This is a genomic window from Acinetobacter sp. ACIN00229 (assembly GCF_016106645.1).
GTDB lineage: Bacteria > Pseudomonadota > Gammaproteobacteria > Pseudomonadales > Moraxellaceae > Acinetobacter > Acinetobacter oleivorans.
The window spans coordinates 57,672-171,669 of sequence record NZ_JADWOM010000004.1 but is presented as its reverse complement, the minus strand read 5'-3'; the positions used below and the strand labels follow the sequence as shown (position 1 = coordinate 171,669).

At 38.3% G+C, this 113,998-nt stretch carries 127 protein-coding genes, 1 tRNA gene and 3 pseudogenes (2 of these 131 only partly in view); 41 read left to right on the top strand and 90 right to left on the bottom strand.

All coding sequences use genetic code 11. The features are described 5' to 3' along the window. A protein-coding gene (locus I7H67_RS05170) for a hypothetical protein (RefSeq protein WP_013198383.1) crosses the window boundary here: on the bottom strand, nucleotides 1-150 show its 5' end (the start). Its footprint begins 171 nt before the window's first position; the window shows 150 of its 321 coding nt (coding positions 1-150); the start codon lies at nucleotides 148-150; its stop codon lies off the left edge, out of view. Nucleotides 151-535: 385 nt separating this feature from the next. Between I7H67_RS05170 and I7H67_RS05165 the strand changes: the two genes are divergently transcribed. The 3 genes from I7H67_RS05165 to I7H67_RS05155 all read left to right on the top strand — a co-directional run bounded on the left by I7H67_RS05165 (nucleotide 536) and on the right by I7H67_RS05155 (nucleotide 1,548). Continuing rightward, the gene (locus I7H67_RS05165) at nucleotides 536-688 is read left to right on the top strand and encodes a hypothetical protein (RefSeq protein WP_151987509.1); all 153 of its coding nucleotides are present in this window, start codon (nucleotides 536-538) and stop codon (nucleotides 686-688) included. A gap of 153 nt (nucleotides 689-841) precedes the next feature. Continuing rightward, on the top strand, nucleotides 842-973 hold the full coding sequence (locus I7H67_RS05160; RefSeq protein WP_320158869.1) for a hypothetical protein: 132 nt from the start codon (nucleotides 842-844) through the stop codon (nucleotides 971-973). A gap of 341 nt (nucleotides 974-1,314) precedes the next feature. After that, the gene (locus I7H67_RS05155) at nucleotides 1,315-1,548 is read left to right on the top strand and encodes a hypothetical protein (protein ID WP_140947354.1); all 234 of its coding nucleotides are present in this window, start codon (nucleotides 1,315-1,317) and stop codon (nucleotides 1,546-1,548) included. A 114-nt stretch (nucleotides 1,549-1,662) separates the two neighbouring features. Here I7H67_RS05155 and I7H67_RS19845 read toward each other — a convergent pair. The 3 genes and pseudogenes from I7H67_RS19845 to I7H67_RS05145 form a co-directional block, all read right to left on the bottom strand. Beyond that, nucleotides 1,663-1,761, bottom strand: a pseudogene (locus I7H67_RS19845) (aminotransferase); the annotation flags it as partial. A 37-nt stretch (nucleotides 1,762-1,798) separates the two neighbouring features. Continuing rightward, the gene (locus tag I7H67_RS05150; RefSeq protein ID WP_198307268.1) at nucleotides 1,799-2,425 is read right to left on the bottom strand and encodes a hypothetical protein; all 627 of its coding nucleotides are present in this window, start codon (nucleotides 2,423-2,425) and stop codon (nucleotides 1,799-1,801) included. Between the two features lie 194 nt (nucleotides 2,426-2,619). After that, nucleotides 2,620-3,480, bottom strand: coding sequence for an EamA family transporter (locus tag I7H67_RS05145; protein ID WP_198307267.1), 861 nt, complete (start codon nucleotides 3,478-3,480; stop codon nucleotides 2,620-2,622). A 118-nt stretch (nucleotides 3,481-3,598) separates the two neighbouring features. Here I7H67_RS05145 and I7H67_RS05140 point away from each other — a divergent pair, with 118 nt between their 5' ends. Next, nucleotides 3,599-4,066 carry an Lrp/AsnC family transcriptional regulator gene (locus I7H67_RS05140; RefSeq protein ID WP_198307266.1) on the top strand — a complete coding sequence of 156 codons (468 nt, stop codon included), beginning with the start codon at nucleotides 3,599-3,601 and terminating at the stop codon, nucleotides 4,064-4,066. Between the two features lie 88 nt (nucleotides 4,067-4,154). On the opposite strand, the gene eat is transcribed toward I7H67_RS05140, so the two are convergent. Continuing rightward, nucleotides 4,155-5,570: an ethanolamine permease gene (gene eat / locus I7H67_RS05135; protein WP_198307265.1), complete on the bottom strand. Its 1,416-nt coding sequence runs from the start codon at nucleotides 5,568-5,570 to the stop codon at nucleotides 4,155-4,157. A 180-nt stretch (nucleotides 5,571-5,750) separates the two neighbouring features. Here eat and I7H67_RS05130 point away from each other — a divergent pair, with 180 nt between their 5' ends. The 3 genes from I7H67_RS05130 (at nucleotide 5,751) to I7H67_RS05120 (ending at nucleotide 9,495) form a co-directional block, all read left to right on the top strand. Beyond that, nucleotides 5,751-6,752: a phosphotransferase enzyme family protein gene (locus I7H67_RS05130; RefSeq protein ID WP_198307264.1), complete on the top strand. Its 1,002-nt coding sequence runs from the start codon at nucleotides 5,751-5,753 to the stop codon at nucleotides 6,750-6,752. A gap of 74 nt (nucleotides 6,753-6,826) precedes the next feature. Further along, on the top strand, nucleotides 6,827-8,152 hold the full coding sequence (locus I7H67_RS05125; RefSeq protein WP_198307263.1) for a haloacid dehalogenase-like hydrolase: 1,326 nt from the start codon (nucleotides 6,827-6,829) through the stop codon (nucleotides 8,150-8,152). 308 nt (nucleotides 8,153-8,460) lie between these two features. After that, entirely contained in the window at nucleotides 8,461-9,495 is a 1,035-nt protein-coding gene (locus tag I7H67_RS05120; protein ID WP_002157169.1) for an AraC family transcriptional regulator, read from the top strand. 156 nt (nucleotides 9,496-9,651) lie between these two features. Here the strand turns inward: I7H67_RS05120 and I7H67_RS05115 are convergent, their stop codons facing one another. The 19 genes from I7H67_RS05115 to paaA all read right to left on the bottom strand — a co-directional run bounded on the left by I7H67_RS05115 (nucleotide 9,652) and on the right by paaA (nucleotide 26,975). Further along, complete coding sequence (locus I7H67_RS05115; RefSeq protein ID WP_198307262.1) at nucleotides 9,652-10,992, bottom strand: aspartate aminotransferase family protein; 1,341 nt, start codon at nucleotides 10,990-10,992, stop codon at nucleotides 9,652-9,654. Between the two features lie 246 nt (nucleotides 10,993-11,238). After that, complete coding sequence (locus I7H67_RS05110; RefSeq protein ID WP_198307261.1) at nucleotides 11,239-11,793, bottom strand: TetR/AcrR family transcriptional regulator; 555 nt, start codon at nucleotides 11,791-11,793, stop codon at nucleotides 11,239-11,241. Nucleotides 11,794-12,443: 650 nt separating this feature from the next. Further along, nucleotides 12,444-13,739, bottom strand: coding sequence for a hypothetical protein (locus tag I7H67_RS05105; protein WP_198307260.1), 1,296 nt, complete (start codon nucleotides 13,737-13,739; stop codon nucleotides 12,444-12,446). 101 nt (nucleotides 13,740-13,840) lie between these two features. Further along, nucleotides 13,841-14,743: a reverse transcriptase family protein gene (locus I7H67_RS05100; protein WP_198307259.1), complete on the bottom strand. Its 903-nt coding sequence runs from the start codon at nucleotides 14,741-14,743 to the stop codon at nucleotides 13,841-13,843. Beyond that, nucleotides 14,733-15,026 (bottom strand): helix-turn-helix domain-containing protein, encoded by a 294-nt coding sequence (locus I7H67_RS05095; RefSeq protein ID WP_000930833.1) that lies wholly within the window; start codon nucleotides 15,024-15,026, stop codon nucleotides 14,733-14,735. The genes I7H67_RS05100 and I7H67_RS05095 overlap by 11 nt, the downstream gene beginning before the upstream one ends. Nucleotides 15,027-15,092: 66 nt before the next feature. Continuing rightward, nucleotides 15,093-15,248 carry a hypothetical protein gene (locus I7H67_RS05090; RefSeq protein ID WP_000681895.1) on the bottom strand — a complete coding sequence of 52 codons (156 nt, stop codon included), beginning with the start codon at nucleotides 15,246-15,248 and terminating at the stop codon, nucleotides 15,093-15,095. A gap of 357 nt (nucleotides 15,249-15,605) precedes the next feature. Then, entirely contained in the window at nucleotides 15,606-15,989 is a 384-nt protein-coding gene (locus I7H67_RS05085; RefSeq protein ID WP_004709473.1) for a PaaI family thioesterase, read from the bottom strand. Between the two features lie 78 nt (nucleotides 15,990-16,067). Continuing rightward, nucleotides 16,068-16,673, bottom strand: a complete 606-nt coding sequence (locus I7H67_RS05080) for a carbonic anhydrase (protein WP_013198400.1) — start codon at nucleotides 16,671-16,673, stop codon at nucleotides 16,068-16,070. After that, complete coding sequence (gene paaX / locus I7H67_RS05075) at nucleotides 16,660-17,625, bottom strand: phenylacetic acid degradation operon negative regulatory protein PaaX (RefSeq protein ID WP_000062822.1); 966 nt, start codon at nucleotides 17,623-17,625, stop codon at nucleotides 16,660-16,662. The genes I7H67_RS05080 and paaX overlap by 14 nt, the downstream gene beginning before the upstream one ends. A 53-nt stretch (nucleotides 17,626-17,678) precedes the next feature. Continuing rightward, on the bottom strand, nucleotides 17,679-18,968 hold the full coding sequence (gene paaK, locus I7H67_RS05070; RefSeq protein WP_013198401.1) for a phenylacetate--CoA ligase PaaK: 1,290 nt from the start codon (nucleotides 18,966-18,968) through the stop codon (nucleotides 17,679-17,681). A gap of 40 nt (nucleotides 18,969-19,008) precedes the next feature. Further along, complete coding sequence (gene pcaF, locus I7H67_RS05065; RefSeq protein WP_013198402.1) at nucleotides 19,009-20,217, bottom strand: 3-oxoadipyl-CoA thiolase; 1,209 nt, start codon at nucleotides 20,215-20,217, stop codon at nucleotides 19,009-19,011. A gap of 12 nt (nucleotides 20,218-20,229) precedes the next feature. Next, nucleotides 20,230-21,768, bottom strand: a complete 1,539-nt coding sequence (locus tag I7H67_RS05060) for a 3-hydroxyacyl-CoA dehydrogenase (protein ID WP_198307258.1) — start codon at nucleotides 21,766-21,768, stop codon at nucleotides 20,230-20,232. Between the two features lie 2 nt (nucleotides 21,769-21,770). Continuing rightward, nucleotides 21,771-22,562 carry a 2-(1,2-epoxy-1,2-dihydrophenyl)acetyl-CoA isomerase PaaG gene (paaG, locus tag I7H67_RS05055; protein ID WP_013198404.1) on the bottom strand — a complete coding sequence of 264 codons (792 nt, stop codon included), beginning with the start codon at nucleotides 22,560-22,562 and terminating at the stop codon, nucleotides 21,771-21,773. Then, nucleotides 22,562-23,335 carry an enoyl-CoA hydratase-related protein gene (locus I7H67_RS05050; protein WP_198307257.1) on the bottom strand — a complete coding sequence of 258 codons (774 nt, stop codon included), beginning with the start codon at nucleotides 23,333-23,335 and terminating at the stop codon, nucleotides 22,562-22,564. The genes paaG and I7H67_RS05050 overlap by 1 nt, the downstream gene beginning before the upstream one ends. 8 nt (nucleotides 23,336-23,343) lie before the next feature. Then, a complete protein-coding gene (gene paaE, locus I7H67_RS05045; protein WP_198307256.1) occupies nucleotides 23,344-24,405 on the bottom strand; it encodes a 1,2-phenylacetyl-CoA epoxidase subunit PaaE in 1,062 nt (353 codons plus the stop codon). 23 nt (nucleotides 24,406-24,428) lie between these two features. Continuing rightward, entirely contained in the window at nucleotides 24,429-24,929 is a 501-nt protein-coding gene (paaD, locus tag I7H67_RS05040; protein ID WP_198307255.1) for a 1,2-phenylacetyl-CoA epoxidase subunit PaaD, read from the bottom strand. Nucleotides 24,930-24,945: 16 nt separating this feature from the next. Next, the gene (gene paaC, locus I7H67_RS05035) at nucleotides 24,946-25,701 is read right to left on the bottom strand and encodes a 1,2-phenylacetyl-CoA epoxidase subunit PaaC (protein WP_198307254.1); all 756 of its coding nucleotides are present in this window, start codon (nucleotides 25,699-25,701) and stop codon (nucleotides 24,946-24,948) included. A 12-nt stretch (nucleotides 25,702-25,713) separates the two neighbouring features. Beyond that, the gene (paaB, locus tag I7H67_RS05030; protein WP_000389648.1) at nucleotides 25,714-26,004 is read right to left on the bottom strand and encodes a 1,2-phenylacetyl-CoA epoxidase subunit PaaB; all 291 of its coding nucleotides are present in this window, start codon (nucleotides 26,002-26,004) and stop codon (nucleotides 25,714-25,716) included. Nucleotides 26,005-26,036: 32 nt separating this feature from the next. After that, nucleotides 26,037-26,975: a 1,2-phenylacetyl-CoA epoxidase subunit PaaA gene (paaA, locus tag I7H67_RS05025; protein ID WP_198307253.1), complete on the bottom strand. Its 939-nt coding sequence runs from the start codon at nucleotides 26,973-26,975 to the stop codon at nucleotides 26,037-26,039. Nucleotides 26,976-27,240: 265 nt separating this feature from the next. Here paaA and paaZ point away from each other — a divergent pair, with 265 nt between their 5' ends. Next, nucleotides 27,241-29,343, top strand: a complete 2,103-nt coding sequence (paaZ, locus tag I7H67_RS05020; protein WP_198307252.1) for a phenylacetic acid degradation bifunctional protein PaaZ — start codon at nucleotides 27,241-27,243, stop codon at nucleotides 29,341-29,343. A 95-nt stretch (nucleotides 29,344-29,438) separates the two neighbouring features. On the opposite strand, the gene I7H67_RS05015 is transcribed toward paaZ, so the two are convergent. Continuing rightward, complete coding sequence (locus I7H67_RS05015; RefSeq protein ID WP_198307251.1) at nucleotides 29,439-30,629, bottom strand: MFS transporter; 1,191 nt, start codon at nucleotides 30,627-30,629, stop codon at nucleotides 29,439-29,441. A gap of 103 nt (nucleotides 30,630-30,732) precedes the next feature. On the opposite strand from I7H67_RS05015, the gene I7H67_RS05010 reads away from it, so the two are divergent. From I7H67_RS05010 to I7H67_RS04980, 7 genes and pseudogenes are all read left to right on the top strand, one after another. Next, complete coding sequence (locus I7H67_RS05010) at nucleotides 30,733-31,650, top strand: LysR family transcriptional regulator (RefSeq protein ID WP_198307250.1); 918 nt, start codon at nucleotides 30,733-30,735, stop codon at nucleotides 31,648-31,650. Between the two features lie 198 nt (nucleotides 31,651-31,848). Continuing rightward, nucleotides 31,849-32,049, top strand: a pseudogene (locus I7H67_RS05005) (hypothetical protein); the annotation flags it as partial. A 976-nt stretch (nucleotides 32,050-33,025) separates the two neighbouring features. Continuing rightward, on the top strand, nucleotides 33,026-33,325 hold the full coding sequence (locus tag I7H67_RS05000) for a hypothetical protein (RefSeq protein ID WP_198307249.1): 300 nt from the start codon (nucleotides 33,026-33,028) through the stop codon (nucleotides 33,323-33,325). A 39-nt stretch (nucleotides 33,326-33,364) separates the two neighbouring features. Then, the gene (locus I7H67_RS04995) at nucleotides 33,365-33,733 is read left to right on the top strand and encodes a hypothetical protein (RefSeq protein WP_198307248.1); all 369 of its coding nucleotides are present in this window, start codon (nucleotides 33,365-33,367) and stop codon (nucleotides 33,731-33,733) included. 53 nt (nucleotides 33,734-33,786) lie between these two features. Next, on the top strand, nucleotides 33,787-34,935 hold the full coding sequence (locus I7H67_RS04990; protein ID WP_198307247.1) for a JmjC domain-containing protein: 1,149 nt from the start codon (nucleotides 33,787-33,789) through the stop codon (nucleotides 34,933-34,935). Nucleotides 34,936-34,943: 8 nt separating this feature from the next. Beyond that, nucleotides 34,944-36,209, top strand: a complete 1,266-nt coding sequence (locus tag I7H67_RS04985; protein ID WP_198307246.1) for an HlyD family secretion protein — start codon at nucleotides 34,944-34,946, stop codon at nucleotides 36,207-36,209. Nucleotides 36,210-36,212: 3 nt separating this feature from the next. Continuing rightward, entirely contained in the window at nucleotides 36,213-38,339 is a 2,127-nt protein-coding gene (locus tag I7H67_RS04980; RefSeq protein ID WP_198307245.1) for a peptidase domain-containing ABC transporter, read from the top strand. A 211-nt stretch (nucleotides 38,340-38,550) separates the two neighbouring features. Here I7H67_RS04980 and I7H67_RS19635 read toward each other — a convergent pair whose 3' ends face one another. Further along, nucleotides 38,551-38,736 carry a site-specific integrase gene (locus I7H67_RS19635; protein ID WP_265091383.1) on the bottom strand — a complete coding sequence of 62 codons (186 nt, stop codon included), beginning with the start codon at nucleotides 38,734-38,736 and terminating at the stop codon, nucleotides 38,551-38,553. Between the two features lie 220 nt (nucleotides 38,737-38,956). Then, on the bottom strand, nucleotides 38,957-39,532 hold the full coding sequence (locus I7H67_RS19630; RefSeq protein WP_227602529.1) for an Arm DNA-binding domain-containing protein: 576 nt from the start codon (nucleotides 39,530-39,532) through the stop codon (nucleotides 38,957-38,959). A gap of 220 nt (nucleotides 39,533-39,752) precedes the next feature. On the opposite strand from I7H67_RS19630, the gene mutS reads away from it, so the two are divergent. From mutS to I7H67_RS04950, 5 genes are all read left to right on the top strand, one after another. Beyond that, on the top strand, nucleotides 39,753-42,392 hold the full coding sequence (gene mutS / locus I7H67_RS04970) for a DNA mismatch repair protein MutS (RefSeq protein ID WP_198307244.1): 2,640 nt from the start codon (nucleotides 39,753-39,755) through the stop codon (nucleotides 42,390-42,392). 61 nt (nucleotides 42,393-42,453) lie between these two features. Then, nucleotides 42,454-42,984, top strand: a complete 531-nt coding sequence (locus I7H67_RS04965; RefSeq protein ID WP_198307243.1) for a GNAT family N-acetyltransferase — start codon at nucleotides 42,454-42,456, stop codon at nucleotides 42,982-42,984. A 344-nt stretch (nucleotides 42,985-43,328) separates the two neighbouring features. After that, complete coding sequence (gene fdxA / locus I7H67_RS04960) at nucleotides 43,329-43,652, top strand: ferredoxin FdxA (protein WP_003650851.1); 324 nt, start codon at nucleotides 43,329-43,331, stop codon at nucleotides 43,650-43,652. A 130-nt stretch (nucleotides 43,653-43,782) separates the two neighbouring features. Further along, complete coding sequence (locus I7H67_RS04955; RefSeq protein ID WP_174746768.1) at nucleotides 43,783-44,505, top strand: D-Ala-D-Ala carboxypeptidase family metallohydrolase; 723 nt, start codon at nucleotides 43,783-43,785, stop codon at nucleotides 44,503-44,505. 140 nt (nucleotides 44,506-44,645) lie between these two features. Next, on the top strand, nucleotides 44,646-45,314 hold the full coding sequence (locus tag I7H67_RS04950; protein ID WP_198307242.1) for an O-methyltransferase: 669 nt from the start codon (nucleotides 44,646-44,648) through the stop codon (nucleotides 45,312-45,314). A 116-nt stretch (nucleotides 45,315-45,430) separates the two neighbouring features. On the opposite strand, the gene I7H67_RS04945 is transcribed toward I7H67_RS04950, so the two are convergent. The 11 genes from I7H67_RS04945 to I7H67_RS04895 form a co-directional block, all read right to left on the bottom strand. Then, on the bottom strand, nucleotides 45,431-46,273 hold the full coding sequence (locus I7H67_RS04945) for a universal stress protein (protein WP_005303762.1): 843 nt from the start codon (nucleotides 46,271-46,273) through the stop codon (nucleotides 45,431-45,433). Between the two features lie 155 nt (nucleotides 46,274-46,428). Then, complete coding sequence (locus I7H67_RS04940) at nucleotides 46,429-47,040, bottom strand: chloramphenicol acetyltransferase CAT (protein WP_005303760.1); 612 nt, start codon at nucleotides 47,038-47,040, stop codon at nucleotides 46,429-46,431. After that, nucleotides 47,033-47,632, bottom strand: coding sequence for an IMPACT family protein (locus I7H67_RS04935; protein WP_151822477.1), 600 nt, complete (start codon nucleotides 47,630-47,632; stop codon nucleotides 47,033-47,035). Before I7H67_RS04935 ends, I7H67_RS04940 begins: the two co-directional genes overlap by 8 nt. 92 nt (nucleotides 47,633-47,724) lie before the next feature. Beyond that, complete coding sequence (locus tag I7H67_RS04930) at nucleotides 47,725-48,921, bottom strand: HlyD family efflux transporter periplasmic adaptor subunit (protein ID WP_013198415.1); 1,197 nt, start codon at nucleotides 48,919-48,921, stop codon at nucleotides 47,725-47,727. Further along, nucleotides 48,918-51,056, bottom strand: coding sequence for a type I secretion system permease/ATPase (locus tag I7H67_RS04925; protein WP_005303757.1), 2,139 nt, complete (start codon nucleotides 51,054-51,056; stop codon nucleotides 48,918-48,920). The genes I7H67_RS04930 and I7H67_RS04925 overlap by 4 nt, the downstream gene beginning before the upstream one ends. Next, nucleotides 51,053-52,519, bottom strand: coding sequence for a TolC family outer membrane protein (locus I7H67_RS04920; RefSeq protein ID WP_192833678.1), 1,467 nt, complete (start codon nucleotides 52,517-52,519; stop codon nucleotides 51,053-51,055). Before I7H67_RS04920 ends, I7H67_RS04925 begins: the two co-directional genes overlap by 4 nt. Before the next feature lie 273 nt (nucleotides 52,520-52,792). Continuing rightward, the gene (lptB, locus tag I7H67_RS04915; protein WP_107881577.1) at nucleotides 52,793-53,539 is read right to left on the bottom strand and encodes an LPS export ABC transporter ATP-binding protein; all 747 of its coding nucleotides are present in this window, start codon (nucleotides 53,537-53,539) and stop codon (nucleotides 52,793-52,795) included. Then, nucleotides 53,539-54,087 (bottom strand): lipopolysaccharide transport periplasmic protein LptA, encoded by a 549-nt coding sequence (gene lptA / locus I7H67_RS04910; RefSeq protein ID WP_013198418.1) that lies wholly within the window; start codon nucleotides 54,085-54,087, stop codon nucleotides 53,539-53,541. Before lptA ends, lptB begins: the two co-directional genes overlap by 1 nt. Next, entirely contained in the window at nucleotides 54,071-54,619 is a 549-nt protein-coding gene (lptC, locus tag I7H67_RS04905) for an LPS export ABC transporter periplasmic protein LptC (protein ID WP_013198419.1), read from the bottom strand. The genes lptA and lptC overlap by 17 nt, the downstream gene beginning before the upstream one ends. A 37-nt stretch (nucleotides 54,620-54,656) precedes the next feature. Then, nucleotides 54,657-55,196: a KdsC family phosphatase gene (locus I7H67_RS04900; protein WP_004793423.1), complete on the bottom strand. Its 540-nt coding sequence runs from the start codon at nucleotides 55,194-55,196 to the stop codon at nucleotides 54,657-54,659. A 3-nt stretch (nucleotides 55,197-55,199) separates the two neighbouring features. Further along, on the bottom strand, nucleotides 55,200-56,177 hold the full coding sequence (locus I7H67_RS04895; RefSeq protein ID WP_151768336.1) for a KpsF/GutQ family sugar-phosphate isomerase: 978 nt from the start codon (nucleotides 56,175-56,177) through the stop codon (nucleotides 55,200-55,202). Nucleotides 56,178-56,390: 213 nt separating this feature from the next. Here I7H67_RS04895 and cysS point away from each other — a divergent pair, with 213 nt between their 5' ends. From cysS to I7H67_RS04880, 3 genes are all read left to right on the top strand, one after another. Further along, entirely contained in the window at nucleotides 56,391-57,812 is a 1,422-nt protein-coding gene (gene cysS / locus I7H67_RS04890; protein WP_111854818.1) for a cysteine--tRNA ligase, read from the top strand. Nucleotides 57,813-57,875: 63 nt separating this feature from the next. Continuing rightward, nucleotides 57,876-57,951 (top strand) — tRNA-Gly (locus I7H67_RS04885). 215 nt (nucleotides 57,952-58,166) lie between these two features. Continuing rightward, a complete protein-coding gene (locus I7H67_RS04880) occupies nucleotides 58,167-59,180 on the top strand; it encodes a tyrosine-type recombinase/integrase (RefSeq protein ID WP_198307241.1) in 1,014 nt (337 codons plus the stop codon). Nucleotides 59,181-59,250: 70 nt separating this feature from the next. Here I7H67_RS04880 and I7H67_RS04875 read toward each other — a convergent pair whose 3' ends face one another. Both I7H67_RS04875 and I7H67_RS04870 read right to left on the bottom strand, forming a co-directional pair. After that, the gene (locus I7H67_RS04875; protein ID WP_198307240.1) at nucleotides 59,251-60,057 is read right to left on the bottom strand and encodes a Bro-N domain-containing protein; all 807 of its coding nucleotides are present in this window, start codon (nucleotides 60,055-60,057) and stop codon (nucleotides 59,251-59,253) included. A gap of 65 nt (nucleotides 60,058-60,122) precedes the next feature. Then, nucleotides 60,123-60,281, bottom strand: a complete 159-nt coding sequence (locus tag I7H67_RS04870; protein ID WP_198307239.1) for a toxin-antitoxin system HicB family antitoxin — start codon at nucleotides 60,279-60,281, stop codon at nucleotides 60,123-60,125. 155 nt (nucleotides 60,282-60,436) lie between these two features. Here I7H67_RS04870 and I7H67_RS04865 point away from each other — a divergent pair, with 155 nt between their 5' ends. The 3 genes from I7H67_RS04865 (at nucleotide 60,437) to I7H67_RS04855 (ending at nucleotide 61,944) form a co-directional block, all read left to right on the top strand. Beyond that, nucleotides 60,437-60,721, top strand: coding sequence for an Arc family DNA-binding protein (locus I7H67_RS04865; protein WP_071226421.1), 285 nt, complete (start codon nucleotides 60,437-60,439; stop codon nucleotides 60,719-60,721). Nucleotides 60,722-60,790: 69 nt separating this feature from the next. Then, a complete protein-coding gene (locus I7H67_RS04860) occupies nucleotides 60,791-61,342 on the top strand; it encodes a hypothetical protein (protein ID WP_198307238.1) in 552 nt (183 codons plus the stop codon). 215 nt (nucleotides 61,343-61,557) lie between these two features. Further along, on the top strand, nucleotides 61,558-61,944 hold the full coding sequence (locus tag I7H67_RS04855; protein ID WP_198307237.1) for a hypothetical protein: 387 nt from the start codon (nucleotides 61,558-61,560) through the stop codon (nucleotides 61,942-61,944). Between the two features lie 147 nt (nucleotides 61,945-62,091). On the opposite strand, the gene I7H67_RS04850 is transcribed toward I7H67_RS04855, so the two are convergent. From I7H67_RS04850 to I7H67_RS04710, 28 genes are all read right to left on the bottom strand, one after another. After that, nucleotides 62,092-62,634 carry a glycoside hydrolase family 108 protein gene (locus I7H67_RS04850; protein WP_198307236.1) on the bottom strand — a complete coding sequence of 181 codons (543 nt, stop codon included), beginning with the start codon at nucleotides 62,632-62,634 and terminating at the stop codon, nucleotides 62,092-62,094. Between the two features lie 42 nt (nucleotides 62,635-62,676). After that, nucleotides 62,677-63,066 carry a hypothetical protein gene (locus I7H67_RS04845; RefSeq protein ID WP_198307235.1) on the bottom strand — a complete coding sequence of 130 codons (390 nt, stop codon included), beginning with the start codon at nucleotides 63,064-63,066 and terminating at the stop codon, nucleotides 62,677-62,679. Between the two features lie 97 nt (nucleotides 63,067-63,163). Further along, complete coding sequence (locus I7H67_RS04840; RefSeq protein WP_198307234.1) at nucleotides 63,164-64,759, bottom strand: hypothetical protein; 1,596 nt, start codon at nucleotides 64,757-64,759, stop codon at nucleotides 63,164-63,166. 304 nt (nucleotides 64,760-65,063) lie between these two features. After that, nucleotides 65,064-67,553, bottom strand: a complete 2,490-nt coding sequence (locus tag I7H67_RS04835) for a phage tail protein (protein WP_198307233.1) — start codon at nucleotides 67,551-67,553, stop codon at nucleotides 65,064-65,066. After that, the gene (locus tag I7H67_RS04830) at nucleotides 67,554-67,976 is read right to left on the bottom strand and encodes a C40 family peptidase (protein ID WP_198307232.1); all 423 of its coding nucleotides are present in this window, start codon (nucleotides 67,974-67,976) and stop codon (nucleotides 67,554-67,556) included. It lies immediately after the preceding gene. A gap of 11 nt (nucleotides 67,977-67,987) precedes the next feature. Then, nucleotides 67,988-69,751, bottom strand: coding sequence for a GDSL-type esterase/lipase family protein (locus tag I7H67_RS19625; RefSeq protein ID WP_227602528.1), 1,764 nt, complete (start codon nucleotides 69,749-69,751; stop codon nucleotides 67,988-67,990). 60 nt (nucleotides 69,752-69,811) lie between these two features. Next, nucleotides 69,812-70,669, bottom strand: a complete 858-nt coding sequence (locus I7H67_RS04815) for a DUF2163 domain-containing protein (protein WP_198307231.1) — start codon at nucleotides 70,667-70,669, stop codon at nucleotides 69,812-69,814. After that, a complete protein-coding gene (locus tag I7H67_RS04810; RefSeq protein WP_198307230.1) occupies nucleotides 70,666-71,319 on the bottom strand; it encodes a DUF2460 domain-containing protein in 654 nt (217 codons plus the stop codon). Before I7H67_RS04810 ends, I7H67_RS04815 begins: the two co-directional genes overlap by 4 nt. A 10-nt stretch (nucleotides 71,320-71,329) precedes the next feature. After that, the gene (locus I7H67_RS04805; RefSeq protein ID WP_198307229.1) at nucleotides 71,330-74,113 is read right to left on the bottom strand and encodes a phage tail protein; all 2,784 of its coding nucleotides are present in this window, start codon (nucleotides 74,111-74,113) and stop codon (nucleotides 71,330-71,332) included. 68 nt (nucleotides 74,114-74,181) lie between these two features. Beyond that, nucleotides 74,182-74,757 carry a hypothetical protein gene (locus I7H67_RS04800; protein WP_198307228.1) on the bottom strand — a complete coding sequence of 192 codons (576 nt, stop codon included), beginning with the start codon at nucleotides 74,755-74,757 and terminating at the stop codon, nucleotides 74,182-74,184. Nucleotides 74,758-74,833: 76 nt separating this feature from the next. Then, the gene (locus I7H67_RS04795) at nucleotides 74,834-75,058 is read right to left on the bottom strand and encodes a hypothetical protein (RefSeq protein WP_198307330.1); all 225 of its coding nucleotides are present in this window, start codon (nucleotides 75,056-75,058) and stop codon (nucleotides 74,834-74,836) included. A gap of 35 nt (nucleotides 75,059-75,093) precedes the next feature. After that, nucleotides 75,094-75,414, bottom strand: coding sequence for a hypothetical protein (locus I7H67_RS04790; protein ID WP_198307227.1), 321 nt, complete (start codon nucleotides 75,412-75,414; stop codon nucleotides 75,094-75,096). A 6-nt stretch (nucleotides 75,415-75,420) separates the two neighbouring features. After that, complete coding sequence (locus I7H67_RS04785; RefSeq protein ID WP_198307226.1) at nucleotides 75,421-76,188, bottom strand: hypothetical protein; 768 nt, start codon at nucleotides 76,186-76,188, stop codon at nucleotides 75,421-75,423. Between the two features lie 62 nt (nucleotides 76,189-76,250). Further along, nucleotides 76,251-76,694 (bottom strand): hypothetical protein, encoded by a 444-nt coding sequence (locus I7H67_RS04780; RefSeq protein WP_198307225.1) that lies wholly within the window; start codon nucleotides 76,692-76,694, stop codon nucleotides 76,251-76,253. Continuing rightward, entirely contained in the window at nucleotides 76,687-77,169 is a 483-nt protein-coding gene (locus I7H67_RS04775; protein ID WP_198307224.1) for a hypothetical protein, read from the bottom strand. The genes I7H67_RS04780 and I7H67_RS04775 overlap by 8 nt, the downstream gene beginning before the upstream one ends. Before the next feature lie 7 nt (nucleotides 77,170-77,176). Beyond that, on the bottom strand, nucleotides 77,177-77,368 hold the full coding sequence (locus tag I7H67_RS04770) for a hypothetical protein (protein ID WP_198307223.1): 192 nt from the start codon (nucleotides 77,366-77,368) through the stop codon (nucleotides 77,177-77,179). Between the two features lie 9 nt (nucleotides 77,369-77,377). Next, entirely contained in the window at nucleotides 77,378-77,761 is a 384-nt protein-coding gene (locus tag I7H67_RS04765) for a DUF4054 domain-containing protein (RefSeq protein ID WP_198307222.1), read from the bottom strand. Between the two features lie 9 nt (nucleotides 77,762-77,770). Next, a complete protein-coding gene (locus I7H67_RS04760; RefSeq protein ID WP_198307221.1) occupies nucleotides 77,771-78,148 on the bottom strand; it encodes a hypothetical protein in 378 nt (125 codons plus the stop codon). A gap of 12 nt (nucleotides 78,149-78,160) precedes the next feature. Then, complete coding sequence (locus I7H67_RS04755) at nucleotides 78,161-79,141, bottom strand: major capsid family protein (protein WP_198307220.1); 981 nt, start codon at nucleotides 79,139-79,141, stop codon at nucleotides 78,161-78,163. A 3-nt stretch (nucleotides 79,142-79,144) separates the two neighbouring features. Further along, nucleotides 79,145-79,615 (bottom strand): hypothetical protein, encoded by a 471-nt coding sequence (locus I7H67_RS04750; protein ID WP_198307219.1) that lies wholly within the window; start codon nucleotides 79,613-79,615, stop codon nucleotides 79,145-79,147. Between the two features lie 18 nt (nucleotides 79,616-79,633). Continuing rightward, nucleotides 79,634-80,830, bottom strand: a complete 1,197-nt coding sequence (locus tag I7H67_RS04745) for a DUF2213 domain-containing protein (protein ID WP_198307218.1) — start codon at nucleotides 80,828-80,830, stop codon at nucleotides 79,634-79,636. 49 nt (nucleotides 80,831-80,879) lie between these two features. After that, entirely contained in the window at nucleotides 80,880-81,416 is a 537-nt protein-coding gene (locus I7H67_RS04740; RefSeq protein ID WP_198307217.1) for a hypothetical protein, read from the bottom strand. 31 nt (nucleotides 81,417-81,447) lie between these two features. Then, the gene (locus I7H67_RS04735) at nucleotides 81,448-82,257 is read right to left on the bottom strand and encodes a phage minor head protein (protein WP_198307216.1); all 810 of its coding nucleotides are present in this window, start codon (nucleotides 82,255-82,257) and stop codon (nucleotides 81,448-81,450) included. Beyond that, nucleotides 82,202-83,536: a DUF1073 domain-containing protein gene (locus I7H67_RS04730; RefSeq protein ID WP_198307215.1), complete on the bottom strand. Its 1,335-nt coding sequence runs from the start codon at nucleotides 83,534-83,536 to the stop codon at nucleotides 82,202-82,204. Before I7H67_RS04730 ends, I7H67_RS04735 begins: the two co-directional genes overlap by 56 nt. 8 nt (nucleotides 83,537-83,544) lie before the next feature. Next, nucleotides 83,545-85,074: a phage terminase large subunit gene (gene terL, locus I7H67_RS04725; RefSeq protein WP_198307214.1), complete on the bottom strand. Its 1,530-nt coding sequence runs from the start codon at nucleotides 85,072-85,074 to the stop codon at nucleotides 83,545-83,547. Next, complete coding sequence (locus tag I7H67_RS04720) at nucleotides 85,052-85,528, bottom strand: DUF2280 domain-containing protein (RefSeq protein ID WP_198307213.1); 477 nt, start codon at nucleotides 85,526-85,528, stop codon at nucleotides 85,052-85,054. The genes terL and I7H67_RS04720 overlap by 23 nt, the downstream gene beginning before the upstream one ends. Before the next feature lie 58 nt (nucleotides 85,529-85,586). After that, on the bottom strand, nucleotides 85,587-86,228 hold the full coding sequence (locus I7H67_RS04715; RefSeq protein ID WP_198307212.1) for a putative metallopeptidase: 642 nt from the start codon (nucleotides 86,226-86,228) through the stop codon (nucleotides 85,587-85,589). After that, nucleotides 86,197-86,631 (bottom strand): hypothetical protein, encoded by a 435-nt coding sequence (locus I7H67_RS04710; RefSeq protein WP_198307211.1) that lies wholly within the window; start codon nucleotides 86,629-86,631, stop codon nucleotides 86,197-86,199. The genes I7H67_RS04715 and I7H67_RS04710 overlap by 32 nt, the downstream gene beginning before the upstream one ends. 165 nt (nucleotides 86,632-86,796) lie before the next feature. On the opposite strand from I7H67_RS04710, the gene I7H67_RS04705 reads away from it, so the two are divergent. Together I7H67_RS04705 and I7H67_RS04700 are read left to right on the top strand one after the other, a co-directional pair. Next, the gene (locus I7H67_RS04705; RefSeq protein WP_068563054.1) at nucleotides 86,797-87,054 is read left to right on the top strand and encodes a hypothetical protein; all 258 of its coding nucleotides are present in this window, start codon (nucleotides 86,797-86,799) and stop codon (nucleotides 87,052-87,054) included. A gap of 70 nt (nucleotides 87,055-87,124) precedes the next feature. Further along, nucleotides 87,125-87,460, top strand: a complete 336-nt coding sequence (locus I7H67_RS04700) for a hypothetical protein (RefSeq protein ID WP_198307210.1) — start codon at nucleotides 87,125-87,127, stop codon at nucleotides 87,458-87,460. A 450-nt stretch (nucleotides 87,461-87,910) separates the two neighbouring features. Here the strand turns inward: I7H67_RS04700 and I7H67_RS04695 are convergent, their stop codons facing one another. Both I7H67_RS04695 and I7H67_RS04690 read right to left on the bottom strand, forming a co-directional pair. Further along, nucleotides 87,911-88,270, bottom strand: coding sequence for a hypothetical protein (locus I7H67_RS04695; protein WP_198307209.1), 360 nt, complete (start codon nucleotides 88,268-88,270; stop codon nucleotides 87,911-87,913). A gap of 695 nt (nucleotides 88,271-88,965) precedes the next feature. Next, a complete protein-coding gene (locus tag I7H67_RS04690) occupies nucleotides 88,966-89,265 on the bottom strand; it encodes a hypothetical protein (protein ID WP_198307208.1) in 300 nt (99 codons plus the stop codon). Between the two features lie 270 nt (nucleotides 89,266-89,535). Between I7H67_RS04690 and I7H67_RS04685 the strand changes: the two genes are divergently transcribed. Both I7H67_RS04685 and I7H67_RS04680 read left to right on the top strand, forming a co-directional pair. Next, nucleotides 89,536-89,997, top strand: a complete 462-nt coding sequence (locus tag I7H67_RS04685) for a CC0125/CC1285 family lipoprotein (protein WP_198307207.1) — start codon at nucleotides 89,536-89,538, stop codon at nucleotides 89,995-89,997. Between the two features lie 14 nt (nucleotides 89,998-90,011). Further along, nucleotides 90,012-90,161, top strand: a pseudogene (locus I7H67_RS04680) (HNH endonuclease); the annotation flags it as partial. Nucleotides 90,162-90,181: 20 nt separating this feature from the next. Here I7H67_RS04680 and I7H67_RS04675 read toward each other — a convergent pair. The 10 genes from I7H67_RS04675 to I7H67_RS04630 all read right to left on the bottom strand — a co-directional run bounded on the left by I7H67_RS04675 (nucleotide 90,182) and on the right by I7H67_RS04630 (nucleotide 95,826). Further along, nucleotides 90,182-91,012, bottom strand: coding sequence for an ORF6N domain-containing protein (locus tag I7H67_RS04675; protein ID WP_198307206.1), 831 nt, complete (start codon nucleotides 91,010-91,012; stop codon nucleotides 90,182-90,184). Between the two features lie 101 nt (nucleotides 91,013-91,113). Beyond that, nucleotides 91,114-91,389: a transcriptional regulator gene (locus I7H67_RS04670; protein ID WP_198307205.1), complete on the bottom strand. Its 276-nt coding sequence runs from the start codon at nucleotides 91,387-91,389 to the stop codon at nucleotides 91,114-91,116. 225 nt (nucleotides 91,390-91,614) lie between these two features. Continuing rightward, complete coding sequence (locus I7H67_RS04665) at nucleotides 91,615-92,121, bottom strand: hypothetical protein (protein WP_198307329.1); 507 nt, start codon at nucleotides 92,119-92,121, stop codon at nucleotides 91,615-91,617. Continuing rightward, a complete protein-coding gene (locus I7H67_RS04660; protein ID WP_198307204.1) occupies nucleotides 92,102-92,521 on the bottom strand; it encodes a DUF559 domain-containing protein in 420 nt (139 codons plus the stop codon). The genes I7H67_RS04665 and I7H67_RS04660 overlap by 20 nt, the downstream gene beginning before the upstream one ends. Next, the gene (locus tag I7H67_RS04655) at nucleotides 92,518-93,477 is read right to left on the bottom strand and encodes a helix-turn-helix domain-containing protein (protein ID WP_198307203.1); all 960 of its coding nucleotides are present in this window, start codon (nucleotides 93,475-93,477) and stop codon (nucleotides 92,518-92,520) included. The genes I7H67_RS04660 and I7H67_RS04655 overlap by 4 nt, the downstream gene beginning before the upstream one ends. Further along, the gene (locus I7H67_RS04650) at nucleotides 93,474-94,487 is read right to left on the bottom strand and encodes a DNA cytosine methyltransferase (protein WP_198307202.1); all 1,014 of its coding nucleotides are present in this window, start codon (nucleotides 94,485-94,487) and stop codon (nucleotides 93,474-93,476) included. The genes I7H67_RS04655 and I7H67_RS04650 overlap by 4 nt, the downstream gene beginning before the upstream one ends. Then, nucleotides 94,480-94,893: an HNH endonuclease signature motif containing protein gene (locus tag I7H67_RS04645; RefSeq protein ID WP_198307201.1), complete on the bottom strand. Its 414-nt coding sequence runs from the start codon at nucleotides 94,891-94,893 to the stop codon at nucleotides 94,480-94,482. Before I7H67_RS04645 ends, I7H67_RS04650 begins: the two co-directional genes overlap by 8 nt. 31 nt (nucleotides 94,894-94,924) lie before the next feature. Beyond that, on the bottom strand, nucleotides 94,925-95,218 hold the full coding sequence (locus tag I7H67_RS04640) for a hypothetical protein (RefSeq protein ID WP_198307200.1): 294 nt from the start codon (nucleotides 95,216-95,218) through the stop codon (nucleotides 94,925-94,927). Continuing rightward, complete coding sequence (locus I7H67_RS04635; protein WP_198307199.1) at nucleotides 95,215-95,490, bottom strand: hypothetical protein; 276 nt, start codon at nucleotides 95,488-95,490, stop codon at nucleotides 95,215-95,217. Before I7H67_RS04635 ends, I7H67_RS04640 begins: the two co-directional genes overlap by 4 nt. A gap of 51 nt (nucleotides 95,491-95,541) precedes the next feature. Continuing rightward, nucleotides 95,542-95,826 carry a hypothetical protein gene (locus tag I7H67_RS04630; protein ID WP_198307198.1) on the bottom strand — a complete coding sequence of 95 codons (285 nt, stop codon included), beginning with the start codon at nucleotides 95,824-95,826 and terminating at the stop codon, nucleotides 95,542-95,544. Nucleotides 95,827-96,213: 387 nt separating this feature from the next. Between I7H67_RS04630 and I7H67_RS04625 the strand changes: the two genes are divergently transcribed. Then, nucleotides 96,214-96,936, top strand: a complete 723-nt coding sequence (locus tag I7H67_RS04625; protein ID WP_227602525.1) for a LexA family protein — start codon at nucleotides 96,214-96,216, stop codon at nucleotides 96,934-96,936. Nucleotides 96,937-97,103: 167 nt separating this feature from the next. After that, nucleotides 97,104-98,453 (top strand): hypothetical protein, encoded by a 1,350-nt coding sequence (locus I7H67_RS04620; protein WP_198307196.1) that lies wholly within the window; start codon nucleotides 97,104-97,106, stop codon nucleotides 98,451-98,453. Here I7H67_RS04620 and I7H67_RS04615 read toward each other — a convergent pair. From I7H67_RS04615 to I7H67_RS04605, 3 genes are read right to left on the bottom strand one after another with little or no spacing between them, the layout of a single operon-like run. After that, nucleotides 98,450-99,565 carry a hypothetical protein gene (locus I7H67_RS04615; RefSeq protein WP_198307195.1) on the bottom strand — a complete coding sequence of 372 codons (1,116 nt, stop codon included), beginning with the start codon at nucleotides 99,563-99,565 and terminating at the stop codon, nucleotides 98,450-98,452. The genes I7H67_RS04620 and I7H67_RS04615 overlap by 4 nt on opposite strands. Nucleotides 99,566-99,571: 6 nt before the next feature. Continuing rightward, nucleotides 99,572-100,162 carry a hypothetical protein gene (locus I7H67_RS04610; protein WP_198307194.1) on the bottom strand — a complete coding sequence of 197 codons (591 nt, stop codon included), beginning with the start codon at nucleotides 100,160-100,162 and terminating at the stop codon, nucleotides 99,572-99,574. Beyond that, nucleotides 100,155-102,161 carry an AAA family ATPase gene (locus I7H67_RS04605; protein WP_198307193.1) on the bottom strand — a complete coding sequence of 669 codons (2,007 nt, stop codon included), beginning with the start codon at nucleotides 102,159-102,161 and terminating at the stop codon, nucleotides 100,155-100,157. Before I7H67_RS04605 ends, I7H67_RS04610 begins: the two co-directional genes overlap by 8 nt. A gap of 232 nt (nucleotides 102,162-102,393) precedes the next feature. On the opposite strand from I7H67_RS04605, the gene I7H67_RS04600 reads away from it, so the two are divergent. From I7H67_RS04600 to I7H67_RS04570, 7 genes are all read left to right on the top strand, one after another. Then, nucleotides 102,394-102,582: a hypothetical protein gene (locus I7H67_RS04600; protein WP_198307192.1), complete on the top strand. Its 189-nt coding sequence runs from the start codon at nucleotides 102,394-102,396 to the stop codon at nucleotides 102,580-102,582. A gap of 2 nt (nucleotides 102,583-102,584) precedes the next feature. Next, a complete protein-coding gene (locus I7H67_RS04595; protein WP_198307191.1) occupies nucleotides 102,585-102,914 on the top strand; it encodes a hypothetical protein in 330 nt (109 codons plus the stop codon). A gap of 11 nt (nucleotides 102,915-102,925) precedes the next feature. Further along, complete coding sequence (locus tag I7H67_RS04590) at nucleotides 102,926-103,567, top strand: DUF1071 domain-containing protein (protein WP_198307190.1); 642 nt, start codon at nucleotides 102,926-102,928, stop codon at nucleotides 103,565-103,567. A 448-nt stretch (nucleotides 103,568-104,015) separates the two neighbouring features. Next, on the top strand, nucleotides 104,016-104,312 hold the full coding sequence (locus tag I7H67_RS04585; RefSeq protein ID WP_198307189.1) for a hypothetical protein: 297 nt from the start codon (nucleotides 104,016-104,018) through the stop codon (nucleotides 104,310-104,312). 111 nt (nucleotides 104,313-104,423) lie between these two features. Beyond that, nucleotides 104,424-104,786: a hypothetical protein gene (locus I7H67_RS04580; protein WP_198307328.1), complete on the top strand. Its 363-nt coding sequence runs from the start codon at nucleotides 104,424-104,426 to the stop codon at nucleotides 104,784-104,786. 770 nt (nucleotides 104,787-105,556) lie between these two features. After that, nucleotides 105,557-106,990 (top strand): hypothetical protein, encoded by a 1,434-nt coding sequence (locus I7H67_RS04575; RefSeq protein ID WP_198307188.1) that lies wholly within the window; start codon nucleotides 105,557-105,559, stop codon nucleotides 106,988-106,990. Nucleotides 106,991-107,003: 13 nt separating this feature from the next. Continuing rightward, nucleotides 107,004-107,372: a hypothetical protein gene (locus tag I7H67_RS04570; protein ID WP_198307327.1), complete on the top strand. Its 369-nt coding sequence runs from the start codon at nucleotides 107,004-107,006 to the stop codon at nucleotides 107,370-107,372. Between the two features lie 97 nt (nucleotides 107,373-107,469). On the opposite strand, the gene I7H67_RS04565 is transcribed toward I7H67_RS04570, so the two are convergent. Beyond that, entirely contained in the window at nucleotides 107,470-107,799 is a 330-nt protein-coding gene (locus tag I7H67_RS04565) for a hypothetical protein (RefSeq protein WP_171498677.1), read from the bottom strand. 85 nt (nucleotides 107,800-107,884) lie between these two features. Next, nucleotides 107,885-108,331 (bottom strand): winged helix-turn-helix transcriptional regulator, encoded by a 447-nt coding sequence (locus tag I7H67_RS04560; RefSeq protein WP_198307187.1) that lies wholly within the window; start codon nucleotides 108,329-108,331, stop codon nucleotides 107,885-107,887. Nucleotides 108,332-108,441: 110 nt separating this feature from the next. Here I7H67_RS04560 and I7H67_RS04555 point away from each other — a divergent pair, with 110 nt between their 5' ends. Next, complete coding sequence (locus I7H67_RS04555; RefSeq protein ID WP_198307186.1) at nucleotides 108,442-109,659, top strand: MFS transporter; 1,218 nt, start codon at nucleotides 108,442-108,444, stop codon at nucleotides 109,657-109,659. Nucleotides 109,660-109,729: 70 nt separating this feature from the next. Here I7H67_RS04555 and I7H67_RS04550 read toward each other — a convergent pair whose 3' ends face one another. Further along, on the bottom strand, nucleotides 109,730-110,494 hold the full coding sequence (locus I7H67_RS04550) for a hypothetical protein (RefSeq protein ID WP_198307185.1): 765 nt from the start codon (nucleotides 110,492-110,494) through the stop codon (nucleotides 109,730-109,732). Between the two features lie 309 nt (nucleotides 110,495-110,803). Here I7H67_RS04550 and I7H67_RS04545 point away from each other — a divergent pair, with 309 nt between their 5' ends. After that, on the top strand, nucleotides 110,804-111,208 hold the full coding sequence (locus tag I7H67_RS04545) for a hypothetical protein (protein ID WP_192454900.1): 405 nt from the start codon (nucleotides 110,804-110,806) through the stop codon (nucleotides 111,206-111,208). 31 nt (nucleotides 111,209-111,239) lie between these two features. Here I7H67_RS04545 and I7H67_RS04540 read toward each other — a convergent pair whose 3' ends face one another. The 4 genes in view from I7H67_RS04540 to I7H67_RS04525 are tightly spaced (at most 39 nt apart) and all read right to left on the bottom strand, a layout consistent with a single transcriptional unit that may run on beyond the window. Next, entirely contained in the window at nucleotides 111,240-111,719 is a 480-nt protein-coding gene (locus I7H67_RS04540) for a DUF6632 domain-containing protein (protein WP_198307184.1), read from the bottom strand. 39 nt (nucleotides 111,720-111,758) lie between these two features. Next, complete coding sequence (locus I7H67_RS04535) at nucleotides 111,759-113,000, bottom strand: NADH:flavin oxidoreductase/NADH oxidase family protein (RefSeq protein ID WP_198307183.1); 1,242 nt, start codon at nucleotides 112,998-113,000, stop codon at nucleotides 111,759-111,761. A gap of 24 nt (nucleotides 113,001-113,024) precedes the next feature. Further along, nucleotides 113,025-113,921 (bottom strand): alpha/beta fold hydrolase, encoded by an 897-nt coding sequence (locus tag I7H67_RS04530; protein ID WP_198307182.1) that lies wholly within the window; start codon nucleotides 113,919-113,921, stop codon nucleotides 113,025-113,027. 1 nt (nucleotide 113,922) lies between these two features. Further along, nucleotides 113,923-113,998, bottom strand: partial view of a metal-dependent hydrolase gene (locus I7H67_RS04525; RefSeq protein ID WP_198307181.1) — the end only. 866 nt of this gene lie beyond the right edge of the window; 76 of the gene's 942 nt are visible here — the last part of the coding sequence; the start codon falls outside the window, past its right edge; it ends in the stop codon at nucleotides 113,923-113,925.

Here is a 113,998-nt window from a genome sequence, read left to right as displayed (position 1 = left end):
TTGTAAATTGTTTGTAGCTGCTTCTTTTTTAATTTCAACTAACAGTCTATTGAGACAATCAACTAAATCTTTAGAAGACTGATTTTTAAAGTGAATATTATTGTAAACACTTTCAGCCACATCAAAATATTTTTTCATTTCAGCATCCATATTTTTCTCATTTTTTAATTAATTTGATTGAGTATGCATGTAAAACTGTATCTTTATGTTGTATAAATATATTTATAGATCGAATCCCCCACTTTAATTAAAAATATCCCCTCCAATTAAGAACTTAAAATAATATATTTAAATAAATTGTAATTATTAAAAAAACATTAAATACAATAGCTATTTAACTATATGTTAACTCTTGTATTTGATTAAAATTTCCTTCCACTTATATATCAACACTCTATTTGACTCAAAGAAATATTATGTCGATAATTGAAAACTTTTAGGCACATATCTCTACATAGAGTTCTCATAATCACCGCAATGTAACTGAATTAAAAGCCTACGATAAAGCTTCCTTACTATTATTAAGAAGTTTAAAATGTCTGATTTCAAAGAATTTTCAAAAAAAACCACACAAAATCAAAATGACTCTAATGCTCAACCTACTGAGGATAAAACTGAAAACCCCGAACAAACCCCTGAAACAGAAAAAAATCCTACCGAAAATAATAATCAAGAAAAAAAGGAATAAATAACTTATTAACTCAAAAGCTCTATATTAAATAGAGCTTTTGTTTCACACCATATTAATTATAAAATATTTAATTTAAAATTTTTATATTAAAAATTATCTAAAATGGTACATATATTTTTTAAACAAGTCCAAATCTTGCACTTAATATTAATTCAACTCTTTTTTGCGCGGCAAAAAAATCAATATCTTCACTTATCCAAAATGTATGAAGCTGCCCATGTAAATGAAAATGCTCTTTATTATATTCAGAACCATGATCGGAATAATGACTATCTACTCTGAAATGATTTTGATCATCCTTTCTTTTCTTCCCATCAAGTATACCGCCAATACAGATATCCATTTTAATACCAATAATTAATCGAAATTGACTATAACACATAGGCCACTGTGGCTTTAAAAAGAGTTGTTACTAATATTTTTTACAGCATAATAAAATATTGCCATTTGGAGTGTATCTACTTAAATTTACAAGGAATAAATATATATTTTGCATATCTAAAATACTTTGATATTTAATATGAATATTGATTTATCTAAAATTTATAACATTTTCAAAATAATTCTTCTTAGCGGAGTTAAATCTCTATATGCTGTATGTACCTCTTAGAGAAATTATTCCAATGTCCCAGCAGCCCCTGCTACAAGAATTAAACTCCAGAATCGACTATTACTCTACAAGAACAGACTACCCACTACGAAGAATTTTGATAGGTTACAGAACATACGCAAAATTGATGCTATGTTCATCTTTCGCAGATGAGGTTATAAATTCTGCAATTGATCCAAACAAACGGAAATATAAAAAGTTAAAAATCAAAGTCACTAAAGATGACAATCAACTTGATCTTGAATAAATTAATTCGTTCATTAGTTTTATAGAAAACTGATTTAATTATATAAAAAATTAAAATCCTTTTTGAAATATCACCGTTTTTAACTCTCAAAATGATTAGAAAATAACAAATGGGCATTTTCTTTTGCTCATTTACAATTTCAATGACCGTAAGATGATAATGACCAATACTGGCAATATTGTCGTAAACATCCAGATAGTGATGCCCTGCTGCTACCGATTTGAACCAAGAAAATAATTTGCTCTTAAACTTATTTTTTCACAGGCAGTAGTAAAACGGGGTCTTCAATGTCATAACCAGTTTCTTCTGGAACCCCCAGATATTTAACGACAACCAACCTATTATTGTGTTTAGGCACACTATAATTTTGGGAAATTTTTATTGCTTTGGTGTAATGAACCGCAATGTGCGTCTTACTTTGTAAAGACGGCGATTTTACAACATATTCTGTTTTATATTGCGTGATCTTTCCGGAAGGATCAAACCAAGATGATACTTGATTCTGATGCGTTTTTAAGGTCTGAATTTTTACAGTCTTACTATTACTTACGATCAAAGGAGTTAAATTTTTTTTAATTTTATTGAGAGCCTTATCAAACGCTGTACTATCTTGATCATAATCAATCTTATGTGTTTTTGGATTGATATAGAGAGATTTAACCTCAATAAGTTTGTCAGGCGATTTACTATTTAATAGATAATAATATAGTTGTGGTAAACGTCCTCGACCATCTTCGTAGTGTCTTAATATATAAAGTTTCTTCTCTTTTTGTTGATAGCCCAATACTTCAATTTTTTGTCCACCACCCACTGTCGCATAACTATGCGCGGACAACGTAAGAATCGTGCTAAAAGTTAGAAATTTTAGAAATTTCATCAGTTCATATCCTTGTGATCTGGTAACTATATTGTATAAATATCAATCAGATTAAAATGATACTTGAGTAAGTAATACTTGCTGTTTTTATATTCTTTTTGTACAGAGGCAGCCTTTTTAAGGGGGCTTATTATTTATCCCCCTTCAAAACGACTCATCCAGCTTTAGATATATGCCATCATAGACAAATGGTCTTATGCAGTATTACGTTTATAGGAGAAATAAGAACACCCCGCACACGATGCCATAATAATTGTTATTCCAATGATCTGAAAATGATTTAATCGTTCATCTAAAATCAGCCATCCAGCCAAAGCACTCACCGCGGGTGATGCGCTCACTAATATTCCAAAAACTCGAGGATGCAGTTTTTTCATAGCAACCATATCTAATATGAAGGGAATTGCACTTGCTAGCATCGCCATGAGTAAACATGTCAAAAGAATCGTATAACTATCAAAAATATGGATAATGTGAGATGCACCTAAAGGCGTTGCAAAAAAAGCCGCCAAGAACATTCCAGTTGCAACAGAGCTTCCTCCACCTTGTGCAACTCTAGAGCCATAAATAACGTATAGCCCCCAACCCACGGCAGCCACAAGCGCATACGCCATACCAATAAAGCTAAAGTTATTGTTTGAATTGCCCATAGGTAAAAAAAGCAAACCAATAAGAGATAATGCTCCCCAAAAATAATCTAATTTATTTTTAGACATTAAAATAGCAACCGTAAGTGGTCCCAACACTTCGATGGAAATAGCGATTCCAACAGACATATAAGAAAATGCTTTATAAATTAAAGTATTCATTAATGTGAGGATGGCCCCATAAATAATGAGATTTTTCCAATTGGTCTGTCTGTTCCAGTCTCTCCAAGGTTTATAAACAATCCATAAGAAACATGCTGCTAAAGCAAGTCGAGTTAAGGTCACTCCTTCTGCACTCAGAATTGGAAAAAGGGCTTTTCCTATTGATGCTCCTATTTGCACAGAAACTAAAGATAGAAATGCGGCTGCAAATGCAATGCCTTGCTTGGAGTTTGTCTCAATCATCATATTTACCACTCTGGGAATGATTGAAATTTTAATTCTATATAATCAATATATTTCTTCTATTTGCCTCAATAAAACGATTAAATAACTCTATATTTAAAGCTTAATGAGAGATTTACTCATGTCAGATATTTCTTTAGATAATTTTGATTATGCAATCTTAAGAATACTTCAAAAAGACAATAAAACTTCGCATCGAGAAATTTCTGAAAAAATTGGCCTATCCTCCGCTTCTGTTCAAAGACGTATATCTCGTATGGAAGAAAAGGAAATTATTTTAAGAAATTGCGCTATTTTAAATCCGCTAAAATTTGGAGAAAAAATTACTTCTATTATTGAAGTCCGACTTAGCGAAGACCGCTCTATAGTGATGGATAGAGCGAAGCAATACTTTGCTTCTGTTGAAGAAATTCAACAGTGCTACTTTGTAAATGGTGGTGTCTCTTTTATCATTATCATGCTGAGCAATAACTTATCTCATTTTGAAAGTTTAGTTAGAAAACATTTTGCTGATAATGAAGATGTAAAAACATATCGGACCTTAATTGTTTTGGACCGTGTAAAAGTAAACTTTGAGTTAAATATTTAAACTTTTCTATTTTGGCTTCTAAACTTTTTAGTCGTTTTATAAAACTTAAAAAGAGGCCGAAGCCTCTTTATTTTTACTGCAATGAAAATCAGTCATCAATCATGGCAAACTCTTGTTCAGGCGTGCCTTTCACCAAATGATGACGGCTATATAACAAGTAATAGAGTATAAATCCGACATAAATCAGCGCAGCCAATAACCAAACTTTTGGATTAACCATTAACCCTGCAACTACGGCAACAGCGGCAAGAATCAAGGCAATACAAGACGTCCAAACTCCACCAGGCGTTTTATAAGGACGAGGTAATTCAGGGCGAGACAAACGTAATTTGATATGTGAGAGCATCATCAACACATAAGAGATTGTTGCACCGAATACAGCCATTAAAATGAGTAAGTCACCCTCCCCTGTTAAAGAGAGTAAGAAGCCAATAATGCCCGGAATGATAATGGCCCAATATGGCGCTTTATTTTCATTGGTGAGCGATAGGTTTTTTGGTAAATATCCCGCACGTGACAATGCAAAAATTTGACGTGAATATGCATAAATAATTGAGAAGAAACTTGCGACAAGTCCAGCAAGACCTACAAAGTTAACAAAGCTCGCCAACCATGTGTGCTGACCATACACCGCAATAAGTGCATCAACTAAAGGTGCCCCTGAATTTTTTAAAGCATTTGAACCCGCAGCGCCTGCTCCCAAAAATAAAATTAAAAGTGCAAACGATGCCAATATCAACATTGAACCAATCAAACCGCGTGGCAATGAACGTACTGGATCTTTTGCTTCTTCGGCTGCAAGTGGTACCCCTTCAACCGCAAGAAAAAACCAGATGGCATAAGGTACTGCGGCCCATATTCCCATATAGCCAAACGGTAAAAAGCTACTCGCACCTGCATGAGAACTGACTGGAATATCAAACAACCGTGCACTGTCAAAATGTGGAAGCATCGCAACAATGAATACGACCAGTGCAATACAAGCAACGGCGGTAATTCCAAACATGATTTTAAGCGCTTCACCTGCACCTTTCAGATGAATACCCATAAAAACTAAATAGCAAATTAAATAAACAGCCCAGCCGCCAATTCCAAAGAGTGATTGGCAATATGAACCGATAAATACGGCAATCGCGGCAGGTGCAATTGCGTATTCAATTAAAATCGCAGTTCCTGTGAGGTATCCTCCAAAAGGACCAAATGCAACACGGGCAAAACTATAGCCACCGCCAGCAGTGGGCAACATCGTCGACATCTCAGACATCACAAAGCTCATGCAGAGATACATAAACGCGACGATGACTGTTGCAATAAAGAGTCCTCCCCAGCCGCCTTGTGCCAACCCAAAATTCCAACCCGCAAAGTCACCCGAAATGACGTAAGAGACACCCAGCCCCACTAAAAGTAACCAACCTACTGCCCCCTTTTTTAACTGACGTTTTGCAAAATACTCTGCGTCCTGTTGTAAAGCACCAACATCTACGCTTAATTCAGATTCTTTCATTGTCGTATGCCTTATCGACTAAATTTACACCACCAATAGTTGCGCAAAAGATATTCATAAAACTTGACAGCAAAACATCTCCCCGACCACTTGAAGTCAAGTTGATTCATTTTTTCTTTTATAAGATCGACGGCATCTCAACACGAAACGTGTTTAAAAATTAAATTGAGGAGATGGGTTATGTCTGTAGAACAAAATGAATTTTTAAGCCAAGTTCAATTACAAACACTGGCAGAACAAGCAATTAAGCAGTATCCATCAGACTATCAAGGACAGGTCAAACTACTGTGTCAGTCTGAAAATGCAACCTATCAAGTTTCGACTGGATCTGCCCGCTATGCACTTCGAATTCACCGTCCGAACTATCACAGCAAACTCGATATACAAAGTGAGCTTGAATGGTTAGATGCTTTAAATGCCAGCGGTATTCAAGTGCCTGTTGCGATTGCAGATCAATCGGGTGAGCGCGTCATTACCTTGAAACTATCGAATGATATTTATCGGTATGCAGTTCTTTTTAACTGGGTTGAGGGCGATATGCCGACTGTTGAAGTTGACCCAACTGCATTTGAACAATTAGGACAAATTACCGCAAAGTTGCACTTACATAGTAAGACATGGCAAGCGCCTGAAAACTTTCAACGTATTGTGTGGAACCATGAAACCATGGTCGGTGCAGATGGTCACTGGGGAAACTGGAAAAATGCACCTCATTTAAGACCACAAGATCACGGCGTAATTGAAGAAGCGATTGCACAGATTTCGAAAGATTTAAATTTCTTTGGCAAAACTCAGGAACGCTATGGCCTGATTCATGCCGATTTGCGTTTAACCAATTTATTACTACAACAAGAACGTATCGGCGTGATCGATTTTGATGACTGCGGAATGAGCTGGTTTATGCATGATCTCGCCGCTGCAATTAGCTTCAATGAACATTATGCAAATGCACCTCATTGGGTTGATTACTGGTTAAAGGGCTACGAGCGCGTAGGTCATATTCAGTCTGAAGAATATGAAATGATCCCGACTTTTATCATGCAACGCCGCATTCAAATGATGGCTTGGAATGGTTCTCACGCACAAACAGAAATGGCTCAAAGTCTTGGCGATCAATGGTCCAATGAAACTGTGCGTCTCTGTAAAAAATATCTAAACGGACAAATGCCTGTCGGAATTTGAAAAGTGATTTAGATCGCTTTTCTTCATTTTCAATTTTTAGTTTTTAAATTTTATAGAATTTAAAGGAAGGGTTTATGCAAGCTACCCATCAACTGAGCAAAGTTGCCAAAGCACTATTACTCACCAGTAGTCTGGCAAGTATGATTGCTCTAAGCGCATGTAATTACAACCCTATACAAAGTACATCTCCCGCAGTCGCTATTCCCAAAAAGGAATATATCCAAAAAGGTCAATGGGACGCTTTTAACTTTGACCAACTTAACCAATTGATTGCTAGCTATGGAAAAGATAGCCCTAACTATAATCCTGACAAACGCCCGTATATTGTCACTGACTTTGACAATACCTCGGTATTTTTAGACATCGAAGAAGCAACTTTAATTTATCAGCTTGAACACTTAGCATTTAATGTCACGCCAGAGCAGCTTAATCAGATTATTCGTAAAGGGATTAGCTCGCAAAACTTTGAAGCGGCCTACAATAACCAGCAAGGCCAAGCCGTCAATATTAATAAAATTGCCCCAGATATTATTGCCAGCTACTCATGGCTTTATCACCACTATAGCGGTCTAAAAGGCAAGCAAAGTCTGGATCAAATTAAACAAGATCCGCATTATCTCGATTTCATTACTAAAATGAGATATCTATATGCGGCGATTGGAGACACGTTTGATCATGAAGTTGCATATCCGTGGGTCACTTATTTATTTACTGGGCTTACCGAACAAGAAGTCCGTAATTTGGTAAAAGCAACGGTGGCTTGGCAAATGCAGCAACCGATTGGACCTGTGACATGGACATCCCCAGCAGCACTTTCTGGCCAAGCTGGTGTTGTTAAAACGACTTGGGAAAATGGTTTAAGACCATACCGAGAAATGCAAAATCTATTTAAGGCCTTTCAGGACAATGGCATTGATGTCTATGTCTGCTCGGCATCTTTTATTGATGTGATTAAGGAAATTATTTCTAATCCAGAGATCGGCTATAACATTAATGAAAAAAATGCCTACGCGATGGAGTTAGAGCGAGATGCACAAAATCGAATTTTACCCGAGTTTCGTCATGGCTATGCGCAAACTCAAGGTAAAGGCAAAACCGCAACCATCCAGCGCTTTTTAGTCTCTAAATATGGTTACGGACCAATTTTTATCGCGGGTGACAGTGAAGGCGATCAAAATATGATGCAAGATTTTGCAGCGACTCAGAAGGTACTAATTATCAATCGATTGCGCAGTCCAAGTTCAGATATTGGAAAATTTTCTCAGCAGGCTGTGCAGAGCTATGGTCAAGCCAATACTAAGTTCTTACTACAGGGCCGCGATGCCAATACAGGTCAATTTAGACCCTCAATGGCCAGTTTAAGTTATGGCGCGCAAACGGCAAAAACTACAAAAAATTAATATTTCACTTATTTTCTCATGCCTACAATAGATGTTGTATGCATGAGAAGCCGCTTAATTTCTTGTTTTAGTTCTGCCCTGTTTGCCTATCTCTAATGCATTTTCTGCCTTCTTTTAGTTCGCTACCCAACCTTAAATACAACTCTTGATCTCTTCTTAAAGAATCAAATCTGAAACTTAAAACAGAAACACATAAGTCATTATTTTATAAAAGTTTTTAACAACACAAAATCATGGACGCAAGCAAAAACTGGTATGGCTTTTGCTTAATATAAGAATAGTTAGGAATAAATATCATGAGACTTGACATGTTACATCTCAACCCAGCTCATCTTGTCGATTCAAATATGTGTAATCAAGGTGTATTGTCTGCAGCTGCCTCTGGATTAAGCGAGTTTATTCGTCAAAAAGGTGCAGATGTTGATCGCGTTTTAGGTATTAGTGGTATTAATCCTGAACTTTTAATTAGCCCAACGTTGAGCTTACAACTGCCCAATTATTGCAAGGTGCTAGAACAGGCAGCACTGGTTTCTGGTTGTGATAATTTTGGCCTGCATTATGGTCAACAGTTTCAACCGAAATCCTTAGGGCTCATTGGGTACATTGGTCTTTGTTCAAATACATTAGAATCTGCACTTATGAACATGACCAATAACTTTTATTTGCATCAGAAAGATACGCTTAATCGAATGGTCGATTTAGGAGATAGCTGGCGCATAGATTATCAGGTTCAACACGGCGCGATTTTAACTCGCCGCCAAGATGCAGAACTGACCATGGGCATGTTTATGAATGTGATTCGTGAAGTGATGGGTCCTCATTATTCACCTCGCGCGATTCACTTTGAGCATACTCGACCTGAATTTTGGCAAGAACACAGCAAATTATTTAACGCGCCTGTTTATTTTGATCAGCCTTTTAACTCCATCATCATTTCAAAAAAAGACGTCCAACATACTATGCCTGGGCGTGATTCTATTTTATTAACAGTGATTTTAGATACGCTGCTGTTACTCAATCGCTCTTCTCAAAGTCAAAGTCTTGCAGATCAAGTTCGCTCTCACATCCAACTTGAACTGAGTGAAGGTGAACCAAATCTTGAAAAAATCGCTCACGATATTGGTTTAACCAGTTGCACCCTTACTCGCCGTTTAAAAAATGAAGGACTCACCTTTACCCATTTAGTGGATCAGGTCCGTTGTGAGTTAGCCGAACATTATATTAAACAAAAAAATATTCCAATTTCAGAAATGGCATTCCTGCTAGGTTACTCAGAAGTAAGTGCTTTATCTCGTGCATTTAAGCGCTGGTTTGGTGTGACTCCACGTCAATTAAGACACTAAAACATCACAAATACAGGCCTTGAATAAAGGCCTTTTTATTATTTAACTAATTCGAGATAACGTCTAAAGACACATAAGATAATTGAACAACAAAATACCCTTCAAATTAGATTTAACATCCAACTTGAAGGGCATTTTTTTTATATCTAAAGTGACTTACTTTAATTTTGTTAAGGCTTGATCTAAAGCACCAACTAACCAATCGATATCTTTTATTTGGAAAGCCAAAGGTGGGCGCAGTTTTAATACATTGCCATAAGGACCTGCAACTGAGGTTAAAACTCGATGAGTATTTCTGAGCTCTTCAATAAGGTTCAAAGCCAATGCTTTATTCGGTTCTTTTGTGGCTCTATCTTTGACCACTTCAAAACCTATAAACAGACCTGCGCCACGGACATCACCAACCATCTCATGTTTATCCATAAGTTTAGTGAGTTCTTTGAGAAGTAGCCCTCCCACATATTTACTATGGGTTTGTAATTCTTCTTCCTGAATAACTTTAAGTACAGCCTGTGCCGCTGCCATAGAAACAGGATTACCGCCAAAGGTATTAAAATATGGAATTTTGTCGCTAAAAGCAGCAAGGACTTCACTCTTGGCTAAAAGTCCTGACACTGGAACTCCGTTACCCATTGGCTTACCTGTGGTAATGATATCAGGCACAACATTGTGGCGACCAAAGCCCCAGAAAGAATCACCAGTGCGCGCGAAACCCGGTTGTACTTCATCCGCAATAAAGATACCGCCATTTGCATGCACAACATCAACCGCTTTTTGTAAGAACCCAACAGGATTAGGCATTACACCGTCAGAAGAGAATATTGAGTCCGCTAAAAAACCTGCAAACTTAATACCTTTTGCATTCATATCATCAATTTGCTGTTGAATTTGCTGCGCGAACCATGTGCCCAAATCATCAGTTTGAATTCGATAATAATCGGGTGCTGGAACTAGACGAGTTGTAGCATCTAAAGGCTGCTCAGTTCCAAGCGCTGGAGAGCATCCTGAGGTTAAGCTACTGGTTCCATGATACGACTCTTGAGATACAATAATTCCTGTACCGCCGCTATATTCACGTGCAATACGAATCGCTAAATCATTCGCTTCTGAGCCAGTACACATATACATGGCACGGTCAATTTCATCGGGAGTGGTTTGTAAGAGTTCTTCGGTATAATCCAAAATATTTTCATGTAAATAACGCGTATGTGTATTGAGCATTTTCATTTGCTCATTTACCGCTTCAATCACCGCAGGATGACAATGACCAATACTGGCAACATTGTTGTAAACATCTAGATATTGATGACCTGCTGCATCCCATAAATATTGTCCCTGTCCTTTTACCAGATGCACGGGATTACGATAAAACAAGCGATAGGATTCACCTAAAATTTTATTTCTTTTATCGGTCAGTTTGCGGGTAGCATGGTCCAGCTCAGCAGCATGTTCTGGACGAAAGCTATTGGTATCCATAATGGTTGAACGCGTACCCATGAATGACTCCTCTATTTATATTCAGCATACTTTTGCGCGAGACGATGACTGACGTAAGCAACTCATACGCTGATTCGAAATATTTCAGTATTTGATTGAAGTTACGCAAACCATATTGCTTAAGTATCTTTAAAAAAACTTGACCTCAGACCACTTAAGCCACGATTTGAAGTCAACTCTCAAAGTTCATCCAATCGCTATTTTAGAATTAAGGCTTATGCCTTCCCCCCAAATAAGCCGAAACGTCTAAAGAAAGACATTAGAAATCATATTCCAGTGGCTTTCTCTGTCGTCTGCCCCATCTGAGCTTAAAAGCTGAATAATTGCGCCCTCAGTCATATATAAAAATAGTTTTGCGTCCTGAAAAGTCGCATCGGTTTTGAGTTTTATAAGCTGGCTATAGATTTCATTGATTAGCCATGTACGGTATTTAATTGCGACTTGATACGCTTTTGCATAAGTCAGTTTTATCTCAAAAATGGCTTTAAATAATAGGTAGTAAAGCCCCTCTAAGTCGGTGTGTAAAAGATAAAGCGCCTTGAGTTTATCTTTTACACTTGTGCCTCGGTCGTATTCAGCGATTGAAACCACTTTTTCTTTTAAACGTTCTTTTTGCACAATCAAGCAGATTTCAATAAACCGCTCTTTAGAATGAAAGTAGTTATAAAAAGTTGCTTTGGGAATTTGGCATTCTTTCACAATTCGGTCGACCCCAACCGTGTGAAATCCAAAATGGTGAAATAAATAAATCGACGTATTAATAACTTGTATGGCACGTGTTGGGAGAACTAACTTTGGCATGGTTTTACCGTTATAAATTATTGTTGTTTCTAAATGAGATACTTTTTTGGGAGAAAAAAAGGCATAGCAAAGCCGTAAAGACTGTGCGTAGCACATCTCGAGTTTGTTGTTGCTAAGTTTTAAATAAAAAAGACTTAAAGCCTGAAAACCTTAGGGCGTTCAAGCTGCTTTAATTTTTAAGCTGTGTCGTTATAGCTTTTGGCATCGAGAGCCAATAAATAATGGATGTGCAAAGCCAACTCCTTTTTATTGGGAGTTCTGCCAAACATTAAAATTATGGTGGCAGAACGAGCAAGGGTTAGCAGACTGATAGTAAGAATCAGCACACCCGAAGGTGTCCCTCACTCGTCCTACCGCAACGAGCGAGGGACGATTGATATACATGAGACTACTCCTCAGAAGGAATAATCTGATGCTCTTACTATGCGGTCTGCTAAAACCGACTGGCAATGTAGGCCAGCAGGCAAAGGATAAGCTTCACATTTATTGCAGTCAAGCACGCAAAATGACATTTGTTTTAAATTAAATCATTAGAAAAGTAAGGCTAAATAATGAGGGAGTTATTGTTAAGTTGAGAAATAAAAACAGCCTTGGGAGGCTGTTTTGGGAAGAGGAAGATGTATAATATTTGCTTTATAAGTTTTAATAATTTAACTTTTATATCCAAGTAATTCCGATTTTTTAAATATAACTCGACTGCGAACATCTGGAAGAAATTTAAAATATAAATCTAAATTATTTTTTTCAACAATTTTTTCAGCCAACTCTAGCTGATTTAAAAAAAATAAACTTTTAACGATATTCTCCAAAAAATTAGACTTAGAAAATATATGATCAAACGCATCCACAAGAGATTCTTCACTCTTTAAATCATTTTTATAATAATCAAAACCACTAAGATAATATTCTGAATATTTCATATTATCTCTAGAAAAATAAAATAAAGAATATAGATCTGCAACTAAATCTATAGTTAGTTTAGGTTCTAAATCATTGAGAATTTCCTGCTCACTTATTTCCGATTCAAAAAATTCTTCAAAACTTGTAGTCTCTCCTACACTATAAGAATCCTCAGATAAATCTACTGTATATAATTCCCTAAAATCAGGATAAAATTTATTAGCCCATATACTACACAAATCTAAAAGTAATTCGTCAGTTAGCACTATTAAACTTTTTTTCATATTAACAAATGAACACATTTCATAATTAGATTTAACTAGGTTAAGAATTTTTGATAAATCATTACTTGTTAATAAATATTGAGAATAAATTTCTTCTTTTTTTAAATCCGATCTCCATCTATCTATTGAAGGAAGCGTTAGTGAAAAATTAAAAATTTGCGCCCTAGAAAATTTTTTTGTGAAAGAACCTAACTTATATTCCTCTATTAATAATTCATTTAAATATTTAAGATTATCTAAATTTTCCTCAAGTTCTGCAAACTTATTCTTTAATACTTTGCAACTGATAATTCGCTGTTCTGTTAAATGCTTTTTATCATCCTTATCAGCAGGATATCTAAATGTTTGCCCTGTTGGATCAATTTCAGCAATATCTTTAATTGTTTGATCCAATAAATTATTTAACTTCTGAAAACGTAAATCTAACAACTCTGAATTCTGCCTAAAATAATTCCAAATATTTCCAATATCATGAGAGCTAGACAAACTAAATGAAGGCAATTTTTCATTTTTAATTTCAGCTAATTTATTGATTTCCTCAATTGAGCCTTTTAAACGCAACTCAATTGAATGCCTCATATTGAAACATATTGGATAAATAAATAAATCAACATTTTTACCTATATTTTTTAATAAATCATCTAAAATAAGATTTGCTGCTTTTGAAAAACCTTCAGCATATGTTAAATAATTAACAAAACCATTATTACCGACACAAGCATTGGCCCATGTAGGCTCAGATCCCAAAAATGTTCTATTCACTAATCTTTTCCTTTTAAAATTTCAACTTTCAAGTTTATTTAATATTTATTAATAAATATATTTTTTATTTTATTACAATCACCAAATTAGATGTTAATAAATTAAGCATAATTAATAATTTGCTTTATATAATTATTTTTACCCATTAAACGCAGGGTTGCTTGAAGGTCATTATCGATTTTCTGAAGAACTCTAATGTCCCTGTAATGTCTATGAGCTGGTTGTAAATGGCCATTTAGTATCGCTACACCAGTGACGAATTTAACACTATATTCAGGAAAGAATTTTATTTTTTCTTGCTTAATCTTATGCTGGTATTTACCTATTATTTGAATAATTTTCTTTAGAAAATTTTGATTAACAGCCCTTCCTGTAAATGAAATATCATCCACATAAACAGTCATAGTTATAGAACGACTTTTAGCCACTCTATAAATTTCATCAAACATAGATTTGTTAGCCCAAAAAGCTAATGCTGAACTTAATGGGCTACCAGTTGGAAGGCAATTCTTTACTGTGCAGATTTCAGACAAATATTTAGCGATATCAGTCGGGTATTGAAGAGTATATCCAAAAAAAGCTTGAACTTTAGCTCTAGAAGTTGAAGGATAGAAATCAGTAATATCAATATTTAAAGTATGTCCCTTAATACCCACATGTGCTTTTGCATTTGAAATTGAAGATTTAGAGCGTTTTGAATGCAAATATTCAGGGGCTTTTAAATTACCCAAAAACTTTCCAATTCTGCTATGGATTTGCTTCAATCTATCATGGGGATTTTGAATAGGTCGAACTTTTATAATGTTTCCATTATTATCAGCCTGAGTTTCATTAAAATATTGATACATTTGATCTTTTGAACGAACAATATTGTTCAACTCTTTAACAGATGAATGTAACAGGATAGCTAATCGCTTCTTACTTGTAATATGAAATAATGGAGAACTTAACAACTCCAATTCGTATACATATTTTGCATAATCAGAAGGTAGGCTACTTTCCATTTTCACTTAACCAGTTCATGAGTTTGATTACTTTACTACCAGCAAAATAACGAAATTTTCCTGATAAAGTGTCGTGCTTATCCATATTTTCAGAAAAGAACATTAAAGAAGAAACAGGGATATCAAAATATTCAGAATATTTATCTAGTAACTCTAGAGTCGGCTTTTTCTTTCCACTTTCAATTTCTGATAAGTAAGAATTAGAAATACCAAGAGATTGAGATAATTCTGTTTGAGATATGCGATGATACTTCCTTATAGCAAGTAGTGCATCATTAAGCATTTTAAAATACCTCTAATGAGTTTTTTAAAAGAGAACCACCTAAAGAAGTGTTCTCCAAGAGATAATTTAGTTTCCCAAATCATCATCTTGAAGGATGCGTTTTAGAATAAACCGCAGTACCAATAGAATAACTTTAATCCACTTCCAGCCTTTTGGAGGCTTTGGTTTATTAGCCTTATTCTCAACTTTAGGTGGCTGCTGAACGTTACTTAAATGTTTCATTTTTATCTTCCTTAACGACCAAAATTGGCCCCATTTGCGTTAAGAAGAAAAAACACTCTGGTGTTCAGCACTTGACTCTTCAAAAAGTGCCACACGCTCCATTGCGTGTGGCACTCATATCGATGGAATTATAGTCTTATAACATGTTGATAATTCAGATATCTTCATGTCATCGAGAACGGTATCCCCCCGAAGCTTGAGGTTAAACCTCCGAGTATTCACATACTCAAATAACAAAAATGGGTAAGTATCCAACAAGAAGTAACTTATTTAGCATACACCTTTTTTTGCCAATAGCAAATATTTTTTCGCTAACAGCGAATTTTTATCATTAAATAATTGTGTTTAAATTACACTTTACGGCGCAAGCCTATAACACGTAGATGTAAATAAAGCGACTCTATTATTCAAACCATCTGTTATCACCACTTCATAATGCGCGAATTTTTTACTACTTCCGACCTTGGTTGCTGTTGCAAATAACACCTTATCTTTCGCACCGCTCATATAGCGAATATCAGCCTGTAGGCCCGTATATGGCGCATCCCCTGCGTTACAAGCCATCGCAAAAGCGATATCAGCTAAAGAAAATATGACACCACCATGCACACCGCCCAAGGCATTCATGTGTTCGTCTTTCACATTAAGCTGACAACGCGCTTCATCAAAACTGCGATGCAGCACTTGAACACCTAATAATTCTGCGAATTGATCAACTGCGGTAGTTTCCATTTTTTGCACAAACGTCTCCCTACTCGTGCGAGTATTTCCCTAAATGTTATGAATCTATGTGTATTGAAATCGACTTATGAATAGCCGTTAAACGCTATCTTGTTTAATCTGATAGTTTGAAGAACTAAAATCCTTATAGGTCAGGCGGTCATCCAATTCTGAGCTTAAAGGCTCAACTTCTTGCATTGAATTTAAGCAGCGCTGTGCAAGCTCAATGTATTCTTGCGTACCGCGAGTTTTCCACTTTTTTTCTTGTTCTGATAAATCACGTGCAACCTTGGCTGGACTACCCATTGCCAATACATTTGCCGGAATAATATCTTTGGTTTTGACTAGACTATTTGCACCAATAATAGTGTTTTCACCAATTTCGGCATAGTCCAAAATTACGCTGTTCATGCCGACCAAAACATTTTTGCCAATGCGGCAGCCATGTAAAGTTGTGCCATGCCCTATGTGCCCCATTTCCTCAACTAAAGTCACGCTTTGCGGAAAACCATGTATGGTGCAGTTATCTTGTACATTGGCATTTTGCTTAATATGGATACGACCAAAATCGGCACGCAATGAAGCAAATGGCCCTACATATGCGCCTGCTTCAATAATCACATCACCAATTAAAACAGCGGTTGGGTGTACAAAAGCATCTGGGCTAACGACTGGAATAACACCGTCAATACTATAACAAGGCATGATTTAACCTCTCATTTGTCGCCACCAAACCTCCGAAACGGCGCCAATAATGTGCTGTGGCATTTGGCATTGGTCCTTCTGCTGTTGCGGCAACAGACAAGAAGTATTCATCGGCAGGTTCAAATACTTTTTTATAAATATTCATTGATAAAGTTCGTGCACTAATCGCGGGCCAGTCAGTTGGCAACAACTCAAGCGGTAATGCAGGGTCTTTCAATAAAATCCGTCGATAATAATGAATCAGCAAAGTTCGAATTTGAAAGGCCTGAACAGGTTCGAGTTGTTCATTTTCCTGCATCAACAACACGCCAATTTCTCTAAAAATATCGAGAAACTGTAGGTATCTTTGGCGTAATTCATCGATGGGCCAGTTGGTTCTGAGCATACGACCAATGGTATCGACCGAATTATTAAAGAGCTGCAAGGTTTCGGCTTTAAACACCACCACTTGCTCACTCATATTTAAGTCAACCAACAAGCGTTGCAGTTCAATACGGTTACAACCCGGATAAGCCATTAAGTTTGTCGAAATATTGGCAAATCCTAACCATTCGAGTTCTTTTTTTAACAACGCTTTATTTTCAGTGTCGAGGCTAGACATCAGAATAAGATCCCAATAATGGTCCCACTCTTTCATCTGGTCGTTATAAATGCGTTGCTCGGCTTGTAAATAAGTCGAACGGCTTGAATCGGTAATACGATAAAAACTGGTTCTGCCGATTTTGTCTGAACATAACCAATCATTTTTAACTAAACGAAAGACAGAGGTTCTTACAGCTCGGTCATTAAAACCAAATAGCTCTAATAACTGAATCAGGCTTGCAAGACTAATGTTTCCACCCCGATGAAGTACTGAATCTCCAAAAATTGTCGAAATAAGCGAAGTTCCACTTAAGGTTTCATTCTTTACAACAGAATCAATTATTTGCTGTATTTTTGCACTCATACTCATGTCTTGGCGTTTAGTTTCAGGGTATAGATTCTATACCCTGAATGATCTTGATGTTAAGCAATCTGACGCATATCGATTACCCGCTTTGCCTTACCTTCCGAACGAGGTAAGGTCGCTTCTGTAACAACTTCTACAGTAACGCTAATCCCAATCATGGTTTTAATGCGTTTCATCAACTCCTGAGCAAGTTGATTGGCCTGTATAGTACAGTTATGACACATCTCTGTACGAATATGCAAAGTATCCATATGTCCTTTTTTAGTCACCAAAATTTCATAATTAGGAACTAAATGCGGAACTTGCAAAATTTGCTCTTCAATCTGAGTCGGGAAAACGTTCACACCGCGAATAATCAGCATGTCGTCGCTACGACCCACAATTTTATCCATTTTACGCATCGCTAGATTTTCTCCAGCGAGTAAGCGAGTCAAATCACGAGTACGGTAACGAATAATCGGTAAGCCTTCTTTGGTAATAGTCGTAAAGACTAGCTCGCCAAGTTCGCCATCTTTGCAGACTTCACCCGTTTCAGGGTTAATAATTTCTGGGTAGAAATGATCTTCCCAAATGGTTAATCCCTCGCCCTCACCTAGACATTGCATCGCAACGCCCGGCCCCATCACCTCAGACAAACCATAAATATCGAGTGCTTTAATATTTAAGCGCTCTTCAATTTCACGGCGCAGTTCATTGGTCCACGGCTCGGCACCAAAAATACCGACTTTTAAAGACGTATTACGTGCAGTACCAAATTGTTGCTCAAGCTTTTCAATAATGCTCACGCAATACGATGGCGTAACCATAATTGCAGTAGGTTTAAAGTCTTGAATGAGCTGAACTTGCTTTTCAGTTTGTCCGCCAGACATTGGAATCACGGTTGCACCTAAACGCTCAGCGCCATAATGCGCGCCTAGACCACCTGTAAATAGTCCATAGCCATAAGCAACTTGAATCATATCTTTGGCACTTAAACCTGCCATGCGTAAGCAACGCGCAACAATGTCCGACCAAGTATTAATATCTTTTTGGGTATAACCCACTACAGTCGGTTTACCCGTTGTACCCGATGATGCATGTAAACGCACAATTTGCTCTTGCGGTACGGCAAACATTCCAAACGGATAGTTGTCTCTTAAATCCTGTTTAGTGGTAAATGGAAACTTCGCCAAATCATCTAAAGTTACGAAGTCATCAGGATGCACACCTGCGTCATCGAACTTTTTCTTATAGACCGGACTATTTTCATATACAAAAGTCAGGGTTTGCTTTAACCGTTTAGTTTGCAGCGCTCTAAGCTCTGCAAGTGTTAATTGCTCAACATTATCCGTTGTAAGGCTGTCCATCGCCTATCTCCTCATTATGTAATTTTTAAAACCGTCTGAATTAATTTAAATTTTCCAAAATCAGTGCGACGCCTTGTCCCACACCCACACACATTGTGCAAAGTGCATATCGTCCACCTCGTTTTTTTAGCTCACGTGTTGCCGTAATGACTAAACGTGTACCGCTCATACCGAGTGGATGTCCTAATGCAATCGCACCACCGTTTGGATTAACGCGTTCATCGTCATCTTTTAGACCGAGTTCACGCATACAAGCCAAAGATTGGGCTGCGAATGCTTCATTCAGCTCAATCACATCCATCTGATCTAGCGTTAAACCTGTTTGCTTTAAAAGTTTCTGCACAGCCGGAACAGGACCTATACCCATATATTTGGGTTCAACCCCTGCACTTGCAATGCCAATTACTCGTGCTAAAGGTTTTAAACCATGTGTATCTGCAAATTCACGGTTGGTAATTAACACACACGCAGCACCGTCATTTACACCAGAGGCATTTCCAGCAGTCACCGAACCGCCTTCTTTCTTAAAAGGCGCTTTTAGTTTTGCGAGTGCTTCAAGTGTCGTTTCACGCGGATGTTCGTCTCGATTAACCACATTCACATTTTTCTTACGGTCTACGATCTCAACAGGCAAAATTTCGTCGTTAAAAAAACCGTTTTGTTGGGCAGCAGCCGTTTTTTGTTGGCTACGAAATGCAAACGCATCTTGGTCTTCACGACTAATTTGATATTTTTCAGCTACATTTTCGGCAGTTTCAGGCATGCTGTCGGTGCCGTATTGTGCTTTAAGCTGCTTATTTACAAAGCGCCAGCCAATGGTGGTGTCATAAATCTCAGGGGTTCGGCTAAACGCTTCGGTCGGTTTAGCTTGTACAAATGGCGCACGGCTCATTGACTCTACACCACCGGCCAACACGAACTGCGCTTCACCTGCTTTAATTGAGCGTGCTGCAAGTCCCACCGCATCTAAGCCAGAAGCACACAAACGATTGACTGTCATCGCTGGCACTGCATCAGGTAAGCCTGCCAAGAGTGTTGCCATACGTGCAACATTACGGTTGTCTTCACCTGCTTGGTTAGCACATCCTAAAAATACTTCGTCTACCGTATTCCACGGTAAGTTCGGGTGTTTATCTTTTAAATATTTGATGGGCAATGCAGCTAAATCATCTGCACGTACAGCACTTAAGGCACCTGCATATCGTCCAATTGGGGTACGAATAAAATCGCAAATTAAAACGTCTTCCATGTTGACTCCTGATTATGCAAATTCGGTCATATCACGTGAATATTGAGTAGCAATGTTTTGAGTTTTCGCTACATATTGCTTGAGGTAGATACTCGCGCGATATTTTTCCTCTCCATACAGTGCATATAAATTATTTAAAGTTTGGAGCACATAAGCACCACCCATTTGTGTCAACCACTGGTAAGGACCCTTAGGATAATTCACTCCATATTTCATGGCATTATCAATATCTTCCAGACTCGCAACACCATGTAAACTTGCTTCGCAGGCTTCATTAATGAGTAAAGCGATGGTGCGTAAGGTTAACAGTGCCGGATGATCTTTAATCCACATCACACTGATACCAAACTGCGCAAAGTAAGCTTCGACTTTAGCCAGATCACTTGCTTCACAAAGCTCGTTATGACTGAGTACTAAAGCTTCAGCGTGCTCAAAATCATGATGCCAATCCATTAAAACCACTTTACGGCTTAAGTAATGGATATTGGCTGACTCACCTTGGCTTAAACGTAAGTCGATATCATCAATTTGAAGAATATTGTCGTCGCTCGCAGATCCGCTTTTTAAACCTAAACGCGTTAAAAAAGCAGGTAGCTGAGACCAAGTCCCTTTGAGCTGAATATGGGCATCAACTGGTTTGGCAGTTACAGCTTGAGGCTGAAATGTCTCGTACTGATTTTTTTCGTTATAGGTATAAAAGCCTTGTTTTGACTTACGGCCCCAAGCACCCGCATCGACCAATTCTTTTTGAATCAGGCTTGGGCGATAGCGTGGCTCATAAAAGAACTCTTGGTAAACGCTTTGGGTCACCGAAAAGTTAACATCGTGTCCAATGAGGTCGGTAAGTTCACATGGCCCCATCGCAAAACCGCCGCATTGCTTTAAGGCATAGTCTAGCTGGTCGTAGCTGGTGACTTGCTCTTGCAGTGCTCTAAAGCCTTCTGCGTAAAACGGACGTGCAATTCGGTTAACAATAAACCCAGGAGTCGACTTGGTGAGTACTGGAATTTTTTTCCAGCCAAGCATCAAGTTTTTTAAAGCCAAACATAAGCTGTTTGGTGTTTTTAAGCCTTGTACAATTTCAACCAGTTTCATAACTGGCGCAGGGTTAAAAAAGTGTAATCCCACTACGCGCTCAGGGTGAGCAATGCCAGCCAAAATTGCAGTCACTGAAATTGAAGATGTATTACTTGCAAAAATGGTTTGCGAACTACAAATTTCAGCGAGCTGTTTAAATAAAGACTGTTTAACTTCTTTTTTCTCAACAACTGCCTCAATAACCAAGTCGGCATCACGTAACGCTTCAATTTGATTGACCACAGTTAAACGTGCCAAAGCTTCATCAGCTTGCTGTTGTGTGAGCTTGCTCTTTTCAACCAGCTTTTTAAATGTCTGCCCTAAACCTTGAACGGCTTGTTGCGCTTTTTGAGCATCCAGATCATATAAAACAGTCGAGTGCCCATTGACGATGGCTAACTGGGCAATGCCGATGCCCATGGTGCCAGAACCAATAACGGCAATTCGGGCACGAGATAAGTCTAATTCTGTCATGCTTAGCGCCCTTTAAAATTTGGTTCACGTTTATTCATAAAGGCTTGTACACCTTCACGATAATCTTCTGAACGACCCGCAATACGTTGTAAGTCACGCTCTAACAGCATTTGCTCATCAAAGGTGTTATTACTTGATTGATGAATGGCTTTTTTAATGAGAGATAGACCAAATGTAGGCTGTTTCGCTAAACGCTCTGCGAGTTCAGTAACTTTTGCTTTAAGCTCAGCGTCTTCAACGACATCCCAAATCATGCCCCACTCTTTTGCGGTTTCTGCTGGTAGCTTGTCACCTAATAAGGTCAAACCCATCGCACGCGCATGGCCTACCGCACGTGGTAAAAACCATGTGCCCGCCGAGTCTGGAACCAAACCTAAGCGGCAAAAGGCTTGTACAAAGTTTGCCGATTTTGCTGCAATCACCAAATCACATGCCAGTGCAATATTTGCCCCTGCACCTGCTGCCACACCATTTACGGCGCAAATCACAGGCTTTGGCATATTTACAATCGTTTTAATGAGCGGGTTATAGTAAGTTTCAATGGAATATCCTAAATCTGGAGCTTCAGCGTTTGGGTCTACTACACGGTCACCTAAATCTTGCCCTGCACAGAAGCCACGGCCTTCGCCACTAATCACCACACAGCGAACATCTGGATTTTTGGTCCACAGGTTTAAAACCTCAGCCACTTCACGATGCATATCAACGTTAAAGCTATTCAGTGCTTTTGGGCGGTTAAATGTCAGGTAGCCAACACCATTTTTTTCTTCAGCAATAATATTTTGATAGTCCATCACTCACCTCTAAACACTGGCTTTCTTTTCTCAAAGAAAGCATTAATCCCTTCGTTTCGATCTTTTGTAGCCGCCAGCCAGACAAAGTTTTGACGTTCAAACTTGAGTCCCTGACTTAAAGTCGTTTCATGAATACTTTTAATTGATTGTTTAATCACGCGAATCGCTAAAGGCGCTTGTTTGGCAATTTTGGCTGCAAGTTGAACCGCATATTCAACAGTTAATTCGGTCGGCACCACTTGGCTGCAAATGCCATGTTGCTCCGCCTGTTTTGCCGAAATCATCTCACCTGTCATGGCCCAGCGCATGGTGAGTTGTTGCCCAACCAAGCGTGCTAAACGCTGTGTTCCGCCTGCACCCGGCAACATGCCAAGGCCAATTTCAGGTAGAGCAAAACGGGCATTTTCACCGCAAACGACCATATCTGAATGCAAAACCAGCTCAAACCCAGCGCCTAAGGCATAGCCATTGACTGCGCTAATCAGTGGTTTACTAAACGCATCAATTTTTTGCCAAAGCTTCGGACGAATATCGAGTTGCAAAGTCACGGCGTCCATTGCAGCCAACTCGCTAAGATCTGCTCCAGCAGCAAAACATTGTGAGTTACCTGTTAAAACCACTGCTTTGACTTGAGCATTGTGCTCAGCTTCTTCGAGCAACTCGCATAAACATTGCAATGTTGCATTGTTTAAAGCATTTCTTTTTTCTGGACGGTTTAGGGTTAATAACAAGACACCGTCAGTTGCTGTACTGGCTTTGATTAACTCTTGCATGACAGCCTCTACTCATCAAAACTCAAACGAACATTTGGGCCTTTTGGTAAGGTTTGACAGCTAAGCACATAGCCCTTTTCAACTTCATCTTTTTCAAGGCTATAGTTAAGGAACATATCGACTTCACCAGAAACAACTTTACAACGGCAAGTCGCACACACCCCACCTTTACAGGCATATGGCAAGTCAGCACCTGCGCGTAAAGCCGCATCAAGAATACTTTCATCATCCTGAGCCACAGACACAATCAGTTCACGACCATCTAAAATGATGTTTACTTTTTCTTCTTTACGGTTTGCATCAGCTTCAGCGCTACGTCTACGCGCTTGGCCTGTGTGGAAACGTTCGGTGTGGATTTTTTCTTTTGCAATACCATAGCTTGGCAAAGTGCTTTCTACGGCATTCATCATTTCGTCTGGACCACATGCAAAAACATGGTCAAAACTCGTTTCAAGTACATCAAAATCAAAAAGCTGTTTAAGCTTTTCTTCATCAATACGGCCATTCATCAGTTCACTGTCATTGAACTCACGAGAAAAAATATTGATGAGCTGAAAACGTTCTTTAAACTGATCTTTCAAATCCATAATTTGCTCGGCAAACATGGTTTGTTTCCATGAGCGATTGCCATAGAGCAAGGTAAATTTAGCTTCAGCTTGTTCAAATAAAACTTGCTTAACAATCGATAAAATTGGGGTAATACCACTGCCCGCAGCAACGCCTAAAAAGTTTTGACCACCTGCCTTTGCTGCTTTTTGAAAAAACACGCCTTGTGGTGGCATCACTTCCAGCACATCACCCACTTTTAAATGATCGTTTGCCCAGTTTGAAAATTGACCTTGGTCAATTTTTTTAACCGCAATACTGATGTCTTCTTTACCTGCATAGCTACAAATTGAATAACAACGGCGGATTTCACCAGCGTCTGTTAAATGGCGAATGGTTAAGTGTTGCCCCGGTTGAAATTGAAATTGTTCTTGTTGTTCAGGTACAACGTCAAATGCAATACAAATTGCCTGATCGGTTTGAGGCGTAATACTTTTTACTTTTAATGGTACAAATTGGCTCATGGCTGATTTCCTTATCTAAAGACTTAAATACATTTGAAGTAATCAAAAGGCTCAAGACAGTCCTGACATTTATAAAGTGCTTTACAGGCAGTAGAACTAAACTCTGTTAACAGTCGGGTATGTCGGCTTTTACAACGTGGGCACTCGACACCATCATTTAAGTGAACATGCGTACCGCACTGATGTGCCAACCCTTCAGGTGGCGCAATGCCATAAACTTGCAGTTTCTTTTTACCCGCCTCAGACATCCAGTCCGTGGTCCATGCTTCTGATAAATCGACCATCACTTTGACCGGTGTCAAAGCTTCTGCGGTAAATGCCTCAACAATTTGTGCTTTCAACATATCTGTTGCTGGGCAACCGCTATATGTTGGCGTTAGACGAACTACAATTTCTTGTTGATCGTTAATGTCTACGCCACGAATCATGCCTAAATCCACAACTGATAAAACCGGAATTTCAGGGTCACTTACCGTTTGTAGAACATCCCAACATTGGTCGATGCAATGACGAATCATTTGCATGGCTCACCTCCTTGTCTTACCAGGTCATGCCTGGATAAGTTCTTTGAATACTTTGCATTTCAGCCAACAAATAACCTAAATGCTCGGTATGCAATCCTTGTTTTGCACCACGGCGATAAGCACCGTTCACAGCAACGTTTAATTCAAAGCGTTTAAGCTCATCTGCAATGGTCTGGTTCCATTGTTCTTTTTCATTTGAAAAATCTGGAATCACGCCTTCTGCAACTAATGCTTGTTCATCTGCATTGAGTTCAAATAATTCAGCAGTAAAACGCCATAAATTATTTAATCCATCTTGCACACGTTGATGCGCTTCATCTGTGCTTAAACCTAAACGTTCCATCCAGCTAGTCGAAAAACGGATGTGATACTTCACTTCTTTTAAAGATTTCACTGCAAGCGCACTGACTTCTGGAAGCGAGCTTTGGGTTAAAGCAGTAAATAAATGAAGATGGTAATGGTCCATCAACCACTGGCGTACAATCGTTTGTGCAAAATCACCATTCGGTTGTTCACACAACAAAAGGTTTAGAAACTCACGTTCTGTACGGAAATATGCAAGCTGGTCTTCATCACGTTTAGCTTCATCATATTGACCTGCCAACGTCAGAAAGTTTCTTGCCTGTCCTAACAAGTCCAAACCGATATTTGCTAAAGCAATATCAACTTCAAGCTCAGGTGCATGCCCGCACCATTCAGCTAAACGCTGAGATAAAACCAGTTGACTGTCGCCAATATGTAATAAGAATTTAGATAAAACTGAATGATTCATGTGTCATCTCCCTTACATATGCTCAATGCCATCTGGGATATGGTAAAACGTCGGATGACGATAAACCTTGTCTAAAGAAGGATCGAAAAATTCAGCTTTTTCATCTGGCTGTGATGACTTAATCAGTTCAGAGCGAACCACCCAAATGCTAATTCCTTCATTACGACGTGTATAAACATCACGAGCATGTTGCAATGCGATTTCATCATCAGGTGCTCTTAAGCTGCCTACGTGTCGGTGGCTTAAACCTTGTTTACTACGTACAAATACTTCGTAGAGCGACCAGTTGTTTTTATCTTCCATTTTGATTTCCTCAAATTTTTCCATAAATCTTGTTAAGCCACTTTGTTCGCTTCAAGCTGCTGTTTTTTCGCATAGACCACGGCTGCATCACGAACCCATTTGCCGTTTTCCCATGCTTTACGGCGTGCTTCTATACGCTCGTGATTACATGGTCCACGTCCGGCAATCACTTCATTAAATTCGTGCCAGTCGATCTCGCCAAACTCGTAGTGACCTGTTTCTTCATTCATTTTTAAATCTGGGTCTGGAACTTCCAAACCTAGCTGTAAAATTTGCGGCACAGTGTTATCGACAAATTTTTGACGTAATTCATCGTTACTAAAGCGTTTGATTTTCCACGCCATGCTTTGTGCGCTGTTTGGAGAATGCTCATCACTAGGACCAAACATCATAAGTGCTGGCCACCAGTAGCGATTTACCGCATCTTGTGCCATCTGTTTTTGTTCTGGTGTACCGCCTGCTAAAGCCATCATGGCTTCAAAACCTTGGCGTTGGTGGAAACTTTCTTCTTTACAAATACGTACCATTGCACGTGCATATGGCCCGTAAGAGGTACGACAAAGCGCAACTTGGTTCACAATGGCTGCCCCATCGACAAGCCATCCAATTGCAGCAACATCTGCCCAAGTCAAAGTTGGATAGTTAAAAATTGATGAGTATTTCATTTTCCCATCAATCAACTTTTCCATCATGTCATCACGGTCAGCACCTAAAGTTTCTGCTGCGCTATACAAATACAAACCATGGCCTGCTTCATCTTGTACCTTCGCGAGCAAAACCGCTTTACGTTTTAAAGTTGGCGCACGAGTAATCCAGTTCCCTTCAGGCAACATACCTACAATTTCAGAATGGCCATGTTGCCCGATTTGACGAATCAATGTTTTGCGGTAGGCATCGGGCATTTGATCCTTAGCCTCGATCGTAATTTCATTGGCAATATTTTGTTCAAATTTCTGGTAATTGTTTTCCATTCTTTCATTCCCTGTAGGCATCACCCTTAAATCTATTTTTCGATACACTAAAAACAAAGTCAACCACTTTTTTAGTATCAAATTAAATTACCAATAATAAAACACAACAAATTATTGAAATTATTAAATTTAAACTAATTGTAAAAAACCTTTTTACTTTTATAAATCAAAATAAAGTTGACTTTTAGACAAATTAATCTGAAATTATGAATCATATTTTTGCAATTTTTATAATTGATGTATCACATAAAAAAGGAGTTTGGTCATGCTTGAACAAACACACCTAGAAGGAACCTCAACTGACACAGATTTTCAGCAGTCTGAGCATCAACTGCCTCATCTTGCTTCTTCTGTCTATGGAACATGGCATTCGACCAGTGAAGAACTGCGCCCTGTTTATCATGCTATTACAGGTGAAGCGATTTATACCGTAAGTAGTCATGGCATTGATATGAAACGTGTTGTTCAATATGCCAAACAAAATGGTTCAGAACTGGCTAACTGGACATTCCACCAACGTGCTAATGCATTAAAACAAATTGCCCAACATTTACTTGAGCGTAAAGAAGAGTTCTACAAACTTGCTTATGCAACAGGTGCAACTCGTAAAGATGCATGGATTGATATTGAAGGCGGTATTCAGACCTTATTCGCTTATTCGAGTCTGGTTCGTCGTGAACTTAATGATGAAAAAATTATTACCGAAGACAGCTGGATTCAACTCTCTAAAAATGGCACTTTCGGCGCTAAGCACATTTTAAGTCCTAAAGCGGGTGTTGCAGTTCACATTAATGCATTTAACTTCCCAATTTGGGGAATGCTTGAAAAGATTGCACCGACTCTACTTGCAGGTGTGCCATGTATTGTTAAACCAGCAACCGATGGCTCTCAATTAACTCAAGCTGTTGTAAAAGCGATTGAAGAAGCACATGTATTACCAAAAGGCTCGTTACAACTGATTTGCGGCCAGACTTATGACTTGTTCGACCACTTAGGCCCTCAAGACTGTGTTACGTTTACAGGTTCTGCATACACAGGTCAAAAACTACGTAACCACCCTCACCTCAATAAATATTCGATTCCATTTAGCATGGAAGCCGACTCGGTAAACAGTGCAATTTTAAGCCCTGATGCAAATGAAGAAACTGTCGATTTATTTGTGCGTGAAGTCTTCCGAGAAATGACCACAAAAGCAGGCCAAAAATGTACTGCGATTCGCCGTGCTTTCGTTCCTGACAACTTGTTAACTACTGTACAAGGGAAGCTAACTGCTAAACTTGCTAAAGTTGTGGTGGGTGACCCGCAAAAAGAAGAAACCACCATGGGCGCTTTAGCGAGCATTAAACAAAAACATGATGTTGCAGAAAAAGTTGCCGAGCTCAGCAAAGACGCAAAAATTGTTTTTGGTGGCAGCGAGTCCTTTAAATTTAATGCAGACCAACCTGAAAAAGGTGCTTTTTTCGCTCCAACTTTATTGTTATGTGAGCAACCTTTACAAGCGACACATGTTCATACCACAGAAGCTTTCGGCCCTGTATGTACCCTCATGCCATATAGCAACATTGAAGAATTGGCCGACCTTGTTTCACGTGGCGAAGGTAGCTTAGTGGCTTCAGTCGTTAAAAATAACGATGAGAATATTGAACAGATTATTCAAAAAATTGCCCCTTGGCATGGCCGTGTCCATGTACTCGATGCAGAGTCAGCAAAAGAAAGTACAGGACATGGTTCACCACTGCCTCATCTTGTACATGGCGGACCTGGTCGTGCAGGTGGCGGTGAAGAGTTAGGTGGTATTCGCGCCGTCAAACATTATATGCAGCGCACTGCAATTCAAGGTTCTCCAAATAGCTTGACGCAAATTACCCATTCGTGGACTGCTGGCTCGAAAGTTAACGAAGACCGTGTACATCCATTTAAAAAGTCGTTTGATGAATTAGTGATTGGTGAACGTTTATTAACGGCGCGTCGCACCGTAAGCGAAGCAGATATTGTTAACTTTGCTGGTTTAAGCGGTGACTACTTCTATGCACATACCGACAAAATTGCAGCTGCCGAATCTTTCTTTGGTGAGCGTGTTGCACATGGCTACTTCATTGTGTCTGCCGCAGCAGGTCTATTTGTAGATGCAGCACAAGGTCCGGTTATTGCCAATTACGGTATGGACAACTTACGCTTTGTTGAACCAGTTAAAATTGGTGATTCAATCCAGGTTGAATTGACCTGCAAACAAAAAACGCCTAAACCACAAAAAGACCCGTCTCAGCCTGCGCATGGCGTTGTGGTGTGGGATATTAAAGTCAAAAACCAACGCGGTGAACTTGTCGCAACTTACGACATTTTAACTTTAGTTGCTCGTGATTTATAAATAGAACTCAAACTGATGGATAGCTAATATCCATCAGTTTTTTATCTTATATTAGTCGTTGTTCTTTTAATGGATCGAAAATAACAACTTTAAAATTATGTTGGTAGAAAACGTTTAGCCAGTTTCTTTTGCAGAATAATAACGAGAATTGGAAACACTGCTGCGGAAATTGCGGATATCGCCAGTAACTTGTTTAGATTTTGTAGTGCCATGCCACAATCAGGTAATAAAAAAGCAGACAGAAAGAATGCGATGGTTGTAACCAGATACATGATTGAGGTCTGTAATGAAGAAAATCCAGCTCGTTGTCTATCATCAGGAAACTGAATCGAAACCACCGAAGATGTCACCAAACGACTGTAAGATGCACCGAGAAATAAACTAATAAATAACGTCGCATGCGGATAGCCTAAAATTAGTATCAGCAAACTCAGTATAAAGAAGATCGTTGAAGCTGTAGCCATCATTAAAGCAGAAAAACGGGAGGTTAACGCCCCTGTGATTTTTGTAGACAGATAACCTATCACGCCCCCGCTAAAGAAGAGCCAAGCCAGTAGATCTTGAGAAGCACCCAACTGCTGTATCATTAAGGGTGCCAAAATAGGAATAACCAGCATAGGACTAAACTGTACAAGTGCATTACTGGAAGCGAACAGTAAAGTTTCCATATCAAGAGGCAGCTTAGGGAACGTATCTAAAGAAACTGGGTCTTGGGGTATGATGGATACAATTAATGGCAGTGCCAATACACACAAGGCACTTATGAGCCACAAAGCCACATGCCAGCCATAATGTGTGCACAAAAATAATATCGTGGGCATTCCGACAATGCTTACTATTGAAAATGACGCGATCACCGTGGCTAACATTTTTCCGCGAAAGTTAGGCGGTGCGTTGTTTATTAATATACTTATACCCACTCCCATTGTGGTACCACCGACCAGCCCTGCACAAAATCGTAGTGCAAGCAGAAGACTAAAACTGGATGTGCAGGTAGTCAAAAGTGTTAGTAGACCTAGTAGCGCCATATTGGCAATTAAAAAATGTTTCTTATTGAAATGATCAATCCAGTAAAAAGCAATAATTCCCGAAAGAACAGCACCTAGTGTGTACATGCCTGACACATAGCCTGAGAATGATACAGGCACTGCGAAATCTGTTGCCATAAAAACAAAAACAGGGTTAAACACCATATATTCCAGTGCATTGGTGAACTGGACAAAAGCAATTATAAGGGCTATCCGCATGAGAGCTTTATGATTAAATATCTGCATGACTGGGAGCATAGCAAGCAACCTATGGATGAAAGATATCCGAGTTTAGCTGCTATCAATAATGTTTATTATATGGTAGAAATAGCACTTATTATTATCAAATATGGGATAATTGATGCGTCCTGCTCTGGATTTTAATACCCTGAAAGTGTTCATTGCGGTGGTTGAAAGAGAAAGTTTTGTTGGAGCATCGAAAATCCTTGAAATGCCGACATCAAACGTGAGTCGCTGTATTTCTCAGTTAGAAGAAAAATTGGATCTTCAGCTCATTGAGCGTAGCACCCGACATATGAAACTCACTCAGGCAGGACAGTTACTCTACACCCGAGCGAAGCCATTACTGGAGGCGCTTGAGCAAACTGAAACAGAATTAACGTTGCGGCAAATGCAACTCAAAGGCCCATTGCGAATCTGTATTCCCAATGAAATAGGTCCTGCATTGCTGGGTTCTGTTATTGCCGATTTCGCCTGTCAGTACCCAGACCTTGAGATCAGCTGTGTTACCAATTTGTCAGGTTTCGAATCTCTGCGAGATGATCTGGATTTAGCGATTATTATTACCCGTGGTCAGATGGATAACAGTGACTACATCGCACGCCATCTGGTAACTATCCCTTGCACCATTGTTGCAGCCCCATCCCTCATTCAGCGTTACGGCACCCCGACTCATATCCAGCAGTTTGAAGAATTACCCTGTATTACAACAGTAAGTGCACTTAAAGGTGCTCCTTGGCAATTTGTCAATAAAAAGGGGGAATTCGAGACCATCAAAGTTAAAGGACATTATCGGGTAAATAGTGGAGAGATGGCCGGACAAGCTGCTGTAGCAGGTGTCGGTTTTGCAATTCTATCCCAACAAGCATGCCAACCTTACATTAGCGATGGACGTTTAATCGAGATTAAATTTGAACAATCGGCAGCTCCATTGCAATTGTTCGCACTTTATTCAAATCGCCGTTACTTACCCGCTAAAACAAGAGCACTCATTGATTTTATGCAGCAGAAATTAAGTGATATATCCTCTCCCTTCTAATCATCTTTGTGGATCAGCTTAATGCTGCTAGAAGCATCTAATACTAGAAGTTTGTTCGCTTCAATCACGCACTCTTTGAATAAGTCCCAAAAACATCCCCCTATATCATTTAAAGCAGCTAGGCATTGTTAATGTTTTTCATTAGATTAGCCTATTAAACTAATCATTAAGTAAATTTAAGGATAATTCAGTGCGTGATTAAAGTGTCTTGGTGGGCCACTATATGGCCAAGAATATTCTCATGCACATAATGAGTTTATTTTTAAAGACAAACAGACAGGAAAACAGATGCTTTATCATAAACAGACTTTAGACTTCACACCACCATAAGAGTTTTCTGTAGCAGAGACAATTTCCAAAACTGTAGCCTACAATCTTGTATTGCAATTAAAAAAATAATTGAACTCTTTTCGCTACTTATTCACGGAGATTCATGACGATGGTATTCAGAGGGGTATTTTTTCAGCTTCATTGCACTACTTTTTTCAAACTAAAAATTTAAGGAGATTGCCTAATAGTAAAGGTAGATTTTATTTAAAAGAGCTCTACAATTTCCTCAATATTCGCCAATAAGATAGTAAGGCTATTTCTCAATTTCTACTGCCATATTAGGATTCATATATTCGAATCGAATGGACATTTTTTAGCAAAATTCAGTACAAAGTTAATAGTTCATGTTGTTATTCCACCAGTATTTCTTTATCTATATTCTGAACTATCTAACCATGACTGGGAAGCTACCACTTCAAGACGTATTTTTTCATAAAAGATATTGAACTTCTAAGACATAGCTAGTTAATTCCTTAATGATTCTAACGATATCTCTGATGTAATATCTCTTTATCTTCTTATTTATGAATTGCAAGTGTGATTGATTGTGTATTGGAAACCTATTCACTATAAAGTACTCAATAACTTTATAGACTTCTATTTATTATCCTACCTGGAAAAGTTCAAGCCTAAAAATAATATTGAGGCCCTATGAACTTCATTAAATATATTTTCAGTATCAAACAACTGTAACCACTCAATTTAAAGAAGCTAAATTACAGGCTCAATAATCTTTTTAGAACAAATAGCTTTTTCTTTACAAAAAGTTTATGATAGATTTAACCGGCTCAAACAATTTAAATAAAATACCTTACAACACATAAAAAGCACTAGTTTTTAAATACAGATATATAAACCAAAATCGATTTTTCAACACAAAAATAAAATATTAATAAAATTCAAATACTTAACAAATAAACTTATATTGAAAATTTATGACTACCTCAAAATAACTCACGAAATTAAGAATAATATTTAAAACCCTCTAGAATAAGTCTTAAAATTAAGTATAATATGCAAAAAACCAATAGGATAAATAAAATCTATGAGAACTTTAACACTTGAAGAAATGAACGTGGTAGCTGGAGCTGCTAGTGATACGAATAAACCTGTAACTTCTAGTGATTTTAGATCCGCTCTAATTGGATGGTCTCTTTCTAAAGGAATGGATATGGCTGTGGATCAAGTGAATGCATATGTTGCGGCATATGAAAAAAATGGATTATCTGGCGTTGCAGCAGCCTCTCCAGCAGGGAAAGCAATTACAACTGCTACCTCATTCCTCGCATCTCTAAATGAACCAGAAGATGGTAATGAGTATTGCGCAGATGGTGGCAATTATTGATAATGTCATTATCTCATCAATTTTTAGAAATTAATATTTATGAAATTAGAATATATTGGTTATGGCCTTTCTAGAGTTGTTATCTTCATTATTGTTGGCATCATTTTAGGTACTATTTTAAGACTATTAAATGTTAACAATGATACAGCAACAATTATTGCTATTACTCTCGTTAATATATTATTAATATATTCTGGATATTCTTTTGCAAAATATCCAACTCATAAAAATTATGTAGAAAGCTTATTATTATCTTTCATAATAAGCTTTTTATTTTCTATTCTTTTTTACTTTGTTAAAGACTTCAATGTTGCCCTTGCATTGGAAAGTTTTTTAAATTTATTTATATGTATGTCTTTAGGAATTTTTTTACATTTTTTAAGATTTAATATGAAAAATAAATCTTAAAAATTTTCCACGCCAAATCTAGTACAAACTTAATTTTTTAATCTTGTAAGAATATGATAATAAGTTTTAATATTAATAAAGAAAATTTTAAAAACAATTTTCTTTATAAAAAGCCCTATTTATTTAAAAACTCCATAGATTCAACACAATTCTCATGGAAGAATGTAAATGAGCTCTATAGTCGTGGTAATATTGAACATCGTGACTTTAAATTAATGAATGGTTATGAAGTTCCTAAAAAAGAGTATGTGGAAACATATGATAACCTAGGGGTAACAGAATATCGCTGTATTACATCTGTTCTCTATGAATATCTTAGAAATGGTGCAACCTTAGTCCGCAATCGCATTAAAAATGAACCATTTGTTGATCAAATTAGTAAGCAAATTGGTAGTTTCGCCGAAGCTCGTACACTCACAGGTAGTTATGCTGCTTTTAGTTCAAAATCATCATATAAAGGCCATTGGGATACGCGTGATGTATATGCCGTGCAATTATTAGGTCGAAAGCGCTGGATATTAAAAAAGCCTAACTTTGAATTTCCGTTGTACATGCAACAAACAAAGAATTTTCCAGATATTAAAGAACCCGAAGAAATCTACATGGATGTGATTTTAGAGGCTGGTGATATTCTTTATATTCCTCGTGGTTGGTGGCACGATCCTCTACCTTTAGATGAAGAAACCTTTCATTTAGCCGTTGCAACATTTGCACCGACAGGATTTGAGTACATGCGCTGGTTGCAGAATGTCATGCCAAGTATTCTAGACTGCCGTAAGAACTTTACTAATTTTGAAAATGATGCGGAGATGATAGATAGTCTTAGTCATCAAGTTGCTGAAATTATTAAAGATAAAAGCTGTTATCAAAGCTTTATGATGCACCACATGGCAGAGCAATCGATACCATCTATGTTATCACTAGATGTATTGGGTAATGGAAAAGTAAGCCAATTGGATAGCAATCAAAAACTATTTTTGAATGCAAACTTACTGTATTACTTTAATGAAGGTTTTGTGATTATAAATGGCAATAAAATTAATATAGATGCTATTAGTTTGAATTTAATTCAATACTTATTTCAGCACCCCTATTCAAAAGTAAAAAATATTTTAGACCAATTTAAAGAATATCCTTCAGAAAAAATAAATAAATTGTTATTTCGACTATCCGTAGAAAATATTATTGAGCTGGTTATGTAAAACTATAAATGAGTTCAAATTTATTTCGAAAAGAAGCACTCGATGCAAAACAGACTACATGGACAGGCAATATCATTCTAGCCCGTCCATTTAGTTTCACCTTTTTCACGATCTGTGCCTTATGTATTGCTTTGGTAATAATAGCTTTTGCAATATGGGGAAGCTATACCAAACGTAGTACGGTACAGGGCCAACTCATTCCGCAATCAGGGCTGATACAGGTTTATACAACACAATCAGGTACGATTCTAAAGAAGAATGTATATGAAGGACAAACCGTTCAAAAAGGTGATATCCTTTTTACCATTTCAACTGCAAGTTATGGCGAACAAGGTAGCATCGCTGATGCTTTAGCAAAGCAAACACAATTAAAGGAACAATCTTTACGAAATGAAATAACTCGAATGCATTTTATTCATCAAGATGAAAAACGAACAATCAACAATCAGATTAGTTTGCTTAATGGAACCTTGGATAAAATTAAAAATTTAATTGCCAATCAACAGGAGCGTGTCAATCTGGCAAAAAGAAATCAACAACGTTATGGCAATATTCTTAATGAGAATGCAATTTCTCATGAAGAATTTGAAGCAAGAAAAATAGACTATCTAGATCAGTTGGCTCAATATGAATCATTACAACGTGAAAAAGTATCATTAGAAAAACAGCTCACAGAGCAGCAAATTAACTTATCAGGACTGAAAAATAAGCAAAATAATGAGATCGAGCAGCTAGAACGTTTGTTATCGAGTAATACGCAAGAATTAATCGAAATGCAATCTAGACAGCATATTGCCATACAGGCGAACTCATCTGGTGTTATAGGTACGATTAATGCCGAAGTTGGACAATTTGCTGACTTATCTAAGCCATTATTGACGATTCTTCCCGAAAATATACCATTGATTGCACAGCTTTATGTGCCTAGTAGAGCAATTGGATTTATCAAAGAGGGGGATCCGGTCTTACTACGTTATCAAGCATACCCTTATCAAAAATTTGGTCATGCAAAAGCACAGGTCTTATCTGTAGCAAAAACGGCATTAGCCAGTCAGGATTTACAAACGATTGGAATTATTTCACCACAAGAACAACTTAATAATGAACCTGTGTATTTGGTAAGAGCAAAACTCGATAAGCAAATGGTGAAAGCTTATGGCCACGATATGCCTTTACAAGTAGGAATGACTCTTGAAGGCGATATCATGCATGAAAAACGTAAATTGTATGAGTGGGTTCTAGAACCATTATTTAGTATTACAGGAAAACTATAGTCCATGCGTTATCTTGATCGTTTATCTTTAGGTCTTGGTCGAAAAGTTCCAGTAATATTACAAACAGAATCATCAGAATGTGGACTCGCCTGCCTCGCAATGATTGCAGGTTATTATGGTTATGAATCAGATCTTTTAACCTTGAGGCAGAAGTATCCTATATCTCAAAAAGGAGCAACGCTTACGACTTTGGTTAAGATTGCCAATAAATTGCACCTCACGACCCGCCCTCTCAAACTTGAACTAGATGAATTAAATCAATTAAGGCTGCCATGTATTTTACATTGGGATTTAAATCATTTTGTGGTTCTAAAGAATGTATCAGCAACAAAAATAACAATTGTTAATCCAGCTTTTGGCGAAAAAGTGTTTACCTATGATCAGGCTTCATCACATTTTACAGGTATCGGTTTAGAGTTATGGCCTGATTCTAATTTTGAAGAAAAAAAAGATAAAACAAGTATTCGCATTTTTAAATTATTTGGTGAAATTAGTGGGCTATGGAAATCTTTAGGGCAAATTATTATCCTTGCTTTAGTATTAGAAGTATTCTCACTGATCAGCCCATTTTTCATGCAATGGGTAATTGACCACGCGATTGTTTCTGCTGATCTAAACTTACTCACAACATTGGCAGTTGGATTTGGGCTATTGATGTTATTGAGTAGCTTAATCAGTTTATTACAAGCATGGGTAGTTATGCATATGGCAACTACATTGAATGTACAATGGAAAGCCAATATTTTTCATCATCTCATTAACTTACCGACCAATTTTTTTCAGAAACGCCATCTCGGCGATATTATTTCTAGATTTGGCTCCATTGATTCAATCCAAAGGACATTAACAACATCATTTCTTACAGCCATTCTAGATGGCCTGATGACGATTTTTACATTAATTTTAATGTTCATATATAGTTCAACATTAGCATGGATCGCTGTGCTCACTATGCTGTTATATGCAATTATTCGTTGGATTTGGTATCACCCCTTAAGACGAGCGACAGAAGATCAAATTGTCCATGCTGCAAAACAAAATACCCATTTTATGGAAACCATGCGTGGCATCAAAACCATCAAACAATTTGAAAAGCAGGACTATCGTCAAGCTACATGGTTAAGTCTGTTTGTAAACCAAATTAACGCAGGATTAACTACACAAAAACTTAGTCTCATGTTTGGGTTTGTAAATACATTATTGTTTGGATTACAGAATATTATTATCGTATGGTTGGGCGCAACTCTAGTCATTGAGGGTGAATTTACTGTTGGTATATTAATGGCCTTTATTGCCTATAAGAATCAGTTCGGTGGCCGAGTCAGCTCTCTGATTGATAAATATATTGAAGTAAAGATGCTCAGTTTACATGGCGAACGTCTAGCGGACATCGTTCTTACAGATCAAGAAAAATCAGATAGCGATTTATTTGTTACCGAATCATCAGAACTACAAAAAACTGAAATTAAAATTAAATCACTCAGATTCAGGTATTCAGAAGATGAATCTTGGATTATCCACGGTGTTGATCTTAAGATTCCAGAAGGACAATCAGTCGCGATTGTTGGTCCAACAGGTTGTGGCAAAACCACGTTTATGAATCTGCTATTAGGCAATTTATCCCCTGAGCATGGTGAAATTAAAATTGGCGGGCAAAGTATAAAGAATATGGGTCCCAATAAACTTAGAAGTTTTATTGCCTATGTTGCCCAAGATGATGTTTTATTTGCGGGTTCCATTCTAGAAAATATTAGTTTTTTTGATGATAGTGCCCAACAAGATTGGGTAGAACAATGTTCAAAGATGGCATCAGTACACGATGAAATTATAGCGATGCCAATGGGTTATCAAACATTAGTGGGAGATATGGGAAATATTCTGTCGGGAGGACAAAAACAAAGAATTTTATTAGCAAGAGCTCTATATAGAAAACCCAAAATCCTATTTTTAGATGAAGCAACGAGTCATCTAGATATTATTAAAGAGAAAGAAATTAATAGCATGATTAAGTCATTAAATATTACTCGAATTATTATTGCTCATCGTCCAGAAACAATTTCCTCTGTAGACCGTATTATTGCTTTAAACAATGGTCGTATTGTGAATGATCAAATATTTGATTCTTTATGATAGACATCCAAGTTAATTCAAGAATATCTAATATTAGTATTCTAACAAAATGACAGCTTATGAGTCGTGTGATGCATTTTCTACAATAATTGCCGCAACTAGCTCTCGGGCATGTGAAGCTTTTAATTTCTCTATCAATTGAGAAGAATGATTTTGACGCAGGAAATCTGCACAATTTTTTGAACAGAGAAAGTATCTATTACCAGCTTATCTAAACAATAACATTAATACATATGCATTGCTTAGAAAATTGAACAAAACACTCAGAACCATTTTTAGCTCCTTTTAAATGCCAGTTGCTTTTTTCAAAATTAATATCTTTCCATTCAGCAGAGCAAATTTCTCCAGTACGTGCTCCCGTCCAGAGAGCACGCATTAATATACTTTTATAGTGCATTGAAAATCCAGAAACTGGTAACCAAGCAAGTACACACTTTAATTCAAAGTCAGAAAGTACACGAGTACGTTTATTACAGGTCAGCTTAAATCTAGTTTGTTTTAAGCTTGATTTAGCAAGTAATTTTCTGGAAAGTAATCAAAACAAATTGCATAATTATAAGCAGCAACGAGCTCGGCCAAAAACCTTCCTGCTTGGACCTCAACACTCTGTCAATAATTTACTTAATAAGCTCAACGATATCTTTACATACCAGACCTTCTGCGGATCTCTCCCCTAATTTAGTAACGACGTCAACATATAAGGTCCTTCTAGCTTTTTGTTGACCTTTTAAAGTGTGTGGACCTTGAATTATTTTTTTAATACCAGTACGTTGATCAATAATCGCTCTACCTTCAATTACTTCAGTTAAGTAAAGATCAATTACATCTTTTAAAGTTAAAGCTTTAATAATTGCTGTTGAATCTTTCTTATTTTTCTTTGATATAAGTTTTTCTTCTTTTCTTTGGATTACTGGGCAAACTCCTTGATATCTTATCATTTTTAAACGTTGAAGCTCCATACGAGCTTCTGCCAAAGACATATGAGGATAATTACCCAAAGTGATTTTCTTTAATGAATTATCTACTGGGCTTCTATAACGATATACAAAACTTTTAAGTCCTGTCTTGCCAAAAGTAACTCTTAAACTACTATATTCCCCAATATCACTTTTATTTGAGTCTCCAATTTTCATCTTATCTATTGCACGAGCTGATAAGGTCACTTTCTTTTTGCTGTTTATTTCCTCGCTCATTTTAGGAATCCTTTTTGCCAATCAGTCTCAATTTGTTAAGATGGCAACCGTGAGAAATTAAGTTAAGCTCTCACGGACTGTTGACTCAATTTTGACATAAAAAAGGTACACTAAAAGGTATACTTTTTTCTTAGATTAAGTCCAATTCACACAGAAGTTGTTAGAATTGGCTAAATGACCAAACGTAAAATATTATTGATTTTTTAAGGGTTTATTACGCATGAATAGCGCTGAAATCATGGCTGATCTCTCCACCCACACTCCAATGATGCAGCAATATCTCAAGGTTAAAAAAGACTATCAACATGCGTTGCTGTTTTATCGTATGGGCGACTTTTATGAACTATTCTTTGAAGATGCCCATTTAGCAGCTAAACTTTTAGGTATTACCTTAACCCATCGTGGTAAAGCAAACGGCAACCCGATTCCAATGGCAGGCGTTCCCTACCATTCAGCCGAAGGTTATCTTGCTCGTCTTGTCAAAGCTGGGCGAACTGTAGCCATTTGCGAGCAAGTGGGAGAAGTAACAGGTAAAGGTCCGGTTGATCGTAAAGTTGTTCGTATTCTGACCCCTGGTACTTTAACTGATGATGCATTACTCAGCAGTTATCAATCGTCTAATCTCGTTTCATTATGCATTCATCAAAACCAGATTGGTTTCGCGTTACTCGACTTAAGTGCAGGCATTTTTAAAGTTCAACAACAAGATTACAAGCCAGAACAATTGCCTATTGAACTTGCGCGTTTAATGCCAAGTGAAATTTTGATTGATGAAGACTTGGTCGACACAAATATTATTGAGCAAATTAAAAAACACTTAGAATGCCCTGTTACTAAGCGCCCAAATGTAGACTTCAATCTAAATAACGCACAAAAAACTTTATGTGACCAGTTCACGGTATCAACGCTTTCAGGTTTTGGTTTAGACCCATTACCTTTAGCTAAAGCTGCTGCCGCTGCACTCATTCACTATGCAAAAGAAACCCAAAAAACTGCATTACCACATATTCGTTCAATTCAGCTTGAGCAAAGTACAGACTTTATCGCGCTCGACCCAATCACGCGCCGTAACCTAGAAATTATCGAACCGCTATTTGAACATGGAACATCATTATTCCAACTGGTAAATGACTGCCAAACTGCAATGGGTGGTCGTTTATTAAGCCGCACACTCATGCAACCTGTTCGGGATACGGCCTTACTCGATGCTCGTTTAGATGCTATTGAGCAACTCATTCAAGGCTACCATGAAAGTCCTGTTCGTTTAGTGCTTAAAGAAATTGGCGATATTGAACGTGTGCTTAGCCGTGTAGCATTGGGCAGTGCACGACCACGCGATTTAGTTCAGCTTCGTCATGCATGTGCACAAATTCCAGCTTTAAGAACGGCGTTAACTCCAGTCATTCAAGCGAAAAAATCTAAGTTATTAGTTCAACTTGATCAAGAACTTGGAGATTTTAAAGCGCTTCATCAACATTTGATGGCAGCTATTGTTGAAAATCCGCCAGTATTACTTCGTGATGGCAATGTAATTGCAGAAGGATATGATGCTGATCTCGATGAATTACGCCAAATTCGCGATCATGCAGGTCAATTCCTGATTGATTTAGAAATCAAAGAACGCGAGCGCACAGGTATTAACACCCTTAAAATCGGCTATAACCGTGTAAGCGGTTACTACATCGAATTGACTCGTGCTCAAGCAGAACAAGCCCCTACTGACTATATTCGTCGTCAGACTTTAAAAAATGCTGAGCGCTACATTACGCCAGAGCTAAAAAGTTTCGAAGATAAAGTCCTGTCGAGCGAATCGCGTGCATTAGCACGGGAAAAAGCATTATTCGAAGCTTTGCTTGAAAATCTTCGCGAAAATATTGCTCACTTACAAATGATGAGTTCAGCAATTGCTCAAATTGATGTGGTTGCAAACTTTGCTCATCAAGCACGTTTAAACAATTGGGCGCGTCCTGAATTTACCCCAGAAACGGGCATTAAAATTCAGGCGGGTCGTCACCCTGTGGTTGAGGCATTAAATAAAGCACCATTTACCCCAAATGATACTTTCCTTGATGCTCAGCACCGTATGGCAATTATTACCGGTCCAAACATGGGCGGTAAATCAACCTTTATGCGTCAAACCGCATTAATTAGTTTACTTGCTTATTGCGGTAGCTATGTTCCTGCTAAAGCAGTCAAGCTTGGTCCAATTGACCGAATTTTCACTCGTATTGGTTCAGCCGATGATTTATCTACAGGCAAATCTACCTTTATGGTTGAGATGACAGAAACTTCGCAAATTCTGCACCATGCCACCAATCAATCGCTGGTTTTAATGGATGAAGTTGGCCGCGGAACGAGTACCTATGACGGCTTATCATTAGCATGGGCATGCGTGGTTGATTTAACAAAACGCGTAAAATGTTTATGTTTATTTGCCACACATTATTTCGAGTTAACTGAACTTGGTAGTGAAGCAGGAATTGATAACTATCATGTTACGGCGCAAGAGCTTAACGGCAATCTGATTTTATTGCATAAGGTTCAGCAAGGCCCTGCAAGTCAAAGCCATGGTTTACAAGTCGCAAAATTAGCGGGCATTCCTGCCAATGTTATTAAAGAAGCACAAAAGCGTTTACGTATTTTGGAAAAACAGCAGCAACAACATCTACAAACCAGTTTTCAAAATGATTTGTTTGCTCCACCAGATGCAAACTCTGGTTCACAAATCATAGAAAAAGTTGTCGAGATTGAAGTTTCATCCCCTGCTCTAGATTTACTTAAGCAAATTGAAGTCGATAACTTATCGCCTCGTCAGGCACTTGAACAACTCTATGAGCTGAAAGCTGCACTCAAATCTTAATAAATCACCTCTGAATAAGCAGGCTTAGGTCTGCTTATTCATCTCGGAGAATAATATTTATATGATCTTAAGATCTTTGCAATATTCAGAAATCGATCTTATTTGGCAGCAAATTAGCCGCCGTGAATTAATTACTCAAAACTACATACAAAAACAGCAGCATCTAGACCTAGTTGATTGTTTTTTTGATGTACAACATTGGGACTCATATCATCTAGAAAATGACCCACCTAAACTGAAACAGCTCTATAAACAAGGTTCAATATTTATCGGCGCATTTGATGCTTCTGAAAAACTGGTTGGTGTGAGCGTAGTCTCAAATCAACTTATAGCGGATTACCCTCACGCGAAATTACTCCACTATTTCTATGTCGATGCAGACCAACAAGGTCAAGGCATTGGTGCTAAGCTTATGCAAGCCGCAAAAGAGTCCGCCAAGCAACTCGGTGCAAAACAACTGTATATTTCAGCAACCCCGAGTCGGCGCACTGTAGACTTCTATATGAAGCATGGTGCTGAACCGCTGAAGGCTCCAGATCAACGACTTTGGCAGCTCGAACCTGAAGATATTCATTTGCTGTGTAACGTTTAGCTCTAAATATTTGAAGATTTTCAGCCCCAAAAGCTGAAAATCAAAATTTGTAAAAGAAAAAATGAAAAGTTAAGGTATTTATTAAAATAGATGCCTTGACTTAAATGACATCTAAATAATTAAATAAAATAATTTTTAAGTTATTGTTTTATAAAATATATTATTATTTTAATTTTATAGACAAGCAGTTCATAAGACTGAAAGATTTGTTTGATTATCAACGTATTAACTTATCTTCATATGCATGAATAAAGAATATCAATAAAAGCAATTGTTTGTTTACCCCTTTTTTGCCTAAAATAAGCTATTCGAAATGAAACCATATTTTTTAGGTAGCTGTCGCCATGACCTTTGTTGTCACTGAAAATTGTATTAAATGTAAATACCAAGATTGCGTAGAAGTTTGTCCTGTTGACTGTTTCTACGAAGGTCCGAATTTCCTAGTGATTAATCCGGATGAATGTATTGACTGTGCATTATGTGAACCAGAGTGCCCGGCAAATGCAATTTTCTCTGAAGATGAGTTACCAGAAGGTCAGGAAGTGTTTATTGAATTAAATGCTGATCTTTCTCAAAAATGGCCTAACATTACTCAAATTGGTGATCAACCAGCTGACCGTGAAGAATGGAACGGCAAACCTGATAAATTACAATATCTTGAAAAGTAATTTCAAAAAAGATCAGCAACCGCTGATCTTTTTTATACCCTATTCAAACATTTCATTGCAAATTCCTCGTAATTTGTGCACTGTTTTGCATTAAAATAGCGGCAATATTTATAAGTGCTTAATTTTTCTTATGCGGAAGTTTTTGCAGAGTCTGGTGCCCTTATGCATAATCCCAGCGGTTATGGTAGGTTGTGTCAGCTCTCCCCAACACACAACAACAGGCAAAACCTCTCCAAGTGGTAAACGAATCTTTATTCCACAAGAGCGCGTTATTATCGAGCGCCCGATCCCCCCTAAAGTTGAGCCTGCGTCTTATCGAGGCTGGTTAAGTTCTGGTGAAAATTACCAACGTGTTCGTGAATACGAAAACTTCTTAACCCGAAACAACGTCGCAGGCATTGTGCCAAGTTTTGAGTTATTACGCTCAGCACGTGATTGGCAAAAATGTGGCCGCTCAGAATATGCGGTGCCTAATCGCGAACTTTGGGGTAACTCTTTATCAACCCTACGCGTATTTAAATATTTAGTTGCAGCAAAAGTTTTAACTGACTTTGAAGTAACCTCGGTTTACCGTGACTTACCTTTAAATGAATGTGCAGGTGGCGCAAGCTCATCTAAACATTTATTTAACTCGGCAATCGATTTCCGTATTGGCCCTGAGTTCCCACAAGCTCAAGATTATGCATTTATTGAGAATACTAAGTTTAAACTTTGTCAGTTCTGGGCTCAGCATGGTCAAAGCTTAAATATGGGTATTGGATTGTATAGCTCCGGGCAAATTCATATTGATACTCAAGGCTATCGTACTTGGGGTCCAGACCTCACCCGAAATAGTTCGATGTGTAATTTCTAATTCAAAAAACTCCTTTCAACTGAAAGGAGTTTTTTTTATTGTTCATTTCTCAATCAACCAAAATTTCTTGAAACGAAGATTTTTGCACTCTATGCATAAACGTTTAAAATAGCCCGATCAACATATAGGTAAATTTGATTATGCAGCAGATGTGGACAGACATTGACGAATATATCGATTCACATTTAATTCCTGAAGACCCGCGACTCGAATATGCATTAAAGAATACCGATGAACACGGCTTTTCAAATCATCTTGCAGTGGCACCTAACCAAGGTATGTTCTTGCAGATGCTTATTCAAATGAATAAATGCAAACGAGTCTTAGAAATTGGTACCTTTGCTGCATACAGTACTATCTGGTTAGGTCGTGCTTTACCTGAAGATGGTTATTTACTCACAATTGAAGGCCGTGATACTCATGCAGAAATGGCTCAAAAAAATATTGACCATGCTAACCTTCCGGTAAAAGTCGATCTTAAAGCTGGCCGCGCCGCTGATATTCTGTCTGCAATTGATCCTCAATCTATCGAGCCTTTTGATTTTATTTTCATTGATGCAGATAAACAGGGTTATCCTGAATATTTAGAATTGAGCCTAAAATTCTCTAGATCAGGTACGATTATTGTGCTGGATAATGTAATTCGCGCAGGTGATATTTTAAATCCAGACAATAAAAAACCGAGTATTGAAGGCATCCGTGAAATGTTTAAAGCTCTCGAAAATCATCCACAAATATTGTCTTGTACAGCCTTACAAACAGTCGGCTCAAAGGGCCATGATGGCTTCGCAATTGCAATTGTGAAATAATGGTTAAAAAATCATCTTTTTTATTTTATTATTTATAATCAATAAATTACTTTTATTACTGTTGCTTTTCCATATAGTTATCCACAAGATTTGCGGATAACTATATGGAAATCTCATCATTTAGCCACAAGTAACGGTACAGTCGCGTTTCTGAATATGGTTGTCGCAATACTTCCTAAGAAGAATTGATGAATCTTGCTATGACTAAATGCCCCTAGCACAATAATTTGAATACCGTGTTCTTGTTGGTACTCTAAAATATTTTGTGCAACATCACCATAGCGATATACGGTCACAACATCTATGCCCGCTTGTTTCAGGTAATGCTCAGGTTCATTTAATATTTCTGGATGATCACCTACATATACCAAATGACATTGCAGTGTTCGCAATAAATCACTTTGGGCAATACGGCGCATCATTTTTTGACAAGTTGGTGAATATTCATAGGCAAAGATAAAACGGGTTGGCACTTTAAAGTTTTCACCAATAGTCAAAACTGTACAGTTGGCCCCACGGATAAAGTTCTCAACATTACTACCGATTGGTTTCTGTTTCTCGGCAGCCCGCTCCCCGACTCGACCTAAAATGACGATGTCATTTTCATGCAAAAGATTAAAACTTTGCTCTAAAAAATCGCCTTTTTCTTGAATTTTTGAACTCGTAATTCCATGTTTTTCTTGAATAAGATCAGAAATATGACGGAGTAAATTATTGCTATAGTCTAAAGCGAGTTCACTTTGTTTTTGTTCCAGCTCAGCTAACTCTTTTAGCAGCATTGCATTGCTTTCAAAGCCAATTACCCCACTAATTTCACCAAGATGATAACTGGCTGGGTAATAATCTAGAATTTGTAATAATACAAGTTCCCGTCCGGTTGCTTTAGCAACCCATGCTGCTGCATCGGCAATAGCATTAATACACGGTGATGAGTCAATACACGCAATAACACGGTTCATGTTAGCCTCTCTTCTTCAGGTCTATTGCCTTGGAGATTATTCTTAAAACTTAGCTTTAACTTAACATAGATAAAAATTGGTATGTTAAGGTTTATGTATAAAAATCAACTTTTTTGTTTAAAGATCAAACATTTTATTACATTCTTAAGACTGCATTATTCTCTTAAACGAATAAATTTTGCAGGATTTCCACCAACAATATGGTAAGGCTCAACATCTTTGGTCACCATACTATTCATCCCGACTACGGCATGTTTTCCTATTTTAATACCGTCTTTAATACCCACATGTGCACCCAACCAAACGTCCTGCTCAACTTCAATTCCTTTAGAAGTGACAGGCTGTTGGTAAAGTGGACGGTCTAACTGCATCCCATGATCAAATGCATATAAATGACAATATGCTGCAATACGAACTTGGTCATGCAATTTTATACCGGCTCGCCCACCATCTAAAATACAATGATGATTTATCGCGACCTCATTACCAATTTCAAGTGGTCCATGCAAACTACAATCTGCTGCGATAAAGCAATTATCACCAATAATAATTTTGCGTCCCGGCTCAGCAAAAATATGTGCTAGCGGTGAAATAAAACAGTTTTCACCAATCTCAACGGTTTCCATGTCCATCAAGTATGCTTGATATTCTTTTTGCCACTCTTCGGCCCAAGCACGATGTTTAGGTTTTAAAGTCCAATATAACCATGGCATATAGTTTAAGCGGTGCTTATGTTGCTCACGATATTTCAATAAGGAATCAGTCATCAGTTAATTCCTCTTCAATCTTTAATTCTTCACGACCACGCGTTACGTCTCGCAGTTTCAAGGCAAGCGGTTCAATTTGATGTATTTGTAGCCTTGCTTCGATATCTACACCCGTTGCAGTATAAGTTTCCTGATATTCAATTTGTTGTTGAGTAAGCTCATATTGAAATATTGCCCATTCATTAAAGTGACAAGAAAAGTAAATCGTTTTCTTTGCAATCAGTTCAATACGCTCAGCCAAAAGCAAACATTGCCCAGCACAGCCCCCATATGCTCTAACAAGGCCACCTGTTCCAAGTTTTATTCCACCGTACCAACGGTTAACCATCACAATAACATTCGTCAGGTCATTCCCTTCAATGGTCGCCAAGATTGGACGGCCTGCTGTTCCTGACGGTTCGCCGTCATCATTAAAGCGTACGTTATGGCCAATTTTCCATGCCCAACATTGGTGAGTTGTAGAGATATCTTTATTGAGTTCTAAAAATTCTTTAACTTGCTGTTCATTTTCTACTGGCGCAGCGATAGCCTGAAATCTGCTTTTTTTAATTTCTTCTTCAAATGTAATCTGTGATGCAATCGTAAAAGCCATAAATTAAATAAAGCATAATAAAAATCAAATTATAACGTGAATTTAATAGAATCAAACCCATAAAAAAGCCCCGAGATTCGGGGCTTTTTTTATTATCTTTCTCGTAACGCTTCTTTCGCTTTATTAAATGGTTTAAGTAAGTAATCGAGTACTGTTTTTTCACCCGTACGAATATCTACTGTTGCCACCATACCCGGCGTAATTCCAAAAGCCTTACCTTCTTTATTATAAAGCTTGTCGGAATCAGTGCGGATATAAACACGATAATAGAATTGGTCTTGTTTCACTTCATCACGAATTGTGTCTGGTGAAATAACCGTAACCTTTCCTTTTAAACCACCATAAATTGAGTAGTCATAGGCAGTAATCTTAACCAGTGCTTCTTGTCCCGGACGAATAAACGCAATGTCACGCGGCAAAATACGCGCTTCAATAAGCAACTGCTCATCAATCGGTACAATGGTCATCAATTTACCGTTCTGTGGAATAACACCACCATGGGTTGTGACTGCAATTTCTTTTACAACACCACGTACCGGTGCTTTGAACACTGCACGATCTAAGCTGTCACTACGACCCAGCACAATTTGTTGTTGCGTTTCACTATCCGTATTTGCTTTCGATAACTCTTCACGAGCCTTAACATAATACTGATTCTGCGCATCATTCATTTTGTTTCTAAGGTCATTTGCTTCACGACGTAAACGTAAAACTTCAACCTCACTTGCCGCACCTTTAGCAACCAAAGGCTCCGTCATTGCCAGTTCTTGTTGCACCAGTTGCAAAGCCTGTTTTAAACCTGAAAGTGTTTGCTCAAGATCAGCACGACGTGAGCGATAGAGCGCTGTTTCTTCTAGTACAAGTTTTGGTTCTTTCATCACAATTTCAGGAAAAACCAATGGCGTACCGTTTACTTCCGCACGCAAACGCGCTGCTGTCGCCTGAGCTGAAATGAGTAAAGATCTTGATTCACCCACATTAGATGCAAAACGGGTTGGATCTAGTTGCGCAAGAATTTCGCCTTTTTGAACAATGTCGCCTTCTTGTACATTGAGCTTGGTTAAAATACCGCCCTCTAAAGACTGAATCACCTGCTCTTTAGATGATGGAATCACTTTACCCGTACCGGTAGAAACTTCTTCAAGTTTAAATACCCATGCCCAGATAAAGAAAATAACCAAACCAATCCCCACGATCCAGATCACTAAGCTGGCACGTGGTAAAGGTGGCTCACTATAAGAGACATTCATTGAACGGGTGAGTTGTTGTTCTTGTTGTGGTTCGCTCATGAATTACCCCCTTGCACTTGTTTTTGTTGGGCTGTTGATTGATTAAGGACCTGATCTCTTGGACCATCCATCACGATTTTGCCATCGTTAACGACAATAATACGGTCCACCAGTTCTAAAACAGCTCGGCGGTGAGTCGCAACGACCAAGGTCCGATGCGCCAGCCATCCTTTTAAATGATCAATCAGTTGTTTCTCTGCCACATCATCAATGGCTGCTGTTGGTTCGTCTAACAATAAAATGTTAGGTTGACGAATCAATAAACGAGCCAATAACAACGCTTGTTTCTGACCACCCGAGAAACCAACGCCACCCTCTAAAATCAGGTGATCTAATCCTTCTTTTTTCTCTTGAACAAAAGGTAAAGCACCCGTCACCACTAAAGCCCGAAGAATTTCTTCATCAGTTGCAAGCGGAGCACCCAAAGTCAGGTTTTCACGAATCGTACCGTAGAAAAGATAAGCATTCTGGTTGAGTAACCCCATATCACGACGTACATCAGATGGGTCAATTAAAGACAGATCCAAACCATCTAAATGCACTGAACCTTGTGTTGGGACTTGCATGCCAGATAGAAGTTGAAGCAGTGTCGATTTACCCGCCCCATTACGCCCCAGAATTGCAATTTTTTCACCAGCGCGAATTTTCAAATGACGGATTGCCAAACTTGGTCTTGGGTCTTCTTCTCCATATTGGAACAAAGCATTTTTTAGTTCGTAATCGCCATTTAAAGCAGCTTTATGCACCAGATGTGAACGGTCAGCCTGATCGATTGGACGTTGCATAAGCTCATCTAGGCTTTGTTTTGCAACTTTCGCCTGCTGTAAACGTCCTAGAACGCCTGTAATCTGTGCAATCGGACCTAACATACGTGAAGATAAAATTGAACAGGCCACTAACGCACCTGTAGTCATTTCACCATCCATTACCGCAAAACATCCCACTAAAACCACAATCGCATAGGTCAAACCCTGAAGCATTTGAGTCCATGCCATTAAGGTACCAACGATTTTACGTTGTCTCATACCAATGTCGGCTGAAACTTCGTTCATGTGGTTCCACTGGTTCTGGAAGCGTGATTCAGCACGTAAAAGCTTGATGTCTTCAATACCTTGCACCGCTTCAACAAGAATGGCGTTACGAATTGAAGATTCTCTCATACCCTCTTGTGCGAGTTGAGCTAGCTTCTTCTGTGCCAGAATACCCGGCAATAGCATAAGCGGTACAACCAGCAACATCACCCAAAACAATTTCCCGCCAATAATCGCAAAGATGGTCAGGAACAGGAAAAAGAACGGGAAATCGGCAATTGCACTAATGGTGGTAGAAGTCACCAGCTCACGCACACCTTCAAGCTCACGAATCTGGGAAATAAAACTACCTGTAGACTTCGAACGGTCTTTATTTTTGATGCGTAAGGCATGACCAAATACACGGTCAGATACCCGTAAGTCAGCACGTTTACCAATAATATCGGATAAGTACACGCGTGATATGCGTAAGGTAAATTCGAAGAGCGCTGCAATGAGTACACCACCTGCCAGCACCCATAAGGTTGGAACAGACTGTGATGGAACAACGCGGTCATAGACTTGCATTGAGAAAATAATGGTTGCCAGTGCCAAAATATTGGCAATCAGTGAGGCAAACATAATATCAACGTAGCGCTTCCAGTCTCTGAGTACAATTGACCAGAACCAGCTTGCTTCATACGGTTTGATATATTCGTCAATACGCGCATCGGGAATCGAAGTTTCAGGACGCAGAATATAGACATTTTTAATTGTCGTTTTTAAGACGTCCAAGCTTAAATTTTGGGAAAGGCCGTGATCTCCACTCAACTGGATACTGACATTTCCTTGAGTATCAGCTTTATCAACAACACCAACCTGTCCGTCGTTAAACTCGACCATAACAGGCAGGCGCCACGGATTCAGTACCTCTAATGAAAAAGGTACTTTACGTAAATTTAGTCCAACCTGACGTGTAATGAGCTGTAAAACATCATCAAGGTTTTGATTCTGGTTCCAATCAAGTTGTAAACGGATTCTTTCTTCTGAAGGCTCAATTCGGTAATGTTTAGCAATCGTTAAGACCGCCTGTAACCAGGGCTGGTAATTTATTTTTGTCATCATGGTTGTACTTCGAACCCCTGAATTGAAATATTATTTAAGTCATAAGCTTGGCGGGAACGTCCTGTTGCCGAAATGTACTGAACAATACTGTTATAGATATCGTAACGTGCCGTCTCGAGTTCTGAGTTAGCACTATGAATGGCTTGTTCTGCGTTCAGTAAGTCAACCAATGAACGTGTACCAAGCTTGTACTGCTCTTGATAAAGTTCACGTGTACGAACTGTAGTGGCTTGGCGATTTGCTAAAACCAACATTTGACGTTGTTTATTTTCAATTTGTTCACGGCTGGTTCTAATTTGGTCGAGAACGTCCAGATAAACTGAATTGACTTTAGACTTTGCTGCTTCTTCGGCATAACTTGCCATCTTCACCTGAGAAGAAACTGCCCCACCTTGATAAAACTGACTGCTTGCTTCAAGCATGACTGAACTATATAGACCGTCGTCTTTATCATTGTTTGGGTTTCTGCCATTGATGGCTTGACTCAAAGAACCTTTAACCGACAAAGTTGGATAACGTGTTAAACGAGTCTGTTCCTTTTGTGCTTTAGCGACTTCAACACTGGCTTGAGCCGCGATCATTTTTGGAATGGTATTAAACTCAGGTTCGCCATATAAATCAGATTGTTTCACCAAATCATCTGAAATAATCCAACCCGTGCGCGAGACATCTGCACCCAATAATGTTCTTAAATGTTGTTGGTACTGACGCAATAATGATTGCTGTGCAATCAAACCAGACTGGGCAGCTTGTAAATAAGACTGAGCTTGAATCGGGTCAGCCTGACTACTAATACCCGCATTTGCACGTAAATTAGCGATTTCCTGAATTCGCTGAATACCCGCAATTTGCTGCTCGGCAATTTTATTTAATTGAAGATAGCGCTGAATATTGATGATCGACTGCGCAACGTCAAGTGCAATATCATCAATGCTGACCAGCACATTGGCCTGTTCAACCTGAACCTTGGCTTGCTCAACATCTACACCTGATTTAACTTTACCAAAATCATAGAGCATTTGAGTCGCATTTAAGGTCAATAACTGCCTACCACGCTCACCACTAGTCAAGTCACCTGTAGTGATACCACCTGAAAGCTGTGGATAATAACCAGCCTTAGCGTAATCAATACCTGCGTTTTGGCCAGCTAAAGTAGAAATGGCTTGAGAAATATCAGGGTTACGCTGGATTGCGATTTTCACCGCTTCCTGCAAAGTCATTTTGCTTGATGGCAAACTTGAATAAGATCCAGCCGATCGATCATTGAGTTGAACAGTCGGAAACTCCTGAACTCTAGAACGATCTAACTTAAAATTACTCAGCTCTTGCATCTTGGCAACTTTAAATTCATCACTACTTTTTGGGGCAAAAAGCTGTGATAAGTTGTCTTTTAAGGTGTGATATTGCTCACTTGGTTTAGCAGCATATATCACCATAGGTACATGCAATGAAGTTAAAAGCATCAACCCTTTCAGGAAAGCTGGCTTTTTACATGTCCTTGTTACTCTTCTCTGGTTATATCCAATCATGCTTGTCTTGTTGATCTTGTTTGTTATCGTTTAAAAGCTTTTACATTCTACATATTTTTTTGCATAAAGAAGCATAATTGCAGGAATAATTCACACATTATAGTTCTATTAATTAAACTAGTTAAATCATTGTTTTTAAAAACTAAATATAAAAAAACTAAAAAGAGGCATTGACCTCTTTTTAGACAAATAGATTAACTTTGTTATTTAAACTGTGAAATCGTCACCTAAGTAGACTTTACGAACTTGCTCGTTATCCAGAATTTCTTGTGGTGTACCTTCTGCAATTACAGCCCCTTCACTCACAATATATGCACGTTCACAAATTGCTAAAGTTTCACGTACGTTATGGTCAGTAATGAGCACACCAATACCACGATCCTTCAAATTCTGGATAATATCTTTAATATCTCCAACCGAGATTGGGTCAACACCGGCAAATGGTTCATCAAGCAACATAAATTTAGGATCAGCAGCTAATGCACGTGCAATTTCAGCACGGCGGCGTTCACCACCAGACACGCTCATTCCTAATGAATCTTTAATATGACTAATTTTAAAGTCATTTAATAATTCAGTAAGACGTTGCTGGCGTTGTTGCTTATTTAAGTCCTTACGTGTTTCTAAAATGGACATAATATTTTCAGCAATGGTCAGCTTTCTAAAAATAGAAGCCTCTTGCGGAAGATATCCAATGCCCTTACGTGCCCGTTCATGCATTGCCAAATCGGACATATCAAGATCATCAAGGTGAATTTCACCTTTGTCCATACGCACTAGCCCTACAACCATATAGAAGCTTGTTGTTTTTCCTGCACCGTTAGGGCCAAGCAAACCAACAATCTGTCCACTTTGCATACTAAAAGATACGTCTTTGACGACCCAACGCTTACTATAGTTTTTTCCTAAGTGCTTAATACACAAAGTTTGGGGTTGTTGAAGAGCTTGTTGCATTAGTCACGCGCTCCTGGAAAGCTTTTTGAACTTGATGGTGGAATAATAATCTGCACACGATTTGATGATGAACCTTGAGCTTCAACATCACCTTTGTTCATACTATATTTCAATGAGTTACCACGAATACTAGAACCATCTTGATATAAATATGCACCACCATTCAATGTAATAATGCCCGTATCTGCATTATAAACAATGGTTTGTCCTTCACCGCGTGCCACGCCCTTATCAGCACTTATTTGTTGCTGAAACTTAGATGGACGGCCTTTAGCAGTAATGGTTTGGATTTCACGCTTAGAGTTTAACGTAGCAACAATCGAATCGGCTTGAAGCTTCATCGTACCTTGCTCAATCACGACATTACCTGTGTAAGTCGTCAAACCAGTTTTTTCGTTATAAGTTGCACGGTCTGCCACGAGTGAAATTTGTTGATTACGGTCAGACGGCAACGCAAAAGTCGAAGCTGATGATAAAGCAACGAATGTAATAACCGCAGCTTGTTTTAGGAAAGCTGAAGAACGTTTTAAATTAAGACTTTGGTGCATACTTTCCTCGAATATTAAAAAATTCGTACTGACCGTTGTTCAAATTGGCTTTTAATCCTTTGCTGACAAAGTCGGCTTGTGGAGACTGTACAATCACTTGATGATCCGTTTCAATCTCTCTGGTCTTTGGATAACCAGTTAACTCATCGGTTTTGAATTCAATTTTCCCTTGTGGAGCAAGTTTAGTTGCGACCACATCACCCGATAATATAACTTTACGATTATCATCATAGCCATTTGCCTGTTTCGCAAAGAATGTCGCATCAACCTTGCCATCTTTATACATAGAGGCATTAAGTTGATCCAACTTTGATGTTTTTTGTTGCATATCCTGTTCAAGCTGACGAACTTCAGCACGAATATACAAATTGCCTTGATCATCAGTTTGAGTCAAATGGACGCCCTGCGCCGAATATGTCATATTCTTCGCAGAACCAATGTCTAGTTTTTTTGCTTTGCCACTATAGTAGTAATAACCACCACTTATAGCAGCAATAACTACAGCAACAATAGATAAAACTCTGGTATCCATGAGCAGGAATAGCCTACCTTTTTAAGTAATCTTATTATTAATGCGGTACTGCAAGATATTTTTCAAGAAGTTCTTGGTAAATGCCTTTTGCGATCAGCAACATATCACAGACTTCACGTACAGCACCACGTCCACCCATTGACTGGGTAACCAAATGCGCACGGCGACGCACTTCTTCATGACCATTTGGCACGGTAACACTCATTCCTGCGATTGCAAAAGCAGATAAATCAGGCCAGTCATCACCCATATACAAGCAATCGGAAGGCAAAATATTAAACTGTGCACAAGCTTCACGTAACGCAGAACCTTTGTCTTCACGGCCTTGAAAAACAAGATCTACGCCTAAATCAGACATACGTTTTTCAACAATATTACTTTTTCGGCCTGTAATAATGATGACTTTCATGCCTGCTTGCTGCACAAGTTTCATGCCTAAACCATCACGAATATCGAATGATTTAATCTCATCGCCACTATTGGTTAAAGTTACAAAGCCATCACTTAAAATACCATCGACATCCAGAACCAATGCCTGTAAGTGACGTGCTTGTTCTAACAATGCATAAGATGCCATTGATTAATTTACCCCTGCCTGAATAAGGTCATGCATACTAATTACACCAATCACTTTATTTTGGTCATCAACCACAACAAATTGACTAATTTTTTTCAGGTTAAGCTGTTGTAGAGCTTCTACCGCACGTGCTTCTTGAGAAATAGTTGACGGTTTTTTTGTCATTACTTCAGAAACAGGTAAATTCACATCGAAACCTTGCTGTTTATCAATTAAACGACGCAAGTCACCATCGGTGAAAATACCAAGCAAATGTTCCTCATCATCTACAATCGTGGTCAAGCCTAAACGCTTATTAGAAATTTCGTAAAGCACTTGATTCATTGGCGTATCTGGTGAAACTTTTGGCAATTCATCGCCTGTATGCATGAGGTGTTTTACATGTAAAAGTAAACGCTTACCCAATGCTCCAGCAGGATGTGAGCGAGCAAAATCATCTGCAGTAAAACCACGCGCTTCAAGTAAAGCAACAGCCAATGCATCACCCAATACTAAGGTTGCAGTCGTGCTCGATGTCGGAGCTAATCCTAATGGGCATGCTTCATCAGACTCACCTAAAGTTAAAGCGATGTCGGCATTTTGAGGCATTGGCCCTTTATCAGTACGGCTAATGGTAATAAGAGGTACACCAAGATGTTTGATGAGTGGCATCAACATCATGATTTCATCACTTTTTCCAGAGTTGGAAATCGCAATTAAAACGTCACCACGAACCAGCATCCCCAAATCGCCATGCCCAGCTTCGCCCGGATGCATAAAGAAAGATGGTGTACCAGTTGAAGCAAAAGTCGCAGCCATTTTACGGCCAATATGCCCTGACTTACCCATGCCAGTAATCACAACACGGCCTTTACACTGTAACAATATTTCACAAGCCTGATTAAAACTGTCATTAATTTGTGTTGCTAACACGTCTAGGGCTTGCTGCTCAATACGCAAGGTTGCTAATGCGCTGCTTTGAAAATCTGTAGGATTGGGCATACGAGTTTGACTCAAAATAATTGATCTGATCTCTTATGAAGATCGGTGATTTTAATCAAAAGATTTGGGGGCATTCTAACATAACTCAATCATCTACACGTTTTTAAATGTATAAGATTTCACAAGCTTATAAAATTCTTGCATAAACCTTTGTGAAAAATGATGCATCAGTTATGATGTAACACTGTTTTTGTTGAGTGTTTGAAAACCCTTATGCAACCGTTTGTTTTATATAACTCTGAGCAACGAAAAAAAGTTGAATTTGTACCTCGCAAAGAAGGTCACATCGATATGTACGTCTGCGGTATGACCGTTTACGATTACTGTCATATCGGGCATGCTCGAGTTATGGTTGCATTTGACTACATTATTCGTTTCTTACGTAGCCAAGGCTGGAATGTTCGCTATATTCGCAACATTACCGACATTGACGACAAAATTATTAAACGCGCGAATGAAAATGGTGAAACCATTCAGCAGCTCACTACTCGTTTCATTGATGCAATGAACGAAGATGCAGCTAACTTAGGCTGTGCTGCACCCGATGAAGCACCTAAAGCGACTGAATATATTGATCAGATGCAAAACATGATTGGCAATCTGGTCAATAAAGGCTCGGCTTACCCTGCTGCAAATGGCGATGTTTATTTTGAAGTCACTAAATTTGAGAAATATGGTCGTCTCTCTGGCCGTAAGCTTGATGATATGCAAGCTGGCGCAAGTGAGCGTGTTGACGTAGAAGTTGAAAAGAAACATCCGTTTGACTTTGTACTTTGGAAACATGCCAAAGAAAATGAACCATCTTGGGCATCTCCTTGGGGCAATGGCCGTCCGGGTTGGCACATTGAATGTTCTGCAATGTCGACTTGCTGCTTAGGCAATCACTTTGACATTCATGGTGGTGGTTCAGATTTAATGTTCCCTCATCATGAAAATGAAATTGCGCAAAGTGAAGCGTCAACTGGCGAACAATATGTAAACTACTGGATGCATGTTGGCTTCATTAACGTTGATGGTGAAAAGATGTCTAAGTCTTTAGGCAACTTCTTTACTATTCGTGACGTGATGGAAAAATTCCACCCTGAAGTGATCCGTTACTTTATCGTGTCTTCACATTATCGTAGTCCTGTGAACTTCTCTGATGTAGCACTTAAAGAAGCAAAAACTTCTTTAACTCGCTTCTATCACTCATTTAAAGCTTACCAACAAGTGTACGGTCAAACGACAACTGAAACACTTGATCAAAGCTTTATTGAACGCTTTAACAATGCAATGTGTGATGACTTCAACACTGCCGAAGCAATGGCGGTATTGTTTGAACTGAACAAAGAGCTAAATCGTGCTGTAAAAGAAGAGCAAGCAGACCAAGCGACTGTGCTTTATTCGACATTACGTCACCTCACCAACATTTTAGGTTTGGTACAACACAATGTAGATGATTTCTTAAAATCAGATATTGGACAAGAAGCGCTTACTTTGTCTGATGCTGAAATTGAAGATTTTATTCAACAACGTGTAGATGCGAAAAAAGCAAAAGACTTTGCTAAAGCAGATGGTATTCGTCAGTCTTTGCTCGACCAAGGTGTTGTATTAGAAGATACGCGTCAAGGTACAGTTTGGCGTCGTGCTGATTAAATGTTCAATTAAATCACAAGAGTGTTGACACTTTAGTGAAACACTCTATAATGTGCTCACATTGCGGGAATAGCTCAGTTGGTAGAGCATAACCTTGCCAAGGTTGGGGTCGCGAGTTCGAGTCTCGTTTCCCGCTCCAAGATTTTATGTATTAAAATCAATAGGCTGCATAACTTTAACTAGTTATGTGGCCTGTTTTTTATTGTCGATCGGTCAGCTTTGACTACTCAAAATAGTCAAAATTCGCATTAAAAAACGCTTTATATTTCCGTTGCGACACCAAAAAAGTGGATGTCTTTTAGGCTTTCGCGAATTTTGGTGTCGCGGCGACACCACGAAATTTGGAGTGTTATTATGCAAAAGCCGGTTAAGCGCGGGGACGCGTGGCGCATTACTGTTCGTTATCTAGGCAAACGTTACACAGCTACTCGAGATACTGCGAGTGAATGTGAACAATGGGCCGCAAAAAAATTATTAGAATTACAATCTCAACAGGCTAACCCTGAGCCTGAAAAAATCCATATCTCCTTCTATGCTCTTTTTGAACAGTACTATCAAGAAGAAGGCAGAAAAATGAAGAGTGCCCGCTTAATTGTTCAAATGCTTAAATGCCTTAAGAAAAACTGGGGGAAATTAGCAGATGAATCAATTCACGACCTGACACCAGCATTAGTTAAACAATGGCGTGACAAAAGGTTAAAGCAAGTTAAAGGCGCAACCGTCATTCGCGAAATGGCTATGTATAGCTCTGTTTTTGACTTTGCTCGAAAAGAACTATTTCTAACTAAAGAAAATCCATTCAAAGAAATATCAAAACCTACTGCTCCTCCTCCACGTAATCAACGAATTTACCAGAACTATATAGATAAGGTTTTAGCTGGGCTCGATTATGAATGGGGGAAAGTACCTGTTCAGCCAAGACACCGAGTTGCATGGTCGTTTCTATTTGCACTTGAAACGGCTATGCGTAAAGGTGAAATACTTAGCGTAGAGAAATCATTAATCTTTCCTGATTTCATTCGCCTGTTAGATACTAAGAATGGTACTTCTCGTGATGTGCCTTTAACTGCTAAGACAAAAGAGCTACTTTCTTGGCTACCAGACGATGCTGATGATGATCGTATGGTTCCTCTTACATCAAATGCCTTTCGATTAATATGGCAACGTAACTTACGTAGAGTTGGCTTAGATGGTGTTATTACATTCCATGACACACGACATGAAGCTATTACACGTTTTGTTCATGACTACCGTTTACCAGTAGAGATCCTAGCGAAGATTACTGGCCATAAAACGATTAGTGTTTTAGTAAATACTTATTACAATCCTACAGCATCTGAAATTGCCAAGATGCTGAGTGCTGCATAGTAAAAAGCCCCTTAATCGGGGCTTCTTATTTGCAGACGCGGGTTCAACTCCCGCCATCGCTACTGAACTATTAAATTCTATTTAGCAAATGATAGCGGTCCATTGGTGGTAAATGCCAAGGATGAGTGTCTATGCGTTTGTGGAGTTCAGCTCTCTTTTCCTTTTCAATGAATGACCAAGCAACAAAGCCACCATCATTGAAATAGTCATGGATTGCTGCGGCCATGTGCGGATTGATTCCTCTTACCGCAGGTCCAAATTGTCTCCACCACCCGCTTAGCCAAGCTAGGTATATAGCCATGGCTCTAACATTAGTGTCTAGTCCTGTATTACCGTTTTTATTGCTCATAAGCGCAATGAGATGATGAACGTATTCAACAGCTACAGGAATTTGGTCAAATGGAATCTCATCTATACCTTCTACAGCAAACCGCTGGTGCACCAGTTTGTAGGCATCAGAGAAGTTCAGGTTTTTAGTTTTGGCCACTAGTAAGTGAATGGCATCATTGAGTGATACACGTTCAGATTTATGAGTTTTAGCAACAGGTGCTCCAACTTCTCTATCAAGAATATCTAAAACCCATTTACGAAACTCTTTAGCAATCGCAGTTTTTGCGAACATAGCAATAAGGTGGCAACCACGCAATGAAAATACTCTTACAGATTGCACACCACCCTTTGTTTTGATTTCTACTAAACGAGTCATATTCGCAGAAAACTCTTCAATATTTCGATTAAACAGTTTAATTACTGCCGTTTCAGGATTTGCGTATCTTAAGGCTAACCCAATTTGGGTTGCCCCTACCCATACCTGCCCATCATCTATAGAAATTGGGTGTAAGTTCACTTCATTAAATGTTAATGCTAGACTTGTCATATCTAATTTCCTAACCGAGTTGGATAGAAGCCCCTAGTCCGCCAAGATTCAGGGGCTTCATTATTTTAATTAGTTTGTGTTAATAACTTGCAACGAGTTTCCTCTAAAGTTTTAACAATAAAATTATTTAAAGAGCGCCCTTCTTTTTTCGCTTGCTCAGCTAAAAAAATTTTTAAATCTTGTGATAGGCGCAGGTTATATTGCGGATGTTTATGCTTACTCATGATTACTTCCAAAATAATATCCAGTGGCTACTACTAAAATTTAGTACCCATCGGCTACTATTGTCAATACCCACTAGACACTATTTAATATGTATACATGTCCACATGTGGACAATTAGTTGATTTATTCTTTCTACTTCAAGAGAATACAGAGCATGAGTAGCGGTCATTTAAATGCACAATATAATTTAAGACTTCCTGATGACTTGAAGCAAAAGATTGCTCAATCCGCAAAAGAACTAAATCGATCAATGAATGCTGATATCGTAGCTAGACTTGAAAGTAGTTTTGAACATAAAAGAATCGATAATTTGGAAGATATTCCATTAGAAAAACTTTTATCTGCAGTAATGGAGAAACTAGGGAAAAACTCTTTGAGCCTAACTCGTGAAGAAATTGCACGAGGCAAAGAATTAGCAAAAAAAAGTGAAAGAAACTAACTTTAGTTAGAGTTTAGTACTTAATCTAAGTTAGATTAGACTTATAAGTATTCCTAAAGGCTTGAATCAATGGCTATAGAAACCACTTATTTTGGATTAACAAATATTGATATCTCTTTTTGGTCGATGGTTGGCACTTGGTTAGCCTCTGCTGGAACTTTAGCAGCAGTAATGATCTCACTTTATATTGCTATAAATTCCAATAAATTAAAACTAAAAATTAATAGCAATACATCCCACTTTCCTCAAGCTGATGGAACTATTAACTTTGAAGACATATATTTTAGTATTGAAGCTATAAATATTTGCGATAGAACTATTACTATAGAAAATATATATTTTGAATTACCAGATCAATCTTCTATTGTCTTTCCATATTATAATAATCCTTACTCTACAAAGCTCCCTAAGAAACTTGAACATTCTGAAAAAATATCATTTTTCATATCTTTCTTAAAGAATAAAGATTGGATAGAGGATTACCTAAAAATCTTAAAGGAAAAAAATTTAAATTTTGATAAATGGAAAATTTCTATCCAAATTTCAACTGGTTATAAATTTAGATCAAAAATGCATCCAAATATAATTAAAAAGTTAGAGGAATTAAAAGAGATGCTTTAAGATGATTTAAATTTTAACTGAATTTGACCGAATTAAGAAAAATGATACCGACTCCTAGAATTGTACTTGGCCGAAACTGGTCAATGTCGGGAGATAAACTTAGTAGAAATCCGTTTCGATGGGATGAATTGTTGACTATTATTAATTAGTCGAATTGAATAATTATTTTAAAAACTTATTATCTATCTTCACTTTATAAATAGAAAGGAATACAAATGTACACTAAAAACTTTAAAGCTGGTGTTCAATATGATGATTATACTGGCACATTAGCTGCAGATAACGCAGATTTGATCAATATTAAACAGGAACTCATTAAAGTTGGCTTAATCAACGAAAATGAGTTTGTAATTGGTTTAGATTTTTATCCACTTGGGAAATATTCAGGTCAGGATAAAGAAATAACAGTTGATTACTACATATTAGATGATTTTAATTTTGAAGAATTTAGAGATCAAATTAGAAGTGGTATAAAGCCTACTGTTAGAAAAGTAAATCAAGATCTAACTTTCCGCGAATTTTTTGATTTATTTAAGAGATTTAACGGGACGCTTTCATTGAAAGGATTAATTGATCAAATTGATATTGATGTTACAGAATAAAAGATTAAGGCCCTTTATAGGGCCTTAATACAAATCCCAACATTTACATTATTGTTGATTGTATGGGCTGTGCATCCTGAGAACAAAATACATAGTACTGTTATGAATGAAGCAACCTTAGTTCGCTTACAATGAAAGATTTTCATGCTAGCCGATCCGGTTTGCAATCCAACCATAAAAGAATTGCTCCTGCGTGGAATTGCGTTCACAGATTTCGATGTAACGTTGGCCTTGCATGATATTAAGAACTCGAACCAGAACTTTCTCGCCTTCCTTCCCACGCTTTGTTAAATATGTTTTGAGAGCATTTAATGTTGCTGGCCCATAAATCCCGTCCACTGATAAATCTGGCCACCCTGCTTTACCATTGTTATTTAATAGATTCAAAGCACGCTGTAAAAGTGGTTTTGCAAAGCCAGTACCACAGTTAACACCGGTATCTAACAGCTCTTCGGCCACTGCTGAGCTGACTGTATTCACTTGGTCAAAACTCGGAGCCGTCCAGTACTGTTTTTTATAAATTGCCTTAGCAGTTTCAAGTGGTAAGTCTTTCATACTGCCTTTAAATCCGTTTGCTCGAGCAACTGCTTCAGTAATACCGTACTTTGTTGCGCCTCCTCGATCCGCTGGATTATTTACATACCCACCTTCACGTTTAATGAGTTCTTCAAGATATTGTTCAATATTCATTTCAGTATCCTTTAGATGTAAAAAAACCACCCGAAGGCGGCATTAACTGTTTTCGATGTCTTTTCTGGCTTTTTTAAATTCTTTGATCACTTCAACGATCGTTTTACCTTCCTGTTTATCGATAAAGTTAAAGATCCACCGGACCAAAGCCCAGCCGGGTAATCCACAAACAAAGAAGAATCCACCAAGTGCAATCATCCCCCATACGTCAGCAACCCATTCATGAAGGCCCCACTTCATAATAATGAATGAGCCGCCAGCAAGACTTGATACAACTGTACAGATTAACCCTACGGCCCACTCTTGCGGTGAGCGTGGCATACGTGTCATCAAAACAACTGCTGCAACTAAACCGACAGCTAAAGTCACCATGATTGCAATCCCATATAATTTTAAAAGTGCTGTAAAACCACTAGTGGAAACTGGTTCCATTTATTTCTCCAGAAAATTAAGGTAATAAAAAAGCCCTTTACATGATGCAAAGGGCTTTGATTTTTTAAAAATCCCAACTGATATTCGGTTTTTTAGATCATTTACGGATAATAAATTGATACTCCAAATTATTACCGCCAGTTACATCATTTCTTAGCCAGAGCCAACCATTGGTATCGATATATCCCCATATATTAATTGTATTGAGCATGCCATCCGCATAATAAGCAGTAGACAATTGTGTAGGTGAATTAGCATTAGTTGATACAGATGACTTTTTATAGCCAGCAACAGCTGACTCAAAGTAACGGTCATAAGCTGGGTTTGTGCAAATTGCTTTTTCAATAAAGAATCGGCCACAATCCCCAACATAAGCAGATTTTTTATATGTTGTACCAGTGAAAACAACCTTAGAATAAATTGTACGGTCTACCTCACGATAGCCTGTAGATGTATATTCAGATACTAATCGTGAATCGGATAACTTATATGGAAAGTCCTTGAAGTAATCGTTGAATGTACAATTTTCAAAGCTTACATTTGGTGAGCTTATTCGAGATAAGAACGTATACTTTTCAGCCTCAACTTGTGTTCTATTACTGAATGTTTTTTCCCAATCAAAACCAACGAATTTAATATTTGATTCATAGTCGATTTTGATTTTTGGAACTGTAGTTGAAATATCAGCTGTATTATAACTGCGCCCAGTAATCACAACACCGCGGCTATTTGTAAAATAAAATTCCGTTCCTTTGTGATTCTCAACAGATGCCAATAAGCGCGTTGAATGAGTCAATGAACCCTGAATGGCATTAGCACCATCTGGTGATCCTGTACCACAACCATCAGCATGTACAGATAAATCTGAATAAGTGAGTGCGGAAAGATCAATACCGACACCCTGAGAGTTCGTAACATAAAGATTACGCCCTGTTACTGATGTACCGGATGTAATCCCAATACCAAGTGAAACCGTATTATCCGTCAAGATATTGTTAACTTGGGACATCCAGCAATCAGTTTGAAAATACCCTTTATCACACCCAACTGCCCGCAGGTCATTTCGACTTCCATAAATATTTGCTCGCAAATAAAAGCCATAACCTGTTCCAGCAACTGAACCGTATCGATAAACTGAAATACCTTCGACACGATCATACATACCATATAAATCACCATCTTTAGGGCACACAAAAATAACTGCATCAATATTATCCGTAAGATAACCACTACCCACATGATTAGTCGTAGTTTTGATGAATTCAGTTGCTCCACGACCTGCACCTATCAATTTTGGTACTCGATAGTAGACAGAAGTTCCTTGTGCAGTATGGATTTTAGAAATGATAATAGGATTAGTTGTTCTAAAAGTGCCTGTCCCAATTTTAACAGTACGAGGTAAATTGAATGATGCTGCATAATACAGCGCCTGATTCACTGCAGCACAAGACCATACAAATGTTGAATCTTGGCTTAGCCCATAATTCTCAGCATCAATTTCAGAACTACCATCAATACGAACCCAACAACCATTTCCTGTATTGGCAGGGCTATAATAAGTATTAAAGTTAGTAAAAGTCGGTAAATTTATTAATGGATCAATAGTATATCCACCATCATGCTTACTTTTACTTTCTGTTCCGCTCCATACGAATAAACCGCCACCAGTCCTAGGATTTTTTAATCCAGACATTGGGGTATGATAGGATAAAACTCTAACTATCTGTCCCTCTTCTCTTGGGACCACACTAATAAGATCATTAAGTGTTTTAACCACCTGAATAGTTTTATCATTAATCTGCTTCTGATTCTCTGAACCATCAATTACATCTGTTGCGTTTACTGTTGCCATTCTTAGTTACCTTTATTAATTAGAAACAAAGTTATTTATTCGAATATCACATTTTGATTGACTTAATTTGTAAACTTACATAATTCACTCACCATATACACCTAACAAAAAAGCACCCCATCGGGTGCTAAGTAACTAATTTAAATTAACCTTCAGAAGTACTCTGAGTAATCTGATTTGTGTAGTTCCAGACTGTGTTTTCCCATACATCACGTACAGCGACACGAATGTAATATGGGGTTGTTGGTTGTAAGCCTCCAAAAGTAGTTGTTAAATCTGTGCCGGTCCACGAAGGCGGTATTTGTGTAGGATCGAAATTAGAAGTCGTGCTGAGCCATACTGCATAATCTTTCAGGTCTGGCACTTCGCTCGGTACCCAATTCACTGTAATAGAATCTACCGTTGCAGCTGTATAAACATTTAGGAGTACTGGCGGTACCGGATTACTAATACTTAGTTCAGCATACGTGCTGATCTGGTCGCCGTTCTTACTTGCTACACGGATTGTATAAGCTCGGCCTATTCCATCAGTTTTAGCCTCTTCAATCGAATAGCTATAATCCGTATTTGTTGTATCAACTTCACGAATCATTGCACCATTCGACCAGACTTGTACCCGATAGCCATCTGCACCGCTTGAACTTTGCCATTGGACTTTAAAGGTAGAACCAACAAACGGCGATTGAAGTGATAAGCCCTTCACACCCGCAGGACGTCCACCCGATAAGGTATAGCTATAAGCCGTAACTTCATCAAGTGTTTGCTCTTTACGTTCTAGGCCATTAAAACTGGTGAATTTTAAGAAGATCTGTTTACCCACTAGATTTTCATTATATGGATATACAAAAATAGCCCGATCAAGGCGTACAAAAGGTTCACCAGCGCTATGAATCTGAGCATCGTCAAAGCGTCCACGCAGAACATCACTTAAGGTATAAAGACCAGATCCGTTTAATGTGGCTACCTGATAATTAAAATACTCGTCACCGACTTTACAAAGCGTTTGATCGACTTGAGCATCTTGTAAGGTGCCGCTGAAGATTCGACTTGCTGTATTAAGCTCAACTTGAAAAGTGGTATCATCTGCATCAATGGCCGTTACAAGTTGACCATATCGTGCGGATCCATAAATAGTCCCGATCATTTCATAAGTCGTATTATCAAGGCTGGCCCAAACGTTACAACCACCCCAATTAATGCCACCTGACACAGCCACCCATACTTGATTCTTTCCATCAGTTAAATCTAACGGAGGTTCAAAGATAGCTGGAGCATTCACATTACCTGGCTCTTCATTACCGCCTTGATAACCATTAGAAGCTTGTGAATCGTATTCAATGGCAGATCTTGAACCTACGGCAAGTTCCTCAGCCGTGATAGTTAATTCACCGAACTCATCTTCCTCAATACGTGTAATACGTACAGGAAATTGATCTAAGCCTAATGCTTCATCTGTGATAGTGACGATATCCATAGGCTCTAACCGGCAGTACTTCCAACCTAAGGTAAACTCGTATTCATTACGCACATACAGCAATCGTTGTAAGCGAAGCTGCGCCGCATGGCGGGCTATTTTGGGTTCACAAAAATAATGGCTTTCTACTGGATCTTCAGTCCTTAAACCAAACATCTCAATATTTGCTTGGTCCTTGGCTTCAGTCGTTTCTGTGTTGTACTGATTGTATCGGTTGATGTATTCAATCTGCACATGATTATAGGCATCCGTATCACGGCTACGGCGTACTCGTACCGGCTCATCGTCACTAATAAAATCATCATCAGTTAAGTGATAAACAGGCGTGAGATCCGGAGTAAAGGTAACGCCATTTCCTGTAATTGCAGAATCACCAAATGAACGGATCTTTAAACCGTCTGGACTTGGTACCACAGCACAATTTACAGCTTCTACAATCTCGTTGATTGTTTCATAGGCTGCCCGTTGCTCTGTAAAGGCTGGGCTGATTAAAAGATTGGCAGCTCGGCAATAAGTGCGGAACTCTTCTAAATCAGCCATGTTTAAATTTGGTGCTGCCCCATGGCGTGGATGCGTAATAAAGTCTTCAATCACATCAGCCGGGTTAGCATCGTCAATAGTTTCTGACAGAGTAATTGTGCTAATCACTTCAAAGTTATGATTTGAAAGGCTCGCACTATTTCCCATCTCATAATTAGCACATGCTACATATCCCAAAAATGGATAGTTAATTGCCTGATCCGGATGCTTTGAAACTAACCACCCCCACGGAGGGTTATTGTTCCCATCATATAATTCAAACTTTAGCTGGTCGATTGGATCTAGCGTAATAGAGCCTTCCAGCTTAGTTATGTACTGATCTTTATCAACCCATATCAGACCAATCTTTTTAATCTGGTTCTCACATAACCCCAGCATGAGTGAAGCACTATAACTAAATGTTGTATTGCTGGTTTTAGTACTCCCCCCCTTACCGCCTGATTTCTCAACAGTAGTGTGAGGCGTTGCTAAGAAATCACCGTACCAAAACATATTGGCAGCTACACGGGTTTTGCCATAAACCAAAGGCTGACACAGCCCGTAAGCTGATTGTTGAATCCGCATAGAGTTAATACGGGTATCAGTAGTACTAATCGTGGTACCGCCAAATAATCCACCCATTTATTTAAGCCTCTTCATACGAAAAAACCCGGCAATTCGCCGGGCTAAACTTCCTTTAGTTCCATCTTGGATAATCACTCCCTGATGGAGATAACTGTGAATGACCTGCGGCCACTCAATGACAATTGCGCCATGACTAATGCACTTGCCAAATTGATATAAAACGATGTCACCCGGTTGTGGTGGTCCTTCAACTGGATCACATACACCTAAGATAAGTTCTAAATAACGCTGCCCCATCTGATGCAGGTGCCAGTCTGGAGGATATGGCCGCGGATCCAAATGCTCCATGAGGCCTACTTTCTCATAGACCTCACAAATCAAAGTACCGCAATCCACACCAACACCCTTAACACGTCCTTGGTGATGATATGGTGTACCTAGCCACGTAAGCGCCTCTTGAACTGCTTCAATATTTTTCATGATTGATGGCCTTATTTAGCTGCACTTAAAATTGGTTGTTCTAGGCGGTTCGCATACCAAACTTGGCCTTTATCACTTGGGTGCAATCCATCAGGCATTCTTTCACTTCTGAAAGTTGCATTATCATCTGGATGAAAACCAAAATTCTTGTGTCCGGACCAAACAGGGACACCGTAGTAATCACACACATCTACAATCGCTTTATATTTCTTATCAATATCCTCGGTTGCTCCGGTTGGTGTAAACCTAAAACCAGTTCTCGGAATTTGTGAAATAAACAACATGCGAGCATTCGGATATTTACTTTTTAAGCCAGCAATCAACACATGAAGTGCACCATAAAATGTTTCATTTGTGCGATCCGCAAAAGTACCAAGATTTCCATTCACTCCATCAATACGGTCATTTGTACCCGCAGCAATTGTGATTAAATCAAAATCCGCATCATTAGGCAGTGATGTATATGACTGCGATAGAATAGGAGCAGGACCTACAGCCCCCGTTCCTGCAATGATCCAAGCCCCAGAAAAGGCATGTTTAGTCAGTGTTGCACTGTAACGGTCTGCTAATACATTTGCATAACTACGATTATCAGTATTGTTTAAACCGTATGTGATTGAGTCACCAATTGCAGCCCATTTTTTTCCCGTTAAACCAGTTCCCGGTATTTGAATAGCTGCAATTTGCTGGGCCAAGTAGTCCGTAATATCAGTAGTTGCTACTTTCTTCCATGCCCCCCCCCATGTTGAACCTAGTGGCTGATAATAAAATTCACCCGTCCATGTCACAAAGATTCTATGGGTATAGTAACCAGCTCCAGAACCAATATTTTGGAAAATCCCACCGCGTGGTGTAGGCGGTCCGTTCGCACAAGTTGCAAGCACCGTATCAGTGATTGAGTAAACACCCGGAACATTAAATGCATTAAAGTCGATTGCGGAGGAAACAACTTTCGGCTTTAAGTCAGAAGACTTAACATATGTATCCCATGCAACCCAAACGTCTTTATAGGTTCGTGAAGTATCTACATTATCGTATGATCTAAAACGCTGTGTTGTAAGATATTCACCCCCTGAACCCTCTACAACAAACGTCCCTCCCGAAAGGACTGGCGGTCTGTTTGTACACTGCAAAAGAATTGCTGTTGTTATCGTATAAGTACCTGAAGCCTTATAAGTATTAAAATCAATTGGCGATGTAATTGGTTTGGCTTTTATATCGCCAGCTTTAATCACGTTTTCCCAAGAGCTCCAGACATTTGTACGCGTTCTAACGGCCTCTTGATTGTCTACTGTGCAGAAACGCTGCCGAGTAAAGTAATCTTCTCCAGAACCTTCAACTATTAAAATTCCCCCAACATTAAAAGGAGGCTTGTTAGTTGCGTTATTAAAATCGTTATTTGATATTTTGTGCTGACCGGGAATAATCTGTGTATTGAAATCTATCTGACCAGACAAAGTGGCCGCTTTGAAATTCGGATTGGCATTAGCAAATGTCTTCGCTTGATCTAGATCACCTAAGTTTGTAACTTTCCAATAATTCCCATCCGCAGAACCAGCAGGTTTATCCCAAAACCAGACCTTTCCTGTGTCTAAAGCTTTAGCGTAACTTTGGCTTTCTGCTGGTCTAGTGGCTGTTAATAGTGCGGTGGATGAGTAAGAAGGACTTTGCAATTCAATTGGTTTTACAAAATCAATAATTACGCCCAAATTAGTTTTAAACTGGGCCTCTGTGACCGTAGGCCCAATTAAGGCATTTTTATCAGGAAGTGCCATAATATATTTCCCAAATAAAAAACCCTGCGATTTGCAGGGCTTTGATTGAATATAAAATTGTTAAATTGAAGTTTCTGGAACTGGGACGAACGGCGCACCACGAAAGCGAGCACGGTTATTAAAACGATTCGTACAGGTATCAAGACGCTTATCGCAACCCGGATAAACACGGATTGCTTCGCCAATTTCTGGCATCTGTAGTAACGGTAACGTTAAGAGCAAAGAACCAGCTTCATGTAAGCGCACAGTTCTTTTAATCCCAATATTTACTCCTTCTAGAAATTCCACAACACCTTGGGTAAACCAGCCTTGAGGTTGACTTAAATCACAAAGTATTTGGCTAGGCGTACTTTTTGCTGCAATTGTCGTATTAACTGCAAAATCAGCACTTAATAAGCCACAAGCACTATCGAACAAGGTGTTTAAGCATCCTGGTGTATACAAGTTTCTTGGCATTTGAAGTTTTAAATTATCAACATCTGAAACTACGCTTGCATTAATTACATATCGATCAAGTTCTGGCTCAACAATCCGTCCTTCAAACAACACAATAGTGCCGGCACTAGTATCTGTTGGCGTATACATATCCATAAATATGCGTTCCAACTTAAGCCGAGCGCCGTCTAATATGCCGTTGTGAAAAGCCTGAGCTACAGGCACATCACCGAATTTCGTGCTTTCATTTGTCTCAATCGTGATTGATAAATTATCGACTTCAATACCTAAAGAAAGACTAGTTCCATCTCGGCTTATGATAGGACCATCAGCACGAAATTCTTTCCCCTGTACCGTCAAACTAAAATCATAACTTGTATAACAATACTCAATGCCCTGAATTGTTGTGATGGTATAAAGATCGGCCATGATGAACTGATCAGCATCAAGCAAGGCGATAAGTTGTGGTGATGCTTGTCTCATATCTTAGTTCCTAAGGATCCGATTAACTCGACCTTTCCAGCCTTCCAAAGTTTGTGCATGAAGTTGACATACTGCTGTGTGTCATCTTTAAAGCGGCATCGATAATAGAAAGTACCCATTACATTTACTTCTATACCCTCTTCAATTGGTTCTGAAAGGACGTATTTACCGTCACTCGTTACCTGAGCCGATGCGTTATTCCACATAAGCTTTTCTTGGTTTGAGTTCCACATGGTTTTAACCGGTGTTTGATTCCACATATTGGGATCAACTTCACCAATAATCTGCTCCTCGGTATTACCAAGGGGCAATTGGCTTGTATACATATCCTTGTATAACTGGAATGAAGTCGCGGTCCCGTCCCCAACAAATGTGCAGTTAAATTCATTGTCCTCAGGCATCTTATAAAGAAATGAATCAAATGCTCCACGACGTTCTAAATAAAACCCTTGTAGTTGCTGCAATTCTTTTCTCCCCTTATTTTCACGCAAGAAAGCGTAAGACAACGAGATTTCATATTTCGGTGCAGCCTGAAAGCTCGCACGGAGCTCTCGGCCATTAATTGAAGTCATGATCTTGGTATTGAACATGGGGGTTAATGAGGTATCCCACTCAAGACCGGGTAATTCTGGAAATAAAACGTTAGACACTTACACCCCCTTATTTACCATTCTTACCGAATCCACGCGCGTAACTATTTAATCCACTAGCGACCGCACGACCATTTCTCTTTAATAATCGTTCAATGCTTTTTGCATCTACTGCACTAATATTAATGGTCGGTCCCGCACCTCCGCCTTCAGCTGCTGCAGCTGCTCCAAAACTTGCACCGCTACGCATGGCTTTACCCATTTCACGAATGGTATTTGCATGTTGTGAAGGTAAAACCATTTCTTCTTCATGCAGCTGGGTAACTGGATTTACACCTGATGGAATGTCGTAACCGCCTCGAGCAGATTTGATCTTGCCAGCTAAACCAGCAACTAAACCGAACGCAGCAGCACCCGCACCTACGGCAAGAATTGGTCCTATGTATGGAATAGCAACCATAGCTTTAAATGCACCTGCCATAGCTTCCCATGCCGACATCATGATTCCCTTGATTGCTTCAGCTGCTTTTAATCCCAATCGAGCTAAACCACCAGCAGCAGTAACACTGGTACGTGTTGCTTCTCCTGCAATTGTTGCTCCCGTTTGAGCCGCTTGGCCAGATGCTTCGGCCGCCGTTTCAGCACCAACGAAACCAAGCTTTCGAGCTAACTTAATCGCTTGGATTCTGAGCCAGCCTTGAAGCTCTTTAGTAGCTGATTGCAATGCAAATGCGCCCATATCGGCTAGAACGGCTTTAGTGGCATTACTCCAAGTCAAAGTACCATTCATAAGTGACTGAATGCCCTGATCCCACAAGTTAGCTAAACGTGATGTGAACCCACCGAACTTAGCCTCAAAGTCTTTCATTTCCGCATCACTGATTAAACCCATAGATTTAGTATCAGCAACTTTCTGATCTGTCTCTAAGTCTGAAATGTTGTTTGTGATTTGGTTTTGATTACCCTGTTTGCCTGTAATACTGGTTTGCTCGTTCTCAAGTGCTAAACGCTCTAAAAGACCTTGCCGTTTAATTTCACGTAATTGATCTTCGAGCTGTTTCTCTAATTGAACTTTGCGAACATTTGAAATTTTCTTGGCATCAAATTCAGCTTGGATCCGTGCCGCTTCAATTTCATAAAGGCGCTGTGCTTGCTGTTGATAATTGTCGATCTGTTCTTCACGAGCTTTTTTGTATTCCTCAAACTCTTTTGAACGTATAGCAATGATCTTGTCTGAGGCATCCTTTTCGGCTTTGACTTTGGCAGCGGCTTTTTCATCGGCAGTCATCTTAGATTTTTCAATCTCATCTAATGCCTTTTGTAGATCTAAAGCGATTTTCTTTTCTTCAGATGCATATTTATACCGAATATCAGCAAGTGCTTTAGCTGCTTGTTCAGCTTGGCGCACAGCATCAGATTTACCCTGCTTTGCCTTATCCGACTTACCTCCATCTGGATTGAGTGCCTTATTTTGTCCGATACCAGAAGTAACCCCTTTACTGCCACCTCTACTACCAAGTTGAGCATTTTGGATATCTATTTTGGCTTGAGATAAACGATCAAATGAGGGTGTTCCACTAAAGATATTAGAAGCTGAATTAATTGCGGCTTTGGTGGTACCAGCAATATCAACCACAGTATCTTTGGTTTCAGTCCAGATTGCCTTCACGCCACCAGCCAGAGCCTTACCTTTAGCCAGGATCCCATCCGCATTTACAAAGTTTACGGCAGTACTTCCAATAGTCCTTAGATTACTCATCACACCAGACATTAAACGCACAAGATTTTGTAATCCAGCTCCAAGCCCTACAATAACGACTGCCACGCCCTTGGCAACTGAGCCTAATGTCTGAATAACTCCGGTAAATGCTCCACCTTTTGTGGTGCCATTCATAAAATGACTAATTACACCGCTTAAAGCTGGCATCACTGCTTGAGCCAATTGATTTTTTAAGCCGGTGTACTGCATTTGAAGTACTTCAGTTTGAGCCTTTAATTCAATGGATTTTTGAATTGCCTCTTCACCAGTAATAATCCCTGCTTCTTCCATAGCAGACTGGTATTCTTTCCAAAGCTTACCGCCATCTTGCAAAATCGGGATTAATCCAGTGAGATCCGAGCCCATGCTCTCAAGATAGAAAGACATTTGCTGCTGATTGACTCCAGCTTCTTCCAGCTTATCTACATAAGTCTGTAAGGCTTCCACACCATCCATCTTGGACATTTCTTCAGCGAGTTTTTTAGCACCCTCAGCGCCAGACTCCGTTTTAACGGCGATTTGCTCAAAAAAATCTTTAGCCCCACCAGAACCTACTGATGCAAACTCACCGATCTTTTCGTTGAAGTCTTTCATCATGTCTGAGAGTTTTTCTTGTGAAAAACCTAATGTTTGTGCCGCGCCAGATAATCCCTGAAATGACTGTATTGAGGTATTTGCTAAGGCTGAAAATTTGGCGAGTTCAACATTATTATTAGCTACTTCAATTGCCAATGTTGCTAAACCCGCTGTAGCTGCTACGGTACCACCTACTGCCAGCCCTGCTACTGCACCCGCAGCAACTAGTGCACCACCACGCAGAGCTCCTAATTTGGAAGTAATACCATCAAAAGCAGAACCTAATCGTGACCCACTTAAAGCATCTCCAATCTGTTTATTAAACCCGTCTGCAATTGATTTTGAAACATCATCAAATTGGCGTTTAATGCCCGAAAGATTAAACTTAAAGTTCACACCTTTAGTAGTATTTTCGATTTGCTTGGCAGAATCACTGACAATTTTTTCAGCATCATCCATGCCTTTTTTCAGCTCAGAGGTCTTAGCACCTACATGAACCTCTACGCGGTTATTCGCCATTTCAGTTTTCCTCAGGCATAAAAAAACCCACTTCTTAGAGTGGGTTCATATTAAAATTTAAAATAACTTTAAAATTTCAGACGTATATTTTCTTCAGCTTTTTTAGCCTTAAGATATTCATCAAGATCTTCTTGGGTTACTTTAGAAATATCAACATAACTAAGCGAACCGCTTTCCAGATCAATATTATATTTTTGAGATAAAAGCTTATTATAAAGCGATCTACTTGAACCAGTCTCAGAGTTTAAAAGCGTGCATAAATGACCAATAATCGCTAAGTCTACTTCCGATTGCTCTCCCTTCACAAAAGCTTTCAATTGCGCATCTCTAAATATATCTTGTGTTACTTCCCTAACAAACTTTTTATATTTCGGACTATTATCTTCAGCGGCTAACTGAATAGTTTCAAGAGGTACGGTAGTATGCCATAATGATTTTCTTAGTTCACAAACAAAGACTAAATCATTGGTTTTTAGATCTTTTGTTGCTTTATTTTTTATTAATTTATCTATTTTATAAGAGTTGCTTTCATATTCCTTTGAGTGTTCATTTCTGTCATATTGCATATAAAGATAATTCCCAACTATATAAAGAATTGCAGAAAGAGCTAATACAAGAATTCCTATTAATATTTTATTAATCATATTTGATACCCTATAAACGTATTAACAAAGATACCAAATTGATTATTTAATGTCTCTTAAAAACTCTTGGGCGGTATTAACCGCCCTGTGGAAAATTGCTTAAAACCTCAATTAAATCGTCATCGTTTTCTGATTCAGTATTAACTGGCTGACTTTCATTAATTCCCGTAAAAGCTTCCAAGATACGGCAAAGCCTTTGTACTCCGATATTTGTGGGAGGGTTACTTTGCTGATACGCACTTAATGCTCTTAATCTAGGCAGATCCATTTCATTACGTACATAGTCGTAATCTTTACCTATGGTCAGCACTAAATGCGTGTACAGCTCCTCCCAGTTTATTCCCCCAAGCTTTCACCTGCCGGTTTACCTGTACCGGTATATTCCAAGCCTGAGGTTTTAGTTACTAGTGATAAGACCTCTTCCATGTTAGCCATATCTAAGAGCTCATCCGAAACATAGTCACGGGTAATATCCGGATAATTTCGCTTTAAACAGATATGAGCCATGTCTACAATTACGGACACAGGGACATCATTTGAGCTTAACTGTTCTTGAAATCGCTCAAGAGTTCCTAGTGGAGCCGGAGCAAAAATCCAAGTCTGACCAGCAATTTCTTTACTATTACCACGCGGGTTTTCAACTTGCTTAAATTGCATCTGGCATTACTCCGATAAATCGATTTTGAAAACACGGTTAAGATCATCAGCCATAGGCTGGAATTCAAACTCAGGAATATCGTAATCGTCCTGTTTTGAACTAAATCCAAGTTTGTTACTGGTACAACGGAAGAAATTCATGTGCATGAACTTGCCTTTGTAGTCGCGTTGCAGGTCAACGGCAAACTCAGGGGTATAGCCCATATCTAAGTTAGATACGGTGATTGATTTCGCACCCGCCACCATTGCTGAATAACGGAAGTTAATAAATACCGTTTTACCTGCATCGGCTGTCGCAAATGTATAAGCACCAGTTGCCGCATCTACACTGTATTGACCTGTTGTTGGTGCTGAAGCTACACGTTTAAGTGGGATTGCTTTCGCATCCGTTACGCCTAGATCCTTTACGTACGTACCGCTATTAGGAACAACCGGAGTAACTGAACCACCAGCCGGAATAACTTCACCATTAATGGTTTGTGATACTGTTTCAATTCCACCCTCAGCAACCACGCCACCAAAGAAAATGGAATTTAATAAGGTTCCGTTAATTCGCCCGAATGATGCTTTGCCTTTAATTGAGCCTTTACCACGTGCAGCATCTACGGCGAACTGTCCACGGCCAAAGAGTTCTTTTAAATCGAAACTAATATCGACACCAACAGACTGTAATACCCCTACTTCTACAGGCGTAGGATTACTAATCGGTTGCCCATAAACATCTTGAATCGGTGTAGCAAAGATCTTGCCGGCACCAAATAAATATTGAGCCATTTATTTTGACCTCTCTAAAATGACAAAACCGCCATCGAGGCGGTCATTAAATGAATGTTTTGTTAATTGGTGGTGAGAATCCGGATAGGAATAATTGCAATCGCCTGATCATCCAGCATATTTTCTACTGCTTCATAAACTTCGATTGTGCCCTCGATCCAGCAATGCTCTACCAAACCACCTAAGGTTTGATATTCGCTGAAATCCGGATGGTCTGGCTGAATAGCTTCACGTACACGATCGATGAAAATATTCATCTGTGATGATGGAGGTTTAGCTCTATCAACCTCATGGATATAGAGATAGACCTCAGCGGCTAGTTCAACTTTTGAATCTAAACCATGTACTGGTACTTCTTGCTGATTACCTTGAGTAATAAACATGGCTGGTCGTTCGTCTGGTGTCACATTATTAAAATGACGTAAACGGCGACTTACCGTAACCAATCCTTCTACGTTTGTACTTAACCGATCAAATAACGCTTGATAGATTGCTTCGCTATTCACCTGCTAAACCTCGCTCAATTGCTGCATCAATATTTTTTGGCACAATCTTGGCCACAATATCCAGTGAATCACGCATGAAGCGTAACTCTCTAAAACGAACATTCCGTGAGTGAGCCTTAATATTGACTTGAACCGGTGATATAGGTCGGCCAAAAGCCTGCTTAATAGTTCTTAAATGGGCTTTAACCCCCAAAGAACCATTTAAGCCAAACTCATGAGCAAAGGCATAAGGCACCAAAGCACCGCCAGCTCCTACCGTTCCCTCTATCGAATCCTTATCCTCATCCACTTTGGACGAAACGGAACCACGTAAGCGGCCAGACTGAACTTTTAGCCGTTGACCACTCAACATGTCTTCCTGAACAATCCGCTGTAAGCGCAAAGTAAGAGCGTTAATCGTGCGTCTTATTTCAAACCTAACGTGATTATTCATCTCATCAAAGTTGACTTGCTTATCAACACGATAATCGCTCATAGCTTAATTACTCTTTAGCAGAGGCTGTCGATTTCTTTGGTTCAACCACTTCGACAAAACGCTCAAAACCTAAGGGCTTTAAAATATGGATAATGTCATTATCAGATTCTAAAACGCCGTTTTTGATATCTAGGTTTTGACCAGCAATAACGATTTTGGTTGGCTTGTAACCTTGGGGTGCCTGATATTTAAAAGGCATGGGATTCTCCTATACAACAAAAGCACCAACGCCTAAACGATTAGGGTTTGTACCTTCATCATCGATTGGAACGGAATTTTTTAACGCAAGGTAGCGCTGGCCATACATGCTTAGATCATAGAAAGCTTCTTTCGATGATCGTGAATAACTCACACTTTGGCCCGCAATTGTCATACTCGAGGCGGTACCAAAAGCAGCACCATTGCCGCTAACAGTACCAACTTTAAGAATGTGTGCTGCATATAGACCTACAGCACGCTCCTTTAATGCACCAAACTCAATTTGAGATACAACCAAATCTGCTTCTTCTAATGCATCCTGAATCTTTGCATCAGACAAATTGACTAAACCCGTATCCGTAGAGAATTTCTGGCGAAACGTTTGTACGTCCATAGATCCACCTTATTCCTTAGCCTGATCTAACTTCGCCTGTAGCTGCTCAAGTGTTTCATCATCACTGAACGTTACTTCAAGCGCTGTTAATTCAGCTTTCACGGCGGCCAAAGCAGCTTCATCTGCTGCCTTAGCAGCGTCACTGGCTGCATCCGTTTGCTTGCTACCTTTACCACCACGGCCGCCTGTTTTACCTGCTGCTTTTGGTTCTTCATCTGGGATTTCCTGAACTTCAAGCTCACCTTTTTCAACGAGTGATTTAAAGGCTTTACCTTTTGAAATACGTGTGAGATCCGCAGCACTAACTTCCACAGTTTGACCCTGACCAACTTGAATCCCATCAAAAGAAAAAGCGGCCTGAGAGCCGCTGTAAGTAATTTTTGGCATGTTTAGTTTTCCTTATTCAACATCGTAGTAGCGGAGAGAATCGACACGTTTTAAATAGACACCTTCATACATATAGTGACCTGGTGTACGCATCACATAATTGATAGGTTGAGCTGCCAAGAATTCCAGTTCATTACAACGGAAAGTAATGCAGCCTGGATCACGGCGATAAATAATGCTGCGGTCTGTCCCGCCTTCGCCTTTACCCTCAAGCGTACTTTCAGAAGTAAACATTAGTGTCTTACCTTGCATTGCAAAGGTGTTCTTTTCCTTAATGTATTCAAGAAAAGTCTTACCTGCTGAATCTGGAACGATACGGCTAGCGAGAATAGTGAACTTATTCTCAGGCATCACGAAAGTATCAGGCTGAACACTGCTATCAAACTTAGATGCATTGGTAGCGCCTTTAATTGCCTTGTTAATGTCTGCAAGAACCGCTTCAACTGTAGCTGTTGCATAATCTAATGTTGAAGTAATGACCTCTACACCTGTCTGATTATAAAACCCCAGTAACCCTGTTTCAGGTTCACCAAACCAAGCCACATCACTCATGTGGTTTTCATAAGCCAGACGAGCTGCTGCGACTTTGTCAGTTGTTAGCTGGATACCGGCTTTTAAGGCTGCTGCAGCATCAAAAATACTGATTTCATAACCAATAACACCAGGCTGTACGGTGAGTTTCACTTCGTCATACATCACTTCTGCTAATGGCACGTCATTACCTTGACCTGAGAAGCGCTTACCACGTCCTACACCTTTCTTACGCTGCAAGACACTTGCTGAACCAATAACTGCACCTTCTAAGCCTTCGATTGGTAAATACTTGGCATATGCTTGAGCTTCAGCAAGTTGCGGTGTCATTTCATCAATTGATTCAAGCTTTAACAGCAACTTGGCAAAGTTATCTAAATTAAAGGCATCACCTACAGCAATTTGCACCCCATGTGCAACGGCCGATAGACGAATTTTCATCTGTTCTAATTGTTTTGACATTGATTATGCTCCACGTAATCGAAGGATTGCCAAGCCATCTGGACCCGTAATAGTTTCCCATGAGGCATTAGGTAGTTCTGTCGAATCTAATGCTGCAGAAGAAAGTGATCCAAGCGGCGCTTGCGCTGTAGGGTTTGCGGTACGCACATATACCTTTGCATTGATATCAATCACTGGTGCTGAAGGCTTCACCCAAATAGAACCAATTTGCATGATCGGTGCACAGTCTTTCGCTTGATAGGCTTCTTTACCTAAGGCGTTTTTTCCTGATTTGACGACGTGTTGTAAAACCACCACACCAAACTTTGTATTAGTAGCACCAGTTACCGCAGTAACAGTCTTGCCATCAGTGGACTGAACCACCACTTCACCGTCACTTATCACGGTATTACCCGCGACTGGTAAAGATAAGATTTCTTCAGGCATGTGCAAACGAGCACGCATACCCGGAATAGCTTGAGGGGTTAAAGACATTCTCTTTTCTCCAGTTGATTAGAAGCTTTGTTTCCAGGCTTCTTTTTTGTTGTTAGGTTTAGGTTCCCCATCCTCTGGTTTGCCATCGCCTGCTTGAATGTTTTGTTGCTTATGCAGTGCATCACCTACTGGATTAGATGGGTGTGTACCTTTCACAGCAGACAAAGCGCGGAAAGTTGTATCGATCTGATCGGGCTTTGCATCCCCTACTGATACGCTGCCCAATAAAGCAGTTACTAAAGCATCACCCGCTTTAGCCGCAATTACATCGCGCTTGATTTGCTCACATGTGCAGCCTTCAGTTTTAACTGTTGGCACCAATGCTTTAGCATCGGCAATCACAGCAGCACGTTCTGTTGCCGCTTGTTCAAGCTTTTCTGGCGTCATCTGGTTCTTTTCCAGATCACCGACTTTTTGCTCAAGCGTAGTTTTATCGGTATGCAATTGATCTACGACCGCTTGAACAGCGTTCAATTCATCACCGATAGAAAATTGCTTATCACCGACTTTAAGCTTTGCAGCTTTTAAGTTATCGATTTGCTCTTGCTGGATCTTTAATGCATCTGCCAAAGGCTTGTTATCGCCAATGTCAAAACGCATACCGTTTACAATTACTTCCATTGTTTTCCCCTCTGGTGGAGTTTGCTTTTGGTCACCGATACGGCAATCACCACCACAGCGACCGTATTTAACGAGTGCTACATGATTGCCAATAAAGTTAATAAATTTTGCTTGGTACACTGTGCCGTCTGGCGTAGTACCCTGTTCTAGAACTAATGTGGCTCCATAACCCAGCGACATTTCTAATCGCTCGTTGTTCTGGATTAAATCAATGCTGTCTTTATCTTTAATGAGCAGATCACCCAATAGATATTCGCCTTCTTGGCGGACATTCTCACAATAGCCAATGTGGTAGTCCTTCCAATTAGCAGCATTAATTTCATTCTTAGGTGGGTGATAATCAGTAGTGTCTACCCCATCCCAACTTTTGATAGCTTCTGATTTAAAAAGTTCTTCTGCAGGTGTGTAGACGTTAATAGTCTGATCTGCTGAAAAGCCTTCTAAGTTTGGAAACTCATATGCATAGTACTGGCGTACCTGAGGTGCTTTACCCAAGCGAACGTTTACGCATTTCAAATAACCTTCTGGGGTAAATGAGCGTGTGGATTCACTTGGAGCAAAGTCACCTACCTTAAAGCGGTAAATGTTTTTCATAAATTGCGCCCAATAAAAAACCCACCGAGTGGTGGGCTTGTGATCTATCTTAGATATCTATGGGTATTCCTGTTCTAATCAAATACTCAGAACCAATGAATTCAGGATAAAAGAAAAAATCTTGTGGCATGTCCTCAAATCCTCGTAATAGAATCTTTCCATCCATACCTTGATATTTAGTACTGAGATATGTTGGGTCTAAAATTATTCCCCCTGGCAACGTTAACCAGCAATGTAAATTTATGGGCAAATTAGCTTGCCCTAACTCTAATTGTTTTAGCCTTATATCCATAGGCTGATAAAACTCCTTCACATTATTATGAATTACATGCCCAATTGTTATTAATGCATATTCCACTTTGAAAAAATCGTTAACAAAGTCTTTAAGCCAATGTGACACTTTAAAGCAGTTACCTGTAACTCCCACATTCTTTTTTAAGCGATTTTCTAAAAACGATAAGAAATCATAGAAATCACTACTTAATTCCAATCTATTGTGATCTAAAGAAAAGTCTTTAGAAATCAAATTAAGCTCTTTACTATGCTCACATGCTTTTGTTAAACATGAAATGTAATCTAGTTTCAATTTTATGTTTTTCGTAATTAAGATAAAAAGACTATACCAAAATATCCTCGTAATTAGGCAATGCAGTACAACGACACCGTATAGGCTGACCAGGATGTCCACCCGCTGGAGGGGAATCCCATCTAAAGGTTTGGCCTTGCTTATGTTGATGGTCTGGCCTTACACGCTCATCTTTAGCCGTTTGCCATGTATATGTCTCAACACCCATTGAAAGCTGTCTGGCTTTGTTGATCTGTCCATTGATCTTACCCATCTGATCACTAGCAATAAGCCGTGCACGAAAATCTGTAGACTGCCCTAATGCCTTAATCTCTTTAGCTAGGTCTTCATTAGTTTGACCAGTCTGCAAAGCATTCGTTATTAATGTCTCTAACTTGTCTGCATATTGCTGAGGAATAGACTTAATCAAACTAACGTTTGAAGTTATATTGAGGTCTACTTCGTCCTGAATATCTGCAGCACGATAGAACGGCGTGAGATCCACACCAATAATCGTTTTGGTGTGCTCTGCAATTTGCTTGTCCACTTCCTTTTGGGTGTCAGTCACAACCTTTGTAGCTAACGGTCTAGAAATCTCAACCACATACTTTGTCAGCTTCTCTCGAAACGAAGCCATCATGTCGGAGAACCATGCATCACCGATATTCTCGCCAACCGTAGGAATAACTAATTCCTTTGTTTGTTCCTGACAATATTTAGATATAGCTAGCAATTGCCGTGTGTAATAAAGCTCTACACGGCGATTTACTTTTACTGGTCTAGGTTTAGAAGCCTTACGGCCTTTCTTACTCTTCTTCGCTTGCTGGAGGTGTGGTTTCAGCATCTGAATGATCGTCGACATTTAACTTCACCATTATTTCTAGCTCTTTGATATGAGCTTCATCAATCACTGAATAAACGCCATCGATCAGCAATTGTCGGGCTATCTGTGGCTCGGTAATAATGCCCATTTCTAAATACTTGGCATCTCGTTCTGAATTGGCTTTCTCAACTTCTGAACGGACCTTAGCATCTAACTGCCACAATGGATTAAAGACAATACCCAGATTCGGGAACACACGACCGAATGTAGTCTGGCAAATAACATCTAGAATCTGCATCATGAAAGGCTTAAGCATCCACGTTTGCTTGGTTGATATGCTGTCGTAATAGTTCCGTGTGTCATGCTCACCTGTAGCATTCATACCTGCAGGTGATTGACCGAAAAGAATGGTATACGGAATATCGGCAGCACCCGCAGTTTGAATTGAGAATTCCCGCATCATGTCCGGTAAACCGGCAAAGTTATAAGTCTTGGAGTCGTAGTCCTCTTCAGCATCCAGCACGATCATGCCATTTAAACCTTTAAGCAATCCGACACTAAGAAAACGTTCTGCTACGGCTTTCATATCCTCTTTGATTTTGTCCACTAGACCAGGTGTTTTAATCACATCAATTTTTGATTCATGAACAAGACTCGCTGAACCCTTTTTAACGGCAGCATGGTCTAGCAGATCCTCATATACTTCCTGAAGAATACTTTGCGGCTCTTCATTCACGACATCAGCATGGCAGAATTTAATTAAACGGCTATGGTGAATGCGCTGTGGAGCCTTACCATCCATTTGTAGTTTGTAGAACTCAGGTTGCTTTAATAAACCGCCGCAAACCTTAGGTGATAAATACGTCGTCGTATCTGGCTTAATGTACTTTTTCTTGAGTACTGTAAAGAACTCTAAACGACCTACCCCTAATTTCTTTAAATCAAATGGCTGCTCCAAATTACCGCCATCTACTGTCCCTAACAGCACATAAACCACGCCATATAGACGCGATAAGATCAAGCTTGATAAAAGTACCTGGTTCAGTTGAAAAGCTTTACACGCCTCTTCTAGTTTGATTAGGTCTCTATCTTGAATTCCCTCATAAAACCAACCAGCCCGCAACATGTCACTTGCTGGACGGTTCACAATACGTTTGGCCAACCAGTGTTGATATACAGCTTCTAGCTGGTCGTCAGGAATTTCTTTCTGAACAAAATGACCATGTGAAGCCTTATCACGGCTGGTACCAATATTTGAGACAAAGTTTGTGTATGCCCCTGCATCGCCAATTGCATCGGGCTTTTTAGTTTCAGCCATAATTTCCTCTAATCATCAAATACAGTTGGCTTCTTGGCTAATGAATCATTAATGGCATCAATAGTCGGATCCCACTGGTCGTCATGATCATGTGACATGTCAGCCGTGAGCCCTTCGATTTCTTCAATGTAGTTCAAAAGCCATGGTGCTTCTGCTGGCAACCAGACACGGCGCTCTTCAACGTAGAACACCACGTCCATGGTTCGTGTGAGCTTATCTGTATCACGCTGAATTGCCCGAATAGGTAATGTGGTTTGTCTAGATATGGATTGGATCAGTCCGGTACCACTCGATTTATCCTCTACGGCCATATAGCGAAGTTTGCCGATCTTGGCGTTGCTGTCCTTGTGCTTATTGATAAAGGCCTTAGCTTCTTTCAATAGCTCTGGTGCTTCCCATTTGCCGCGCTTCACATCAATGATGTAGAGATTATTATCATAGCCCAAACCAGCACACAAGAACACTGAATAGTCGTTATGCTCTTTAGTCTTTTGCGCGGTATCTGCCCAAATTGCCCGCCATTTAAGAAGTGGTAATTCCTCATAACGGCCAAACCATTCAGCCTTAACAAGATCACCACCCAGCTTTTTAGGGTTTTGCATGTATTGGCTAGCAAAGGTGTAGCGTGACACTGTAGCGCCATCTTTATCTTCCCCACCTTTCTCCAGCTGAAGCAAAGAAAGTAAAGATTCTTTTAACGGCCAATAGCTTTGTCTGCCTTTCTCATCACGCTCAACATCGCGTGGAATTTTGCGCTGTATGTGCTCTGGTAGCTTATTGATGTATTTATCATCGATAAGTGCGGGAATACTGATCTGTTCCCATTCACCAGGTACGTTACCCGTCATCACAAAGTTAGTCGGATCCTCAACGTGCAAACGCTGCATGATCAGAATGATAGGCGTGTCCGATTTAGCTTTACGCGAGTTGACCGTGTTTAAGATCTTTCGATTAGCCTTACGTCTCGCGGTCTGGCTAAATGCATCCTCAGGCTTTAAGGGATCATCCAGAATAATCGCACCGGTAAAGCCTTCATCCGCTAATGTACCGGCACGGCGACCCGTGACCTGCCCACCCATAGAAGCAGAATAAACATGACCAGCGTCATAACCTTCGACGGTAGTTTTCCAGTTTGATTTAGCATCCGTAGCTGTTGAAATTTTTACTGGCCATAGATTTTGAAAGTCTTCTGACTTAACAATATTTCTAGCTGTTGCTGATACATCCTCTACAAGAGATTGCGAGAATGACAAATACAAGAATCGTGAACGAGCATTACGTGCTATACCGCGGGCAATAAGGTTTGTAAGTAATTCAGTTTTACCACTACCCGGTGGAACGTTAATCACTAAGTTTTTAACCTTGCCAGCTATTACCTCGTCAATCTTGTCGGCAATATATTCATGATGCCAATTGACCGAAAACTTAAAGCCCATACGAGGCAAGAAAAAACGACGTGTAAAGAATAAATGTTCTTTCTCACAGAGCTCTCGCTCTAACTGCATTTCTAGCAGCTTAGTATTTACCTTTGAGTTCATCTAACACCTGCCGTATCTGTTCAGGCGTTGCAACAACTTGGGTTACATTCTCGCTTTGGAGTGGACCACCACCAGCGCCAGTTAGCTCTGTTTTATTAGTATATTTCCCACCAACGTCCTCAGCAGCTTGCTTAAGAATGCTTAGAGCTGCTACACGGTTTCTGCTGTGCTTTTGATATTGGCTTTCATAACGCTGTAAACGCACCGCTAAATTTGCAATAGGGATTGCCTCAGGCTTACCCAAAAACATTTCTCGAGTCTTTTCAAAATCAATTCTTAACTCTTCACTTAAGTTCTCACCTGCCCGTTTAGTTGGGTCGTATTTCTCACACTGCTGTTTAGTAACTTTTATCCCGTATTCTTGGTTGACGAACTCAGCAGTTTCTGTGGGTGTATTAAATACGGCAAGTGAGCGAACTATAAAGAGTTTTACCTCTTTTTTTAGAGCCGCCATATCCTCAATCCTGTCAACCTACGTCAACCTAAATAGACAAAAAAAAGAGCCATAAGGCTCAGGTTATTACGCAGTTTCCACAGCATTTAGAAATATCTAAATCAGATACAAACGGCGGATTTTTAGCTACTTCAATGAGACGCTTAACATTCTCATTTGCGCCCCAACGCTTAACAACCCCGATAAACTCTTCTACATCGTGGCCAGCTAAATAATGCTTTGGCAGTCCAGTATGATCACTGTAAATAATCTCACCGTCTCCATCACGCTCTACACCGATGTGATAAAGCTCATGTTCAAGCAACGCACAGAACTCGCTATCGTTAGCCTTTTCACAAAAGCTTGCATCGATAGTGATTAAGTAAATTGGCACAAACCCAAACCAATCACGCATTTGCTGCTCTTGTCGGGCTTTCTTCCACCCGCCTTGTTGAAACATAACTTTTTCGCACTGCCCTAACACCATCCGTTTAGCTCGTGTATAAGCAGTAGAGGCCCATGCAAATGCTAAGAACTCTTCATTATCATGAAGTAGCTCAGCAATATGGTCATGATCTGGGTTATGAAGAGGCCCACCAATTTTTAAATAATTAGATACAACCCACTTCTTTAAATCCGGTGCTGGAATTATACGGATTGCTTCCTCTTCTTCAGCTTGATCAATAAAGTCAGTTGGTGGAAATGGTCTGATTTGTTCCATCTTCAATTCTCGCTAATTCGCCTTTAATCCAGTTAATGACATATCCCGACAGAACAGAATCTGGATGAAAGCGCTCTATTTTGTAACCCATCTGTTCAGCTTGATCATATCGATCAAGACTCCATGCTTTATTAGCCAACTTACCACCACGTCCACCAGACCAAGGACCACCCTCGATCTCGATAAGTAAACGTAATTTCACAATATGAAAATCAAAACGCCAATGTTTCGTATGAATGGGTTGGAACTTCTGCTCAAAGCCTATAGCCATTTCTTCTAGCTCTTCTTTAAGAGTTTCATCAGCTTCAAGATATTTTTGAGTTGCTTTTGGCAATGGTCTATTTCTAGGTTTTTTCTTAAAAAGCTTTTTATTGGTTGCGTTGAAATAGTTTTTTAGCTCCATCTCATACACTCAAAATAAATATATTATCTATTTACATTTAAAGATTAAGTTACAACATAATTAGATATATTCTTTAATGCTTAATAATTTTCTATTATAAAAAATTTACCAAATGGTAAAAATATCCATTCGGTATTTATAAAATTAACTAAAAGAGTATCTAACATGAAGAAAAAATTAATTTTTTTAGTAACAATAACCCTCGCAACTTTATCCCTCGGGACAACTGCTAGTGAGGAAAAACAACAACCCAAAAGTCTCTTAGAGATACTTCAGCCAGCCGCTGGTGATTATGAATACTGCCGCTTACAGTATGAAAATTGCCGAAATGGCGTAGGTGCATTTCAAGGCCTGACGGAAACTTGGAAGTGCCAAACTGCTTTTGATAGATGCCGTAGTTCGGGTATTTTTGTTTTACCATAATTCCATAGACCTTAAAGATTTTGTACTGGAAACTTTCAGTACAAAATCTTTCATAAATGCGAGATAAGAAATGAAAAAACAACCATCTGCAAATGATTTAAATCTCATAAATGAAAAACTTAAAAATCTTGATGACTCAATAAAAGAATTATTAGAGTCGACTTATGAATATTTTGATAATGATCAGTACTATAGTATTGAATCCGCTTTTCTACTTGATCATGCTCTAAATATTAAAATGCATTTTTATAAGTCTTATCCAGAATTGGCACCGGAGCATCTAAAAAATGTTGAGTATGATCGAATTGTTCATATTGAAAATACTCAAGTCTCTCATATTCGTGAAAAGAATCCAGAAGATAGCCTGGATCAGATTCAGCCAAAATATTCACAAAATGAGAGTTAACTTACCTATCTATTAAAAGTAAAAAGCCCCGCCAATAATCGAAATTTAGCGGGGCCATTTTATGCCGTAATACACACTGCAAAAGTTATTAGAATTGCTTTTATAACCTTTTCCTATTACTGCGTTTGAATCTTACGAAACGAGCTATCAGCATTTTTAACTGTAGTATTAGCATTCACTATTGACTGTTCAGCTTGGCTAATAAGTATTGAGGTTTTCGACTTCTTTTCAGGTTGAGACAAAGCATGATAAGCAAAGTAAACAACTGAAGAACCAACGATGGCTATAGCTAAGATCTTTAACATAGGCTAACACGTATTTAGGACCGCGCTATTTTAATAATTTGTGATGAAATTATCATTATTTTCGGAAAATTAAAAAATCTGTAATATCAAAGCTCTCAACCAAATGTTGCAAAAAACATACAACTTGAATGACTACAGCCGCTGACTAGCCGCATAACCCCGCAACTATCCTTTTTGTTTTGGGATCAATAACTATAGTAATACGGTCTGGTCGAAGTTCTTCCGTAACTGGCTCCCCTCTGTAAGCACTTCGAAAGGTTCTAGAGTTAGTCATCGTCAGAACTTGTTTTTCCGTTAAACCCATTTTACCTGTGAGCTTTTTTGCTTTAACAGGGTCACAATTAAAAGCCGGATCCCATTCATTACTTAAACTTTTAACTGGAGGTTCAAGCTCTTGCTCTGCTTGCGACCCCTGAGCTTGTTTAGGAACTTCATCTTCTAATACTTTATTCGAACAAGCTGAAAGCAAGCTTATTACTAGAACTGGAAAAATATATTTTTTCATATTTTTAAATATGCTAATTATCAATTTTAAACAAATATATCATAAGTAAAAAAAGAAAGAGCCTGGTTCATATCTAGTAAGAAGTAGGTCTCCCTAGACTGTACTTTTAAGATTAGCTAGTTGATTAGGAATTCTTAAAATAAAGAATAAGTAGAGCTATGGGTGCTAACACAATAGCAAAGCACCAACAGAAGTATCTCATGATTAAAACGAAAAATATTGTTATAGGATTTAGAGAATATGCATACACTCTATCTCCCAGAAGAAATCCCCATAAATAATCATAAAAGTATTTTGCATATGGATATAAAAGTGAATTTAGAATAATCAAAATCTTGATAGTAACAATAACAGATAAAGGTTTTGGATTAGCTGCACCTGACTCTAAAGCGTCAATCAATAGCCACGCACATAAACCAAATATTGCACCAAATACTAAATTTCTTACATGATATCGCGACTCTAATGCACCAAAACTATTAGTTAGAATATTTACTAGCATTCTTTTGAAACCTAAATATTTTTTTCATAATATCAATTTTATTTAAAAATCTCTAACTTTCACAATTTGTAAGTACTTCATACTTACAATTAAAAAACCCGCTTCCAAATAGAAACGGGTCACAAAAACAAAAACTTTCAGCGCAGTATTTGATATTGTAAATACAAATTAAAATATGTATTTACAATATATTTTAAGAAAATAATTGTTGGAATAAGATATTAGTCAACCAAGTATTAAATGCTTGCTTTGATGTAAATGACGGAGCCTGAAATAGATCAATATCAACATTTAAATCATGATGACCTAAAATTTTATATCGGCCACCGCCTAAAGTAATGATGTTCGTATAAGGAAACTTCAACGTTGTTAATGCATGGCCTAAAAATCTAGCTTGCTTCTCTTTGTCGTGCTTACAGGTATTAAATTCCGGTGAATTTTTAAAGAGATCATATTCTCGATCTATTGTTGCCTTAATTTGCGTAAGTTCCACTTCGATCTCCTTAATATGGGAAATCTTTTTATATCACAAAAAACAAAAAAGCCCACCTTACGATGAGCTTTCGAATATCTTGTGTGATCTTTATTTACACTGCGACCACTATAACGCAAAAATAGCATTTACCCTGTACAGGGTCAAGTAGTCTTAAAGATTCAAAATCTCTGATACACGTATTTCTTATCTTTAGATATACTGAGCAGGAAATATTCATGAAGATAAAAATAACAATCTTCTTCAACTCATATAAAGAGAATTCTATAGATGAATAAAATTTTCCTATCCGTCCTTTTATTATCATTATCAGGTTGTGCTGTTTTAATTCCTCCAGCTTATAATCCTGGTGCTGTGATGTCACATTTCAGAGAAGGACAAGCGAGTAAGGACTCCTTCTACGTCAGCTACAAAGGTGATCGTGGTAGCTCACCAGAACAAGCAAGAGATTTTGTTGTTCTACGCGGTGCTGAGTTAGTCATGCAAAATGATTTTCGCTACTTTAAGATTCCCAAAATGAATCAAGGTACTCTTGTGACCTCAAACTATCAAATTGCTTCTGGGGTAAGAAATGATACCTATCAACCTATGGTTGAAGCTCAAATTGTAGGAGTCAAAGAACCTGGAGCAGATACGGAAGTCTTAGATGCCATTAAGGTAGCGAAGGCATTAAGAATTAAATATCGACTCAACTATAAATTGACGCCATTAGAGATAAAATATAGCCATTAATTTCTGATGTTGCACCCTACTTGGAAACTCACCACATTGAATGATTAGCACACGGTGAGCCAGATAACATCGAAAATACAGTAGCGCTTTGCCCGAATTGCCATAAGAAAATGCATGTACTCAATGCTGAGGCAAATCGGGAGAAGCTTTTAGCAAAAAATTGAAGAATAATTAAATTGTCATCTTAAAAGAAAAAATCATATATTTTTTCAGCTGAATATCCAGCTGAAAATATAACGATAGTAGGTGGTATTTCAACAATTATAAATATTACAATTAATTCTAGTAAAATCATAGGCTTATGTATTAATACAAGCAATATGTTTTTAAACAATGTACTCACCCATTGTAGAAACTTCATATTCTTACTTTCTTTTTTAGTTACATAGCCATCTATAGAAGCTAATTGATCTTGAAGATTTTTTAAAATAGGAGAAAGAAAATTAGCGAAATTTGCAACTACAATATATAGAAATATGATCCAAACTAATACGCTTAGTATGCCTAATGACCACTTACCAGTTTCAAGAGTTCTGATGGTAAAAACAAAACTAATTGATCCAGTAAAAACCTGTGCGGCAAAATTACGTGTGAAATCTAGTGCAGCTTTGGCGCCTTCTAATGTTAGTAAATAATGTGGGCCAATATTTACGGTTGGATTTTTATCAAAATATTTTTCTAAAAATATATCATGTGTATCCCATATCTCATGGGTATCTAAAATTTGAGCGTGACGTGTAGCACCTCTTTTAGTCCACAGAATTAACCTAGTAGAAGTGTCACATATTACATCTAGTTCTTTATTACTTTCTTTAAATTTTTTTAGGTCATCACCTTCAACTTTCAGATAATGTATTCCCTCAACAAAGCCTGAACTTTTCTCTAAAAAATTTCGACGAATAGTTTCTTTATCTATTCGATATAATTCAGCTAACATTTCAGTTGTTAAAACATTAATAGATTGATAATTAATAATTAATATTTTTTTATCGTTAATTATTGTTGAGATATTCATAAGATCACCTTGTTGATATAACTCCTATTTAATTAAAGAGCTTTACTTTCTATCAAGCAAAATGTACCTCTTTTTAGGAACATGTCAAGCTTATTTTTATTTTATCTAGAATGAGATTTTTCAAATAATAAGAATTGTCTATTCAATTCATCAGCTAAAGCAGCAGTATCCTTACTTTTTTCTTGTAGTAATTTAACAACCTCTTCCCATAAGTTTAATGGAATTGGTCTATCACCTGTTAGCCACTGTCTAACTCTTCTCGGATCAATATCTATCGCTCTTGCAAAATCAGTCTGCCAACTTTGACCATACAATAAACTTCCAGCTTGTCGCAATTGATCTGGAGTCATGCGGGAAGGATCATTCGATTCAGACATATACCTTTACTCAAGTACGTAAGTAAGTACTTACTTATAAAAAATTAAAAACCTTTTACTTAAAAATCAGTTAGCACTTACTGATAAAACTTAAAACTATTATTCCATATTTTGCGTATTATTCTAAAAACATTTAAGTATTTTAAGAGTAAGTTTTAGACTAATATTTCTTAAATGTTTTAGTATTTTTTCTAAAACCTTTAAGAAATATTTTATTAGTTTTAGCTAATACCCAATAAACCCATACCGGCAATGCAAAACTGCCAACCCGCATTTCACATCGCTACGTGCATCTGATTGCGAACGATCTTCTCGTACCATCTCAGGCCATGACTGACCACGAAAGTAACGATCAATAATCGCATCCATCCATTCATCCATAACTTCACTCTGCCCTATTAAATCTAAAACTAAACGCTGTACTGCACGTGCTTCATTATCATCAATCTGGCTCTGGACTTTAGATTTAGTTTTACGAAATGGATCTGATTCGCTCACAAAGTAATTGGCGATAATCTCTCTTTGTTTCTTCTTACCTAACCGTTTTAAACGGCGTTGCTTTTCAGCCTCTACCATCGCTGAGGCAATTGGGTTGCTATATGCGCCAGAAGGAATACCGGTAAAACTCTTTTGATCTAGCCATGCACCGAACTGATATAACCAGCCTTCCAGATCGAATCTAGACCAGTCCACTGAGTGCATAACATGCTTCTTATCGATCATTAGTATGATTTCCCCCAACTATTTTCTCTATCTGCTGAACCGCTAAACCTGACTTCACTTGCTCTGTACTGAACCGTAAAACTGTAAAACCCATCATTGCCGCTGAGTTATATTTCTCCATATCCCCGATGTAACCTTTGCCTCTTGTGTGGCGTCCGCCACCTGCCATCCAGATCCCACCTTCCACCTCAACCAAAATCTTCTTACCGGTAATCAGAAAATCAGCTCTCCATTTCCGTTTCGGATGGAATTTATATTCCTGCTCAAAACTGATCTTGCATGCTCTTAAATGTGTTGCCAGTACTGTCTCGCCTTCACTCGGCTGTCTGGTACCTTGCTTTGCTGAACGGCGCTTCTTTGTTTTCACTGAAAATAATTCACGGTATTCAGCAAGACTCATTGATGTCATGCTGCCCCCTGCAATGAGCCTTTAAACCCAACTTGCTTGAGATATTGTTCCCATTGCTTGGCTTGAGCTGGATCGCTAAGTTTCACGGCGATACGTGCAGCAAGTTGATCGTAGCTTTCGCCTGCAGCTGCAAACTGGCTAGCGAACTCAGGATGTTGAGAAAGTTTTTGAGCGAAGGTATGAATCTGTTTATCGCTCAACTGGTGCGGTGCGCCCGGCGAGCACCGAACTGACGACCCTGAATTCCGGAAAGCTGCCTGTTCACGTGCTTGGTATTTGCCACATGCGTTGATTAACCAATCTGCAAAGTGGTAATTCATGAGTTCATCACAAAGATTCTTCTCGGCGTTGTAGAGTTCAAATGCTCGTAACTCCCGATCGAACCAAGTCGCGTTTTTGATCTGCTCGTAAGTTTCCTGATCAGTTGCCAAAAGAATTTCTTCACCAAGTTTTTTTAAACTCAACCATGTTTTTTTATTTTTAGATTCATCTGATAGATTCTTTAAAAGATTCCGTGTCCCAACGTTGGGACCCTTTACCGGAATTGTTGGGACTCTTTCATGGAATTGTTGGAACTGTTCCGTTGTTGGAACTGTTCCATTGTTGGTACTGTTTAAATCATCATTTCCCGTATCAAAGTGTACCGTTGTTGGGACTGTTTCACGGCCCTTAACTCCGATCAAAAGATACACTTTAACCTGCTTAGTTTTACCTTCACGCTTACCTGTATCGACAATAAATCCGTCTTCAATTAACTCATCAATGATTTTTAAAACGGTCTTGCGGTCCATTTCTGTGTCATCAACTAAACGAGCAATACTTGGATAGCATTCATGTGTTTCACCAGCTCGATCGGCCAGTGAAAGAAGTACTAATTTTTTAAGTGGTTTTAATGCACCACCCGCCTTTTGTTTTTGACGTGTTTTCCAAGCCCAAATGGTTGCATCTAAACTCATAGATCTTCCCCTAAAAATTCAAATGCGCTTTTAGCCACGATTGAAACTTGTCCATTTCCAATGGCTTTAAGTCGGTCCACCCGATTGGCCACCCCATCAGCCACTCGACCCAGTTCGGGTTCAATCGCCCACCATTCCCGCCCTCTGGCGAAACTGCTGTATTGAGACGGATCTGGCGTCCCTTCGCTTTGCGTTCGGCTAAAGACTCGTTGCTCCACTTGTTTGCATCGCTCGCAGTTGGTGTCGGAAAGTTCATGACCGCACCTGGTAAACCATTTCTCGGATGAGGACTTACATTTCCCCGCTTGTTCCAATCGGATGCTTTTGGGGTTGGCCACATCTTTACTGTTGATTCCAGACAAGGACTTTTCCTGTTGCGCTCCGATAGACAATCCATTCGTTTTGCATCCGATGCTTTGGGTGTTGGCCAACGTTCGGGAGCTTTTATTTGCTGAGCTAGTGAAATGCCTGTCATATTTGCCGTTATTTTCCCACCCCGTGTTGAGTCGCTCGCTGCGGGAGTAGCCCACAATCCAGATTCGGTCACGGATATGGGGCGCTCCAAAGTTAGATGCTGAAAAACGTGCCCATTGCGCGTCATACCCCATTTTGGCAAGGTCACTGATGACTCTTGTAAGTCCTCTGGAAACAAGCATTGGTGAGTTTTCCACGAATACGTAGCTAGGTCGTACTTCACTGATAATTCGTGCCATTTCTGACCAAAGCCCGGAACGTTCACCTTCGATACCCGCCCCTTTTCCTGCGGATGAAATGTCTTGGCACGGAAAGCCGCCAGATATAACGTCAACAATTCCTCTCCATGGTTTTCCGTCAAAAGTTGTAATGTCAGACCAAATTGGGAAAGCTTCGAGAATTCCATCATTCTGTCGTTGCGCCAGAACTTGTGCGGCGTAGGCATCACGTTCAACTGCGCACACTGTTCGCCATCCCAAGAGATAAGATGCGAGAATTCCTCCACCAGCGCCCGCAAATAACGCAAGTTCACGCATATCTTCCCCTCGCATCTCTGTCTCGAGTTTTGGTCAATTCTTTGTTGTGGTGTTTTGAGTGTTCTGCATGACTCATTAACTGGAGATTCTCCAATCTGTTGTCTTGCTTGTTGCCGTTTATATGATGAACACACTCTCCTTCTTGCAAAGGTCGTTTCAGATGACATTCCATCATCATGACATGCACCATTACCTCCTTTCGCCCATTGGCGTACGGGTGCTTGGCTGCATACATTTTTAAGTAACCATCTTTCGTGAGCTGCTGCTTGTATTGCTTGGACTGTAAGCCAGTTTTCTGACCAGCACGTCCTTTGGCGTTGTTCTTCTGCCGACATACTACAGAGCAAAGCACTTGCTCTTTCCGCTTCGGTTTGAATTCCTGATTGCAGATTGGACATACATTCATCTATAAATCTCCCAGAAAAGAGCCAGCTCATTCATTGCATCTCCTTAGGCTTAACATATCCGCCCATGTATTCAATCTTTTGAGCCTTATACAAACTCGTTTCAATTTCTCCAGCTAAATACAAAGTAATGCGGCCTCGGCGAGCGAGTTCTTGTCTAAACTCTTCACGTGTGATGGCTGCATTGTTTTCGTTGTATCCACGCTTACGGAGATTTGCTTTGTTTCGTTCAAGCATTTCGTTTAGAAGATTGAGAGCTGGCTCATACCATGACTGAATACCTTCTCTCTGCTTATGTTCTGGAAGGTGTTTAAATTGCTGATTCATGACACCTCCGCCCGTGCTAACTCTTCTACGCTCAATCGACGTTTTGCTTCTAACTCAGCAATTGATGCTGATCTAAAGAATTGAACTGGTAGAGCTAACTGCTTACCGCATGCTGACTTAACAAAAAGTCGCTTGGGTGTACTGTAGTAAAACCCAAATACTTCAAAAATTTCGTTATGTTCCAGTTCATTAACAACCACCATGTCACCTACAACAAATTCTTCTGAGTTGAGTTCGGTTGGCTGTTCTGATAAATTGTTTTTCATATTCATGGGTTCCTAGATTTGTGAATATAGAAGCCTGATGTTCGAGATCAGGCTTTTTTAATGCTCTAAATTTGACTGTGTATTCTCATGGCATCCTCTGGCATCTCTTGTTTCCTTAGGATGACCCCACACCTTTCGCATACGATTGAACTTGCGTCTCTCCACCAAGAGTTTTTCTATGCAAGCTTCTCGTATCCAGTCTGCTTTCGTCATGTCACTGGCATTAGCCACACCTTCGATGGATTCATCAGTCAAATCATTAAATTTGACCGTTACAGGGTTATCGAGCTTTCCACCTAAAAAGCCCAACTCTCTTGCTTCATTCATGTCATCAGTTCTCATGAAAAGAGCAGCTCCCTTGCCTGATAAAAATCATGTAGGAATTACTTCATTCCTACGCTCTATATTCTTTGACTTACGAGGGTTTCCAATCTCCAGAATCTCTTGCTCTGTAAAGTTCTGGCATAACTGTGCTATCGAATTTGAATAGTTGCTTTCGCCTGTGTACTCAGAGCGTGGCAAACAGTTCTTTTCAATCCATTTATAAATAGACCTTTCGCTTAATTGGACAGCAAATGCAACTGAACAAACTCCACCAGCATCATTAATAACTTCTTTTATAGTGCTCATTCCTGACCCAATAATGAACTATTGGTTCAACTTTAACAGGAACTGATAGTTCTTTCAATAACATTTAATATTGAACCAATGGTTCATAATGGTGATGCTATGACTTCACAAATAGATTCTGTTAAGCAAGAATTTGCTAAACGCTTACATAAAGCAATGGATGTCATGGGTTATCCAGCTAGAGGACGAGCACGTATTCTGAGCAGGGAATTTAATATTTCTGATAAAGGCGCTGGAAAATGGTTAAATGGCGATGCCATACCTGAAACCTCAAAAATACCTCTTTTATCTAAGTTTTTAAAAGTTAACTCTGAATGGCTTTTATCAGGTACAGGTTCAATGGCTAAAGCTATAGAACAGGAAGGTTTTAAAAAGAATTTAGATAACAATATTGATATTAATCAAAAAATAGAAGTTTTTGGAAATTTAATTCCAGTTATATCATGGGTTGAAGCAGGAACATGGACCTCTATTGAATCTGTACCTACAGGAACTGAATTTAATGAATGGTTACCCCCAAACCCTAAATGTGGAAAAAATGGATATGGCTTAATTGTTCGAGGGGAATCAATGTCACCTAAATTTGAACCTAACGATAGAATTTATATTAATCCCGATTTCCAAGTAAGTGATTTAAAAACTGGTGACCTGGTAATTGTTTCTTGTGAAGGAGAAAAAGAAGCAACCTTTAAGAAACTAGTTATTGAAACAGATGGGATGTACTTAGAACCTTTAAATCCGAAATGGCATGAGAAAATTATGGAACTTCATGAGGATTGCAAACTAATTGGAAAAGTTGTTGGCCTATATAGAGAAGTATAAATTTTAGTAGATTCCACTTAATTAAAAACTGATAAAATAATAGCCAAAGATTTATAAGTACCTAATTTATAAATAGAATATTACATACTTTTTTAAATTAAATTGTGTTAAAATTTTGCCGCGTAAGCTTTATAACATACATTTAATTACTTGTAGATAGTGAATAGATGTTACATGATTTTGTACAAACTACTAGTGGTGATATGGAAACAACTATCTCTGGATATAAATTAGTTGACTATACGGAACAGTATAAATCAATTATGCAATTCAATAAAAATAAAAAGGTTCATATTCATCAGTGGTATCCATTTGTTGAAGGGTATTCTAAAGAATTCATTGAAAGTATTCTTTCTGAAATTGACTATAAACCAGAGCTTGTATTAGAACCTTTTTCGGGAAGTGGAACAACGCCATTAGAAATGCAAAATATGGGAATAAAATGTGTTTCTTTTGAAGTAAGCCCCTTCATGCATCTTCTTTCAACTGTAAAAATGAGAAATGATTATAAATTAAAAGAATATAATCAATACCTTAATATAATAATAAATGATTTAAAAGAATATAAGTCAAATATTAGAGATCTCATGCCAATACCATTTGGGCGTACAGTGGTTCAAAATGAAAAATTAAAAAAATGGAACTTCAATGATGATATTATGGATGGAATATTAGACATTAAATTAGCAATTTCAATAATTGATAAAAAAGATAATAAATATGCTAACTTATTTAGAATTGCCCTAGCTTCAATCCTATTAGAAGCTAGTAATCTTTTTAGAAATGGAAAATGTTTATCTTATAGAAAAAACTGGCAAATAAATAATACACTTAGTAGAAGTGATATTCATTTAATTTTTATATCAAAGTTAGAAGGATTGTTTCTAGAAGATATTAAATTGATTGAAGAAAATTTTAAAAATGATTTATCTTCAAATTATGAGCTATGTTTTTTTGGTGATGTAAGAAGTGAAATTGACAGAATTCCAGATGACTCTGTAGATTTAATTATTACTTCTCCTCCATATTTAAATTCAAGAGATTATACAGATATTTATATGCTTGAACTAAAAGTCCTTGATTTAGTTAAAAATTATAATGAACTAATATATTTGAGAAAAAAAACATTGCGCTCACATGTGCAAATTAAATATGAAAATATTGAGGCACTTGATATTCCACTTCTAAAAGATTGTCTAAATAAACTTTTAGAAAAAGAAGAATTATTTTGGAACTCTGATATTTTAAATATGATAAAAGCTTACTTCATTGATCTCAATCAACTATTTTCCTCGTTTAAAACAAAAATGAAGAAAAATAAATTTATATATTTCAATGTAGCAAATTCAGCATATTTTGGTGTAGAAATATTAGTCGATGAAATTGTATGCCATATAGCTGAAAAACAAGGATTCGAAGTTATTGAGATTAGGAAAGCTAGAAATTTAAAAACTAGCTCTCAACAATCAAAACAAATCGAATCCTTGAGAGAAAGTGTGATTGTAATGAAATCTTAAGATGGGTGAATATTATCTATTCTAAAATCAGGCACTTTTCTAAATTTTGAAAAGTGCTTTATGTTTTCACTACTGATCACAATATCATTAATATTAGTTCCTGTATCAGGTAAATTTTCTAACCTAGCATCAAATACAACTAAATATCCCAATTTAATATTATGTTTCTCTACATGAAGTTGTCTTAGGTAATCAATGGATTGATGAATTGCATTAGGGCAAATATCTGTATCTTTATAAGAGGTACCTATTTTTTCTCCATTACTGTGAATGCTTGTACCGACCCACTTGACTTCAATCAAAAACATTTCAGTACCAGACTCATCCCAGATAAATATATCTAAACGACGAAAATTATTTAATATTAACTCTTTCTTAATAAGGCGAGTTTGTAACTCATTTTCTAAGAAAAAGCGTAAGTCTTCTCGCAATCTGTCCTCAGGCTTGTTATTAAGAATATTTTTATACAATTGCATAAAATTATCTTCTGTAATATCTGGGTCAATTTTTTTATGTAAAGATTTCAAGTGGCTTCTAGAAATAAAAAACTTATTATAAATATCACGTAGTTTTAATCTTTCTCTATATTCATCAAAAAGATTAGATAAATCACTAGTGCTTTTAAGCCTTTTATATCTATTATAATCATAATTTGTTAGAAAAATTCCCTCCCCGTAGTCTTCTCCATCAATATAATAGTTTATCAATGCATCCGGTTGAAGGACAAATACAATATATCCTTCAGTAGATATTCTTTCATAAGTACGTCTTGCGTCATTTGAGCAAATAAGATCTTTTTGACGAGCCATATAAGAAATTTCTATATTTTCATTAATAACTAAATAGTTATTATGAGCGCTTTGATCAGAGTCAAGCACTTCCTCGAGTAAAGGATAGAAATCATCTCTTAAAATTAATAGACTTTCTTTACTAATTAATAAAGTTTTAATATCGAGAAATGCTCTAGAAATCAAGTAACTATTAAGAGCTGCATAAAGACTTTTAAATTGATCTGTCTCTTGAATTGCACTATCTGTTCGTCTTACTATATCCGTCTTTTTAGCCTGTAAATATTGTTTAAAATCTAAATTATTAGCAAACTGTAGATTCATATTTTATTAACCGCGTATAATCTGACTAAAAATATATTCAAAGTATAAATCTATATACTCTTCAGAGCTGATAAAAGAAGTATTATCTAAAGACTGTTCAAAAGCTTGCTTAAAGTCATTAAGTACTTTTACTGTTTTATTTTCCAACGAAGTAGTATCTATTTCTCTTTGCAAATTACTATCTAATGATTCCTTATATAAAGGGTCATTAATAGTAAATCCAAAAACTTTATTTTCTCCATATTTACCCAATATAAGTATGATTGTTTTAAGCCAATTCTCTCTGATTTTATCAGGAGAAATTGGAGTTGGTCTTTCAGTATTATAACCACCATCTTTTTCAGCAATATAAAAATTGCTTAGTAAAAATGCTAAAGACTGATCAATTAAAATAGAATAAGGTCCATATACAGAAATTGAATAATGATAATATTCAAAAATATTTTTATCATCATTAGCAAACGAATATAGAACTTTACTCAGATAAAGAATTCTGTGTATAGATTGCTGCTTTATCGTATTCCAACCAATATTTTTTGTATGCTCTATTAAATAAAGAATATCACTATTTGCCTTATATAATGAATCATCAAGCATATTTTTTTCCTAATATTTTAGTTTTAATAGTTTCATATAAGTCTATTAAAACTGGACTCGTATTTTGAATCGTTGATTTTTTTGCAATATCTAATAAGCCAACCAATGATACTTCTACTGCATTACTTTGATCAATAATATGATTAACAAACGAACTATTATTAAGGTTAGAGGTAATAATTAAAGAATTGGGTTTCTGCAAGAATTCTAGAAAAACTTTTGCAGCATTTTCTTCATAAGATATATCTAAACTACTATCTGGAGTTTCTACGATATAAAAAGTTGGAGCTTGATAGAAAAAAGAAAGTAGACTCATTCTAAAAGAGTGATCAATAAAAAATCTTTGTGACTCGGATAGCTCCTCCTCATCAGATCGAATTTTTCCATCAATTACAGGATATAATCGACGTTCCGACTTTCCATCCAACTTATCGAATGTTAATGAGCATCTTACTCCGAGAAATTTTTCAGCATATGAAGAAAATAAATCCGATAATCTATGTGTATTTGATTCTATTCTCATTTCCATATCTTTAACAATAAATGCAGCTTGCTCTTGATATTCTAAACTTCTTCTTTGCAAATGCTCTTTTTCATTCTCAAGCTTCATTATTTCTTCATAGATAATCTGGACATTACTCTCATCTTCATCATGACTCTCTTCTAACTCTAATTCTTTAACTTTTTTTTGAAATTTTCTTTTTTCCATTTCTAGTCTGTATAATATTTTCTTTTGCTCGCTCTCTTCTTCATCGATTCTTTTTAAGCTTAACTGGTAATCTTTTATTTCTAGATGAATATTTTTACACTGCTCTAATATATTATTATATGTGCTATTGATATCAGATTCTTTATACTCTTTTAAGTCTTTCCCGCAGCTAAAACATTGATTTGCATGATTAAGCACCTTTACGTACATTTCATCATCAATTTTATTACACATAGGACAAGTATGATTTTTCTTTATATTATCCAGGAATCTTTCATAGTACGGGTTTAAATTCTCCCATTTACTTATTTTTAAATTATGCTCCAAAATATTTTTTTCACGCTCTAAATCATTTGCTTTCAAACTAAGCTCATTAATTTTATTTTGTGACAAGGCAGCTTGTGTTGCATCCTTAAGCATTTGCTCTCTTATTTTCTCAATTTTTGAACTAACTTCTAAAATATTATCTTTAATTTTTAGTATATTTATACGAGGATCAATTACCTCTTGATTAGATTTATTCTTTTCCTCAATTCTTGTTAATACTTTACGAATCGCTCTTATATCTTCCGACTTATGTCTAGATAAGCTATTATAATACTTAGCTTGTCGTATCGCCTCTTGTCTTTCTTTATCTAATTCAGGGGCAATAAAATAACGACTAAAAAGCTCTTTTTGAATATCTCTAAAACCATTATCACCATTATTCCATAAAATAGTTTTATGGTCTTCACCAAAAAATAGAATTTCATTTACAAATAAAATTAGATCATCGAAATCTATTCCAGAATAACTCTTAACTAACTCCTCATATTTAAATTGAAGACAATTAGCTTTAGTATCTAAATTTAGTGTTTCATATTTAAATTCGCTGATAATTTCGCCATCAATTTTCTCATTATTAACATGTAAAGAAATTAACTTAATATCTTCTAAATTTCTTTCTACAATAAAATTATTATTATCAATTTTGAACTCAATAGTAACAGTAGCTGGTCCTTGTCTTTCAACAGTAGGATCCATTCTATTTCTAAAATAACTCTCCGAATGTAGAGCTCTTTTAGCTATTATTTTTTCTTTATATGTGCGACTATAATCAAAATATTTTTTATAATGACCAATTAAAGAAAATTTTATAATATTAACAAAAGTTGTTTTCCCCATCCCATTTCCACCAAGAACTAAGTTTACTCCTTTCGTAAACTCATAATAGAAATCTAATCCATTCGGATATAATGTGAAATTTTTTATTCTTATGTTAATAAGTTCTGGTAAATAAATTTTTCTCATAGCTTTACTATTTAATTTAAATTAAAACTGAACAAAACTTTAACAAAAAAGTAACTTTTTTAAAAGAAACTTTGTACAGTTTATTGGAAAAAATAATATTTATTCTCTTCAATTATAAACAGAACCAATAGTTCTTGACTAAGTTGAACCAATAGTTCATATTTGTCTCGTGGACAACAAAAAGCCCCGAAACTTTGGACGGCGACGGGGCTTTGCATAACGCGAGATAAGTATGAAACAAAACCCTATTCCTAGTCAAACGACTTCACGCCTATTTCAACACCCAACTGTTGAAGAACAGCGCCCTTCTCGTTTCGCCACCATCAAAGCGAACGTCATCGACTTCCTTATATTCATTGCCCTTTCATTTGTTCTTTGGGTAATTGCTGTAGCCGCTGCATCTTGGATGATGGGGGGCTAATCATGACTGCTCAATTCAAACCACATCCAGATGGTGTTAAAGCCTATATCGGCCATGACCGCTTAACGGGTCTCTACTCTGTCCGTATCGGCTGGACTGTGTATGCAGCTAATGCAAACGGCAGTGTGCTGTATACGGTAAAAGGCGAAGTGAAGACTCCTTTAAATGTTGAAGAGTTTAAGACGAAGCGCCCTACGGTTTATGCAACTTTAATGAATGAGATTAGCTTTCAGCGCTCAAAGCAACTTGCTAAGGATTTAGCTGCCTCACACATTCCATCAAATGACCGTAAAGCTTATAAGAAGAAGCGCGGATTTACAGGTTCAAAATAAGGATAAGAAAAATGAATGCAGCAATTAATCCAACCGTTTTAAACAATGAAAGTGCTAACCACTTTGAACAGTTAGCAGCGATTAGCGTATCTGGACATATCGAAAAGAAAAACAATATGTCATATCTGTCTTGGGCTTGGGCCGTGGACAAACTGATGCGCATAGATCCACAAGCAAACTGGGCTTTTCGTGATCCGATGACTTTTCCAGATGGATCTATGATGGTTCATTGTGATGTCACAGTGTTTGGTAAAACCATGTACATGTTCTTACCCGTGATGGATCATCGGAATAAAGCAATTCTTAAACCGAATGCATTTGATATCAATAAGGCCATGATGCGTTGTCTGGTTAAAGGAATTGCCGTACATGGTTTAGGTTTATATATCTATGCTGGTGAAGACTTACCTGAGGAAGAAAAGACTCAGCAAGCGGCAGCCCAACCTCAACAGCAGCAAACATCACAACAACAGCAACCGAATCCAGCGCAACAACTTACGGCTGAATTCCAGCAAGCGCTGCAAGCCATTCAACATACACAAAATGAGGCAGATCTAGCCACAATCTATAAACACTTCAAAGGTACCAGCTTTGAAAACAAGATTGTAAAGGCATGCAAGGCAAAAAAGGACATGGAGGGATGGAGTGCTTAAGTACCTATATCTTTAGGTATGTTGCCAAACTACATGGTAACGGCACTCTAAGGGGTCGTATTGAAGCGACCTCTGCCCTCCACGCCAAGCAACGTGTCATGCAGAGCAATGAGCTGATTAAAGATGCTCATATCTCTTTACTCAAGAATCAGGCTTCTGCCCGTAAACAGGCTTTTGAAGCCTTGGAGGAATTTATATGAGCTTCCGTTACTCATCCTCAGCCCGAACTCTAATTGTGTTCGGCAACCTAATGAATCATTACTACGACAATGTGAACCCGTCCCAAATCGACAGCTTGGTTGATGAGGCGAAATTTAAAGAAGCGACTTGGAGAAAGTAAAAACAATTTTAGAGCTGCGATGTTCTACATGAGTGACTGTATTGCTGACCCTCTGCGGTCACTCTTGAGAACATTGCAGTACTTAGGGGTAATTAGATAGGTAAAGGTATGGGAAAATATATAGTCGTTGTTGAAGCAGAAAAACCACCTCAGGTATTCATTCATGAAATTATTCCTAATGTAGGGAAAGTCATTGAAATGAAAGCTGAAGAAATACCGAACCGTGTTACTGCTGCATGGTTAATGGATCGATATAGCCTGTCTCGTAAATTGATTATTGATGAGCTTCGTCCATTCAATAAAGGTACTGATGGCAAGCATCTTTACGATCCGAATGAAGTTATACCCGTTCTTGAAAATTTAAATAGGCAACGACAGCAACGGCAATCAAGAAGGAAGAATTAAGACGGAGGTACACTTCCCTAACAAATTAATTTTTTTGGGATGATGCCCCTCGATTAATATCAAAGTGTATTTAACTCACATATAGGTGTGAACTTGGATATTTATAAAAAAATGATTTGTTCCGCTATTAATATACTTTTGGTCGCTTGTCAGCCGCAAGAATCGAGGGTCGGAAATAGCCATGTGAAAATACCTAGTTATCAATCTAATGGCGTTTTCGCCTCTGCAAGATTAAGAGGTCCACTACAGCTAAAACAAGAATGTCTATATGTAAACGATATTCTAATTATTTTCCCTGAAGGATATGCAGAATGGGATGCTAAAAATCAAATTTTAACTTATAAAGGTAAGAAAATTGCTTTAGGCGAAGAATTAGATTTAGCTGGTGGTTTTGGTCGGTTTGAGCGAGATAGTCAGCGAATTAAAAATTTAAGCCCTTTATGTGATCATACAACTATTTGGATTGCTGGATAACATAGGGATTTATTAAAAGTGCATTTCATAAATTGGAATGCACTTTTTCTTTTATGTTGCAATTGTTAAACTAATTACTTTCCAAATCGCTTAATATCCCGCCTTTAATTGTAAAAAATTATTCGTCACCACTTCGGCACCATTCAAATATAACTTATTGTTATTTAATGTTTATTATAACCTTGCCAAGGTTGGGGTCGCGAGTTCGAGTCTCGTTTCCCGCTCCAAAATTTAAAAACCACTTAATTCGAAAGAATTAGGTGGTTTTTTTATTGCTCTATTATTTATTAGCTAAATTCAGATTGCGCCCCCCATAGTTATAAATAACTTTAATAAAAAATAAGATTTGACTGGCTACATTTTTCAATAAAGTCACATGTGGACAATTTGAGTGAAATTATACCTTTCTTTGAAAACCTCAATATTTAAAGGCAGTACGGCAGCTGAGACGGAAGAATTAATATGGGGCTTTACGCCCCTTTATTATTTCTTATAAAAATATATTCCACCCAAAACTCCAAGTTTAAATAAATAAAATCACAAATTTAAAAACAATGTTTTTAATAAAGTTATTCAATGTAAAAACACTTATAAATTAATCTATTTACAATTTTATAATGATTTTATTTTTATACTTATATTAATTATTTAACACATCAATACTTATATTTTATCAATTGGTAAAATATTTAGTTACACGCTTTAATATTTTATAAAAAAACTATATGTTAGGTTTTAGACTCATAATTGATTCCATTGTGAGATAAAAAATGCCATCTAAATACAAGAAATTTAAATTAAAAACCCTTTCCACCACCTTATTTATTGCATTTGCTTCGACTGGTGTATTTGCAGCAGATAGCAATTCAAATCAACAAAAACCTGTAATGAATGTCGCTGAGACATTAGCATTTGATGCAAAACACTATGCAGCATCTTATGGAGTTACATTAGACGAAGCTATGCGACGATTACTTATTATGCATGGTACAGATAATCAAATAGCAGGTTTAAGTGATAAATATAAAAATGTTATTTCTGGCCTATATTTTGATAATGGACCTGACTTTGGATTAAAAGTAAAAGTAGTTGGAAATAATAATTCTCAACAAGCTTTTAAATTAGAAAGAAAACCAGATACATCAGTTAAACTTTTAAAAAACAAAAATGTTCAAGAACGTATTCAAGTTAGAAAACTGGCAAATTTAACTGAAACTGAAGTGGAATCAGCATATAGAGCTATCGAGCGGGGTGTAAGTGCCCCTATTTCCCTTATACAAGGCGCTTCAAATACTAAGCAACAACGAGTAAATCATCTTAATAAATCATTTGCTGCTGTTAAAAAGGCGTACCCTACTGTTGAAATGATTTTAGATAATGAGCAGACAGGAAATGCATTAGTCTATGTGAAATCTCTAAAACAAGTTGATAAACAAGCTCTCGAAAGAATACTCAACGTCAAAGTAGACTTATCTGAAATTCCTACCGGTATTCTACCGACAAAATCACGTGGTGGATCTTGGTTAGTAACGAATTCAGGAGGAAACTACTGTATGACTGGTTTTACTGCAAAAAGGATCTCAACTGGTGAACTCGGTGTTATAACTGCAGGCCACTGTATAGATCCAAATGTTCCTTTAAATTATAAAGATAAAGATGGAACTCAATATGCTATTTCACCAGTAGCAGGTATGTATCGTGACGATACTGGAATGGATCTGGCCTTCATGAAAGCTGGAACGACTACAACTCAACAAGCTGTACCAGAATTTTATGCTGATGCCACATCACCAGCTCGAGCTTTAACAGGTAAACGAAATCGAACAAGTACTGCTGTAAAAAGTGGAACAGTTAAAGGATCTTATGTTTGTCACCTTGGACAAACTTCACCAACAAATCCAGCATTGATGCAAAGCTGTGGTGAAGTAATATCAATTACTGGTGCGAATCATCATCCAGGTGGAAACACTTATGTAGTTGTAACCAATACCCAAAGTGGAGCCGGTACTAATCATACATCTGGCTTAGGTACTTTGCGTTGTGTTGGTGGTGATAGTGGCGGACCTTGGTTTGCTTTAAATGTTGCTTTTGGTATTCAGTCTGCCTGTTCTTGGAAAGATTCCGGTAAAACAATAACAAATACAGTCATTTATACTAGTGTAGATTATTTGGCTGATATTGGAGCTCAACTTGTATATCAATAAAATTTTGTTAGTAATGGCTTCCGTTGGACTACTTGCTGCATGTCAGCAGCAAGTATCAGGTAAGCAAGAAAATAATGATCAACCTAGATCGGTAAAAATCCCAGTCTATCAGTTCAATGGTATTTCCGCATCCGCAAGATTAAGAGGCCCATTACAGCTAAAAGACGAATGTTTATATGTAAATAATGTGTTAATTGTTTTTCCTGAACGCTCTGCAGAATGGGACGCTAAAAATCAAACTTTAACTTATAAAGGTGAGAAAATTGCCTTAGGTGAAGAATTAGATCTTGTTGGGGGTTCTGGTAAATACGAATTTGATAATCATCAAATTAAAAACTTAAGCGCTTCATGTGATCATAAAAGTATTTGGCTTGCTGGATAATTTAGCATCTTATTAAAAGTGCATTTCATTAATTGAGATGCACTTTTTCTTTTAAAATGTAAATTATCTGCCAATTAGCCATTTCCCACTAAGACCTTCAAATATTTTTAGCTAATTCTTTTGCTAAACATTGTTCATGCCAAGTGGTTTGAAAATTTTCGACAGCTTTTGACTTAATGAGAGGGTCTTCAAATAACTTTGAAGAATATGCAGATTTGATAAGCTCTTGATAAAGTTGTTTGGCTTGTTGCTCTTCAAGATGATCGGCGATGTCGTGTAACTCTTGAGCTGGCACTTCATGTTGTCTAGCATCCATCACCCCACTCGCTGCTTTTTTCACAGTTTCACAGTAATGAAGCTCCATAGCTTCTGATGCTGCATAACATTGAATTGAAATTGCACTTATAAAGAGGAATATAAATCTCATAATCTCACCTTAATTTGACGCGCAAGGGTACCAACTAATCTGCCCAAATTTAAGTTAAAAAAGGTTATTTTTATTTTCTCTTCTTTTATTTCACCTTTTGCACTTCAGTATTAGAAGTTCTCAGCACTGTTCCATCTGCCGCGACTGGTGCCATAAATGGAATTCGCTGACCTGTATTTTTATCAATCAACAGAGAATGGCGCTCACCACTTTCAAATAGGTTGTACTCTCCCCATTGTCGCAAAGCCACAATCACTGGAAATAAACTTTCCCCTTTATCGGTCAATACATATTCTTGATAAGCCGTGCCATCTGAAGCGTCTTGCATTTCAAGAACACCAGCATCCACTAATTTCTTTAGTCGGTCAGAAAGAATATTTCGCGCAACACCTAAGCTCCGCTGAAAATCTCCAAAACGGCGCATTCCATCAAAAGCATCACGCACAATGAGCAGTGACCATCGGTCACCTATCAAATTAACGCAACGTGCAACAGGACAAGGTTCGTCTTTCACCAGTGTAGTGTTCGCCATTGTGAGTTTCCTTACCAATCAGTAACAAGTTGTCTAGTTGCATTTTAAAACTAGCAGGCTTAACATTCAACTAGTTGCATTTTAAAACCAGATTGAGTGAGTTTAGAGCCATGAAAGCTTCTCTTGCATCTTCTAATTCACGCGCTAAAAACGATAAACCACTTTCAAGCATGCCTCGTAGCGTAATTTTGCTGTTTGCTATTGCAAGTGGTGCAAGCGTAGCAAATGTCTATTATGCGCAGCCTTTGCTCGACATATTAGCCAAGGACTTTAACGTTAGTCATGCTGCCATTGGTGGTGTAGTGACAGCCACTCAAATCGGTTGTGCCCTTGCCCTTGTGTTTGTAGTGCCGTTGGGTGACCTTGTCAATCGGCGTAAATTAATGACTATTCAGTTATTGGCTTTAATATCTGCCTTGCTCGTGGTTGCCTTTGCTCATTCTACAATTGTTCTTTTAGCAGGCATGCTTGCCGTGGGTTTACTCGGCACAGCCATGACTCAAGGGCTTATTGCTTATGCTGCAAGTGCCGCTCTCCCACATGAGCAAGGACATGTGGTCGGTACTGCACAAAGTGGTGTGTTCATTGGTTTACTGCTTGCTCGTGTATTTTCAGGGGGAATTAGTGATTTAGCGGGTTGGCGTGGCGTGTACTTCTGTGCAGCCATCATCATGCTCATGATTGCATTGCCCCTTTGGAAACGTCTGCCTCATTTAAAAATTCAGCCCGTTACCATGCGCTACCCTCAACTTTTAGCATCGATGTTAAAATTACTACGCCAAGAAAAAGTATTACAAGTACGCGGTGTTTTAGCTTTACTCATGTTCGCCGCATTCAATATTTTTTGGAGTGCATTGGTACTACCGTTAAGTGAGCCGCCTTACAGTTTTTCGCATACTATTATTGGGTCTTTTGGACTCGTTGGTGTGGTTGGTGCTCTGGCTGCTGCACGTGCGGGTTATTGGGCCGACCGCGGATATGCTCAGCGCACAAGCTTAGCAGCACTTGTAATATTAATGCTTGCTTGGGGACCACTCTCACTCATGGCTTATTCGCTCTGGGCGCTGGTGATTGGCATCGTATTGCTAGACTTAGGCGGACAAGCCTTACATGTCACCAACCAGAGTATGATTTTTCGCACTCGTCCAGAAGCGCATAGCCGGCTTGTTGGTCTATACATGCTGTTTTATGCAATCGGTAGTGGATTAGGTGCAATCAGTACAACAGTCACTTACGCCTATGCTGGATGGTTTGGCGTGTGTGCACTCGGTGCAGGTGTTAGCCTTCTGGCATTATTATTTTGGAGGATGACACGTAAAGTCTCTTAAAAATGCCTACTCTCAAATAAAAAAACCACATCACTCAAGAGAATCATGTGGTTTTTAATGAGCCGTTAATTTAATGAGATGACTGAGCTGCTTTAGGTTTAAAGACCACTAAACAGACAACAATGAAAGCTAATAAAACGAAAGATGCACTAAATCTGCTTAACTCTAATCCACCATGTGCGATAGGTTTATCAAGGAAATCTCCCAACACTGCACCTAGAGGTCTGGTCAGAACGAAGGCCAACCAAAATAATAAGGTTCTTGAAATTTTGGTATAAAAATAGCAGACTGCTAACACCAATAATAAAGTACCAAAAATTAAAGCAGCGCTGGTATACCCTAAGCCTTGAGTATCAGCAGTCCAGTCTCCTAAAGCTGTCCCTAATGTTTGAGAAAACATGATGGTTAACCAATAGAAAGCTTCACTTTTTGCAGATTGAACACTTTTTACTGAAATTGTGCCGCAACTTAAATACCAAACAAACAGAGATATGCCTAATAAAATAAGTAATATTAAACTTCCTCCTGCATAGCCCACACCTAAAGTTCGATCAACGAAATCGGCAATTGTCGTACCTAACGTGGTAGTGGCAATGATCGTCGCCCAGTAAAAAAATGAATTATAGTTTTTAGCTTTAATTTGTAGTCCGACAAATACTGCAAAGATCACAGCAAAAATTGCCGTACTAATGATATATCCCAAATTTAGGGACATAGATAACGCATCTCCAGCAGTTTCACCTAGCGTTGTAGCTGCAATTTTAATGATCCAGAATAATAAGGTGACTTCTGGAACCTTACTCAAGGTTTTAGATAAATTCTCATGACTCAACATTGTATGTTCTCCCAACATACATATTCATTAGCTCTTATCTAAATATTTATGCCTTAAGATAAAGTTAAGGTTAAAAATAAATTACAAATATCTTTTTCAAAGAAAATTGCACGATGTATATAACCCAAAAACTCAGATGAAAAAAGATAACAATATACAAATAAATAAAATATAATAACCAATAGTTAATTATGCCAGTGAAAGCGTACATTTGGCTTGAGTACTTAAGTTTAAACCGTAGTGGGATGAAATCTTCTCTAACAATCTAAAGATTGATATGCAACATTAGTCCATTACTATCAAAATTATATGGAAATCCCTATAGGAACAAAATTGGGTATTAATAATAAATTGATTTGCGCAGTTGTTTTTGCTGTTCTTACAGGATGTCAGCAGCAAGAAGCGAACGAAAATGCAAGTGCGGTGAAACTCCCTGTTTATCAGTCTAATGGTATTTCTGCTTCAGCGCGCTTAAAAGGAATATTGCAGCTAAAACAAGAGTGCCTTTATGTAAACGATATTCTCATTATTTTTCCTGAACACACCGCTCAGTGGGATTCTGAAAAAGAAGCTTTAAGTTATAAAGGCAAGCATATCCGCTTAGGTAGCGAATTAGATATTACTGGTGGGAGTGGCGATTTTGAGCGAGACAACCTACGCATTAAACATTTAAGCCCAATGTGTGATCATCAGAAGATTTGGTTTGCGGGCTAATCTAATTTTCGCTCCGCTCAATCTCTAGGTCTTAAACAGAACGATTTAATTCACTACCAGGTTTATAGATTTTTCTCACAGGTAACCAGAAATAAATATAAATTAAGAGAATGACCCAACCCAACAATACATCTCCAATCAAGTGTGGAGTTTCATGTGTCATTATCAAACCCATAACAAGCATTGCACCGAAGTGAGCAATATTTGCAAACATGGTAAATTCAAAAAATAGATAGTTTTTTAGAGGTTCATTCGCTGCTTTTAAAAGAAACCAGCCCCATACAATATAGATAGCTGAGATCATCAACTCGTAATGCTCACCGCCTCCATGCAACTCTCCCCAGCGAACTAATCGAACCAAAAATTTACCCCATTCAAACTGAAGTAAAATTGCAGGAATATTTAAAAAGATAAGAAGCGCTGCTCCGACAAAAAATAGCAGAAAGCTAATTCCCGTAAATTTTGCGGCTAGGCTAAATCTCGATATTTTTATATGTTCAATTGTTGGCATCCTTATATCCTCATTGATATAAAACGTTAATTTATAATTTTAAGAAGCACGTAATCGACGAGTTTTGAAAATACCCAATCCTTTATCTTTAATATCTAGAATAAAAGATTTGAGACCATTTTCATTTGGAATTGGCAAGCGCCCTCGTCCCAATCGATGCATTTGACGTGTATACCAAGTGATTTCCAACGCACCCAAGTTATCAATAAACTTAAAGCCCGTAGTTAAAGGTTTAACTTGGTTTATTGTTTCAAGCCCACTTAATAAACGTTTTGATGCCAACGGTTCAATTGCGAAAATTCGTCCAAGACCCACAAAATCTAAATCGTTATTTGATAAAGCGCTTTCGATCCCTTGCAGACTTCTAAAGCCACCAGTCACCATAAGTGGTACTTTACTAAGTCCACGAACTTTTTTAGCAAAATCTAAAAAGTAGGCTTCACGAGAAATTGTTGATTCTTTCGGTGTACCCAGCTGCATAATTGGTTTTTCATAGGTTCCGCCAGAAATCTCGATTAAGTCGATTCCCACCTCATCGAGGGCTTGAATGGTTGCTAGCGATTCTTCTTCGGTAAAGCCACCTCTTTGAAAATCGGCTGAGTTCAATTTAATGCTTACAGGATAGTCAGCCCCGACTCGATTGCGAATTTCCTTATAGACCTCAAGGACAAATCTACGTCGATTTTCAATACTTCCACCCCACTGATCTGTACGGCGGTTATGATGCGGAGAAAGGAATTGGCTAATTAAATAGCCATGGGCACCATGTAATTGAACACCACTAAAACCTGCTTTCTTGGCAATCTCTGCAGTGTTTGCATAACGTTGAATCAGGTCTTCTATTTCGTCTTGAGTCAGCTCTCGCGGTGTAGCAAAAACTGCTGCCATTTTGGGGCTAAAAGGCACAGCTGACGGTGAAACCGTTTCTTTATTTAAGCCTCGAATTGCTTGTTTACCCGGATGGTTTATTTGCATCCAGACTTCACTACCTCCAGATTTAGCAACATCTGCCCATTCTTTGATTAAGTCAAAATCTTTTTCGTCTTCAATAATGACATTGCCTGGTTCACCAATTGCTCTAGAGTCAATCATCACGTTACCCGTGATCAAAACCCCAGCTCCAGATTGCGACCACGTTTGGTATAGCTGAATCAGTTCTTTACTCGGTCGTCCATCTGTATGCGCCAGCCCTTCACTTAAAGCTGATTTAATAAGCCTGTTCTTTAGCGTAGTTTTTTTCTTTAGTACAAATGGCGATGCTAGCTTTAAATCGTTTTTCATTTTAGACCTCCAGCTTTATTGTTTTTACGCAGTAAGCTTTTGAATATAACTACGAATAGGCATTGCGATTAAATCAGGATGGCTCGCAATTCCCCAGTGCCCTGCATGAATATCAGTACGCGTAAAAGATGAATTTACCCATCTGTCTTGTTTATCTACGATGTGTTGAGGCACAAAGCGATCTTTGGTCATCGATAAAACATGTACAGGTACCGAGGTATAACGCTTTTTAGAGTTAATTAATGGCTTAAACAAATTCAACCGATAGAAACCTAATCCACGTACGGCATTTTTGAGTTGATGAGGATGTGGTGCAACTTTCTTACCTTCGAGTTGAGAAACCACTTTTGGCCAGATTTTAGATAGTCCCAGATACCAACTTAACTCTGGAATAATTGGAATATTAAAAAACAGCATATAACTCGAAGAAATCATCTGCTTAATAGCCGCAAACTTTCGTGCAAGTTCTTTGCTATTCAGATTTTCTTTAAACCACATACCTGCATGATCAATACTTGGTGCTAAAGCCGTATAACTTTTGATATATGGTTTTAACTTATCGTCCAAAATCGCTTCCCAACCTTGAAGAGCACCAAGATCATGACCAATCAAATGTACGGGCTGCTGAAGACTCGTTTGCTCAATAACAGTTTTTAAATCTGAAATCAGGTAGTCCATGTAATAACCCGCGTCAGACAACGGAGTTCCAGATAGACCTGTACCTCGCACATCGTAAGTCACAATATGAAAATCTGATTTCAGTAATGAGGCCAATTCATCCCAGATTTGTGCTTCGTCAGGATAGCCATGAATAAACACCAGTGTTTCACGATTATCTGCTGCTGTGCCCCACTCATATATTGATAGCGTAACATCAGCAGACTGGATATATCTTTGTTGTTTTTCGATATTCGTATTCATATTAGCTCACCAATCCTTTTTGTATTTCTTCATAAAGTTTGACCGCTGGTGAACGGTTTATATAATCCAATGCAAGC

Bases quoted from the DNA above. Each gene is read 5' to 3' on its own strand.
- I7H67_RS04980 (WP_198307245.1), top strand. From the start codon at position 36,213: ATGCGTTATCTTGATCGTTTATCTTTAGGTCTTGGTCGAAAAGTTCCA.
- I7H67_RS04815 (WP_198307231.1), bottom strand. From the start codon at position 70,669: ATGAGACAAGCATCACCACAACTTATCGCCTTGCTTGATGCTGATCAG.
- I7H67_RS04575 (WP_198307188.1), top strand. From the start codon at position 105,557: ATGCCATCTAAATACAAGAAATTTAAATTAAAAACCCTTTCCACCACC.
- pcaF (WP_013198402.1), bottom strand. From the start codon at position 20,217: ATGGAAGACGTTTTAATTTGCGATTTTATTCGTACCCCAATTGGACGA.
- I7H67_RS04530 (WP_198307182.1), bottom strand. From the start codon at position 113,921: ATGAATACGAATATCGAAAAACAACAAAGATATATCCAGTCTGCTGAT.
- I7H67_RS05110 (WP_198307261.1), bottom strand. From the start codon at position 11,793: ATGCCAAAGTTAGTTCTCCCAACACGTGCCATACAAGTTATTAATACG.
- I7H67_RS04865 (WP_071226421.1), top strand. From the start codon at position 60,437: ATGAGTAGCGGTCATTTAAATGCACAATATAATTTAAGACTTCCTGAT.
- I7H67_RS05120 (WP_002157169.1), top strand. From the start codon at position 8,461: ATGTTACATCTCAACCCAGCTCATCTTGTCGATTCAAATATGTGTAAT.
- I7H67_RS05015 (WP_198307251.1), bottom strand. From the start codon at position 30,629: ATGCTCCCAGTCATGCAGATATTTAATCATAAAGCTCTCATGCGGATA.
- I7H67_RS04560 (WP_198307187.1), bottom strand. From the start codon at position 108,331: ATGGCGAACACTACACTGGTGAAAGACGAACCTTGTCCTGTTGCACGT.
- I7H67_RS04735 (WP_198307216.1), bottom strand. From the start codon at position 82,257: ATGTCGACGATCATTCAGATGCTGAAACCACACCTCCAGCAAGCGAAG.
- mutS (WP_198307244.1), top strand. From the start codon at position 39,753: ATGAATAGCGCTGAAATCATGGCTGATCTCTCCACCCACACTCCAATG.
- I7H67_RS04895 (WP_151768336.1), bottom strand. From the start codon at position 56,177: ATGCCCAATCCTACAGATTTTCAAAGCAGCGCATTAGCAACCTTGCGT.
- I7H67_RS04610 (WP_198307194.1), bottom strand. From the start codon at position 100,162: ATGCTTGATGATTCATTATATAAGGCAAATAGTGATATTCTTTATTTA.
- I7H67_RS04655 (WP_198307203.1), bottom strand. From the start codon at position 93,477: ATGAGTTTAGATGCAACCATTTGGGCTTGGAAAACACGTCAAAAACAA.
- I7H67_RS05010 (WP_198307250.1), top strand. From the start codon at position 30,733: ATGCGTCCTGCTCTGGATTTTAATACCCTGAAAGTGTTCATTGCGGTG.
- cysS (WP_111854818.1), top strand. From the start codon at position 56,391: ATGCAACCGTTTGTTTTATATAACTCTGAGCAACGAAAAAAAGTTGAA.
- paaC (WP_198307254.1), bottom strand. From the start codon at position 25,701: ATGAATCATTCAGTTTTATCTAAATTCTTATTACATATTGGCGACAGT.
- I7H67_RS05145 (WP_198307267.1), bottom strand. From the start codon at position 3,480: ATGATGATTGAGACAAACTCCAAGCAAGGCATTGCATTTGCAGCCGCA.
- I7H67_RS04760 (WP_198307221.1), bottom strand. From the start codon at position 78,148: ATGCCAAAAATTACTTACAGCGGCTCTCAGGCCGCTTTTTCTTTTGAT.
- I7H67_RS04745 (WP_198307218.1), bottom strand. From the start codon at position 80,830: ATGAAAAACATTTACCGCTTTAAGGTAGGTGACTTTGCTCCAAGTGAA.
- I7H67_RS04860 (WP_198307238.1), top strand. From the start codon at position 60,791: ATGGCTATAGAAACCACTTATTTTGGATTAACAAATATTGATATCTCT.
- I7H67_RS05095 (WP_000930833.1), bottom strand. From the start codon at position 15,026: ATGCTTAATGATGCACTACTTGCTATAAGGAAGTATCATCGCATATCT.
- paaE (WP_198307256.1), bottom strand. From the start codon at position 24,405: ATGAGCCAATTTGTACCATTAAAAGTAAAAAGTATTACGCCTCAAACC.
- I7H67_RS04570 (WP_198307327.1), top strand. From the start codon at position 107,004: ATGGCTTCCGTTGGACTACTTGCTGCATGTCAGCAGCAAGTATCAGGT.
- paaB (WP_000389648.1), bottom strand. From the start codon at position 26,004: ATGGAAGATAAAAACAACTGGTCGCTCTACGAAGTATTTGTACGTAGT.
- lptC (WP_013198419.1), bottom strand. From the start codon at position 54,619: ATGGATACCAGAGTTTTATCTATTGTTGCTGTAGTTATTGCTGCTATA.
- I7H67_RS04800 (WP_198307228.1), bottom strand. From the start codon at position 74,757: ATGATTAATAAAATATTAATAGGAATTCTTGTATTAGCTCTTTCTGCA.
- I7H67_RS04630 (WP_198307198.1), bottom strand. From the start codon at position 95,826: ATGAGAACTGATGACATGAATGAAGCAAGAGAGTTGGGCTTTTTAGGT.
- I7H67_RS04835 (WP_198307233.1), bottom strand. From the start codon at position 67,553: ATGGGTGGATTATTTGGCGGTACCACGATTAGTACTACTGATACCCGT.
- I7H67_RS05090 (WP_000681895.1), bottom strand. From the start codon at position 15,248: ATGAAACATTTAAGTAACGTTCAGCAGCCACCTAAAGTTGAGAATAAG.
- I7H67_RS04595 (WP_198307191.1), top strand. From the start codon at position 102,585: ATGACTGCTCAATTCAAACCACATCCAGATGGTGTTAAAGCCTATATC.
- I7H67_RS04995 (WP_198307248.1), top strand. From the start codon at position 33,365: ATGAAATTAGAATATATTGGTTATGGCCTTTCTAGAGTTGTTATCTTC.
- I7H67_RS04700 (WP_198307210.1), top strand. From the start codon at position 87,125: ATGAAAAAACAACCATCTGCAAATGATTTAAATCTCATAAATGAAAAA.
- I7H67_RS04870 (WP_198307239.1), bottom strand. From the start codon at position 60,281: ATGAGTAAGCATAAACATCCGCAATATAACCTGCGCCTATCACAAGAT.
- I7H67_RS05130 (WP_198307264.1), top strand. From the start codon at position 5,751: ATGTCTGTAGAACAAAATGAATTTTTAAGCCAAGTTCAATTACAAACA.
- I7H67_RS04580 (WP_198307328.1), top strand. From the start codon at position 104,424: ATGATTTGTTCCGCTATTAATATACTTTTGGTCGCTTGTCAGCCGCAA.
- I7H67_RS04990 (WP_198307247.1), top strand. From the start codon at position 33,787: ATGATAATAAGTTTTAATATTAATAAAGAAAATTTTAAAAACAATTTT.
- paaA (WP_198307253.1), bottom strand. From the start codon at position 26,975: ATGGAAAACAATTACCAGAAATTTGAACAAAATATTGCCAATGAAATT.
- I7H67_RS04880 (WP_198307241.1), top strand. From the start codon at position 58,167: ATGCAAAAGCCGGTTAAGCGCGGGGACGCGTGGCGCATTACTGTTCGT.
- I7H67_RS05100 (WP_198307259.1), bottom strand. From the start codon at position 14,743: ATGGAAAGTAGCCTACCTTCTGATTATGCAAAATATGTATACGAATTG.
- I7H67_RS04785 (WP_198307226.1), bottom strand. From the start codon at position 76,188: ATGGCTCAATATTTATTTGGTGCCGGCAAGATCTTTGCTACACCGATT.
- I7H67_RS05155 (WP_140947354.1), top strand. From the start codon at position 1,315: ATGTCCCAGCAGCCCCTGCTACAAGAATTAAACTCCAGAATCGACTAT.
- I7H67_RS04840 (WP_198307234.1), bottom strand. From the start codon at position 64,759: ATGTCTGGATTAAAAAATCCTAGGACTGGTGGCGGTTTATTCGTATGG.
- I7H67_RS04540 (WP_198307184.1), bottom strand. From the start codon at position 111,719: ATGCCAACAATTGAACATATAAAAATATCGAGATTTAGCCTAGCCGCA.
- I7H67_RS04650 (WP_198307202.1), bottom strand. From the start codon at position 94,487: ATGCGTGAACTTGCGTTATTTGCGGGCGCTGGTGGAGGAATTCTCGCA.
- I7H67_RS19635 (WP_265091383.1), bottom strand. From the start codon at position 38,736: ATGCACTATAAAAGTATATTAATGCGTGCTCTCTGGACGGGAGCACGT.
- I7H67_RS05080 (WP_013198400.1), bottom strand. From the start codon at position 16,673: ATGCCTTGTTATAGTATTGACGGTGTTATTCCAGTCGTTAGCCCAGAT.
- eat (WP_198307265.1), bottom strand. From the start codon at position 5,570: ATGAAAGAATCTGAATTAAGCGTAGATGTTGGTGCTTTACAACAGGAC.
- I7H67_RS04955 (WP_174746768.1), top strand. From the start codon at position 43,783: ATGCGGAAGTTTTTGCAGAGTCTGGTGCCCTTATGCATAATCCCAGCG.
- I7H67_RS04845 (WP_198307235.1), bottom strand. From the start codon at position 63,066: ATGGAACCAGTTTCCACTAGTGGTTTTACAGCACTTTTAAAATTATAT.
- I7H67_RS05115 (WP_198307262.1), bottom strand. From the start codon at position 10,992: ATGGGTACGCGTTCAACCATTATGGATACCAATAGCTTTCGTCCAGAA.
- I7H67_RS19625 (WP_227602528.1), bottom strand. From the start codon at position 69,751: ATGGCACTTCCTGATAAAAATGCCTTAATTGGGCCTACGGTCACAGAG.
- I7H67_RS04685 (WP_198307207.1), top strand. From the start codon at position 89,536: ATGAATAAAATTTTCCTATCCGTCCTTTTATTATCATTATCAGGTTGT.
- I7H67_RS04565 (WP_171498677.1), bottom strand. From the start codon at position 107,799: ATGAGATTTATATTCCTCTTTATAAGTGCAATTTCAATTCAATGTTAT.
- I7H67_RS04550 (WP_198307185.1), bottom strand. From the start codon at position 110,494: ATGTTGAGTCATGAGAATTTATCTAAAACCTTGAGTAAGGTTCCAGAA.
- I7H67_RS04705 (WP_068563054.1), top strand. From the start codon at position 86,797: ATGAAGAAAAAATTAATTTTTTTAGTAACAATAACCCTCGCAACTTTA.
- I7H67_RS04900 (WP_004793423.1), bottom strand. From the start codon at position 55,196: ATGGCATCTTATGCATTGTTAGAACAAGCACGTCACTTACAGGCATTG.
- I7H67_RS05125 (WP_198307263.1), top strand. From the start codon at position 6,827: ATGCAAGCTACCCATCAACTGAGCAAAGTTGCCAAAGCACTATTACTC.
- I7H67_RS04695 (WP_198307209.1), bottom strand. From the start codon at position 88,270: ATGAAAAAATATATTTTTCCAGTTCTAGTAATAAGCTTGCTTTCAGCT.
- I7H67_RS04755 (WP_198307220.1), bottom strand. From the start codon at position 79,141: ATGTCAAAACAATTAGAACAGATGAAAATTCGTCTATCGGCCGTTGCA.
- I7H67_RS04750 (WP_198307219.1), bottom strand. From the start codon at position 79,615: ATGTCTTTAACCCCTCAAGCTATTCCGGGTATGCGTGCTCGTTTGCAC.
- I7H67_RS04925 (WP_005303757.1), bottom strand. From the start codon at position 51,056: ATGATGACAAAAATAAATTACCAGCCCTGGTTACAGGCGGTCTTAACG.
- I7H67_RS05050 (WP_198307257.1), bottom strand. From the start codon at position 23,335: ATGCAAGAGTTAATCAAAGCCAGTACAGCAACTGACGGTGTCTTGTTA.
- I7H67_RS04930 (WP_013198415.1), bottom strand. From the start codon at position 48,921: ATGAGCGAACCACAACAAGAACAACAACTCACCCGTTCAATGAATGTC.
- I7H67_RS04670 (WP_198307205.1), bottom strand. From the start codon at position 91,389: ATGTCTGAATCGAATGATCCTTCCCGCATGACTCCAGATCAATTGCGA.
- I7H67_RS04660 (WP_198307204.1), bottom strand. From the start codon at position 92,521: ATGACATCAATGAGTCTTGCTGAATACCGTGAATTATTTTCAGTGAAA.
- terL (WP_198307214.1), bottom strand. From the start codon at position 85,074: ATGAACTCAAAGGTAAATACTAAGCTGCTAGAAATGCAGTTAGAGCGA.
- I7H67_RS04935 (WP_151822477.1), bottom strand. From the start codon at position 47,632: ATGGCTTTTACGATTGCATCACAGATTACATTTGAAGAAGAAATTAAA.
- lptA (WP_013198418.1), bottom strand. From the start codon at position 54,087: ATGCACCAAAGTCTTAATTTAAAACGTTCTTCAGCTTTCCTAAAACAA.
- I7H67_RS04855 (WP_198307237.1), top strand. From the start codon at position 61,558: ATGTACACTAAAAACTTTAAAGCTGGTGTTCAATATGATGATTATACT.
- I7H67_RS04730 (WP_198307215.1), bottom strand. From the start codon at position 83,536: ATGGCTGAAACTAAAAAGCCCGATGCAATTGGCGATGCAGGGGCATAC.
- I7H67_RS04645 (WP_198307201.1), bottom strand. From the start codon at position 94,893: ATGAATGTATGTCCAATCTGCAATCAGGAATTCAAACCGAAGCGGAAA.
- I7H67_RS04765 (WP_198307222.1), bottom strand. From the start codon at position 77,761: ATGGACGTACAAACGTTTCGCCAGAAATTCTCTACGGATACGGGTTTA.
- I7H67_RS04535 (WP_198307183.1), bottom strand. From the start codon at position 113,000: ATGAAAAACGATTTAAAGCTAGCATCGCCATTTGTACTAAAGAAAAAA.
- I7H67_RS04640 (WP_198307200.1), bottom strand. From the start codon at position 95,218: ATGAATCAGCAATTTAAACACCTTCCAGAACATAAGCAGAGAGAAGGT.
- lptB (WP_107881577.1), bottom strand. From the start codon at position 53,539: ATGCAACAAGCTCTTCAACAACCCCAAACTTTGTGTATTAAGCACTTA.
- I7H67_RS04605 (WP_198307193.1), bottom strand. From the start codon at position 102,161: ATGAGAAAAATTTATTTACCAGAACTTATTAACATAAGAATAAAAAAT.
- I7H67_RS04790 (WP_198307227.1), bottom strand. From the start codon at position 75,414: ATGCAATTTAAGCAAGTTGAAAACCCGCGTGGTAATAGTAAAGAAATT.
- I7H67_RS05150 (WP_198307268.1), bottom strand. From the start codon at position 2,425: ATGAAATTTCTAAAATTTCTAACTTTTAGCACGATTCTTACGTTGTCC.
- I7H67_RS04770 (WP_198307223.1), bottom strand. From the start codon at position 77,368: ATGCCTTTTAAATATCAGGCACCCCAAGGTTACAAGCCAACCAAAATC.
- I7H67_RS04620 (WP_198307196.1), top strand. From the start codon at position 97,104: ATGTTACATGATTTTGTACAAACTACTAGTGGTGATATGGAAACAACT.
- paaX (WP_000062822.1), bottom strand. From the start codon at position 17,625: ATGAGTATGAGTGCAAAAATACAGCAAATAATTGATTCTGTTGTAAAG.
- I7H67_RS04950 (WP_198307242.1), top strand. From the start codon at position 44,646: ATGCAGCAGATGTGGACAGACATTGACGAATATATCGATTCACATTTA.
- I7H67_RS04545 (WP_192454900.1), top strand. From the start codon at position 110,804: ATGGAAATCCCTATAGGAACAAAATTGGGTATTAATAATAAATTGATT.
- I7H67_RS04805 (WP_198307229.1), bottom strand. From the start codon at position 74,113: ATGGCGAATAACCGCGTAGAGGTTCATGTAGGTGCTAAGACCTCTGAG.
- fdxA (WP_003650851.1), top strand. From the start codon at position 43,329: ATGACCTTTGTTGTCACTGAAAATTGTATTAAATGTAAATACCAAGAT.
- I7H67_RS04585 (WP_198307189.1), top strand. From the start codon at position 104,016: ATGGGAAAATATATAGTCGTTGTTGAAGCAGAAAAACCACCTCAGGTA.
- I7H67_RS05060 (WP_198307258.1), bottom strand. From the start codon at position 21,768: ATGACAGAATTAGACTTATCTCGTGCCCGAATTGCCGTTATTGGTTCT.
- paaK (WP_013198401.1), bottom strand. From the start codon at position 18,968: ATGGACAGCCTTACAACGGATAATGTTGAGCAATTAACACTTGCAGAG.
- I7H67_RS04600 (WP_198307192.1), top strand. From the start codon at position 102,394: ATGAAACAAAACCCTATTCCTAGTCAAACGACTTCACGCCTATTTCAA.
- I7H67_RS19630 (WP_227602529.1), bottom strand. From the start codon at position 39,532: ATGAGCGAGGAAATAAACAGCAAAAAGAAAGTGACCTTATCAGCTCGT.
- paaD (WP_198307255.1), bottom strand. From the start codon at position 24,929: ATGCAAATGATTCGTCATTGCATCGACCAATGTTGGGATGTTCTACAA.
- I7H67_RS04965 (WP_198307243.1), top strand. From the start codon at position 42,454: ATGATCTTAAGATCTTTGCAATATTCAGAAATCGATCTTATTTGGCAG.
- I7H67_RS04850 (WP_198307236.1), bottom strand. From the start codon at position 62,634: ATGAATATTGAACAATATCTTGAAGAACTCATTAAACGTGAAGGTGGG.
- I7H67_RS04875 (WP_198307240.1), bottom strand. From the start codon at position 60,057: ATGACAAGTCTAGCATTAACATTTAATGAAGTGAACTTACACCCAATT.
- I7H67_RS04985 (WP_198307246.1), top strand. From the start codon at position 34,944: ATGAGTTCAAATTTATTTCGAAAAGAAGCACTCGATGCAAAACAGACT.
- I7H67_RS04675 (WP_198307206.1), bottom strand. From the start codon at position 91,012: ATGAATATCTCAACAATAATTAACGATAAAAAAATATTAATTATTAAT.
- I7H67_RS04625 (WP_227602525.1), top strand. From the start codon at position 96,214: ATGACTTCACAAATAGATTCTGTTAAGCAAGAATTTGCTAAACGCTTA.
- I7H67_RS04720 (WP_198307213.1), bottom strand. From the start codon at position 85,528: ATGGCGGCTCTAAAAAAAGAGGTAAAACTCTTTATAGTTCGCTCACTT.
- I7H67_RS05000 (WP_198307249.1), top strand. From the start codon at position 33,026: ATGAGAACTTTAACACTTGAAGAAATGAACGTGGTAGCTGGAGCTGCT.
- I7H67_RS04615 (WP_198307195.1), bottom strand. From the start codon at position 99,565: ATGAATCTACAGTTTGCTAATAATTTAGATTTTAAACAATATTTACAG.
- I7H67_RS04710 (WP_198307211.1), bottom strand. From the start codon at position 86,631: ATGGAGCTAAAAAACTATTTCAACGCAACCAATAAAAAGCTTTTTAAG.
- I7H67_RS04635 (WP_198307199.1), bottom strand. From the start codon at position 95,490: ATGAATATGAAAAACAATTTATCAGAACAGCCAACCGAACTCAACTCA.
- I7H67_RS04775 (WP_198307224.1), bottom strand. From the start codon at position 77,169: ATGAGCGATTATCGTGTTGATAAGCAAGTCAACTTTGATGAGATGAAT.
- I7H67_RS04940 (WP_005303760.1), bottom strand. From the start codon at position 47,040: ATGACTGATTCCTTATTGAAATATCGTGAGCAACATAAGCACCGCTTA.
- I7H67_RS04945 (WP_005303762.1), bottom strand. From the start codon at position 46,273: ATGAACCGTGTTATTGCGTGTATTGACTCATCACCGTGTATTAATGCT.
- I7H67_RS05140 (WP_198307266.1), top strand. From the start codon at position 3,599: ATGTCAGATATTTCTTTAGATAATTTTGATTATGCAATCTTAAGAATA.
- paaZ (WP_198307252.1), top strand. From the start codon at position 27,241: ATGCTTGAACAAACACACCTAGAAGGAACCTCAACTGACACAGATTTT.
- I7H67_RS04830 (WP_198307232.1), bottom strand. From the start codon at position 67,976: ATGAAAAATATTGAAGCAGTTCAAGAGGCGCTTACGTGGCTAGGTACA.
- I7H67_RS04715 (WP_198307212.1), bottom strand. From the start codon at position 86,228: ATGGAACAAATCAGACCATTTCCACCAACTGACTTTATTGATCAAGCT.
- I7H67_RS04590 (WP_198307190.1), top strand. From the start codon at position 102,926: ATGAATGCAGCAATTAATCCAACCGTTTTAAACAATGAAAGTGCTAAC.
- I7H67_RS04920 (WP_192833678.1), bottom strand. From the start codon at position 52,519: ATGCTTTTAACTTCATTGCATGTACCTATGGTGATATATGCTGCTAAA.
- paaG (WP_013198404.1), bottom strand. From the start codon at position 22,562: ATGGACTATCAAAATATTATTGCTGAAGAAAAAAATGGTGTTGGCTAC.
- I7H67_RS05165 (WP_151987509.1), top strand. From the start codon at position 536: ATGTCTGATTTCAAAGAATTTTCAAAAAAAACCACACAAAATCAAAAT.
- I7H67_RS04555 (WP_198307186.1), top strand. From the start codon at position 108,442: ATGAAAGCTTCTCTTGCATCTTCTAATTCACGCGCTAAAAACGATAAA.